97 protein-coding genes (2 of these 97 cut by a window edge) are annotated in these 115,343 nt (G+C 65.9%); 48 read left to right on the top strand and 49 right to left on the bottom strand.

Going from position 1 to position 115,343, the window contains the following annotated elements; translation table 11 throughout:
- The 3 genes from dnaE to ACQ5SA_RS08490 form a co-directional block, all read left to right on the top strand.
- Positions 1–532, top strand: the 3' end of a protein-coding gene (gene dnaE, locus ACQ5SA_RS08500) for a DNA polymerase III subunit alpha (RefSeq protein WP_499313970.1). It extends 3,047 nt beyond the left edge of the window; the window shows 532 of its 3,579 coding nt (coding positions 3,048–3,579); the start codon falls outside the window, past its left edge; it ends in the stop codon at positions 530–532.
- A gap of 58 nt (positions 533–590) precedes the next feature.
- Positions 591–1,454 (top strand): hypothetical protein, encoded by an 864-nt coding sequence (locus ACQ5SA_RS08495; RefSeq protein ID WP_230110481.1) that lies wholly within the window; start codon positions 591–593, stop codon positions 1,452–1,454.
- 129 nt (positions 1,455–1,583) lie between these two features.
- The gene (locus tag ACQ5SA_RS08490) at positions 1,584–2,543 is read left to right on the top strand and encodes an acetyl-CoA carboxylase carboxyltransferase subunit alpha (RefSeq protein WP_049465344.1); all 960 of its coding nucleotides are present in this window, start codon (positions 1,584–1,586) and stop codon (positions 2,541–2,543) included.
- Between the two features lie 168 nt (positions 2,544–2,711).
- On the opposite strand, the gene ACQ5SA_RS08485 is transcribed toward ACQ5SA_RS08490, so the two are convergent.
- The gene (locus tag ACQ5SA_RS08485; RefSeq protein WP_025877688.1) at positions 2,712–3,167 is read right to left on the bottom strand and encodes a CopD family protein; all 456 of its coding nucleotides are present in this window, start codon (positions 3,165–3,167) and stop codon (positions 2,712–2,714) included.
- A 148-nt stretch (positions 3,168–3,315) separates the two neighbouring features.
- Here ACQ5SA_RS08485 and ACQ5SA_RS08480 point away from each other — a divergent pair, with 148 nt between their 5' ends.
- Positions 3,316–3,912 carry a class I SAM-dependent DNA methyltransferase gene (locus tag ACQ5SA_RS08480; RefSeq protein WP_499313969.1) on the top strand — a complete coding sequence of 199 codons (597 nt, stop codon included), beginning with the start codon at positions 3,316–3,318 and terminating at the stop codon, positions 3,910–3,912.
- An 86-nt stretch (positions 3,913–3,998) separates the two neighbouring features.
- A complete protein-coding gene (locus ACQ5SA_RS08475) occupies positions 3,999–5,306 on the top strand; it encodes a polyhydroxyalkanoate depolymerase (RefSeq protein ID WP_499313968.1) in 1,308 nt (435 codons plus the stop codon).
- 141 nt (positions 5,307–5,447) lie between these two features.
- Here ACQ5SA_RS08475 and ACQ5SA_RS08470 read toward each other — a convergent pair whose 3' ends face one another.
- The 3 genes from ACQ5SA_RS08470 to ACQ5SA_RS08460 form a co-directional block, all read right to left on the bottom strand.
- Positions 5,448–6,437, bottom strand: coding sequence for a sensor domain-containing protein (locus tag ACQ5SA_RS08470; RefSeq protein WP_108265807.1), 990 nt, complete (start codon positions 6,435–6,437; stop codon positions 5,448–5,450).
- Entirely contained in the window at positions 6,434–6,799 is a 366-nt protein-coding gene (locus ACQ5SA_RS08465) for a PadR family transcriptional regulator (protein WP_394195771.1), read from the bottom strand. The genes ACQ5SA_RS08470 and ACQ5SA_RS08465 overlap by 4 nt, the downstream gene beginning before the upstream one ends.
- Positions 6,800–6,893: 94 nt before the next feature.
- On the bottom strand, positions 6,894–8,363 hold the full coding sequence (locus ACQ5SA_RS08460) for a hypothetical protein (protein WP_499313967.1): 1,470 nt from the start codon (positions 8,361–8,363) through the stop codon (positions 6,894–6,896).
- Between the two features lie 130 nt (positions 8,364–8,493).
- Here ACQ5SA_RS08460 and ACQ5SA_RS08455 point away from each other — a divergent pair, with 130 nt between their 5' ends.
- Entirely contained in the window at positions 8,494–9,396 is a 903-nt protein-coding gene (locus ACQ5SA_RS08455; RefSeq protein ID WP_442243759.1) for a peptidylprolyl isomerase, read from the top strand.
- 588 nt (positions 9,397–9,984) lie between these two features.
- Here ACQ5SA_RS08455 and ACQ5SA_RS08450 read toward each other — a convergent pair.
- Positions 9,985–10,857, bottom strand: a complete 873-nt coding sequence (locus tag ACQ5SA_RS08450; protein WP_499313966.1) for a DMT family transporter — start codon at positions 10,855–10,857, stop codon at positions 9,985–9,987.
- Between the two features lie 116 nt (positions 10,858–10,973).
- Between ACQ5SA_RS08450 and ACQ5SA_RS08445 the strand changes: the two genes are divergently transcribed.
- Positions 10,974–11,918, top strand: coding sequence for a LysR substrate-binding domain-containing protein (locus tag ACQ5SA_RS08445; protein WP_499313965.1), 945 nt, complete (start codon positions 10,974–10,976; stop codon positions 11,916–11,918).
- Between the two features lie 69 nt (positions 11,919–11,987).
- Entirely contained in the window at positions 11,988–12,281 is a 294-nt protein-coding gene (locus ACQ5SA_RS08440; RefSeq protein ID WP_108265810.1) for a hypothetical protein, read from the top strand.
- A gap of 42 nt (positions 12,282–12,323) precedes the next feature.
- On the opposite strand, the gene ACQ5SA_RS08435 is transcribed toward ACQ5SA_RS08440, so the two are convergent.
- On the bottom strand, positions 12,324–13,145 hold the full coding sequence (locus ACQ5SA_RS08435) for a DUF4349 domain-containing protein (RefSeq protein ID WP_499313964.1): 822 nt from the start codon (positions 13,143–13,145) through the stop codon (positions 12,324–12,326).
- Positions 13,142–13,498, bottom strand: a complete 357-nt coding sequence (locus tag ACQ5SA_RS08430; RefSeq protein ID WP_312785611.1) for a GFA family protein — start codon at positions 13,496–13,498, stop codon at positions 13,142–13,144. The genes ACQ5SA_RS08435 and ACQ5SA_RS08430 overlap by 4 nt, the downstream gene beginning before the upstream one ends.
- A 112-nt stretch (positions 13,499–13,610) precedes the next feature.
- Between ACQ5SA_RS08430 and ACQ5SA_RS08425 the strand changes: the two genes are divergently transcribed.
- Positions 13,611–15,419: a DUF885 domain-containing protein gene (locus tag ACQ5SA_RS08425; RefSeq protein WP_499313963.1), complete on the top strand. Its 1,809-nt coding sequence runs from the start codon at positions 13,611–13,613 to the stop codon at positions 15,417–15,419.
- 120 nt (positions 15,420–15,539) lie between these two features.
- Here the strand turns inward: ACQ5SA_RS08425 and smrA are convergent, their stop codons facing one another.
- Positions 15,540–17,372, bottom strand: coding sequence for a multidrug efflux ABC transporter SmrA (gene smrA / locus ACQ5SA_RS08420; RefSeq protein ID WP_499313962.1), 1,833 nt, complete (start codon positions 17,370–17,372; stop codon positions 15,540–15,542).
- A gap of 158 nt (positions 17,373–17,530) precedes the next feature.
- Positions 17,531–19,090 carry a serine hydrolase gene (locus ACQ5SA_RS08415; RefSeq protein WP_499313961.1) on the bottom strand — a complete coding sequence of 520 codons (1,560 nt, stop codon included), beginning with the start codon at positions 19,088–19,090 and terminating at the stop codon, positions 17,531–17,533.
- A 110-nt stretch (positions 19,091–19,200) separates the two neighbouring features.
- Between ACQ5SA_RS08415 and ACQ5SA_RS08410 the strand changes: the two genes are divergently transcribed.
- From ACQ5SA_RS08410 to ACQ5SA_RS08400, 3 genes are read left to right on the top strand one after another with little or no spacing between them, the layout of a single operon-like run.
- The gene (locus ACQ5SA_RS08410; RefSeq protein WP_230110495.1) at positions 19,201–19,644 is read left to right on the top strand and encodes a VOC family protein; all 444 of its coding nucleotides are present in this window, start codon (positions 19,201–19,203) and stop codon (positions 19,642–19,644) included.
- A complete protein-coding gene (locus tag ACQ5SA_RS08405; RefSeq protein ID WP_499313960.1) occupies positions 19,641–20,456 on the top strand; it encodes a DUF72 domain-containing protein in 816 nt (271 codons plus the stop codon). The genes ACQ5SA_RS08410 and ACQ5SA_RS08405 overlap by 4 nt, the downstream gene beginning before the upstream one ends.
- A 47-nt stretch (positions 20,457–20,503) precedes the next feature.
- Positions 20,504–21,451, top strand: coding sequence for a DMT family transporter (locus ACQ5SA_RS08400; protein WP_099821458.1), 948 nt, complete (start codon positions 20,504–20,506; stop codon positions 21,449–21,451).
- Between the two features lie 37 nt (positions 21,452–21,488).
- On the opposite strand, the gene ACQ5SA_RS08395 is transcribed toward ACQ5SA_RS08400, so the two are convergent.
- The 6 genes from ACQ5SA_RS08395 to ACQ5SA_RS08370 form a co-directional block, all read right to left on the bottom strand.
- Positions 21,489–22,649 (bottom strand): AAA family ATPase, encoded by a 1,161-nt coding sequence (locus ACQ5SA_RS08395; protein ID WP_499313959.1) that lies wholly within the window; start codon positions 22,647–22,649, stop codon positions 21,489–21,491.
- A gap of 178 nt (positions 22,650–22,827) precedes the next feature.
- A complete protein-coding gene (locus ACQ5SA_RS08390) occupies positions 22,828–23,898 on the bottom strand; it encodes a sensor domain-containing diguanylate cyclase (protein ID WP_353098523.1) in 1,071 nt (356 codons plus the stop codon).
- 138 nt (positions 23,899–24,036) lie between these two features.
- On the bottom strand, positions 24,037–24,759 hold the full coding sequence (locus tag ACQ5SA_RS08385; protein WP_089239781.1) for a pseudouridine synthase: 723 nt from the start codon (positions 24,757–24,759) through the stop codon (positions 24,037–24,039).
- A 34-nt stretch (positions 24,760–24,793) separates the two neighbouring features.
- Complete coding sequence (locus tag ACQ5SA_RS08380; protein ID WP_499313958.1) at positions 24,794–26,458, bottom strand: sensor domain-containing diguanylate cyclase; 1,665 nt, start codon at positions 26,456–26,458, stop codon at positions 24,794–24,796.
- A 642-nt stretch (positions 26,459–27,100) separates the two neighbouring features.
- The gene (locus ACQ5SA_RS08375; RefSeq protein ID WP_499313957.1) at positions 27,101–29,524 is read right to left on the bottom strand and encodes a putative bifunctional diguanylate cyclase/phosphodiesterase; all 2,424 of its coding nucleotides are present in this window, start codon (positions 29,522–29,524) and stop codon (positions 27,101–27,103) included.
- 188 nt (positions 29,525–29,712) lie between these two features.
- Positions 29,713–31,650 (bottom strand): DEAD/DEAH box helicase, encoded by a 1,938-nt coding sequence (locus ACQ5SA_RS08370; RefSeq protein ID WP_499313956.1) that lies wholly within the window; start codon positions 31,648–31,650, stop codon positions 29,713–29,715.
- Positions 31,651–31,919: 269 nt separating this feature from the next.
- Here ACQ5SA_RS08370 and ACQ5SA_RS08365 point away from each other — a divergent pair, with 269 nt between their 5' ends.
- Entirely contained in the window at positions 31,920–32,141 is a 222-nt protein-coding gene (locus ACQ5SA_RS08365; RefSeq protein WP_089239773.1) for an RNA-binding S4 domain-containing protein, read from the top strand.
- Between the two features lie 15 nt (positions 32,142–32,156).
- On the opposite strand, the gene ubiM is transcribed toward ACQ5SA_RS08365, so the two are convergent.
- From ubiM to ACQ5SA_RS08340, 5 genes are all read right to left on the bottom strand, one after another.
- Positions 32,157–33,335 carry a 5-demethoxyubiquinol-8 5-hydroxylase UbiM gene (gene ubiM / locus ACQ5SA_RS08360; protein ID WP_499313955.1) on the bottom strand — a complete coding sequence of 393 codons (1,179 nt, stop codon included), beginning with the start codon at positions 33,333–33,335 and terminating at the stop codon, positions 32,157–32,159.
- A gap of 80 nt (positions 33,336–33,415) precedes the next feature.
- The gene (locus ACQ5SA_RS08355; protein WP_499313954.1) at positions 33,416–33,805 is read right to left on the bottom strand and encodes an MAPEG family protein; all 390 of its coding nucleotides are present in this window, start codon (positions 33,803–33,805) and stop codon (positions 33,416–33,418) included.
- A gap of 214 nt (positions 33,806–34,019) precedes the next feature.
- Positions 34,020–34,418, bottom strand: coding sequence for an SMI1/KNR4 family protein (locus tag ACQ5SA_RS08350; RefSeq protein ID WP_180831398.1), 399 nt, complete (start codon positions 34,416–34,418; stop codon positions 34,020–34,022).
- 60 nt (positions 34,419–34,478) lie between these two features.
- Positions 34,479–35,024, bottom strand: a complete 546-nt coding sequence (locus ACQ5SA_RS08345) for a DUF4019 domain-containing protein (RefSeq protein WP_312400515.1) — start codon at positions 35,022–35,024, stop codon at positions 34,479–34,481.
- Positions 35,025–35,082: 58 nt separating this feature from the next.
- The gene (locus tag ACQ5SA_RS08340) at positions 35,083–36,246 is read right to left on the bottom strand and encodes a COG3904 family protein (RefSeq protein WP_033830689.1); all 1,164 of its coding nucleotides are present in this window, start codon (positions 36,244–36,246) and stop codon (positions 35,083–35,085) included.
- 432 nt (positions 36,247–36,678) lie between these two features.
- Here ACQ5SA_RS08340 and ACQ5SA_RS08335 point away from each other — a divergent pair, with 432 nt between their 5' ends.
- From ACQ5SA_RS08335 to ACQ5SA_RS08325, 3 genes are all read left to right on the top strand, one after another.
- Positions 36,679–38,157 carry a DNA-3-methyladenine glycosylase 2 family protein gene (locus ACQ5SA_RS08335; RefSeq protein WP_025877730.1) on the top strand — a complete coding sequence of 493 codons (1,479 nt, stop codon included), beginning with the start codon at positions 36,679–36,681 and terminating at the stop codon, positions 38,155–38,157.
- On the top strand, positions 38,154–38,645 hold the full coding sequence (locus tag ACQ5SA_RS08330; protein ID WP_025877732.1) for a methylated-DNA--[protein]-cysteine S-methyltransferase: 492 nt from the start codon (positions 38,154–38,156) through the stop codon (positions 38,643–38,645). Before ACQ5SA_RS08335 ends, ACQ5SA_RS08330 begins: the two co-directional genes overlap by 4 nt.
- Positions 38,646–39,054: 409 nt before the next feature.
- Positions 39,055–40,314, top strand: a complete 1,260-nt coding sequence (locus ACQ5SA_RS08325; protein ID WP_499313953.1) for an alkaline phosphatase family protein — start codon at positions 39,055–39,057, stop codon at positions 40,312–40,314.
- An 83-nt stretch (positions 40,315–40,397) separates the two neighbouring features.
- On the opposite strand, the gene ACQ5SA_RS08320 is transcribed toward ACQ5SA_RS08325, so the two are convergent.
- Positions 40,398–40,580 (bottom strand): 30S ribosomal protein THX, encoded by a 183-nt coding sequence (locus tag ACQ5SA_RS08320; RefSeq protein ID WP_025879339.1) that lies wholly within the window; start codon positions 40,578–40,580, stop codon positions 40,398–40,400.
- Positions 40,581–40,690: 110 nt separating this feature from the next.
- A complete protein-coding gene (locus ACQ5SA_RS08315) occupies positions 40,691–41,104 on the bottom strand; it encodes a MerC domain-containing protein (protein ID WP_025879338.1) in 414 nt (137 codons plus the stop codon).
- A gap of 133 nt (positions 41,105–41,237) precedes the next feature.
- Between ACQ5SA_RS08315 and ACQ5SA_RS08310 the strand changes: the two genes are divergently transcribed.
- The 4 genes from ACQ5SA_RS08310 to ACQ5SA_RS08295 all read left to right on the top strand — a co-directional run bounded on the left by ACQ5SA_RS08310 (position 41,238) and on the right by ACQ5SA_RS08295 (position 47,125).
- Positions 41,238–43,436, top strand: a complete 2,199-nt coding sequence (locus ACQ5SA_RS08310; protein WP_499313952.1) for a TonB-dependent receptor — start codon at positions 41,238–41,240, stop codon at positions 43,434–43,436.
- Between the two features lie 275 nt (positions 43,437–43,711).
- Positions 43,712–44,278 carry a TetR/AcrR family transcriptional regulator gene (locus ACQ5SA_RS08305; protein ID WP_025879336.1) on the top strand — a complete coding sequence of 189 codons (567 nt, stop codon included), beginning with the start codon at positions 43,712–43,714 and terminating at the stop codon, positions 44,276–44,278.
- The gene (locus ACQ5SA_RS08300; protein ID WP_499313951.1) at positions 44,278–45,951 is read left to right on the top strand and encodes an MFS transporter; all 1,674 of its coding nucleotides are present in this window, start codon (positions 44,278–44,280) and stop codon (positions 45,949–45,951) included. Before ACQ5SA_RS08305 ends, ACQ5SA_RS08300 begins: the two co-directional genes overlap by 1 nt.
- A gap of 10 nt (positions 45,952–45,961) precedes the next feature.
- Complete coding sequence (locus tag ACQ5SA_RS08295) at positions 45,962–47,125, top strand: HlyD family secretion protein (protein WP_499313950.1); 1,164 nt, start codon at positions 45,962–45,964, stop codon at positions 47,123–47,125.
- Positions 47,126–47,222: 97 nt separating this feature from the next.
- Here the strand turns inward: ACQ5SA_RS08295 and ACQ5SA_RS08290 are convergent, their stop codons facing one another.
- From ACQ5SA_RS08290 to creB, 7 genes are all read right to left on the bottom strand, one after another.
- Complete coding sequence (locus tag ACQ5SA_RS08290) at positions 47,223–47,708, bottom strand: Fur family transcriptional regulator (protein ID WP_025879333.1); 486 nt, start codon at positions 47,706–47,708, stop codon at positions 47,223–47,225.
- Between the two features lie 34 nt (positions 47,709–47,742).
- A complete protein-coding gene (gene gltX, locus ACQ5SA_RS08285; protein ID WP_165376655.1) occupies positions 47,743–49,146 on the bottom strand; it encodes a glutamate--tRNA ligase in 1,404 nt (467 codons plus the stop codon).
- Between the two features lie 154 nt (positions 49,147–49,300).
- Positions 49,301–50,899: a M28 family metallopeptidase gene (locus ACQ5SA_RS08280; RefSeq protein ID WP_353098507.1), complete on the bottom strand. Its 1,599-nt coding sequence runs from the start codon at positions 50,897–50,899 to the stop codon at positions 49,301–49,303.
- A gap of 168 nt (positions 50,900–51,067) precedes the next feature.
- Positions 51,068–51,478, bottom strand: coding sequence for a hypothetical protein (locus tag ACQ5SA_RS08275; RefSeq protein WP_499313949.1), 411 nt, complete (start codon positions 51,476–51,478; stop codon positions 51,068–51,070).
- Between the two features lie 10 nt (positions 51,479–51,488).
- Positions 51,489–52,802 carry a cell envelope integrity protein CreD gene (creD, locus tag ACQ5SA_RS08270; RefSeq protein WP_499313948.1) on the bottom strand — a complete coding sequence of 438 codons (1,314 nt, stop codon included), beginning with the start codon at positions 52,800–52,802 and terminating at the stop codon, positions 51,489–51,491.
- An 81-nt stretch (positions 52,803–52,883) separates the two neighbouring features.
- Positions 52,884–54,344: a two-component system sensor histidine kinase CreC gene (gene creC, locus ACQ5SA_RS08265; protein ID WP_499313947.1), complete on the bottom strand. Its 1,461-nt coding sequence runs from the start codon at positions 54,342–54,344 to the stop codon at positions 52,884–52,886.
- Positions 54,345–54,347: 3 nt separating this feature from the next.
- A complete protein-coding gene (creB, locus tag ACQ5SA_RS08260; RefSeq protein ID WP_499313946.1) occupies positions 54,348–55,073 on the bottom strand; it encodes a two-component system response regulator CreB in 726 nt (241 codons plus the stop codon).
- A 35-nt stretch (positions 55,074–55,108) separates the two neighbouring features.
- Between creB and ACQ5SA_RS08255 the strand changes: the two genes are divergently transcribed.
- The 5 genes from ACQ5SA_RS08255 to ACQ5SA_RS08235 all read left to right on the top strand — a co-directional run bounded on the left by ACQ5SA_RS08255 (position 55,109) and on the right by ACQ5SA_RS08235 (position 61,631).
- Positions 55,109–55,966, top strand: coding sequence for a 23S rRNA (adenine(2030)-N(6))-methyltransferase RlmJ (locus tag ACQ5SA_RS08255; protein WP_230110578.1), 858 nt, complete (start codon positions 55,109–55,111; stop codon positions 55,964–55,966).
- A gap of 95 nt (positions 55,967–56,061) precedes the next feature.
- Positions 56,062–56,607 carry a GNAT family N-acetyltransferase gene (locus ACQ5SA_RS08250; protein WP_025879325.1) on the top strand — a complete coding sequence of 182 codons (546 nt, stop codon included), beginning with the start codon at positions 56,062–56,064 and terminating at the stop codon, positions 56,605–56,607.
- A 168-nt stretch (positions 56,608–56,775) separates the two neighbouring features.
- Entirely contained in the window at positions 56,776–60,240 is a 3,465-nt protein-coding gene (gene mfd, locus ACQ5SA_RS08245) for a transcription-repair coupling factor (RefSeq protein WP_499313945.1), read from the top strand.
- 83 nt (positions 60,241–60,323) lie between these two features.
- The gene (locus tag ACQ5SA_RS08240; protein WP_363730813.1) at positions 60,324–60,839 is read left to right on the top strand and encodes a hypothetical protein; all 516 of its coding nucleotides are present in this window, start codon (positions 60,324–60,326) and stop codon (positions 60,837–60,839) included.
- A 186-nt stretch (positions 60,840–61,025) separates the two neighbouring features.
- Positions 61,026–61,631, top strand: a complete 606-nt coding sequence (locus tag ACQ5SA_RS08235; RefSeq protein ID WP_353098501.1) for an HD-GYP domain-containing protein — start codon at positions 61,026–61,028, stop codon at positions 61,629–61,631.
- Between the two features lie 33 nt (positions 61,632–61,664).
- Here the strand turns inward: ACQ5SA_RS08235 and ACQ5SA_RS08230 are convergent, their stop codons facing one another.
- The 3 genes from ACQ5SA_RS08230 to gpmA all read right to left on the bottom strand — a co-directional run bounded on the left by ACQ5SA_RS08230 (position 61,665) and on the right by gpmA (position 65,321).
- Complete coding sequence (locus tag ACQ5SA_RS08230; RefSeq protein ID WP_353098500.1) at positions 61,665–62,183, bottom strand: hypothetical protein; 519 nt, start codon at positions 62,181–62,183, stop codon at positions 61,665–61,667.
- A 140-nt stretch (positions 62,184–62,323) separates the two neighbouring features.
- Entirely contained in the window at positions 62,324–64,414 is a 2,091-nt protein-coding gene (locus ACQ5SA_RS08225) for a M13 family metallopeptidase (RefSeq protein ID WP_499313944.1), read from the bottom strand.
- 157 nt (positions 64,415–64,571) lie between these two features.
- On the bottom strand, positions 64,572–65,321 hold the full coding sequence (gpmA, locus tag ACQ5SA_RS08220) for a 2,3-diphosphoglycerate-dependent phosphoglycerate mutase (protein ID WP_499313943.1): 750 nt from the start codon (positions 65,319–65,321) through the stop codon (positions 64,572–64,574).
- Positions 65,322–65,415: 94 nt separating this feature from the next.
- On the opposite strand from gpmA, the gene nfi reads away from it, so the two are divergent.
- The gene (nfi, locus tag ACQ5SA_RS08215) at positions 65,416–66,096 is read left to right on the top strand and encodes a deoxyribonuclease V (RefSeq protein ID WP_499313942.1); all 681 of its coding nucleotides are present in this window, start codon (positions 65,416–65,418) and stop codon (positions 66,094–66,096) included.
- 26 nt (positions 66,097–66,122) lie between these two features.
- Here the strand turns inward: nfi and ACQ5SA_RS08210 are convergent, their stop codons facing one another.
- On the bottom strand, positions 66,123–67,097 hold the full coding sequence (locus ACQ5SA_RS08210; protein WP_353099874.1) for a cation diffusion facilitator family transporter: 975 nt from the start codon (positions 67,095–67,097) through the stop codon (positions 66,123–66,125).
- A 140-nt stretch (positions 67,098–67,237) separates the two neighbouring features.
- The gene (locus ACQ5SA_RS08205; protein WP_499313939.1) at positions 67,238–69,484 is read right to left on the bottom strand and encodes a TonB-dependent siderophore receptor; all 2,247 of its coding nucleotides are present in this window, start codon (positions 69,482–69,484) and stop codon (positions 67,238–67,240) included.
- A 287-nt stretch (positions 69,485–69,771) separates the two neighbouring features.
- On the opposite strand from ACQ5SA_RS08205, the gene ACQ5SA_RS08200 reads away from it, so the two are divergent.
- Positions 69,772–71,187 (top strand): GGDEF domain-containing protein, encoded by a 1,416-nt coding sequence (locus ACQ5SA_RS08200; RefSeq protein WP_499313938.1) that lies wholly within the window; start codon positions 69,772–69,774, stop codon positions 71,185–71,187.
- A gap of 40 nt (positions 71,188–71,227) precedes the next feature.
- On the opposite strand, the gene ACQ5SA_RS08195 is transcribed toward ACQ5SA_RS08200, so the two are convergent.
- Entirely contained in the window at positions 71,228–72,409 is a 1,182-nt protein-coding gene (locus ACQ5SA_RS08195; RefSeq protein WP_499313936.1) for an MFS transporter, read from the bottom strand.
- Between the two features lie 76 nt (positions 72,410–72,485).
- On the opposite strand from ACQ5SA_RS08195, the gene ACQ5SA_RS08190 reads away from it, so the two are divergent.
- The 15 genes from ACQ5SA_RS08190 (at position 72,486) to map (ending at position 84,960) form a co-directional block, all read left to right on the top strand.
- Positions 72,486–72,935: a winged helix-turn-helix transcriptional regulator gene (locus ACQ5SA_RS08190; protein ID WP_499313934.1), complete on the top strand. Its 450-nt coding sequence runs from the start codon at positions 72,486–72,488 to the stop codon at positions 72,933–72,935.
- 74 nt (positions 72,936–73,009) lie between these two features.
- Entirely contained in the window at positions 73,010–74,134 is a 1,125-nt protein-coding gene (locus tag ACQ5SA_RS08185; protein ID WP_499313932.1) for a metallophosphoesterase, read from the top strand.
- 131 nt (positions 74,135–74,265) lie between these two features.
- Entirely contained in the window at positions 74,266–74,937 is a 672-nt protein-coding gene (locus ACQ5SA_RS08180) for a response regulator (protein WP_089239707.1), read from the top strand.
- Positions 74,934–76,313, top strand: a complete 1,380-nt coding sequence (locus tag ACQ5SA_RS08175) for a sensor histidine kinase (RefSeq protein ID WP_353099883.1) — start codon at positions 74,934–74,936, stop codon at positions 76,311–76,313. Before ACQ5SA_RS08180 ends, ACQ5SA_RS08175 begins: the two co-directional genes overlap by 4 nt.
- Positions 76,314–76,392: 79 nt before the next feature.
- On the top strand, positions 76,393–77,229 hold the full coding sequence (locus tag ACQ5SA_RS08170) for an alpha/beta hydrolase (protein ID WP_165376637.1): 837 nt from the start codon (positions 76,393–76,395) through the stop codon (positions 77,227–77,229).
- A gap of 1 nt (position 77,230) precedes the next feature.
- Positions 77,231–77,590 (top strand): EamA family transporter, encoded by a 360-nt coding sequence (locus tag ACQ5SA_RS08165; RefSeq protein WP_089239702.1) that lies wholly within the window; start codon positions 77,231–77,233, stop codon positions 77,588–77,590.
- Entirely contained in the window at positions 77,587–77,985 is a 399-nt protein-coding gene (locus ACQ5SA_RS08160) for a DMT family transporter (protein ID WP_363730790.1), read from the top strand. The genes ACQ5SA_RS08165 and ACQ5SA_RS08160 overlap by 4 nt, the downstream gene beginning before the upstream one ends.
- Positions 77,982–79,184, top strand: a complete 1,203-nt coding sequence (locus ACQ5SA_RS08155) for a DegT/DnrJ/EryC1/StrS family aminotransferase (RefSeq protein WP_499313928.1) — start codon at positions 77,982–77,984, stop codon at positions 79,182–79,184. Before ACQ5SA_RS08160 ends, ACQ5SA_RS08155 begins: the two co-directional genes overlap by 4 nt.
- A 161-nt stretch (positions 79,185–79,345) precedes the next feature.
- On the top strand, positions 79,346–80,032 hold the full coding sequence (locus ACQ5SA_RS08150) for an MtnX-like HAD-IB family phosphatase (protein ID WP_165376634.1): 687 nt from the start codon (positions 79,346–79,348) through the stop codon (positions 80,030–80,032).
- 48 nt (positions 80,033–80,080) lie between these two features.
- On the top strand, positions 80,081–81,481 hold the full coding sequence (locus ACQ5SA_RS08145; protein ID WP_089239694.1) for an aspartate aminotransferase family protein: 1,401 nt from the start codon (positions 80,081–80,083) through the stop codon (positions 81,479–81,481).
- Positions 81,482–81,513: 32 nt separating this feature from the next.
- Entirely contained in the window at positions 81,514–82,578 is a 1,065-nt protein-coding gene (locus ACQ5SA_RS08140) for a GNAT family N-acetyltransferase (RefSeq protein ID WP_499313926.1), read from the top strand.
- Between the two features lie 3 nt (positions 82,579–82,581).
- Positions 82,582–83,466 carry a hypothetical protein gene (locus ACQ5SA_RS08135; RefSeq protein ID WP_499313924.1) on the top strand — a complete coding sequence of 295 codons (885 nt, stop codon included), beginning with the start codon at positions 82,582–82,584 and terminating at the stop codon, positions 83,464–83,466.
- Between the two features lie 61 nt (positions 83,467–83,527).
- Positions 83,528–83,887 (top strand): bleomycin resistance protein, encoded by a 360-nt coding sequence (locus ACQ5SA_RS08130; RefSeq protein ID WP_499313923.1) that lies wholly within the window; start codon positions 83,528–83,530, stop codon positions 83,885–83,887.
- Positions 83,888–83,954: 67 nt separating this feature from the next.
- Positions 83,955–84,167, top strand: coding sequence for a ParD-like family protein (locus tag ACQ5SA_RS08125; RefSeq protein WP_025873788.1), 213 nt, complete (start codon positions 83,955–83,957; stop codon positions 84,165–84,167).
- A 10-nt stretch (positions 84,168–84,177) separates the two neighbouring features.
- Positions 84,178–84,960 carry a type I methionyl aminopeptidase gene (map, locus tag ACQ5SA_RS08120; RefSeq protein ID WP_499313921.1) on the top strand — a complete coding sequence of 261 codons (783 nt, stop codon included), beginning with the start codon at positions 84,178–84,180 and terminating at the stop codon, positions 84,958–84,960.
- Here the strand turns inward: map and ACQ5SA_RS08115 are convergent.
- Entirely contained in the window at positions 84,957–85,571 is a 615-nt protein-coding gene (locus ACQ5SA_RS08115) for a LysE/ArgO family amino acid transporter (RefSeq protein WP_205404839.1), read from the bottom strand. The genes map and ACQ5SA_RS08115 overlap by 4 nt on opposite strands.
- A gap of 104 nt (positions 85,572–85,675) precedes the next feature.
- Here ACQ5SA_RS08115 and ACQ5SA_RS08110 point away from each other — a divergent pair, with 104 nt between their 5' ends.
- The 5 genes from ACQ5SA_RS08110 (at position 85,676) to ACQ5SA_RS08090 (ending at position 91,359) form a co-directional block, all read left to right on the top strand.
- Positions 85,676–86,569 carry a LysR family transcriptional regulator ArgP gene (locus ACQ5SA_RS08110; protein WP_499313919.1) on the top strand — a complete coding sequence of 298 codons (894 nt, stop codon included), beginning with the start codon at positions 85,676–85,678 and terminating at the stop codon, positions 86,567–86,569.
- Positions 86,570–86,680: 111 nt separating this feature from the next.
- Positions 86,681–88,057, top strand: a complete 1,377-nt coding sequence (locus ACQ5SA_RS08105; protein ID WP_499313917.1) for a TolC family protein — start codon at positions 86,681–86,683, stop codon at positions 88,055–88,057.
- Positions 88,050–89,063 carry an HlyD family secretion protein gene (locus ACQ5SA_RS08100; RefSeq protein ID WP_499313915.1) on the top strand — a complete coding sequence of 338 codons (1,014 nt, stop codon included), beginning with the start codon at positions 88,050–88,052 and terminating at the stop codon, positions 89,061–89,063. Before ACQ5SA_RS08105 ends, ACQ5SA_RS08100 begins: the two co-directional genes overlap by 8 nt.
- Entirely contained in the window at positions 89,048–90,235 is a 1,188-nt protein-coding gene (locus tag ACQ5SA_RS08095) for an ABC transporter permease (RefSeq protein WP_499313914.1), read from the top strand. The genes ACQ5SA_RS08100 and ACQ5SA_RS08095 overlap by 16 nt, the downstream gene beginning before the upstream one ends.
- The gene (locus tag ACQ5SA_RS08090) at positions 90,232–91,359 is read left to right on the top strand and encodes an ABC transporter permease (protein WP_499313912.1); all 1,128 of its coding nucleotides are present in this window, start codon (positions 90,232–90,234) and stop codon (positions 91,357–91,359) included. The genes ACQ5SA_RS08095 and ACQ5SA_RS08090 overlap by 4 nt, the downstream gene beginning before the upstream one ends.
- A 43-nt stretch (positions 91,360–91,402) precedes the next feature.
- Here the strand turns inward: ACQ5SA_RS08090 and ACQ5SA_RS08085 are convergent, their stop codons facing one another.
- The 11 genes from ACQ5SA_RS08085 to ACQ5SA_RS08035 form a co-directional block, all read right to left on the bottom strand.
- A complete protein-coding gene (locus ACQ5SA_RS08085; protein ID WP_499313910.1) occupies positions 91,403–92,689 on the bottom strand; it encodes a hypothetical protein in 1,287 nt (428 codons plus the stop codon).
- A 219-nt stretch (positions 92,690–92,908) separates the two neighbouring features.
- Positions 92,909–93,277, bottom strand: a complete 369-nt coding sequence (locus ACQ5SA_RS08080) for a glycine zipper 2TM domain-containing protein (protein ID WP_025873797.1) — start codon at positions 93,275–93,277, stop codon at positions 92,909–92,911.
- 154 nt (positions 93,278–93,431) lie between these two features.
- Positions 93,432–95,654: a methyl-accepting chemotaxis protein gene (locus ACQ5SA_RS08075; protein WP_499313908.1), complete on the bottom strand. Its 2,223-nt coding sequence runs from the start codon at positions 95,652–95,654 to the stop codon at positions 93,432–93,434.
- A 143-nt stretch (positions 95,655–95,797) separates the two neighbouring features.
- Positions 95,798–96,670: a DUF2628 domain-containing protein gene (locus ACQ5SA_RS08070; protein ID WP_499313906.1), complete on the bottom strand. Its 873-nt coding sequence runs from the start codon at positions 96,668–96,670 to the stop codon at positions 95,798–95,800.
- A gap of 62 nt (positions 96,671–96,732) precedes the next feature.
- Positions 96,733–96,867 carry a hypothetical protein gene (locus ACQ5SA_RS08065; RefSeq protein WP_499313904.1) on the bottom strand — a complete coding sequence of 45 codons (135 nt, stop codon included), beginning with the start codon at positions 96,865–96,867 and terminating at the stop codon, positions 96,733–96,735.
- Positions 96,868–97,094: 227 nt separating this feature from the next.
- Positions 97,095–97,379, bottom strand: coding sequence for a YrhB domain-containing protein (locus ACQ5SA_RS08060; protein WP_499313902.1), 285 nt, complete (start codon positions 97,377–97,379; stop codon positions 97,095–97,097).
- Positions 97,380–97,455: 76 nt separating this feature from the next.
- On the bottom strand, positions 97,456–97,659 hold the full coding sequence (locus ACQ5SA_RS08055; RefSeq protein WP_499313900.1) for a toxin glutamine deamidase domain-containing protein: 204 nt from the start codon (positions 97,657–97,659) through the stop codon (positions 97,456–97,458).
- 46 nt (positions 97,660–97,705) lie between these two features.
- A complete protein-coding gene (locus tag ACQ5SA_RS08050; RefSeq protein ID WP_499313898.1) occupies positions 97,706–98,347 on the bottom strand; it encodes a hypothetical protein in 642 nt (213 codons plus the stop codon).
- A gap of 342 nt (positions 98,348–98,689) precedes the next feature.
- Entirely contained in the window at positions 98,690–99,238 is a 549-nt protein-coding gene (locus ACQ5SA_RS08045; protein ID WP_499313896.1) for a hypothetical protein, read from the bottom strand.
- Positions 99,235–110,481 (bottom strand): hemagglutinin repeat-containing protein, encoded by an 11,247-nt coding sequence (locus ACQ5SA_RS08040; RefSeq protein ID WP_499313894.1) that lies wholly within the window; start codon positions 110,479–110,481, stop codon positions 99,235–99,237. The genes ACQ5SA_RS08045 and ACQ5SA_RS08040 overlap by 4 nt, the downstream gene beginning before the upstream one ends.
- Positions 110,482–110,502: 21 nt before the next feature.
- Positions 110,503–112,179 (bottom strand): ShlB/FhaC/HecB family hemolysin secretion/activation protein, encoded by a 1,677-nt coding sequence (locus ACQ5SA_RS08035; RefSeq protein WP_353099408.1) that lies wholly within the window; start codon positions 112,177–112,179, stop codon positions 110,503–110,505.
- A 369-nt stretch (positions 112,180–112,548) separates the two neighbouring features.
- On the opposite strand from ACQ5SA_RS08035, the gene ACQ5SA_RS08030 reads away from it, so the two are divergent.
- Positions 112,549–112,941 (top strand): barstar family protein, encoded by a 393-nt coding sequence (locus tag ACQ5SA_RS08030; RefSeq protein ID WP_499313892.1) that lies wholly within the window; start codon positions 112,549–112,551, stop codon positions 112,939–112,941.
- Positions 112,942–113,034: 93 nt separating this feature from the next.
- Here the strand turns inward: ACQ5SA_RS08030 and ACQ5SA_RS08025 are convergent, their stop codons facing one another.
- A complete protein-coding gene (locus ACQ5SA_RS08025; RefSeq protein ID WP_108723607.1) occupies positions 113,035–113,580 on the bottom strand; it encodes an Imm57 family immunity protein in 546 nt (181 codons plus the stop codon).
- A 4-nt stretch (positions 113,581–113,584) separates the two neighbouring features.
- On the bottom strand, positions 113,585–115,343 hold the final stretch of the coding sequence (locus ACQ5SA_RS08020) for an RHS repeat-associated core domain-containing protein (RefSeq protein ID WP_499313890.1). Its footprint extends 2,789 nt past the window's final position; the window shows 1,759 of its 4,548 coding nt (coding positions 2,790–4,548); its start codon lies beyond the right edge, outside the window; it ends in the stop codon at positions 113,585–113,587.

Raw genomic sequence — 115,343 nt, 5'->3', positions numbered from 1 at the left:
GCGCCCGGAAGTGCAGACCGTGCTTGCCGGCCAGGTGGTCGGCGTGCGCCGCAAGGGCGAGAGCCAGATCTTCATCCAGCTGGAAGATGGTCGTGGCCGCGTCGAATGCAGCGCGTTCTCCGATGCCATGGCCGAGTTCGGCCACCTGATGACCAAGGACCGCATCCTGGTGGTCAAGGGCGGCCTGCGCGAAGACGAATTCAATGGTGGCTTCGCACTGCGCATCCGCCAGTGCTGGGACTTCGACGAGGTCTGTGCGAACTACGCCACCCGCCTGTCGCTGCGGCTGGATCTGCGCCAGCAGCGGCCGGTGTGGGAGCGCATCGACGCCCTGCTCGACCGCCATCGCCCCGGCCGCACGCCCCTGCGCCTGGATCTGCTGCTGAAGGGCCCCGATGGCGGCATCGCCGGCATGCTCGACGTTTCCGGGCAGAGCGCGGTGCGTGTCGATTCCAAGCTGATGGAGGCGCTGCGCGCCGAACCGGCGGTGCGCACGCTGAAGGTGCGCTACAGCCCGCCGTGGGCCAGCTGAGGCTGGCCCGACTTCGTTCCTGTTTTCCCGCTGCATACGTCAAGGACGATTGCCCGCAATGAAGAACCTGCTGTTGCCGATGGTGGCCGCGCTCGCGCTGGCCGGCTGTTCCTCCAAGGTCGATTTCGAGATCGACAACCCGACCGATGCGCCGCTGGCGATCAGCATCGACGGCAAGGACCTGCCGGTGGCCGCGCACGCGTCGCGTCCGATCAGCCTGGCTGCCGGCGAGCATCACCTGCATACCGACCGCCTGGGCGACGTGCGCTTCATCGTCTACGCCGACGGCCGCGGTGGCCTGATCAACCCGAGCCTCAGCGAGTACGTGACCGCGCGCGAGATCTATGTGACCGGCGAGGACAAGCTGAAGAACTTCGGCGTCAGCGGCCTGGGCATCGAGCTGGGTGGCGTCGAGTTCAAGGGACCGTTCGAAAAGCACCACGGCCTGTTCATCGACAAGACCTGGAACTTCGGCGTGCGCGAGCCGTTCCCCGACGAACAGGTGGTTGCCCACGTCGATTCGACCGGCGGCAGGATCAGCACCAAGATCTTCACCGCGCCGGACTTCATCGCCTATGTCGAGGCCGGCATGGGCGAGCCCGGTGCCTACAAGCGCGAGCAGCCCGCCGGCTACGCGGCGCCCGCCTACACGCTGGAAACGGCGCCTGCGTTGCCCGCGCTGGACCCGGCCTTCGAGGCCCATGCCGGTCCCGTGCGCGACATCTATGCGCGCTGGCTGAAGGCCACCACGGCCAGCGAGCAGAAGGCCCTGCGCAAGGAAGACTTCCAGGCGCAGATGGCCTTCACCCACGCCACCATGACGCTGGGCGCGAAGCTGCCGGTGGCGGCCAACCAGGCCTACAACGACTTCGTGACGATCCGCAGCACCGAAATGGCCCGCAGCGCGCTGGTCCTGCCCTGAACCGGCGGCCGGCGGCCCGACTGGCGCCGCTGGCCCCCACTGCGCTACCGTCGGTTTCCAGACGAAGGCGTACGGGCCGTTCCTGCGCATTCGGCTAGAATTCCCCTCTTCTTTACACGACGGCTTCCGATGAATCCGAACTACCTCGACTTCGAGCAACCCATCGCCGACCTGGAAGCCAAGATCCAGGAACTGCGCAACGCCAGTGCCGGGCCGGCGGTCAATGTCGAGGCCGAAGTGCATGCGCTGCAGGACAAGCTGCGCGTGCGTACCGCACAGATCTTCCGCAACCTGACCTCGTGGCAGGTGCTGCAGCTGGCACGCCACCCGTCGCGCCCGTACACCGCCGACTACATCCGCATCATCTGCGATGAGTTCCAGGAACTGGCCGGCGACCGTGCCTTCGCCGACGACAAGGCGATCATGGGCGGCCTGGCTCGCATCAATGGTCGCTCGGTGATGGTCATCGGCCATCAGAAGGGCCGCGACACCAAGGAAAAGATCAAGCGCAACTTCGGCATGCCCAAGCCGGAGGGCTACCGCAAGGCCCTGCGCCTGATGAAGATGGCCGAGCGTTTCGGCCTGCCGGTGCTGACCCTGATCGATACCGCCGGCGCCTGGCCGGGCATCGATGCCGAGTCGCGCGGCCAGTCCGAAGCGATCGCGCGCAACCTGATCGAGATGGCCGAACTGAAGGTGCCGATCATCTGCACCGTAATCGGTGAAGGCGGCTCCGGCGGCGCGCTGGCGCTGGGCGTGGGCGACCGCACCGTGATGCTGGAATACGCGGTGTACTCGACCATTACCCCGGAAGGCTGCGCCTCGATCCTGTGGAAGGACGCCGGCAAGGCCAAGGATGCTGCCGAGCAGCTGGGCCTGACCGCGCCGCGCCTGAAGGGCCTGGGTCTGGTCGACAAGGTCGTGCGCGAGCCGACCGGCGGCGCCCACCGCAACCCGACGCAGATGGCCAAGCGCCTGAAGGCCGTGCTGCTGAACGAGCTGGAAGCGTTGGATGCGCTGTCCACCCAGGAGCTGCTGGACCAGCGCTACAAGCGCCTGCGCAGCTACGGCACCTACGAAGCAGCGTAAGCCCGGTTCTGCCGGCCGCTGGACAAGCTTGGTAGTGCCGGCCGCTGGCCGGCAACTTGCAACGGATTGCAGAAACGAAAGAGCCGGGCAGATGCCCGGCTCTTTTTGTTCGTACCTCGCACAGCATCCACGCATGGCGTGGATCTACCGGGTGCAGATGACGCCCCCTCAGAACGGCTTGGCCAGCACCAGCCAGACGATCGGAATGAACGCGAGCAACGGAATCTCGTTGATCCAGCGCAGCGCGCGCGAGGACGGCAGCGCCCTGCCCTTGGCCACCCCCTTGAGCAGGCGGCCGATCCAGATGAAGTACGCCAACAGCACCACCACCAGACCCAGCTTGGCATGCAGCCAGCCCGCGCCACCCGGGGCGACCATGGTCGGGAAATCCGGAATCACCTTGTAGCCCAGCCACAGCACCAGGCCGAGCACGAACGCCAGGCCGAACATCGAATGGCCGAAGCGGTAGAGGCGCATGCCCATCAGCTGCAGGCGCTCGACCACCGCCGGCTGCCCCGCCGTCTCTGACAGGTTCACCAGGATGCGCGGCAGGTAGAACACCGTGGCCATCCACGCCACCACGAACACGATGTGGAAGGTCTTGACCCAGTAATAGCTCTGCATGCGCTCGCTCCGGCGGCTGGCGTGGATATTCGCCATTCTCGCATGCGGTGGCGAGGCCACCTCACGTGTAACCGGCGCGACACATCGACGCATGGTGTGCTGCAACGCCGTACGATAGGCGCCGATTTCACGACTGCACCGGACCGCCATGGACAAGACCTACGACGCCGCCTACTTCCAGCGCTGGTACCGCCGCGCCGACATCGGTGGCAGCGCGCGCCTGGGGCGCAAGGTCGCCCTTGCCGTGGCCACGGCCGAGTACTACCTGGAACGACCGATCCGCAGCGTGCTGGACATCGGCTGCGGCGAAGGCGCTTGGCGCGCGCCGCTGCTGAAACTGCGTCCGAAGGTCGAATACCTGGGCTTCGACAGCAGCGAGTACGCTGTGCGTCGCTACGGCCGGACCCGCAACCTGCACCTGGCCGGCTTCGGCGATTTCGCCTGGCTGCGGCCCTGCGCCCCGGTCGACCTGCTGGTCTGTTCGGACGTGATGCACTACGTGCCCAACCGCGAACTGCGTGCAGGCCTGGCCGGCGTCGCCGAACTGACCGCCGGCGTCGCCTTCCTGGAAACGTTCGCCGCCGAAGATGAATTCGAGGGCGACCATGACGGCTTCCAGTCGCGTCCAGCCCGCTGGTACCGGCGCGAGCTGAGCCGCCAAGGCCTGCAGGCGGTCGGTTCCCACCTCTGGCTGGGGCCAGCACTGGCCGATGAAGCGGCCGCGCTGGAGCAGGCGGCCCGCTGAATACGCCCAGTGAGTCTGCTTAACGTCCGGGACAGTCGGATGCGCTATGCTGCGCGGCAACATAAGACCATACATATTCGGTCGGCATGCTCTATCAACTGCACGAACTGACCCGCAACCTGCTCGCCCCCTGGGTGCACCAGGCCCAGGCCAACGCCAAGTTCTTCGCCAACCAGGGACACTGGTGGTCGCAGATGCCCGGTGCTGATCGCCTGGCGGCGGTCAATGAGCTGTTCCATCGCATCGGCAAGGATTACGAGAAGCCCGAATGGGGCATCAACGAAATCGAGGTCGAGGGCGAACGCGTGCCGATTGTCGTGCACGAGGAACTCAGCAAGCCGTTCTGCAAGCTGCTGCGCTTCAAGCGCCACAGCAATGAAGCCGACCAGCTGCACACCATGCTCAACCAGCCGTTCGTGCTGGTGGTGGCGCCGTTGTCCGGCCACCACGCCACGCTGCTGCGCGACACCGTGCGAACGCTGCTGCGCGACCACCGCGTGTATGTGACCGACTGGGTCGACGCGCGCATGGTGCCCGGCAGCGAGGGCGAGTTCGGGCTGGACGACTACATCGCCTACATCCAGGAGTTCATCCGCCATCTTGGCGTCGAGCGCCTGCACGTGGTCAGTGTCTGCCAGCCGACCGTACCGGTGCTGGCCGCGGTTTCATTGATGGCCAGCCGCGGTGAACCGACGCCGCGCACGCTGGTGATGATGGGCGGCCCGATCGATGCGCGCTGCAGCCCGACCGCGGTCAACAACCTGGCAACGCAGAACCCGCTGTCGTGGTTCGAGAACAACGTCATCCACACCGTGCCGGCCAGCTATCCCGGTGCGGGTCGCCGCGTGTATCCCGGCTTCCTGCAGCACGCCGGCTTCCTGTCGATGAATCCCAGCCGCCACTTCAGTTCGCACTGGGATTTCTACACCGACCTGGTGAAGGGCGACCTGGAGGATGCCGACGCGCATCGCAATTTCTACGACGAGTACAACGCCGTGCTGGACATGCCGGCCAAGTACTATCTGGACACCATTTCCGTGGTATTCCAGGACTTCCTGCTGCCGCGTGGCGAGTGGGTGGTCAACGGCGAGAAGGTCGATCCGTCGGCGATCCGCGATACCGCGCTGCTGAGCATCGAAGGCGAACTGGACGATATCGCCGGCCTCGGCCAGACCGAAGCGGCGCAGGCGCTGTGCAGCGGTATTCCGGCAGAACGCCGTGAACATTTCATCGTCGATGGTGCCGGCCACTACGGCATCTTCAGCGGCCGCCGCTGGCGCGAAGTGGTCTACCCGAAGGTGCGTGACTTCTTCGCCGCGCATGCCGAAGCACCGGCAGCGAAGGCCCCGAAGAAGAAGAGCAACGTCACCCCGCTGCGCCGCAAGGCGGGGTAACCCGCCCTGCTTCCGGTAGTGCCGGCCGCTGGCCGGCAGCTTCTGGTAGATGCCAACCTTGGTTGGCGCTCTACCGTGAATCCCGATGTCGGCGGCATCGTGCCAACCAAGTTTGGCACCTACCAGAGCGTGGGCTCCCGCTTACAACCGCACCAGCAGGTTCTTGGCCAGCATGCCGTGCAGCTTGCCGATGCCGCGTGCCAGGTGCATCGTCAGCAGCAGCAACAACACGCCCACCCCTGCAACCACGATGGCCACCAGCGGTGAGGCCGCCATCGGCAGCACGTTCACGTCGTTGATGTAGATGCCGGGGATGTCGCCACTGAAGATCGCCGCCACCGGCGCCCAGATCAAACCCAGCGACAGCGACAGCAGGGTCACCGCGATGGTGAAGTAGATGATGCCCAGCGGCAGCATCAGCACGAAGTACAGCAGGGTCAGCCAGGTGCGGCCATCGGTGAACATGTCACCGATGCGCTGCAGCCAGCTGCGGCTGCGGTCGGTGTACTGCGGCCGACGCGGCATGCGCTCGCCCAGCAGCGCTTCCACCAGCCGCCCCTCCAGCAGTGCCAGTCCACGCACCGAGCCGAAGAACAGCACGGTCAGCGGAACGCCGATGATCAGGATCAGCAGTCCCAGCGACAACGACAGGCCGGTGACCACCCAGGTGAAGAAGAAGATGCCGGTGGCCAGCGACAACAGCATGTAGAACAGCGCGCCGTAGGTGTGCGGATCCGTCACCACGCCGAAGAAGCGCGCCAGCAGCGAACGCTGCACGGGGGCTGCCGGCTGCGCCGCCGGTGCCGCACCGCTGGCCTCGGCCGCTGCACGCAGCACCGGGCCCGTGTCGGCCCGCGGCGTACGCAGCGCGCGGTTCACCGTGAGCTCGGTTTCGCGATAGATCTCGGCCACCTCGTCCGGTGCACCATAGCTGCCGGCGACGTCGGCGATGACCTCGGCTTCGCTGCGGCCGGGTTGCGCTGCCAGTTCAGAGCGCAGGTATTCCTCGGCGTCGTACAGGGCGTCCTGCACCATCGCCGGATCGGCACCGTCCAGTGCCGCACGCAACTGCGCCAGGTACTGCGGAATGGTGCTCGGCAGACTGTTGCCTGCCAGGTTCAGGTCGTTCATTGCGGTATCCCCTCCAACACGGAATCGACGGAATCACGGGTGTCGCGCCAAGCCTGGCGCCATTGCTCCAGCACCTCCCGGCCACGCGCGTTGATGCGGTAGTAGCGGCGCGGCGGCCCGCTGCTGGACGGCTCCACATGGCTCTCCAGCAGGCCCGCGCCTTCGAGGTTGCGCAGCACCGGGTACAGCGCGCTCTGCTTGCCGCTGAGCACGCCCTCGCCCACGCGTTCCAGCTCCTTGGCGATCAGGTAGCCGTACAGCGGCTCCCCGGCGCGGGCCAGCACCGCAAGCAGGGCCAACGAAACCGTGCCGGCGCTGAGCTCCTTCTGGAACTTCTTCAGGTGGACATCGTCTTCGGTCATGACCGACCCTCCACTACGTTGAAGTCAACAGTAGTGCGAAGTTCGGTATAGCGAATGTGTCGTTAGTCACTCTGCCGGTTGGGCACCGGCCGCGTCAGGCTTGGCGGACCGCCTCGGCCAGCCGCTGTGCCATTGCATTGGAGAGGTCGTGCCCACCGTGTTCAAGGCGGGTCAGCAGGGCCTGTCGGCGCGCTGCCGACAGCGGTGAGTAACCCTCGCTCACACGAAGCCAGTTCTCCACCAGGCGCAGATGCCATGCACGTTCGTCATGCCTCTGCGGTACCGCGTCCAGCAGAAGTTCCAGATGCTGCCACAACGGCATGTGGGGCAGCAGCCGCAGCAGCCCGGTCTGAGCCACCGGGGAAGGACCGTCGTGGCAGAACGCCAGCAGCCGGGCGGCGTCCAGTTCGGCTACCCAGTCCGCCTGCGCGTGGGTCAACAGTTCGTGGATGCTTCGCCCCGGCTCCTCCAGCGCAACGCGCAGCAACGCCAGGCCTGCGCCGCCCTCGGCCCGTATCCAGCCTCGTACACAATTCCGCCGGTGGCGCGCCGCCACCCGTGGATACAGCGACCGCAACAGTGCAACGTCCTCAGCGACGGCATGGTCGGCCAGCGCTTCCAGCGCCACGCGCCAGCGCCCCGCTGTCTGCTGTGCCAATGCGTTGCGCCACAGCTCGATGGCTGGCGTTGCGTGGCGCTGCCGCACCAGAAATGCCGCCAGACTGCGGACAGCCCGTGCACGGTCGAACAGTGCATCCTCGACGAACACGTCGATCCCCTCCACCTCATGCGCCACCAACGTACGCAGGGCCGACGCGCGCACTTGGCTGGAGGGAGCCGTCAGCGCGCCCCTGCACTGCTCCAGCACCTGCGATGGGTCGCCCTCATCGAGAAGGTCCTGGAAGGCCATGCGTGCAATGCGCGGATCGCTGTCCCGCAGCGCGCGCGCACGGATCGCCACACGCTCCGGGTGGACATCGAAGGCGATCGCATGGGCGCTCAGCCGCGTACGTGAGTCACGATGGACGAGCAGGCCACCCAGCACTGCCCGCTGCGAGGGCGCCGACAGCCAGCCCTCCAGCGTATCCCTGCGCCAATCGGCATCCACCCGCTGCGCATCCTGCAAGCGAACCGCCAGCGGCCACGCTGCCAGCACGTCGTCGATGCTGCAGCGGGACAGCAGAACTTCCACCACCTGCTGGGCTACAACCCGCACCTCAGGGACCCAGTCATTGCAGCGCAGCAACGCACTGGAAAGCGTCAGACGTCCTGCAAGGGCGTCCATCCGCTGCAGCGCCGCCTGACGCGTGCGACCATTGCCGTCCGCACCGGCGAGAAACAACGCAGCCGCCTGCACTGCAGCTGGTGCCTGCGGATGGGCCTGAAGGCAATCCAGCAGCTCACTGTTCCGCGGCGCCCACCAACTGCGCCGGCGGCCATCGAGATCGACGAGCCTCCGTGGCGACTGCGAATGCAGCCAGCCGGCACCGTCTTCGCCGGGTTCGATATAGCCTTTCAGATAGCCATCGACCACCGCCTGCAGTTCGGCCCCTGGATCCAGCATTGGCATTTCGTGCATCCATGCAAAGGACGCACATCGTGCCGCAGGGGCGGCGCGACAGCCAGTCTGCAGGATTGGCGCAAGAGCAGCGACTCGCGCAGAATCGAGGCCTCGTTCATGCTCCGGGGATCCCATGTCGCACCGCCGCCGTCTTGCCCTGACCACTCTCGCCCTCGCCTTCCTGCTGCCCGCACTCGCCAGCGCGGCCACGCCCTACCGCAGCCCGCAGCAGATCCTCGACGCATCGGCGGCCAGCGACTGGCGCACGCCGGACCCGGCCAACCTGCTGTACATGGACCTGCCGGCCGGACGGGTGATCATCGAACTGGCGCCGCAGTTCGCCCCGCGCCATGTCGGCAACATCCAGACCTTCGCCCATGAGCACTTCTGGGACGGCACCAGCATCTACCGCTCGCAGGACAACTTCGTGGTGCAGTTCGGCGATGCCGACGCCGACGATGCAGCCAAGGCCAAACCGTTCGGCAGCGCGCAGCGCAAGCTGCCGGCCGAATTCGAGCGTGCCGACAGCGGTTTGAAGGTGAGCGTGCTGCCGGATCGCGATGGCTGGGCAGCGCAGACCGGCTTCGTCGATGGCTTCCCGGTCGGTCAGGACCCGCAGGCCGGCAAAGCCTGGCTGGCACACTGCTACGGCATGCTGGGTGCGGGCCGCAGCAACGAGGAAGACAGCAGCATCGGCGCCGAACTGTATGTGGTTACCGGCCAATCGCCGCGCCAGCTGGACCGCAACATCACCCTGGTCGGCCGCGTGCTGAAGGGCATGGAGCTGCTCAGCGCGATCCCGCGTGGACCGGCACCGATGGGCTTCTACACTGACCCGAAGCTGCGCACGCCGATCGTGTCGATCCGTCGCGTCAACGATGTGCCTGCGGCCGAGCGCACACCGATCCAGGTACTGCGTACCGATTCGAAGACCTTCGCCGATACGGTCGAAGCGCGGCGCAATCGCGCGGATGATTTCTACAAGCGCCCGGCCGGGCATATCGACCTGTGCAATATTCCGGTACCGGTGAAGTAACGCCGTCGCGGGTTCTGCGCGTGGCGCGTGCTGAAGGTGCTTCACTGTTCATGGGCGTTACTTTTCTTTGTACGCAAAGAAAAGTAACCAAAAGAAACGTTCCGCCGGCCGCGAGCCGCCGTGCTTCGCACGTCGGTCCCCTGCGCTTCTCGGTCCGCCGAGGGACGGCGCGGGAACTCTCTGCGCTCAGACACCCGCGCCTCTTCGCCCTCGCCGGACCTGCGGTGCTCGGCTCGCTCAAGGCGGACCCAGGTCAAAGGCCACAGCTGCACCCAGTAGATCCACGCCATGCGTGGATGCATTTGCTGTTGATCTTGACCTTTCAGTCCGCCTTGAGCGAGCCGAGCATCGCAGGGGAATCAGGGGCGAAGAGGTCCGATGTCTGAGCGCAGCGAGTTCGGCACCGTCCCCTGATTCGCCGAGAAGCGCAGGGGACCGGCGTGCGAAGCACGGCGGCTCGCGGTGTGGCGGCGTGTTTCTTTGGTTACTTTCTTTGCACGAGCAAAGAAAGTGACACCTCCCCGCAGCCGCGGAAAAGGGCTCGCCGGGCATGGCCCGGCGCTACCGATGCGTGAGCGCCAATGAGCCTCAGCCCTTCTGGCTGACCGCCACGCTGCCCAGAATCAACGCACCCGCAATCAACATCTGCACCGTCACCGCTTCGCCCAGGAACAGCCAGGCAAACGCAGCACCGAACAGCGGAACCAGATAAGTCACCGTTGACGCACGCGACGGGCCGATGCGACCGATCAGGCGATAGAACATCAGGAAGGCGAATCCGGTGCAGACGACGCCCAGCGCGATCGCCGCGCCCCATGCCTTGCCCGGAATCGGCCCCTGCGGCAGATGCGTGAGCGCCATCGGCAACAACCACAATGAGGCGCACGACAACGTGGCCGCGGCGGCCGCGGCCGAAGGCAACCCGGTCATGTGCCCCTTCACCAGGTTCACGCCCAGACCGTACAGCAGGGACGCCGCCGCACCGGCCAGCACCGCAGTACCAATGCTCAGGCCCGAGATCTTGGCCGTGGCCAGCACAACTACGCCGGCAAAGCCGACCAGCAACGCGCCGGCGCGGCGCACACCGATCTTCTCGCCGAAGAACAGGAACGCAATCAACGCGGCGAACAGCACGGTCATCGCATTGCAGATCGCACCGATGGCGGCCGGCGCACGCTCTGCGGCGTAAGCGAACAGCACGAACGGCAACGCCGAATTGACCAGACCGATCGGTGCCAGCCACAGCCAGCGGCGCGGCAGGAACTGCGCGCGGGCGCGCCACAGGAACGGCAGCAGCACCAGTGCGCCCAGCACCAGCCGCACCTCGACCAGCGCGAACGGGCCGAACGAGGGCACCGCCACCCGCATGAACAGGAACGAGCAGCCCCAGATCGCGCCGAGCAGGGTCAGTTCCAGCGGTGTGCGCCAATCACGTTCGGTCGCCTGGGGTATCGCATTCATGTGCTGTGTCCGTCCGTCATCGTGCAGCAGGTCTGGCCACACAGGATCGGACGCAGACGCCCGCCGCACAAGCGCGTAGTATCGCTGCCAGCCACAAATATGGTTTGAGGCTGGACATGCTGCTACGCCCTTCCCTGCTTCCTGCGCTGGCCGTTTTCGCAGTCGCCGCGCGCCATCAGAACTTCGCCCAGGCGGCGCAGGAACTGCATCTGACCGCCAGCGCGGTCAGCCACCATGTCCGCCGCCTGGAAGAGGTGCTGGCCACACGCCTGTTCCTGCGCCATGCGCGCGGGGTGCGGCTGACGGCCGAAGGCCGGCAGTTGGCCGACGCCGCCAGCGCCGCGTTTACCGATGTCGCTGCCGTCGCCCACCATCTGCAGCCGGACGCGGACAGCGTGCCGCTGCGGATCGCTACGCTGCGCTCATTGTCGTATTGCTGGCTGCTGCCACGGCTACCGCGTTTCACCCAGGCCCATCCACACATCCGCATCGAACTGCACACCGGCAGTGGCCTCGACCGTTACGACGAAAACGGCCCGGAAGTCGGCATCCGTTATGGGCTGGGCCAGTGGCCCGGACTGCACGCGCAGCACCTGATGGACGATAACCTCTTTCCCGTAGCATCCCCGGCATTGCCCGGTGTCGAAGCACTGCAAGACCCGGCACGCATCGCCGAATTGCCGCTGCTCAGTGATCTGTCACCACAGGGGTGGCGCGACTGGTTCCGCCATGCCGGCGTGCGCCCGCCGTCGCCGTTGCCGGCGATGCACACCTTCGCCGACAGTACCGACGCGATGCGCGCAGCGGTGTATGGCATGGGCGCGGTGCTTGCACGCACCCACGTCGCCCAGCCGTACCTGCAGCGCTATGAGCTGGTGCGCCTGCCAGGGCCTGCGCTGAAGGCGCGTTATGCCTACTACGTGGTGCATGCCGAAGGGCGGCCGCCCAGCCCCGCTGCGCGGCTGTTCATCGACTGGTTGCTGGGCCAGGCGCAGGACGAACGTACGCCGGTTCCTGCATTGCCGGACAGTCTGCTGGGGCGCCCGAGCACACCCGGCTGACTGCGCCCTCACCCCGTCTTTGCCCGCCGCTGGCTAGGCTGCGAACGAACCCCACAACGTGCTTCCGCCATGGCCCTGCTGCGACTGCGAATTACCGGAACCGAGGACGATACCCGCGCGATCAGCGACCTGCTGCTCGGCCTGGAAGGCATCGAACACGTCGAAGAGACCGACGACCTGATGCCGCACATGGACGACGATGACTCCAGCTCGGCCGGGCTGTCCGACGACATCGGCCCGGGTACCCACGAACTGGAAGTGGAAGTGGGCAACGAAAGCACCGCGCAGAAGGTGCGCGATGCGGTGCAGGAACTTGCGCTGGAACTGGATGTGTTCGTCGAATACGAAACCGACGAAGGCTGATCCGCAGGAGTGTCGGCCAGCGGCCGGCACTCCCTGCGCCGGTCAGACCGCAGGCGGCAGCTTGCGACGGCGACGACGGATCAGCGCGCGGACGATCCAGGCCATTACCAGCGCCACCACGCCCACCGGCAGCAGAGCGGCCGCTGCACGGATCAGGAATGCCACGCTGGTGCTGAGAATGCTGCCCGACTCGCTCAGTGCTTCGCCGATCTCGCTGCGGCTGCGCTGGCCCGAGGTGGTGTCGAAATGCATCGTCACCAGTTGGGTATCGATGCGCCTGCGCTGTTGTGCGGCGTCCTTTGTGGCCTGCTCCACACCCGCCTCGATCTCCGACAGGCGCGTGGTGATCGCCATCAGATCCTCGATCTTCAGGTCGCCCCGGTCCTGATAGGACAGCAGGCGCGCGTGCTCCTTCTCCAGCCGTGCCTTGGTCAGCGCGGTGTCGGCCACCTGCTGCGCCAGGTCCTCGGCACGCGTGTTGCGCGCCTGCAGCTTGCCACCTTCGCCGGCCAGGCCAATCAGCGATTCCACGCCCTTCGGCGCGATGCGTACCTTGACCTCGCCACTGGGCTGTTCGCCACTGCGCTGATCCACCTGCAGCACCGCGCACTCGCCGAACTTCGCGTTCTGGCAGGCCTGTGCGACCTGCTGGATGCGCGGCGCGATCTGCGCCGCTTCAAGCTGCACCTGCACATCGTGCTCATAGGCCAGGAAAGCGCCTTCCGGCGAAGCGACAGCGGCATCGGCATCGGCAGCGACTGCACCGGCCTCCTGCGCTCGCTCACCATTCTTCGCACAGGCCGCCAGCGCCAGCAGCAATGCCGGCACGATCACCACACGCGTCCACACGCGAGGCGCCGTCATCGCGAGGCTCCGTCGAACGAGGTGATCGACAATCCAGCCAGCTCGACCTGTGGCAGGCAGCGTACGTTGATCGCCACCATCGGCAGACCACTGCGCGGGTCCACTGCTTCGCTGTACGGCGCGGTGCCGCACGCGCGGCAGTGATGGTGATCGATGTTGTGGGTGTTGAACTTGTAGGTCGCCACGTCGCCAATGTCGGTGCCCAGCTGGAACGCCTCGCGCGGGGCGAACCAGAGCAGGCTGCCGCGGCGGCGGCACATCGAGCAGTTGCAGTCGATGACGTCCTTGATGGGCGCATCAGCCTGCACGGTGAATGCGATCCTGCCGCAATGGCAGCTTCCCTGGTATTCCATGTCCTGCGCTCCGCTGGAGGGTCCTTGTGTGCGCCCATGGTAATCCTATGGCACGGGGACAAAGCAGCTCCGGGGGCCTATGCTCGCGGATTGACCCCGTACAGGAATGCCGATGCGCCCGCATCTTCTTGCCCTCGCCCTCGTCGCCGCCCTCGCCGGTTGCCAGCCGGCCGATGCCCCGACCAACGGTTCCACCCCGGCCGCCAGCCAGCAGGCTGCTGATGCGGCGGTCGATGCCGCCTTCGCCGACCTGTCCAAGCGTGCCCTGGACACCTGGATGCAGCTGTCCCCGGTCAGCGCCACCCAGATCGGCGACCACCGCTATGACAGCGAGATCGACGACCTGAGCGCGGCCGGCCAGCAGAAGACCGTGGACGCCTACAAGGGCCTGCTGGGCGAGCTGGACAAGATCGAGGTGGCCAAGCTGGGCCGCGAGAACCAGGTGGATGCCGCGATCCTGCGCAACCAGCTGCAGTCGGAAATCTGGAATGCCGAGGTGATGCAGTCCGGCAAGTGGGACCCGCAGCTGTACAACGGCATTGCCGGCAGCGCGATCTACGGCCTGATGGCGCGCGAGTTCGCACCACTTCCCGATCGCCTGAAGTCGGCCACCGCGCGCATGGAAAAGCTGCCGGCGATCTTCGCCCAGGCCCGCGAGAACCTGGATCCGGCACGCGTGCCGAAGATCCATGCCGAGACCGTTGCCAAGCAGAACAAGGGCATCCTCAGCATCGTCGATACCTTCATCACCCCGCACATCGGCGAGTTGCCGCAGGCTGACCAGCAGCGCCTGCAGGCCGCCATCGACGGTCTGAAGAAGGCCGTGGACGAGCAGCAGACCTGGCTGGACAAGACCCTGGTGCCGAACGCAAAGGGTGACTTCCGCATCGGTGCGGAAAAGTACGACCAGAAGCTGAAGTTCGCGCTGAATTCCTCGCTGTCGCGGCAGGAGATCGGTGAGCGTGCACGCGCCGAACTGAAGCGCGTGCGCGAGGACATGTACGGCATTGCGCAGACCGTGCTGAAGGACAAGCCGGGCGCACCGGAAATGCCGGCGCAGCCGACCGACGAGCAGCAGCAGAAGGCAATCGAGGCCGCGCTGGAGCTGGCCTACGCCGACAAGCCGGCGCGCGACAAGGTGGTCGACGATGCCAAGGCCGCACTGGAGCAGTCCACCGCGTTCGTGCGCGAGCACGACCTGATGACCCTGCCCGACGCGCCGGTGGACATCATCCTGATGCCGGAATTCCAGCGTGGCGTAGCCGTGGCCTACTGCGATTCACCGGGCCCGCTGGACAAGAACCTGAAGACCTTCTACGCCGTCTCGCCGATTCCGGACGACTGGAACGACAAACAGGTTGACTCGTTCCTGCGTGAGTACAACTCGCGCATGATCCACCTGCTGAGCATCCACGAAGGCACCCCGGGCCACTACCTGGAAGGCTGGCATTCGGCCAAGTTCCCCTCCACCCTGCGTGCCGTGCTGCGTTCGGGCCTGTTCGCCGAAGGCTGGGCGGTCTACACCGAGCGCATGATGCAGGAGCAGGGTTACCTCAACAACGATCCGCTGTTCCACCTGGTGCAGCTGAAGTTCTACCTGCGCACGATCTCCAACGCGATCCTCGACCAGGGCGTGCACGTGGACAACTGGGATCGCGAGAAGGCAATGCACCTGATGACCCACGACGCCTTCCAGCAGGAAAGCGAAGCCTCGGGCAAGTGGGTGCGTGCGCAGCTGACCTCGGCGCAGCTGCCGACCTACTTCGTCGGTGCACAGGAACACTTCGACACCCGCAAGGCGATGCAGGACAAGCTGGGTGACAAGTTCAACCTGAAGGCCTACCACGACCAGATGTTGTCCTACGGCGCACCGCCGGTGCGCTTCGCACGCCAGCTGATGCTGGACCAGCCGATCGAGTGATGGATCGGCTGTGAGTTGAATGAAAACGGCCCGGGTCTCCCCGGGCCGTTTTCATCTGTGTTGTACGGCATCCACGCGTGGCGTGGATCTACTGTTGCTCATCCATCGTCCGGGCGGCGGTCATTGCTCGGCGGCGACAAAACCACCGGTCTGCCGCGCCCACAAGCGCGCGTACAGGCCACCAGCATCGATCAGTTCGGCATGGGTACCGGTCTCGACGATGCGGCCCTGGTCCATCACCACCAGCCGGTCCATGCGCGCGATGGTCGACAGGCGGTGCGCGATCGCGATCACCGTCTTGCCGCCCATCAGTTCGTCCAGGTTGTCCTGGATCGCCGCTTCCACTTCCGAGTCCAGCGCCGAGGTGGCCTCGTCCAGCACCAGGATCGGCGCATCCTTCAACAGCACGCGGGCAATCGCGATGCGCTGGCGCTGGCCACCGGACAGCTTCACGCCACGCTCGCCGACATGCGCGTCGTAGCCGCGACGCCCTTCGCCGTCGACCAGCGTATCGATGAACGCCTCCGCGCGTGCCTTGGCCACCGCCGCGCGCAACTGCTCGTCGCTTGCATCGGGACGGCCGTACAGCAGGTTGTCGCGGATCGAACGGTGCAGCAGCGAGGTGTCCTGGGTAACCACGCCGATCTGCTGGCGCAGGCTTTCCTGGGTGACGTAGGCGATGTCCTGGTCATCGATCAGGATGCGTCCGCTTTCCAGGTCGTACAGCCGCAGCAGCACGTTCACCAGCGTCGACTTGCCAGCCCCGGACGGGCCGACCAGGCCGATCTTCTCGCCGGGCTTCACCACCAGCTCCAGGCCAGCAATCACGCCACCTTTCTTGCCGTAGTGGAAATGGACATCCTGGAAGTGCACGCCGCCACGGGTCACCTGCAGCGGCACCGCATCCTCGCGGTCCTGCACGGTCAGCGGCTGGGCGATGGTGGTGATGCCATCCTGCACGGTGCCGATGTCCTCGAAGATGCCGTTGATGGTCCACATGATCCAGCCGGACATGTTGTGGATGCGGATCACCAGGCCGGTCGCCAGGGTGATCGCGCCGACAGTAATGTGTCCGCCGTTCCACAGCCACAGCGCCAGGCCGCAGGTACCGGCAATCAGGAAACCGTTGACGATGGCGATGGTCAGGTCCATGCCGGTGGTGATCCGGGTCTGCGCACGGTGCTTGACCGCCAGTTCCTGGATCGACTCGGCCACATAGGCCTGTTCGCGACCACCATGGGCGAACAGCTTCAGCGTGGGAATGTTGGTGTAGCCATCGACGATGCGTCCCATCGCCTTGGACCGCGCCTCGGAGGCGATCCAGGCCCGGTGCTTCGCCCGCGGCACAAACACCACCATGATCACCACGTAGGCCAGAAGCCACAGGATCAGTGGCACCATCAGCCGCCAGTCGGCCTGCGCGAACAGGAACAGCGCGGTGCCGGTGTAGACCACGATGTACCACAGCGAATCGACCATCTGCACCGCCGACTCGCGCAGCGAGGTACCGGTCTGCATCACCCGGTTGGCCATGCTGCCGGCGAAGTCGTTCTGGAAGAAACTCAGGCTCTGCCGCACCACGTAGTTGTGCATCAACCAGCGCGAGCGATTGCTCAGGCCCGGCACGATGGCCTGGTTGACCAGCAGGTTGTGCAGGCCGACCAGGATCGGGCGCGCGATGACGGTGATGAACAGCATCCAGCCGAGGGTATCGGCGTGGCGCTGGAAGAAACCCGCGCCCGGCTGCTCGGCAACCATGTCGACGATGCGGCCGAGGAAATCGAACATCGCCACTTCCACCAGCGCCAGCAGCAGGCCGGCGATCAGGGTGGCCAGCAGCACCGGCCACACCGGCCGCAGGTAGTGCAGGTAGAACGGCACCACGGTGCGCGGCGGCATGCGCCCGTCAATGGGCGGAAACACCGGAATCAGGGATTCAAACCAACGGAACATCGCATTCCCTCGCCATCGATAGCCGGCGGAGTATCCCACGCCGCGTGTGTACGCCGGCCGACGATCACCACCGGTTCCGGTAGTGCCGGCCGCTGGCCGGCAACCACGCGATGTTTCCGGGGTTCATGAGGTTGCCGGCCAGCGGCCGGCACTACCCTCTACTTCACCGGGGTGAACAGCAGATCCTGGAAATCGAAGCTGAAATCGGTCAGGTCGGAGATCGGTTGCATGCGCACTTCGCGCACCTTTCCATCCGGGTCCAGGCTGAAATTCACGAAAGCATCGGCATTGAGCGAGCGATCGTCCCAGCGCACGATGAAGGTGTCGTGCTGCCAGTGTTCCAGGCGGCCGCTCAGCTGTGCCGTCTTGGCAAAGCGCAACCGCAGGTCCTTGCCCTCCGCGCGGATGACCATGTCGCCATACCAGCGGTCGCGGTAGGTGGCCGCATACCCGGCCAGCGGCAACGAGGGCCTGCTGCCCTTGTCACGCTCCGCCTGGTGCTTGGCCCACGCTTCGTCGGCCTTGTCCTGGCCCTTGGCCACGCCCTTGGCATAGGCATCCACCCAGTCGTGCTTTTCACCGCCCAGGTAGGCATCGAGCACGCTCAGCGTGATCGCGTTGAATGCCGCACCCACTTCCTGGTTGGTCAGCACCACCACGCCCAGCTTCTCGCCCGGCACCAGGGTCAGCCGCGAAACCATGCCCGGCCAGCCACCGGTGTGCCAGACCAGCTTCTGGCCGCGATAGTCGCTCAGGCTCCAGCCCTCGCCATAGCCGGCGAAGTTGGCCCGCGCCGGCGCCAGCTCCGGCACGCTTGGTGCCGGAATCGTCTGCGGCGTGATCATCTGCCACATCTGCTGCTGGCTCTTGGCAGTGAACAGCGGCGAGCCATCGGCCAGCTTGCCTTCGGCCAGCTGCACCTGCATCCAGCGCGCCATGTCGTGGGCACTGGAATAGATGCCACCGGCACCGGCGTTGTTCGACCAGGTCAACGGTGCAACGGTACGCAGATCCTTGAAATCGTACTTGGCGTGGCCCACCGCAGCGTTGTCGCCGGCCTTGAGGTGATCGGCGTTGTAACGCGTGCCGGCCATACCGACTTTGTCGAAGATGCGCGTCTGCAGGAACTGCTGGTAGCTCATGCCCGAGACGTGCTCGATCACCTGCTGGGCGACCGCATACAGGATGTTGTCGTAGGCATAGCGCTCGCGGAAACCACCTTTCAGCGGCACCTGGCCAAGGCGCTGCACGACTTCGGCATTGCTGTAGGAGGTGGTCGGCCAGAACAGCAGGTCGCCCGCGCCCAGGCTCAGGCCACTGCGATGCGAAAGCAGGTCGCGGATCGTCATCTGCCCGGTCACGAACGGATCGGACATGCGGAACGATGGCAGGTGATCGATCACCTTGTCGTCCATCTTCAGCTTGCCGTCCTCGGCCAGCAGATTCAGCGAGGTGGCAGTGAAGGCCTTGGTGTTGGAGGCGATGGCGAACAGGGTGTCGGCCTCGACCGGCGCCGGCTTGCCCAGTTCACGCACGCCCCAACCACGTTCAAGTACCACCTGCCCGTCCTTGACCACGGCCACGGCGATACCGGGCACGTCGAACTGCGCGCGCACGCGCTCGACGGTCGCATCCAGGTCCTGCAGCTGCTGCGGCGTCGCCGCATTGGCCATGGTCGTGCACGCAAGCAGCACGGCTCCTCCGATCCAGGTTTTCATCCAGCACCATCTCCGAACAGGGGTAGCGGCCATGTGCAGGCCGTCACCGGGATTTCGCGCGATGGTAACGGTCGCGGGTGCAGCCTGCCCTGTGCCATAGGAGGGGTGTCATGGGTGCGAACGGCCAGAGCAGCAACGGCTCCACCATCATTCCGTGCCTGCGCTACCGCGATGCGCTGGCCGCCATCGACTGGCTGCAGCGCGCGTTCGGTTTCCACGCGCAGGCCGTGTATGCCGACGGCGACACGGTGCACCACGCACAGCTGGTGTTCGGCCACGGCATGATCATGCTGGGATCTGCCAGCAACAGCGGCGAATGGGCCAAGCTGGCGGTGATGCCCGATGAGGTTGGCGGCCGGCAGACCCAGAGCGCCTGCGTGATCGTCACCGACGCCGACGCCCACTACGCACGCGCCAAGGCCGCCGGTGCGCGCATCGTCATCGACATCGCCGACCAGCCGTACGGTGGCCGTGGCTATGCCTGCGCCGATCCGGAAGGCTACCTGTGGTGGTTCGGCAGCTACGATCCGTGGCGGGCGGAACACACGCAATGACGGCACGGCAAGCATCTGCGGCGCCGGTGCGCTGCGGCATCGGCGGCTGGGTGTACCCGCAGTGGCGTGGCGGCGCCTTCTATCCGCCAGAGCTGATCCAGCGCGAAGAGCTGGCCTACGCCAGTCACGCGCTGCGCTGCATCGAAATCAACGGCACTTTCTACCGCACCCCAACAGCAGCCCAGTGTGCGCAATGGGCAGCGCAGACACCGGACGGTTTCCGCTTCTCGATGAAAGCGCCGCGCCATCTGGTGCAGCGGCGTGATCTGTCGTCCACGATCGAGGCCGCTGGATCGTTCCTGCAGGCAGCCATCGCGCTCGGCGACCGGCTCGGCCCGTTGCTCTGGCAGTTCGACCCGCAGCACCCGGCCGATGCCGAGGCGCTGGATGCCTTCATGGCACAGCTGCCACAGCAGCTGGATGGAACGGTGTTGCAGCATGCGCTGGAGGTGCGCAACGCCAGCGTCCATGGGCCGGAACTGGTTGAAGCGGCGCGCCGGCATGGCGTGGCCCTGGTGATCGAGGACAGCGACGAGTCACCGTTGCACGGCGACATCACCGCAGACTTTGTCTACGCACGCATCAAGCGCAGCCAGGCCAGGCTGACCGAAGGTCTTCCCCTGCCGATGCAGCAGCGCTGGGCCGGTCGCGCGCAGTGCTGGGCCCGAGGCGAGATAGTGGACGACCTGCCTTGCCTGGCCCCATCGGCCCCTGCCGCGCCGCGCGAGGTCTACCTGCTGTGCATCGGCGCCGGCAAGGCACGCAACCCAGCGGCGGCCATGGCGCTGCAACGGCTCATCGACGGCGACTGAATGTCTGCAGATGGGCGTCGCGCGCGGCCTTGCCTCACAATATGGCGATGAGCACACCCGACACCCGCAAAGCGCTTTGGCAGATCCACTTCTGTGTCCTGCTGTGGGGCGTCACCGCCATCCTCGGCAAGTTGATCACCCTGCCCGCGCTGCCGCTGGTGTGGTGGCGGATGCTGCTGGTGGTGGCGATGCTGGCACTGCTGCCGCGGGTCTGGCGCGGGCTGCGTACGTTGCCGCTGCGGCTGGTCGCCGGCTATGCCGGCATCGGCGCGCTGGTCGCGCTGCATTGGCTGACGTTCTATGGCGCGGTGAAGCTGGCCAATGCCTCGGTTGCCGCCACCTGCATCGCCTTGGCACCGGTGTTCACTTCGATCATCGAACCATGGGTGGCCAAACGCCCTTTCCAGATGCGCGAGCTGGCCTTCGGCCTGGCCGTGCTGCCCGGTGTGGCGCTGGTGGTGGGCGGTGTGCCCGACGGCATGCGCCTGGGCGTGTTGATCGGCGCGCTCTCGGCGTTGCTGGTGGCGGTGTTTGGCTCGCTCAACAAACGCATGGTCAGCCATGCCGATCCGTTGACGGTCACCGCGCTGGAGCTGGGCGCCGGCACGATCACTTTGACCCTGCTGGCACCGCTGATGCCGTACCTGCTGCCAGCGCTGGCCAGCCCGTTGTGGATCGTTCCCGATCTGCACGACGGCATCCTGCTGCTGGTGCTGGCCGGTGTCTGCACGCTGCTGCCGTTCGCCCTGGCCCTGGTTGCGCTGCGCCACCTCAGCGCCTACACCGTGCAGCTGGTCACCAACCTGGAACCGGTCTACGCCGTGTTGCTGGCCGTGGTGCTGCTGCGCGAACAGCATGAAGTCACCCCGTGGTTCTACCTGGGCGTTGCGATCATCGTCGGTGCCGTGTTCCTGCATCCGCTGCTCAACCGCCGCAAGCGCGTGCAGCATCCGGAAATCCTCGGCACCTCCGAAGCGCGCAACATCGCCGATTGAGTTCGTCCGCGCAGCGTAGATCTACCCGGCAACGGTCTCAGCGCTGCGGCCAATGCCAGGCCGGTGCATCCAGCAGGCCTTGCCCGCTCAGCAGCGTCCGCCCATGCTCCTTGTACAGGTGCATCGAATGGCATTGCGGTGCCTGCTCCAGCGCGGCGATCAAGCGCGTGGCATGCGAAACGACCCAGACCTGGCTGCGCGCACTGGCGGCGATGATCAGGCGCGCCAGCGCCGGCAGCAGATCCGGATGCAGGCTGGTCTCCGGTTCGTTGAGCACCAGCAGCGGCGGCGGCCGAGGCGTGTGCAGCGCCGCTGCCAGCAACAGGAAACGCAACGTGCCGTCGGACAGTTCGGCCATCGACAGTGGCCGCAGCAGACCGGGCTGGTGGAAACGCAGCGCGAGCCGGCCATCCAGTTCCTCGAAGCTGACCGTCGCCCCCGGGAACGCATCCTCTACACTGCGCGCCAGCGCCTGCGGATCGCCGATTTCCATGATCGTCACCCAGGCGGCGGCGAGGTCGCGGCCGTCGTGGTGCAACACCGGCGTACGGGTCGCCATCGCCGGTTGTCGCGCCGGCGCATCGGCATCGCTGCGGAAGTGGTCGTAGAAGCGCCAACGACGGATGTACTCGCGCAAGGTGATGGCTTCCGGCATGCGCTGCGGATCGCCCACCTGGGTGAACAGGCTGTCGAACAGCGAAAGCCGGTCGTCCACCAGGTCCCAGCCGCGCGCGTGCCGCTGCCGCACCAGCGCACCGCGGCGGTCGACCAGCAGATTGGCGCTGCGCAGGAACGGGCCCGCCCAGATTGATTCGGCCTTGATCTGCGGATCCAGCGCAAAGGCTGATCGACTCGGCGGCGGATAGCCGAGGTCGATGGCGTAGCCGAATTCGTCGGTGGCAAAGCCCAGCTTGAGCCCCACCGATTCCTGCCGCGACCCGCCCTGCAACGGGATCTCGCCGGCCAGCACGCGGCGGTCGATTTTTTCCGGACCGGCCCACAGCGCCGAACCCAATCCGCCCTCCCGGGCGAGCACCGCTGCGACACCGCCTTGCGCGGTTTCCGCCAGCAGCCGCAGTGCGCGGTAAAGACTGGACTTGCCACTGCCGTTGTCGCCGGTGACGACGTTGAGCCGCTGCATCGGCAGCACCAGCCCGTGCAGTGATCGGTAGTTGGCGATGGCCAGGGTCTGCAGCATGGTCGACGTCCTTGCAGTGAGACGTTGAGGGTGCCGTACGGGTATCGCAGTGGCCGCGACTGCATGGAAACGTCCGGCCATCCACGCATGGCGTGGATCTACTGGTGCATCCAGCCGTAGCGCGGATCTACGGGTGCATCCACGGCATGGCGGGGGTCCGCCGCAGCCGCCCGGGCGGTCAGGGCGCCACTTCCACCCGGTTGCGGCCGGCGCCCTTGGCCCGGTACAGCGCGGCATCGGCACGGGCCAGGGTCTGCTCGGAGGTTTCACCGGGCCGGTGCTGCGCCACGCCGATGCTGATCGTCACCGGGAAGCCCAGAGGCAGATTGGACACCGCCACGCGCAGGAACTCGCATTGCAGCTCGGCGGTGCGCAGATCCACGTCCGGCATCAGTGCGACGAATTCCTCACCGCCGTAGCGTGCGGCCATGCCGCGCCCGGCGAAGTGCGAGCGCAGCAGCGCCCCCAGTTCGGCCAGCACCCGGTCGCCGGTCGCATGGCCCTGGAAATCATTGATGTGCTTGAAATGGTCGATGTCCACCAGTGCCACGCAGGGCTGCCGCGCCTGCCCATCGACGGCGGCCACGGCTTCACCCAGCGCTGCCGCCAACGCGCGCCGATTGGGCAGGCCGGTCAGCGCGTCGGTCCGGCTCTGTTCGGCCAGATCCGCGTTCTGTGCCAGCAGCACGTCGTGGTAGTCCGACAGCAGCCGCTCGTAGTCGTCGCGCTCGAGCATGTGCTTCTGGATGTCCAGCGCGAAGCGGCGCAGTTCCATCACCAGCATCACCTGCCGCGACAGCGCGGCCAGCGCCTCGGCCTTGTCGCTTGCCAGGTGCTGCGGGCGCGCATCGAACACGCACAGCGTACCCAACGGCAGGCCGTCACTGCTGATCAGCGGTGCACCGGCGTAGAAGCGTACGTGCGGGTCGCCGGTCACCACCGGGTTGTCGTGGAAGCGCACGTCCTGCAGCGCGTCCTCGACCACCATGATCTCCTGCGGCTGCAGGATGGCATGGCCGCACATCGATTCACTGCGCAGGTTCTCGGCCGCATCGATGCCCTGTATCGACTTGAACCATTGCCGCTCGACGTCGATGAGGGTCACGGCCGCCATCGTCGTGCCACATACCGCCTTGGCGATGGCCACCAGATCATCGAAGGAGCGTTCGCGTTCGGAATCGAGGATCCGGTAGCGATACAGCGCCTCCAGGCGCAGCGCTTCGTTGGCGGGCTTGTCGGGCTTGATCATGCAGCGTCACGTTCCGGCAGGTCGCCGCAAAGTCTAGCTGATGCAGGCCCGCAGTCTGCATTCTGGTAGTGCCGGCCGCTGGCCGGCAACCGTACAGCGCCATGGTGCCGGCCAGCGGCCGGCACTACCTGCAGTTCGTTACCAGTCCTGTTGCTGCGGCAACAGCCCGTGCAGCTCCTGCTCGGTCAGGTTGCGCCACTGCCCCGGCTTCAGTGCACCGATCTTGATGTTGTCGATGCGTACGCGGCGCAGCTGGGTCACGCGGTAGCCGAACTCGGCTGCCATCAGCCGGATCTGCCGGTTCAGGCCCTGCTGCAGGATGATGCGGAAGCCGAACTTGGCGATCCGCGAGGTCTTGCACGGCAGCGTCATCTGGTCATGGATGCGCACGCCGCGGGCCATGGCGCGCAGGAATTCGTCGGTGACCGGCTTGTTCACCGCCACCAGGTATTCCTTCTGGTGGCCGTTTTCGGCGCGCAGGATCTGGTTGACGATGTCGCCGTTGCTGGTCATCAGGATCAGGCCTTCCGATTCCTTGTCCAGGCGGCCAATCGGGAAGATGCGCTGTTCATGGCCGACGAATTCGACGATGTTGCCCTTCACCGTGCTTTCGGTGGTGCAGGTCACGCCCACCGGCTTGTTCAGCACGATGTACACGTGGCGGCGGGCGCCCGGCTTGCGGGCAGTGCGCACGCGCAACGGCTGGCCGTCGACCAGCACCTTGTCATCCTCGCCGACCACCGCGCCGGTGCCGGCGGCATGGCCATTGACGGTGACCCGGCGGGCGGCGATCAGGCGATCGGCCTCGCGACGGGAGCAGAAGCCGGTGTCGGCGATATATTTGTTGAGTCGGCTGGTCATCGCCCCATTATCCGGCATCACCGCCCTTCCCGCCTCATGCCGTGGCCAAAGGATCTTCGGTTTCGCCATCGAACACCCGGTTGCGGCCACTGCGCTTGGCCACGTACATGGCGTGGTCGGCCCGTCGCAGCAGCGCGGCCAGGTCATCTTCGGCCGGCCGCCACTGTGCCAGGCCGATGCTGGCGGTCACCTCCAGACCGGATACCTGCAGGTCCCGGCAGGTTTCGGTGATGCGCTGACGCAGGCGTTCCAGGCGGGCGGCAGCGATCTCACGCGGCATTCCCGGCAACAGCAGCAGGAACTCTTCCCCCCCCATGCGCACCACCTGGTCCTCGCTGCGGACCGCGGCGCGTAGCGCGCGCGCCACGGCTACCAGCACCTGGTCGCCGATCTCATGGCCATGACGATCATTGATGTCCTTGAACAGATCGATATCGAGGAATCCGATCACCAGCGGCCCTCTGTCACGCTCGCCGCCCTGCAGATGCTGGGCCAGCTGGTGCAGGCCGGCACGGCGGTTGGGCAGGCCGGTCAGCATGTCGGTCTCGGCGAGCTGGCGCATTTCATCGCGTTGCTGGCGCAGCCGGCCCAGGCGCAGGTTGAGCGCGTAGGCCGCCATCATCAGCAGCCAGGTGACTGCCAGCTGCAGAGCTTCCACCCGGTACGCCATCAGCCAGTGCGCGCTGGCGGCGTCAGCCACGATCAGCACCAGCATCGGCGCCAGTGCGGCCAGTCCGGCCAGCGACCAGACATCTCCGCGCAGCCGCGCCCAGATGCCCATCGCCAACGACAGTGCGCAACCGACGATGAAGGTTCCCTGCAGGACCTGCGCAACCACGCCCAGTCCATCGCGCTGCAACCACGGCACCAGTGCCGCCAGCGTGAGCAGGGACCACAACACCAGCTGCTGGCCCACGCGCGAACGTGGCAGCACGCGGTCACCGCCGTTCAGGCGCCACAGCGCCGGCAACACCAGTGCCTGAGTCGCTGAAGTCAGCGCCAGCAGCCACCAGTCACCGCGCCCCCCGACCCGTAGCCAGGGCTCGGGATAGCCGCTGAGGCCACCGAGGATCGACTGCCACAGCACCAGCACCAGGGTGGCGCCGATGTACATCAGGAAACTGCGGTCACGGGTGGTCAGATAGGCCATCAGCGCCGACAGCGCCAGCGCGATTGCCACGGCGATACATGCGGCGCGCACCAGCAAGCGGGCAGTATCATTCTGCTGCACTGGGCTGGGTGCGCCCAGCTGCAATGTCGGCACCCAGCGCGCCTTCAGCGGCGTCTGCCAGGAGACCAGGAAGGGTTCGTGGCTGCCGGCAGCGGGTACCGCCACCATGCCGATGCCCGCACGGAAGCGCGAATCGCGGGTGCGCGCGTCCTGCATGTTGCCGCAGATCTCGCGGTCACCGTGCTGCAGCCTCACTTCGCCGGCAAAGACATTGAAGACATCCAGCGCCTGCGGTTCGCCGGACCAGCCTCCTGGCGGTGCATTCACCCGTGTCTGCTGGCGCGGCCCGGCCAGCATCTCCGGCGTACACGCGCGATGGGGTGTAGGTTCGGCTGTCGCGGTGCCGACCAGAAGGTAATCGCGGCCGGCGTCGACGCTGCGCGCATGGCCCAGCCATGGCAATGCCAACCACACCAGCAGCAGGACAAGCACCGCCCCTGTTTCGAAACGCACCTGCCTGCCGCCCACGCCACGTCCTGTTCCTGCTTACGTCCGCGCCCACTGCGCGTCGCCCCTGGCGGCATTATCGCAGTCGAAGGCACCGCCGATGTGTAGACCAAAGTGGTGGGGGTATTGGCCGGGCTGCCGCCCGGCACCCGCAGAGGCCGGAGCCGAAGCAACAGCGAAAGCGGCTACCGAGGTGGGCGGGGCGGTATGGGCAGGCAGGACACGCCGTAAACCCATCCATGGGGGCTCGATGGCGCCATCCATGGCGCCAACGGTCCTGCCTGCCCATACCACCCCACCCCTGACAGGGTCCGCCATCTGGTAGATCCACGCCGTGCGTGGATGGATGTTCATACCGATCTCGAAATCATTGAATGGATTGGATGTCATCCACGCATGGCGTGGATCTACGCGTCGACCAAGGTCGACACCCACCAACAGCCGCGTGAACCTGTCGAAGGCGGGGTGGGTCCGGTTGCGGGGGTGTCCGCGGCATGGATGCCGCGGCCAAGCCCCCAGGGATGGGTTTACGGCGTCCCCCGCAACCGGACCCACCCCGCCATCCCCCAGGAACCCCGCTGTTGCTGTTGCTGTTGCTGCTGAGGTTGCCGGCCAGCGGCCGGCACTACCGCGGGCGCCGGGCGCAGCCCGGCCGCAGCACCTTCAGCCGGCAGCCGATGGCCCCTGCGTGCCGGCCAACCGCATCGGCCGCAGGTCGGCCAGGGTCAGCCGCTCCAGCGGCTGCGGCCGTTCGATGGCATAGCCCTGCAGGCCCTGCACGCCCATCCCGGCCAGCGCCTCGGCCACTTCAATGGTCTCCACCCACTCGGCCACCACCTCCATCTGCAGCTCGCGGCCCAGCTCGCTGATCGCGCGCACGCTGGCACGGCTGACCGGATCGGTATCCATGTCACGCACGAAAGCGCCATCGATCTTCAGCATGTCCGCCGGCAGTTGCCGCAGATAGCCGAACGAGGACAGGCCCGAGCCGAAATCATCCAGCGCCACCCGGCATCCGCGCGCCTTGACCGCGTCGATGAAGGCACGTGCCTGGCTCAGGTTGCCGATTGCCGCGGTTTCGGTGATCTCGAAGCAGAGCTTGGACGCCAGTGCGCGGTTGCGCTCCAGCAGGTCGCAGACGAACGCCAGGAATCCCGGCTCGGCGATCGACTGGGCCGACACATTGACGTTGCACAGGCCCAGCTGGCGTACGTGCGCCGGGCACACCTGCAGGTGGCGGAACAGCAGGCCGAGCACGTGCCGGTCCAGCACCACCGCCATGCCGTAGCGCTCCACCGCCGGCATGAACTGGCCCGGCAGGTGCAGCACGCCGTCGCTGTCACGCATGCGCACCAGCACTTCGTAGTGCAGGTACGACGGATCACCCACCTTGGCGATGCGTTGTGCATACAACAGCATCCGGTTCTCGGCCATGGCGCGGCTGACCCGCTGCAGGCGCTCGGCCTCCAGCCGCCGTTCTTCCAGGGCCAGCCGGTTTTCGTTGAAGCAATGCACCCGGTTGCGGCCGGCCTGCTTGGCTGCATAACAGGCACTGTCGGCGGCGCTCATCAACCAGTTCGCGTCCGGTGCGTCGGCCGTCACTTCGACCACGCCCACGCTGCAGCTCAGCTGCGGGCTGCCCTCGCTGACCGGGAGCGTGGCCTGGCCCAGGTTGCGGATCAGCCGTTGCAGCACGCGTTTGGCTTCATCCTGGTTGGCGCGGGCGAGGAACACTGCGAACTCATCCGCGCCCAGGCGGCCCACCCAGTCGCCATCACGCACCGCGCCGACCAGGTACTCGGCGAAGCTGCGCAGCATCTGGTCGCCGGCCGCGTGGCCGAAGCTGTCGTTGACCAGCTTGAAGTGGTCCAGGTTGATGTAGCCCAGCGCATGGGTCCCCCCGTCGGAGCGGACCTGCAGCAGGGATTTTTCCAGCAGGCGCTCGATCTCTCGGCGATTGATCAGGCCGGTCAGTGGATCGTGGCTGGCATGGTGTTCGATCTCGCGTGCCAGGGCATGGTTCTGACTGACGTCCTCGACGATGGCGAACACTGACAGGCCACCGCTGGCCGTACGCACGCCGGTGCCACTCCAGCGTCCCCACACCAGGCTGCCATCACGACGCCGGAAGCGAAGCTCGCCCGGTCGCAGCTGGCGATCCCAGTCGATGCGGCCACCCCCATCGATCACCAGTTCACCCTCCATCAACAGCTCGGCCAGCGACATCTGCAGCAGCACGTCGCGACGATGGTCGAGGATGTCGGCCATCGCCTGGTTGGCCTCCACCACCCGGCCAGCGGCATCCAGCTTGAGCATGCCGACGTTGGCCTGGTAGAAGGCGGCCCGGAAGCGGCTCTCGTGCTCGGTCAGGTCCTTGCCGACCCGGCGGGCCAAGGCAACCGCCATCAGGCTGATCAGCAGGACCGACAGGCCGCCCACGGCCAGGGTCGCGATGCGCACCGCACGGGCCATGCGCAGCAGCGCCTGCGAGAACGCCTGCGCCTGCGCGCGCAGCTGGTGGTCGATGCCCCGCAGCCGGTGCAGATAGTCATCCACGGTCGCCTCGTCCAGCGACCCCGAGCCATGGCGGCGCTGCAGCTCCTCCGACAACGCCTGCAGGGCCAGCAGATCGGCGTCGGTCTGCCGCCACAACCAGGTGGCCTCGCGGAAGGCACCGACATTGCGCGCATGGCGGAACGAGAAGATCAGCCGTGGAATATCGGCGCGGGCGTTGCCCCCACGCAGGAAACCGGCCCGGGCTGTCGCCTCGTCCGGTTCGGGTTGCTCCAGCGCCTTGCGAGCCTGCAGGTCACCCAGCGGAACCTGCAATGCCCGTTGGGCATCCTGCAGATCCTGCAGATGGCCACGCGCCAGGTAACGGCTCAGCGCTGCGGTGGCGTCCTGCTGCCCCCGTGACCAGTAGCCCTGCCCGGCGATCCACGCGGTCGATGCCGCCTGCAGCTCCTGGATCACGGCTGACAGCGCGACCAATCCGATCGCCATGCCCGTCAACAGCGCAAATCGCAGTCCCAGCCCGCGGGTCATCGGTACCCGTCGACGCTGTTGGTCCATGCCACGTCTACCCATCCTGGATCCCCCGAATGTGCTGCGGTGACAATCTCCTACGGAACCGGGCCAGCCTAGAACCGGGGATGTGTGGGCCATGCGAAACCGGACCCGGCCGGTGACCGGCAGCGGTGGCCGAGCCGGCCTTACGCCCCACAAATGACAACGCCAGCCCGGAGGCTGGCGTTGTTCATCTACTTCAGTGCGGCTTAGAAGCTGCGCGGACCGCGCGGCTTGTTGAAGCCATCACGACGCGGCGGACGGCTGTCGCGGTCGCCGCCGGGGCCACCCGGACCACTGCGACGCGGACCACCCGGACCGCCCGGGCCACCCGGACCGCCCGGACCACGCTTGTCGAAGCGCGGCTTGAACGGACGCGAAGCCGGATTAACTTCTTCACCGGCCGCCAACGGGCGCATCTGCAACTGCTGACCGGACACCCACACCTTCTGCAGGTGGGTCAGCACGTCCGACGGCATCTGTGCCGGCAGATCCAGCAGCGAGAAGTCGTCATGGATGTCGATACGACCGATGAAGCGGCTTTCCAGGCCGGCTTCGTTGGCGATGGCGCCGACGATGTTGGCCGGCTTCACGCCATGCTGGTGGCCGACCGAAATGCGGTAGGTCTCCATGCCCTGCTCCGGTGCACCGCGCGGCGGCACATCACGGCGCGGGCGCTGCTCGAAGCCGCCCTCGGCATCGTCACGACGCGGGCCACGCTCGAAGCGCGGGCCGCGCTCGTTGCGGTCGCCGCGTTCCGGGCGCTCGGTGCGCTCGAAACGCTCACGCGGCGCGCGCTCTTCGCGCGGTGCACGCACCGGCGGCTGCAGCAGGAACGGGGTATCGCCCTGCATCATCTTGGCAAGTGCGGCAGCCACTTCGATGGCCGGCACGTTCTGCTCGGCTTCGAAGCGCTCCAGCAGCTGGCGGTAGAAGTCCAGGCCGCCCTGGCCCAGGGTCTCGGTGATGCGCGAGGTGAACTTGCTGATGCGGTTGTCGTTGACCGCTTCCACGCTCGGCAGCTGCATTTCTTCGATCGGCTGACGGGTCGCACGCTCGATCTGGCGCAGCATGCCCTTTTCGCGCGGGGTGGCGAACAGGATCGCTTCACCGCTGCGGCCGGCACGGCCGGTACGGCCGATACGGTGCACGTAGCTTTCGGTGTCGTACGGGATGTCGTAGTTCAGCACGTGGCTGATGCGCTCCACGTCCAGGCCACGGGCGGCCACGTCGGTGGCAACCAGGATGTCCAGCTTGCCTTCCTTCAGCATGGCGATGGTGCGCTCACGCTGGGCCTGCTGCATGTCACCGTTGATGGCGGCAGCGGCCAGGCCACGGGCCTGCAGCTTGCTGGCCAGTTCCTCGGTGCCGGCCTTGGTGCGCGCGAAGACGATCATCGCGTCGAACGGCTCGACTTCCAGGATGCGGGTCAGCGCGTCCAGCTTGTGCATGCCGCTCACCCACCAGTAACGCTGGCGGATGTTGGCCGAGGTGGTGGTCTTGGTCGCGATGGTGACTTCGACCGGGTCCTTCAGGTAGGTCTGTGCGATACGACGGATGGCCGGCGGCATGGTCGCCGAGAACAGCGCCACCTGGCGCTTCTCCGGCAGCTTCTTCAGCACCGCTTCGACGTCGTCGATGAAGCCCATGCGCAGCATTTCATCGGCTTCATCCAGCACCAGCGTCTTCAGCTCGGACAGGTCCAGCGTGCTGCGGTTCAGATGGTCGATGACGCGGCCGGGGGTACCGACCACGATGTGCACGCCGCGGCGCAGGGCCGTCAGCTGCTGGCCGTACGGCTGGCCGCCGTACACCGGCAGCACGCGGAAGCCGGGGATCTTCGAGGAATAGGACTGGAACGCCTCGGCAACCTGGATGGCCAGCTCGCGGGTCGGGGCCAGCACCAGGGCCTGCGGCTTGATCTGCTGCAGGTCGATGTTGGACAGCACCGGCAGCGCGAACGCTGCGGTCTTGCCGGTACCGGTCTGGGCCTGGCCCAGCACGTCGCGGCCTTCCAGCATTGCCGGAATGGTGGCGGCCTGGATCGGCGACGGCGTTTCGTAGCCGATGGCAGTGACAGCCTGCATGACGGGCTCGGACAGGCCGAGCTGCGCGAACTGCAGCTGCGCTTGGGTTTCTTGGGACATGGGGAACTCCGAAGGCACTGCCACGAGCATGGCAGGCGAAAAAAAGGGGGATTCCGCGCTTTGGGCGCCCTTCTTATCGCGTGCCCTGGCGCTGCTCGGTTGAAGCTGAGGTTTTACTCGCTCAGAGCGGAATGATACCGCACTGTTCCTGAACAAGGTGTACAGGAAACCAACGGCATGCCGTTACAGCCCGCCGTGGCGCACAATAGGCGCCCATTTTACCGCTGCGGGCCCCGTCCTGCAGCGCCTGCCCCAGGAAACCCTGTTCCATGCAGATCCTCGAATTCGACCTCGACGGCGACTACGTCGAACTCAAGCAGTTGCTCAAGCTGGCCGACCTGGTCACCAGCGGTGGCGAAGCCAAGATGGTCATCAGCGAAGGCCTGGTGCTGGTCGATGGCGAGGTCGAGCTGCGCAAGGCCTGCAAGATCCGCGCTGGCCAGGTGGTCGAGTTCAACGACAGCCAGATCCGGGTGCTGGCCGCCGTTTGAGTCATCGCGCGGCCGTCAGGCCACGCGCTGGGTCAGGTGGGCGGCAATCAGCTGCCGGAACGGCGCCACCCCTTGAGCCACCCGCAACCCCGCCGCGCGCAACAGGCGCGCCGGCCGTCGGTCATCGGTGTACAGGCTGGCAATCGCATTGGTCGCCTCATACAGCGGCCGCGCTGCCAGCCGATGCCCGCGCTGGTAGCTGCCCAGCATGCCGGCGGCGGCGATGTCCGCCCCGCGCCGCCGCTGCTCTGCAATGCCCTGCGCCAGCCGCTGTGCGCTGGCCAGGCCCAGGTTGAAACCATGTGCGGTGACCGGGTGCATGCCCACCGCAGCATCGCCGATCAGAGCCGAACGTTCGCCGACGAAGCGCTGCGCATACACCCCGACCAGGGGATAGGCCTGCGGCGTCGCCACCGGCTGCATGCGGCCCAGCCGGTGCTCGAAGAAACCGCCGATGGCGTCGCCGAACGCGATCTCATCCATCGCCAGCAGTTCTTCGATCTGCCGCGGTGGCAGGGTGATCACCGCCGATGCCTGGCCTTCGTTGAGCGGCAGCAGTGCCATCGTGCGGCCATAGCCGAACCATTCCCACGCCGTGTGGTGATGGTCGCGCTCGACCTGCATCCTGCAGACCAGCATCGACTTGCCGAAGTCACGCATCTGCGCACCGATGCCGAGCATGCGGCGGGTACCGGAGAAGCGACTGTCGGCACATACCAGCAGGCGCGCGTGAAGCTCGCTGCCATCATCCAGGCGCACCACGTGGCCTTGGATGTCGGCGCGCACCGCCTGCACCTTGCGACCATCGAACAGCTCCAGCCCGTCCTGGCCCTGCACCGCCTGCCAGGCCGCGCGGCGGATCAGATGGTTGGGCACGAGCCAGCCCAACGGCTGGCCATCCACCTGGCTGCTGGCGAAGGTGAGCGCGAATGGCGACCCGCCGTTCATCACCCGCGCATCGCGCAGCTCCGCAACCTCGGTCTCGGGCAGGCGTTGCCACAGGCCCAGTTGTTCCAGGCTCTGTCGCGACGCATGGGTCAGGGCGATTTCACGGCCATCGAAGGCGGCATCGGCCAAGGCCTGGCGCGGCTGCACCTCGACCAGCCCGACCTGCAGGCCCGTGCCGGCCAGCGCGCGTGCAAAACACAACCCGGCCGGTCCGGCGCCGACCACCACCACGTCCATCCTGCGCATGCGCGCCTCCCGCCGTTGATCCAGTCGCGGCCAGCATAGCGCCGCGCGCCTGACCGGCCTTGATCTGGATCAGCTGCACTTCACAGCAGCGCGAACACCAGCGCCAGGATCGACAGGATCGATACCAGCCAGACCAGGCTGCGCACATAGGGCACGCCCGCCGCGTACAACGGCAGGTACACCACACGGGCCCAGAAGTAGACCTGCGCCGCCAGCGCCGTGGTGTCACTGCCCCGCCCGGCCACCACCACCGCGATAGCAGCGGCAGCGAAGAACGGGAAGGTCTCGAAGAAGTTGGATTGCGCCCGCTGCAGGCGCCCTGCCAGCGGGCTCAGCGGCTTGGACGAGTCGTCACGTGCGGAGGCGTTCCATTTCATCCCGCGCTCGTGGGTGACCACGGTGGAGGCGGCAAAGATGTAGACGAAACCCAGCAGCATCGCCCACGCCAGCATCGTCAGTTCGGTTGTCATCATTCATCCACGGCGAAAAGTTGATCGGAGGATCGCTTGTTACTTCGGCCTAATGCGCAGGCTGCTTATAACTTCATTCCAGTAACGCACAGCCTCAAAGTGCTGCTGTCTCGTCAACCAGGTTTTGTTCTCAGGGCTGATCGGATCACCACCAACGATAGCGGGCTTAATCTCGAACAGCTCCATGCCCTTGGGACGTGAGTACTTATTCAGGTCAATCATTTTCGTCTGCCAATCGAGCAAACAGATCGGGAAGGTCGCTCGCTACCGAGATGGCATGCTGACGATCCATGCCTATAAACGGAATACGAACTATCGGCATTTCTGCATCCAATGCGTCAAACCCATATGCTTCCCCTCCGCCGTTAGAAGCGAACAAAAATATACCGGGCGCATATGTCTCGACTTCATATTCACGATTGAAATCGACCACCTCTTCTGCTTTCCAGAAAATGACGTAGTTATCGCCAATGAACCCTTCGCCACCGTCGTGCGCCCTGAGGAATTCAATGTAACTCTCGGGAAGTGCCACTCCCAAGGGTGTCGACAGACCATCAACCGCCGAAGCTTCGGCCGGACAATTAAGCCGCCCCTCTGTCAGGTGATACTTCATAGCTGTTTTTCCAGATCTTTCTGCAAGTGGCTCCACCAATAAGTCATCTGCTACCAACCCTCAGGGTGTCGACGCGCGCAGGCTGTAGCCGGCCAAGCGCCAGGTCTGGTCTTCGTCGAAGCGGAACGACACCAGCTCGCGTACCGGCTGCGCGCTGTTGGCGAAACGGGTCGGGAAGCTGACGTTGATGTACAGGCCCTCGGGCACGGCAGCACCTGCAGCGTATTTCACGCGGGTGATGGTCGGCTGGCCACGCCCGGCCAACGCGCCAAGACGCGTGCGGTCTGCCGCAAGCTGGCTGACGAAGGCCGTCTTGGGCACTGCGCGGCGGGCAACCGCCGAGGCGCCGTCCCACAACTCACCGGCCCGATTGGCGTCGACCAGTTGCGCGGCCTTCAATGCGGCACTGCCCATTTCCGCGTCCTGTTTCTGCACCTGCGCCTGCTGGGCCGGGCTCAATGCCGGCGCGGCAGCAGTGGCCGGCTTTGCGGCCGTCGGTGCGCTCGGCGCGGGGCGAGCCGGGGCCGGTGCGGGCGTGGCCGGCGCCGGCGTTTGCGCCAGTGCAGCCAGGGGCAACAGGGACAGCAGCAGGAGCACGCGCTTCATGGACACCGCCGGTTCGATGGAAAGAACCGCAGTCTACGCCAGCGCAGTGAGTGGACCGTCAGCGCGCCTGGACGCTGCCTTCCACCGCGCCCGCCTCGGCCTGCGCCGCCGGTGCCGCCGATGCCGCGGGCAGCTGCTCGGCCACCGGCGGCTGCTCCGGCGGTGCCGGGGGCAGCGTAGCCACGTCGATCTCCGACAGCGGGCTTTCCTCCGGGCACACCGGGTCGGGGAAGCCGAAACGCTGCTTCAGCGACTGGCCACAGCTGTTGATCGATTCCATGTCGGCACCGTCGCGCTTGCACTGCTGGTCGAACGCCACCAGGAACGCATCCTTGCGCTGCACGAAGTCGTCGCCGCAGGTACGCATCTGCTTGATCCGCTCCAGGTCGTCCTGCACGGCGTTGGTCCCGTCCAGGCCGTACTGGCGAAGCTCTTCGGCCGTCAGCAGGCGCAGGCTGCGGTTGGGCACGGTCATCATCAGGTCGGCCACACCCACCGCCACACCATTGCGCTGCAGATAATCCTTCACGTTGTCATAGACCTCGTGCAGCTCGCGGTTGAGTTCCGCGCGCGAAGTGGCCTTGGAACTGATGCGCATCATGCGGTGGATGCCGACCTTGCCGGTCAACAGGCGGTTGTCGCCGGCAGCCAGCACGAACACGCAGGCGCTGTGGCAGATCGAGCCCTCGCGCACCCAGATGGTCCAGCCGGATTCGCCGATGCTGTCGCCGGCAACGATGGCCGATTCCACCTGGCCACCGCTGGAATCCAGATCCAGGATGCGCTTGTGGATCTGCAGCTCGTCGGCGACCACGGCCAGCCGCCACATCATCTCGGCAAACCCGGGGTTGATCTTGCCGTTGTAGCGCACGCGCAGCAGGCCACGCTCGGCGCACGGCGCCAGCGCCTGCTTCAGCTGTTCGCGCTGCAGGCCTTCCAGCTCAACACCATCGCCGCCGTCGCCGGCGTAATCGGTGGTGCAGCTGACCCAGGCCTTGCCGTTTTCCAGCTGCGCCTGCGGCCAGGGCCGATCAGCCCGGCTGCGCGCCTGTGCCGGTGGTGGCGGCGCATCGGCGGCATTGATCGACACCATGTTTTCGCCATCGCTGGCCGGGGCCCGCGTGGCCTTGTCGGCAGCGGTGACGTTGCCGGGGTTCTCCAACTGGCTGCAGCCCGCCAGGGCCAGGAACAACAGGGGCAACCAGCGGAGTTTGGCGGACATCGGGCAACCGGATTCAGACAGGCAAGAACCACAGTCTACCCGTCCATGGCGCGCATTCAGCGCCCGCCACTGAACCTGTTCTGACCCTCTGACCCTGTCATTTCCCGTCCCAGCGACATCGACATCCCACACAACATTGCGTGGATCCACCATGTCGACCAAGGTCGACACCCACCAACAGCAGCGGGAACCTGTCGAAGGCGGGGTGGATCCGGTTGCAGGGGTGTCCGCGGCATGGATGCCGCGGCCAAGCTTACAGGGACGTACTTGCAGCGTCCCCTGCAACCGGACCCACCCCGCCATCCCACGGCTAGCCCGCTGTTGCCGTTGCCGTTGCCTTTGCGGGTGCCGGGCGCAGCCCGGCCAGGCCCCTCCAGCATCCATGTCCGAATATGGCGAGTACTACCGCCCGCAGGCGCCTAGACTGGCGCCATGGATACCGCACTCGCCCTCGACACTGCCGCCTGCGATCGCGCCCGCCTGGCCCGTGATGCACGCTTCGACGGCGTGTTCTTCACCGCCGTGCGCAGCACCGGCATCTACTGCCGGCCGGTGTGCCCGGCGCCACCACCGAAGCCGCGCAACATCACCTATTTCCCCACGGCAGCGGCCGCTGCGTCCGCCGGCTATCGCCCCTGCCTGCGCTGTCGCCCCGAGCTGGCCCCGCTGGCACAACAGGCGCTGGCCGGACAGGCCGTGCAGCGTGCCCTGGCGCTGATCCATGCCGGCTTCCTGCAGGACCAGCCGGTGGCCGAGCTGGCGGGAAAGATCGGCCTCAGCGCACGCCAGCTGCAACGCCTGTTCGTCGAACGGCTGGGCGCAACGCCAGGGCAGATCCACGCAACCCATCGCCTGCTGCTGGCCAAGCAGCTGCTGACCGAAACCACGCTGCCGGTGACCGACGTGGCACTGGCCGCTGGATACAACAGCCTGCGCCGCTTCAATACGGCATTCCTGCAGGGCTGCGGCATGGCGCCTACCGTACTGCGCCGCCAACACCATCCCCTGGCCGCCGACGATGGCGGGCTGGTGCTGCGCCTGGGCTATCGACCGCCGCTGGATTTCCCCCGCATGCTGGCCTTCCTGCGCAAGCGCAGCCTGCCCGGCATCGAACTGATCGGGGAAGACAGTTACCAGCGCGTGTTGGGCACAGCCGAGCGCCCCGCTCTGCTGCGCGTCACCGCCGACCCGAAGCGGCCCGAGCTGCGCCTGCAACTGGGCGCGGTCGACCCACGCCTGATTCCGGACATCGTGCGCCGCGTGCGTCGCGTGTTCGACCTGGACGCCGACCTGCAGCAGGTGCACGCCGCGCTGGGCGACGAACCTCTGTTGGCGCGCGGCATCGCCGAGCGCCCCGGCCTGCGCGTGCCAGGCGGATGGGACGGCTTCGAGGTGGGCGTGCGCGCGGTACTGGGCCAGCAGGTCAGCGTGGCCGCGGCCACCACGTTCGCGCGCCGGCTGGTCGATGCCTACGGTGCGCACCTGCCCGGCATGCCGTCCGAATTCGACCGTCAGTTTCCAGCGCCGGACGTACTGGCCGACGCGCCGCTGGAATCGATCGGCCTGCCACGCAGCCGCGCCGCCACCGTGCGCGCCCTCGCCGCAGCCTGCGCCAGCGGCCAGCTGGACTTCGGGCCGGGGCAGGCACTGGAGGAATTCGTCGCCCGCTGCGTGGCCCTGCCCGGCATCGGCCCGTGGACGGCGCAGTACATTGCGCTGCGCGGGCTCGGCCAGCCTGATGCCTTTCCCGCCGGTGACCTGGTGCTGCAGCAGGTGCTGGGCCATGCACAGGGCCAGCGTCTCAGCGAACGCGCCACCGAAGCGCGTTCGCAATCGTGGCGCCCATGGCGCGCCTATGCCGTGCTGCATCTGTGGCACCTGTCCGGCACTTTCGTTGGAGAACCCTCATGAACCTGTTGTTCGATCGTTTCGACACACCGATCGGTGAACTGACCATCGCCGGGGATGAGAATGGCCTGGCCCACGTCCTGTTCCCGGAAAACCGCCATCCTGCACGCGGCCGCGAGCACTGGCATTACGCGCCCGGCGCATTGCCGGAGGCGCGCGAACAGTTGCTGCAGTACCTGCACGGTGAGCGCAGCGGTTTCGACCTGGCGCTGGCACCGCATGGCACGCCATTCCAACTGCGCGTCTGGCATGCGCTGGCGTTGATTCCCTTCGGCCAGACCTGGAGCTACCTGCAGCTGGCGCAGCAGCTGGGTCAGCCGACGGCGACCCGTGCGGTCGGCGCGGCCAATGGCCGCAATCCGTTGCCGATCGTGCTGCCGTGCCATCGCGTGATCGGCAGCAACGGTACGTTGACCGGCTTCGGTGGTGGCCTGGAAACCAAGGCAGCGTTGTTGCGGCTGGAGCAGCGACAGGCACCGCTGTTTGCATGAGGGTTGGAGGCAGGGCTGCGCCCTGCACCCGCTACAAGCCAGAGCAACGTCAACGTCAACGTCAACATCAACGTCCAAAGCGGGCTATCCGTGGGTGGTCGGGGCGGTGTCGGATTGCGGGGTCGCCGCAAGTACGTCCTTGTAGGCTTGGCCGCGGCATCCATGCCGCGGACACCCCGCAATCCGACACCGCCCCGCCTTCGACAGGTTCCCGGTGACGGCTTGATTCGTTCCGGTAGATCCACGCCATGCGTGGATGGAAGCATCTGCAATCTGTCTGGAGAAGAGCCCCCTTTTGTTAAAGGGGGCGCGCCAAGGGCGCGGGGGATAAGGTGAAATGCGCGGACACGCGGCGCCCAAAGGCGCCACGTGTCTTTGGTACGTCATCGCTGCGGATTATCATGGGCGGATGACATCCGTACGCCTGACCTGCACGCTGGCGCTGCTGCTGCCCCTGGCCGCCTGCACCACTACGCCTTCGTCTTCGACAATCGCTGCGGCAAGCGGCTCGAATGCGACCCCGGCCACGCCGCCGAAGCTGCTGCTGATCTCCATCGACGGCCTGCGCGCCGATGCGCTGGATCGCGGCCTCACCCCGAACCTGCAACGGATCATCGACGGTGGTGTGCGTGCGCGCTGGATGACGCCCTCCTATCCGTCCCTCACCTTCCCCAACCACTACACGCTGGTCACCGGCCTGCGTCCGGACCACCACGGCATCATCAACAACAGCATGGACGACGCTGCGTTGGGGCGCTTCGCGCTGCACGACCGCACTGCGGTGACCAACAGCGGATGGTGGGGCGGTGAACCGATCTGGGTGGGTGCCGAGAAGGTCGGCGTGCGCACCGCCACCACGTCATGGCCGGGCAGCGAAGCCGAGATCCAAGGCACACGGCCCAGCCAATGGCGCATTTACGACGCCAAGGAACCGCTGGAACAGCGTGCGCAGACGGTGCTCGACTGGCTGTCGCAGACCGATGCCGATGCGCCGCGCCTGACCACGCTGTACATGGAGCATGTGGACAAGGCCGGCCACAACTTTGGCCCCGAATCCAGGCAGTACACCGAGGCCATCGTGCATGCCGACCGGATCATCGGCCAGGTGCTCGATGGCTTGCAGCAGCACGGCTTGTCCGACAGCACCAACGTGATCGTGGTCTCCGATCACGGCATGGCGTCGGTGCCGGAGGGACAGGTGATCGCCCTCGAATCGATGGTTGACCCTGCCATCGCGCGCAACGTCAGCGCAGGCCAGTCGGTCGGCTTCGCGCCGGTGGTGGGACGCGAAGCAGAGGCCGAGCGTGCCCTGCTCGGTCGCCACGCACACTACGAATGCTGGAAGAAGGAGAACCTTCCGGCCCGCTGGCATTACGGCACCCATCCGCGCGTGCCGGCCATCGTCTGCCAGATGGATGAAGGCTGGGACGCGCTGACGCGCGAGAAGATCGCCAAGCGCGAGCACGCCGATCGCGGCTCACATGGCTACGACAACGCGTTGCCGTCGATGCGCGCGGTGTTCGTCGCCCGTGGCCCTTCATTCCGGCAAGGCCTGGTGATCGACGGTTTCGACAATGTCGACGTCTACCCGCTGCTGGCGCACCTGCTGCAGGTGCCGGAAGCGGCCAACGATGGCAACGCGCAGACGCTGCAGAAAACACTGCGCTGATCGCGGCGTTACGCCCTGACCGACGGGCAAAAAAAAACGCGGCGCCGAGCGCCGCGTTTTCTTTGGACCGATCGGTCGGCGGATCAGCCGGCCTTGGCCACTGCCTTCTTGGCCACAGCCTTCTTCGCCGGAGCCTTGGCCACGGTCTTCTTGGCAACCGGGGCGGCGGCGCCTACAGCGACCTTGCTCGCGGTGTGCGAACGGGCGTTGCCGTAGCTGGCGTTGTAGCGCTTGCCCTTGGCGGTCTTGCGGTCACCCTTACCCATGTCATCAACTCCTCAAGTATGAAATCTGGTTACCCCGTTCTGACACGGGTTTGGCGGGACCGTCTTGCTGGACGCCCCCGCGCACGATCGGAAATCCTAGCACGCCGGGCCTAGTGCGCGCAGCTTGCGTCGTGCACGTGCCCGTGATTCAGGCGCAGATTGACCAGATGCGCGATGCCGACCAGCAGCCCGCCCAGGGTCATCACCACCGCATGCGGCACCGCGTTGTGGTGCAGCGGGTCGTAGAGCACGCCGGCCCACAAAGCGACCAGGCCGGGAATCAGGAACGCCAGCGCACGCAGCGCGCCGTGCCGCCGGTAACCCCAGACCAGGCTGAACAAGCCCAGCAGGGTCACGAACACCACCAGCGCTTTTTCCACGCCATCACTGAGCCAGAAAGACAGGCCCAGCGAGGGCGCCGCTGCCAGCAGCAGCGGAATCACTGCGCAATGCACCGCGCACAGCATCGAACCAGTGGCGCCAAAGCGATCGAGCAGGTGGCGCAGGCGTGAGGGCAAAGGCATGACTTCCAGCAGGGCGGCGAATCGTTATGGAATAATATAACATCGATCCCCGACCCGCACGTTTTCCCTCCCCCTGTCCCGCCGACGGGATTCGTGCGCCACCCGATTGATACATTGTAACAAAGGACCGCCCATGCCCTCCCACCACCCTCGTTTCAAGCCGCATTCCCTGGCCCTGGCGCTCGCTGCGCTGATGCCGTCCGTCGCTTTTGCGGCCTCCGACGATGATTCGCATCGTGACCGCCACCTGACCGAACTGTCCTCGGTGCAGGTCACCGCGTCGCCGCTGCAGGGTGATGCCGAATCGCTGGCACGCCCGGTTGAAGTGCTGGCCGGTGAGCGCCTGGATGAGCAGAAGGCCGGCACACTCGGCGACACCGTGGCCAAGCTGCCCGGCGTGCAGAGCACCTTCTTCGGCCCCGGTGTCGGCCGCCCGATCATCCGTGGCCAGGAAGGCCCGCGCGTGGCCGTGCTGTCCAACGGCATGGGCAACATGGACGCCTCCACCGTCAGCGCCGACCACGCCACCAGCATCGAGCCGTTCCTGGCCGACCAGATCGAAGTACTGAAGGGCCCCGCGACGCTGCTGTTCGGCAGCGGCGCGATCGGCGGCGCGGTGAACGTGGTCGATGGCCGCATCGCGCGCGAACTGCCGGATCGTCCGCTCAGCGGCCGCGCCGAACTGCGCGGCAACTCAGTGAACGACGAGCGCAGCGGCATGTTCCGCCTTGACGGTGTGAGCGGCAACGTCGTGCTGCACGTGGATGGCCTGGTGCGCAATGGCGACGATTTCCGCATTCCCGGTTACGCGGTGATCGACGGCCTGGAAGACCACCACGATGACCACGACCACGCGGGCGAGGAAGGCGAAGAGCCGCGTCGCGGCCGCCTGGACAACAGCTCCATCCGCACCCGCGCCGGCGGCGTCGGCGCCACCTGGTTGGGCGAAGGCGGCTACTTCGGCGTCTCGGCCAGCACCTACCGCACCAACTACGGCATTCCCAACGGCGCCCATGTGCATGCCGACGGCGATGACCACGACCATGGTCACGACCACGACCACGGCGAGGAGGAGGAAGGTGAAGAGCATGACGTGCGCATCGACATGGTGCAGAACCGCTTCGAGACCAAGGCTGGTATCTACAACCCGGTGTCGTTCCTGAAGAACATCAACGCGCGCGTGGCATACACCGACTACGAACACGTGGAGCTGGAAGCCGGCACGCCGTCCACCCGCTTCACCAACCGCGGCATCGAAGGCCGCCTGGAAGCAGTGCAGCAGCAGATCGGCGGCTGGGACGGCGCCTTCGGCCTGCAGGTCGGCAACAGCGATTTCGGCGCAAAGGGTGAAGAAGCCTTCGTGCCGGATACCGGCACCAAGAACATCGGCGTGTTCGTCCTCCAGGAAAAGCAGTTCGGCCCGTTCAAGCTGGAACTGGGCGGTCGCCACGACCAGGTCAAGCTGGACCCGACCGGCGACTACCAGCGCCGCAAATTCGATGCGACCAACCTGTCGGCCGCCGGCATCTGGAAGCTCAACGATGCAGTCGACCTGCGCATCGGCGTGGACAGCTCCGAGCGCGCGCCGACCAATGAAGAGCTTTACGCTGCCGGTGCCCACATCGCCACCCGTTCTCTGGAAATCGGTGATGCCAACCTGAAGACCGAGCGTGGTCAGCGCATCGAACTGGGTATCCACACCCACAGCGAGCGCCTGGACTTCTCTGCCGCGATCTACCAGACGAAGTTCAAGGACTTCATCTACCTGGCCGATACCGGCGTGACCGAGAGCCTGCCGGTGCGTGCCTGGACGCAGCAGGACGCGGTGTTCAAGGGCGCCGAGGCCGAAGCGCTGGTGCACCTGTTCGAAGGCGCTGCCGGCGATTGGGATCTGCGCGTGTTCGGCGATTACGTGCAGGCCAAGCTGGACGGCAGTGGCAGCCGCAATCTCGATATCGCGGTGCCGCACGGTGACCACAACCACAACTACAGCGTGGAGCTGGCCAACACCGGCTACCTGCCGCGCATCGCACCAGCCCGTGTCGGCGCCGACCTGCGCTGGGCGAAGGACGGCTGGCGCGCCTCGGTGGGCGCGGTGCGGTACAGCCGGCAGAAGGACGTGGCGCAGAACGAAGAAGCCAGCAACGGCTACACCCTGGTCGACGCGCACCTGGCCTACCGCTGGGACCGCAATGACAGCAACAGCTACGAGGTGTTCCTGGACGGTAACAATCTGACCAACCGCGAAGTGCGTCCGCACACCTCGCTGTTGAAGGACTACTCGCCGCTGCCGGGTCGTGGCGTCGCATTCGGCATCCGCGCGTTCTTCTGATGGGGCATCCACGCATGGCGTGGATCTACTGGTAGGTGCATCCACGCATGGCGTGGATCTACTGGTAGGTGCATCCACGCATGGCGTGGATCTACTGACTTTGACGGCAGCGTGCTGTCGTTCTCTCCCGGGGGGCCAGGTTGGCCCCCCGTTTTTTTTTGCCCCTCGACCGACCCTCACGCAGACGTCACAAAGATGTGCGTACGACAACAAGCGGACAATCCCGTCGCCATTCGTCTCTCGCCATCCGGACATGTTTGTCCGAAAATGAAGCCATGACCACCCAACGTGCCGATGCTGCTGCCCGCCGAGCCCTCATCCTCGATGCCGCCGACCATGTGTTCGGCCAACATGGCGTTACCGCGCCGCTGGACCTGGTGGTCGAGCGTGCCGAAGTCGGCCGCGCCACCCTGTACCGGAACTTCCCCGACCGTACCGCGCTGATCCAAGCGCTGCTGCAGCGCACGGTCGACCGCATCCGCCGCCAGGTCGAGCAGCTTGGCGACCGCGACGACGCCCTGTTCGAGGTGTTCGAAGGCATGGCCCAGCGCATCGTCGATTCGCCTGCACTGGCCGACTACTGGCGCGCGGTCGATTCGGATGTTCCGGCCATGCGCACCGCACGCGAGACCGTACGCGACCTGCTGGAAGCGCCCATCGCCCGTGCCAAGGCCGCTGGCCTGTGCCGGCCCGATCTGGAGAAGACGGATATTTCACTGATCTCGGGCATGCTGGGTGCGGCCCTGCGCGGCAAGACCCGCGATGAGCGCGCCCAGCTGGCCGGGCGTGCCCTGCAGCTGCTGCGCGGGGGACTCCAGGGAGCAGCCAGCGGGGAACGCTGATGGTGCAGCCGTACCTCAAGCCGGTTCCGGATTGGGAGGAGCACGAGAAGCCGACCATGCCCGGTTCGGCGTCGATGCCGTGGCACCCGCCCTATCGGCGTGCAGCCTATGCACTGGTGTCGCTGCTGGTGGCCATCACCGGCGGCCTTGGCAACGCGCTGGTAACGGCCAACCTGCCCTTCCTGCAGGGGCAACTGTCACTCACGCCCACCCAGGGCAGCTGGCTGGTCGCCGCCTACGCCATGGTGAACGTGACCGCCAACCTGCTGGCCTTCAAGTTCCGCCAGCAGTACGGCATCCGCCTGTTCGCCGAGATCGGCTTGGGCCTGTACGCGGCGCTGGCGGTGCTGCACCTGTTCGTCGGCAGTTTCGAGACCACCATGCTGACCCGCGCCGCCAGCGGTTTCGCCGGTGCGGCATGTTCGACGCTGGGTACGCTGTACATGCTGCAGGCCCTGCCGCGGCGTTTCACCGGCAACCTGCTGGTGGTCGGCGTTGGCCTGTCGCAGCTGGCGGTGCCGATTGCCTGGATCGTCTCGCCCGGCCTGGTCGATACCGGCCAATGGCACCAGCTGTACTCATTCGAAGCGGGGCTGGCGCTGTGCGCGTTTGCCGCCGTGGTGGTGCTGAAGCTGCCGCCAGGCATCCAGGTCAAGGCGTTCGAACCGCTGGACTTCCTCACCTTCGCCCTGCTCGCGCCCGCCGTCGCCCTGCTGGTGATCGTGCTCGCGCAGGGCTACACGCGCTGGTGGTTGAACACGCCGTGGCTGGGCTGGGCGCTGATCGCTTCCATTGCGCTTACCACCACCGCGCTGATCATCGAACACTACCGGCGCAATCCGCTGCTGCAGATCCGTTGGCTGTCGACGCTGCCGGTGATGCACTTCATCGTCGGTGCCTTCCTGATCCGCTTCCTGACCACCGAACAGTCCTACGGCGTGGTCAACCTGATGCGCACCCTGGGCATGGGGCCGGACCAGATGCGGCCGCTGTTCGTGGTGATCCTCGCCGGCGTGGTGACCGGCATCGCCGGCGCGGCGATCACCTTCGGCCCGAAGCGTTTGATCGGCCAACTGCTGATGGCGATCCTGCTGCTGGGCGCCGCCGCGTTCTTCGACCAGCATCGCACCAGCATGGATCGACCACACGACTTCTACGTCAGCCAGTTCCTGGCCTCGGTGGGCGCCGGCATGTTCATGGGCCCGCTGATCATGCTGGGCATTTCCGCCGCGCTGAAACAGGGTGTGGACCACATGATCACCTTCCTGGTGACCTTGTCGATCACGCAGACGCTGGGCGGACTGGCTGGCTCGGCCGTGCTGGGAACGTTCCAGCTGCATCGCGAACAGCTGTATTCCAGTGCCTTGACCAGCCAGCTCGATCCCGCCGACCCGGTAGTGGCACAACGCCTGCGCATCCAGCAGCAGCTGTACGCGGCGCAGATCACCGACCCGGTGCTGCGCAGCGCACAGGGCAGCGCGCAGCTGGCGCAGACCACCCGCCGCGAAGCCAACGTGCGTGGCTTCAATGATGTGTTCACCCTGAGCGGCTGGCTGGCGATCGGTTTCCTGTGCTGGTTGCTGCTGCTGTCGCTGCGTACCGCCGTGCGCAAACAATGGCGCAAGCGCCATCCTTCCTCCCCCGCTGCGGCTGCGACCGCGGCACCGCGCTGAGTCCACCCCCATGCCTCCCGTCCCGCCCCGTCCAGACGACACCGACGCTGCCGAGAACGTCACCCCGCCACCGCCCACCGATGCGGCACCCGCAGCGACACCTGCCGCGCCCGCCGCCGCGCCGAAGTACCTCAAGCCAAGTTCGCGCAGCGTGGTGGTGATGGTGGTGGTGGCGTTGCTGGGCATCGCGCTGATCCTGCGCGCGTGGCATCTGTGGCCCTTCACCAGCAGCGTGATGGTGACCGACAACGCGTACGTGCGTGGTCAGATCACGGTGATGGCGCCGCAGGTCAACGGTTACGTCACCGAGGTACTGGTGAAGGATTTCCAGCACGTGAAGCAGGGCGAGCCGTTGTTGCGCATCGACGACCGCATCTATGCGCAGCGGGTGGCACAGGCCCAGGCGACGCTGGACAGCGCGCGCGCGGCCCTGGCCAATTCGGACCAGTCGCAGGCGCAGAACCGCGCCCAGATCGCTTCAGCGCAGGCCTCGTTGTCGGCCGGACAGGCTGAGCTGCAGCGCTCGCGCAATGAAGCCAAGCGCTACGAGGAACTGGCAGCGCAGCAGCTGGTGTCGATCAACGACCGCGACAAGTTCCGCACCAGCCAGGCCTCGGCGCAGGCCAGCGTGCAGCAGTCGCAGGCGCAGATCCGCATCGCCGAGGAGACCCTGGTCTCCACCCAGGTCTCGCGCAAGAGCCTGGAGGCGCAGGTGGAAAGTGCGCAGGCGCAGCTTGAGCTGGCGCGCATCGACCTGGCCAACACGGTGATCCATGCACCGCGCGATGGCCAGATCAGCGAAGCCAGCGTGCGCGTGGGCCAGTATGTGGCGGCCGGTTCGCAGCTGCTGTTCCTGGTGCCCGATGCATTGTGGGTGGTGGCAAATTACAAGGAAGGCCAGACCTGGCAGATGGCGATCGGGCAGCCCGCCTCGTTCTCAGTGGATGCGTTCCAGGGCCAGGTGCTGCGCGGGCGGGTCGAGCAGATCGCGCCGGCCACCGGATCAGAGTTCAGCGTGCTGCGACCGGACAATGCCAGCGGCAATTTCACCAAGGTGGTGCAGCGGTTACCGGTACGGATCTCGATCAACGGGGAGCAGGAACTGGCGGCGCGATTGCGGCCGGGCATGTCGGTGATCGTGCGGGTGGATACTGCGACGAAGCCGATGGACTAGGCACTGGCCCGGTAGAGCCGAGTCATGCTCGGCTGCATTGTTGTGAAACGGGGTCAGATCCCGAGGATGCCGGCCAGCGGCCGGCACTACCCTTCCGTCAGCCGGCGCAGCGGGCGCAGAGCCCGTGCACTTCCAGCGTCTGTGCCTGCGGCTGGAAGCCGAGCTCCTTGGCCCGCTTCTCCAGCTGGGTGACGATCTCGCGGTCTTCCAGTTCCACCGCGCTATGGCAGCTGTTGCAGATCAGGAACGGCACCGAATGGGCCGCACTGCTGGGATGGTGGCAGGCCACGAAGGCATTGACCGATTCCAGCTTGTGCACGAAGCCATTGGCCATCAGGAAATCCAGCGCGCGATACACGGTGGGCGGGGCGTCGGCGCCCACACCCTTGCCGTTGCGCACCCACTCCAGCAGCTCGTAGGCCTTGACCGGCTTGCCAGCCTCGGCGATCAGCTTGAGCACGTTGGCGCGGATCGGGGTCAGGCGCAGCCCGCGCTCACGCGAGACACGCTCGACCACCGCCACGAAATCCGAAGCGTCGTGGACATGGTGGTGCGGGGCCGTACAGGCGGTTTTGGCGGACATGCGCGTTCTCCAGTTCGGGCGTGGGCCGGTGGGCTCAGGCCGTTGCTACCTTGGTGATGGCCACATCGATGCGTTTCAAGGCCTGCTCGCGGCCGGCCAGGTACACGGTATGGGAAATGTCAGGACTGACCTGGGTGCCGGTGATGGCCACGCGCAGCGGCTGGGCGACCTTGCCCATGCCCATTTCCAGGGCGGCGGCAGCGTCGTGCAGGGCCACGCCAACAGCCTCGGCGGTCCACTCCGGCAGGGCTGCCAGCAGCTCGCGGGCCTTGCCCAGCGGCAGTTCCGCACCGGCCTTGAAGTGCTTGGCTACGGCCGCTTCATCGTACTCGTTCAGCGGCTGGTACCAGACCACGGCCTTCTCGGCCATTTCCTTCAGGGTCTGCACGCGCTCGCGCAGGGCGATCACCACGTCCACCGGCGCCGGGCCAGCGGCCACGTCCAGGCCCAGCTTCTGCAGCTGGTAGACCAGGTGCGGCGCGATCGCGGCCGGTTCCTCGGTCTTCAGGAAGTGCTGGTTGACCCAGCCCAGCTTGGCCATGTCCAGGCGCGAGGCCTTGGAATTGCAGTCCTTCACGTCGAACAGGTCGATCAGTTCCTGGCGGCTGAACAGTTCCTGGTCGCCATGCGACCAGCCCAGCCGGGCCAGGTAGCTCAGCAGCGCGTCGGGCAGGTAACCGGCGTCCTTGTACTGCATCACGTCGGCCGCGCCGGTGCGCTTGGACAGCTTGGCGCCCTGCTCGTCCAGGATCATCGGCATGTGGCCGAACTTCGGCACCGGCGCGCCGATACCTTCGTACAGGTTGATCTGGCGCGGGGTGTTGTTGATGTGGTCATCGCCACGGATGACCTCGGAGATCTTCATGTCCCAGTCGTCCACCACCACCGCGAAGTTGTAGGTGGGGTAGCCGTCCGGACGGAAGATGACCATGTCATCCAGCTCGCTGTTGGCGATTTCGATGCGACCCTTGATCAGGTCATCGAACACCACCGTGCCTTCAAGCGGATTCTTGAAACGGATGACGCGGTTCGGGTCGTCCCTGTATGGCAGGCCCTGCTCGCGCGCGGCGCCGTTGTAGCGCGGCTTTTCCTGCTTGGCCATCGCGGCCTCGCGCATGGCATCCAGCTCTTCACGGGTTTCATAGGCGTAGTACGCCTTGCCATCGGCGATCAGCTGCTCGGCCACTTCCTTGTACCGGGCAACGCGCTCGGTCTGGTAGAACGGGCCTTCGTCGTAGTCCAGGCCCAGCCACTCCATCGCCTCCAGGATGGCGTCGATCGCGCCCTGGGTGCTGCGTTCCCGATCGGTGTCCTCGATGCGCAGCACGAACTCGCCGCCACGATGGCGGGCCTCCAGCCAGCAGTACAGCGCGGTGCGGGCGCCACCGATATGCAGGTAGCCGGTGGGACTGGGGGCGAAACGGGTGCGGCAGGTCATGGAGGGCTCGAGGAACGGGTATCCCCCGATTTTACCAGCCCTCCGCCCCCTGCGGAAAAAGGGGACGGAGGGGATCAAGTCGCTATTCCCCGCTCCTGCGGGGGACGCTCGGGCAACGGAGGGGAAATACGACCTGATCCCCTCCGTCCCCTTTTCAGGGTTGCGGCTCGGGCTTGCGCGGGAACGACTGCTCGCGCATGGCGGCGTGGTAGGCGAAAGAGGCGACGATGGCGGCGGCCTGCTTCAGGTCTTCCGGTTCCGCGTGATCCCAGGTGTCCAGGTGGCTGTGGTGGACGTTGCTGAAATAGTCCAGCTTGTCCTGGATGAACTGGAAGCCCGGCAGGCCGATCCGGTCGAAGCTGATGTGGTCGGTGCTGCCGGTGTTGCGGGTGGCCACGGTGGTCGCGCCCACGTCATGGAACGGGGCGAGCCAGGCTTCGAAGATCGGCATGGCCGCCAGGTTTTCCTGTGCATAGATGCCACGGAAGCGGCCCGAGCCGTTGTCCATGTTGAAGTAGACCTGGAACTTGCCGTAGTCACGGGTCTTCTGAAGGGCACCGGTCGGCTCGCGCAGCGAGGCAGGCAGCGCCTTCTGCGCCGGGTCGGTGGGCTCGGGGAATCGACCGAAGTGCTTGGCCACGTACGCCTGCGAACCGATCAGCCCCTGTTCCTCGCCACTCCACAGCGCAACCCGGATGGTGCGCTTGGGCTTGGCGCCGCTGGCCTTGAGGATGCGCATGGCCTCCATCATCACCGCCACGCCGGCCGCGTTGTCGGCTGCCCCGGTGCCGCTGTGCCAGGAATCCAGGTGCGCGCCGATCATCACCACTTCGTCGGGCTTGCTGCTGCCGCGGATCTCGGCCAGCGTGTTGTAGCCGGGCTGGTCCGCTTCATCGGTGAAGCGTGCCGCCACATCCACGCGCAGGCGCACGCTCTGCTTGGCTTCCAGCGCACGCACGAGTGGATTGAAGTGCTCGGCGATCATCGCCAGTTCGGGAATGCCGATCGATTCGCCGGCTTTGCGAGAGCCGCCACCGGCCACGCGGATGATGCCGTTGTCCCAGCTGCTGATGCTGATCGAGGCCAGCGCGCCTTCTTCGACGAAGAACGCGTTGACCTTCGCCGCCAGCGCCTGCTTCTCCTGGTATTCCTTGACCCGCTTGGCGCGGTCGGCCGCCACGTCCTTGTCCTTGGGCAGGGTGAACTCCTGCAAGCCCTCCAGTGAGGTGGCGTCGTGCCGGTGCGAATCGGCGTCGGTGCCACGCTTGTACTCACGCGCCTCGCCCAGCAGCAGGATCTTGCCGCGCAGCTTGCCGCGATATTTCTCGATGTCCTCAGGTTTCTTGATGTCCACCTGCAGCAACTCGCCCTCGACCGGGCCCTTGGTGCCCGGCGTCCACGCCTTGGGCAGGGCATGCAGCGGCTGCACGCGATCGCCCAGCATCTCCACGCTGGCCGAGGTGAACTCCCAGCCACGACCGAATTCGTCGAAGGCTTCGTCGTGGACATTGTCCAGCTTCCATTCGCTGAACTTGCCACGGGTCCACGCATTGGCGCGCCCCATCGCCGGCGAATTGGTCAGGCGCGGCCCGATGCGTTCGGTGAGGTAGCTGAAGGTGTCCATCACCTGCGATTTGTGGAACGCCTGCTGGCGGATCTTGCCGACCATGTCCAGGTCCACCGGCTCGCGCTGCTGCGCCACCGCATTGCCACCCATCGCCAGCGCTACGGCCAGCACGCCCCACTTCAGCACATCGCACCCCTGCCCTTCGGCTCGATCATCAACCGGTCGAGTCTAGCCAGCTGTGGCGCCTGGCCCCCGTCCCATCGGTCATGGGCATCTGGTAGATCCACGCCATGCGTGGATGGGGCTTCCCACCGAAGAGCGGCGCGGACCAAGGTCCGCACCCACCAGAGGCTGTCACCCCTTCCACCCCAGCCACAGCTGCGCGCGCTCCGGCAACAGCAGCAGCCAATGCCGCTGGTCGATGCTGCTGCAGCTGAACACGGCAGCATGTTCCGGCCAGTCCGCAGGCAACCCGTCAATGCCGATCTCCGACAACGCTGCCGCGCCGGCCTTCCATGGCCGGTAACGGGGCACCTTGCCCGCGAGCGCACCGCGTCCATGCCGCGCCTCCCGCAACCAGTCCAGCCCACGCCGCTGCAATCCCTCGCAGGTGATGGCGGCCAACTGGAAGCAGACCAGGCCGGGCGCGATCCGTGCCCCCGGCAACGCCGCCAACACCCCATGGGCCTGCAGCAGCGCATCTACTTCCAGCAGGGCAGGAATGCCCTGTCGTGCCCGTTGCTGCAATCCTTGGCGCCAACCCATGGTGTGCTCCTTACTTCTGCTCGGCCAGGGCGTACCAGTCGACCCGACGGGTCACCCACATCGCCAGCGCAAGGATCACGAACAGCAGCAGCGACCCCATCAGCAGCGCATTGTTTTCCGACACCAGCAGCCCATACAGCGCGCCGTACAGCACGGTCAGCATCGCGGCGAAGCCCAGGCCCCGCTTCCAGTGACCCAGCACGTTGGCCAGGTACACCGCCTGCAGGCTGATACAGGCCAGCGCCGAGACCAGGTAGGCCTGCCAGAAGGCGATGTGCTCGGACAGGCTGATCAGCAGCAGGAAGAAGATCGCCAGCGCCAGGCCAACCATCAGGTACTGCAGCGGGTGGATGCGCAGCGACTTGATCAGTTCGAACAGGATGAAACCAACGAACGTCAGCACCACGAACAGCACGCCGTACTTGGAAGCGCGGTCGGCCTGGGTATAGGTATCGACCGGGTCCACCAGCGAGACCTGCACCGCCTGCGCGTCCAGGTCATCGCCCTCGTGCAGTCGCTGCTGCGCGTCCGAGGCCAGCGAGGAGACGGCCCAGCGTGCATCGAAGCCCTGCGCATCCACACGCCGCTCGTTCGGCAGGAACGCACCGGCAAACGACGGGTGCGGCCAGCTGGAGCGCAGCGCGATCTGGTTGTCATCGCCCACCGGCACCACCGACAGGGAGCGGCTGCCGTCGAGCTGCAGCTCCAGTTCCACGCTGCTGGCCGCCAGGGTGCCTCCGGTGCGGGCGATGCCGGCGATCGGTGCATGCAGCCCACGGCCCAGTGCGGATGCACCGGCCACGCCCGGCAGCAGCTTGACCTGCTGTCCATCAACCCGCAGGTTCGGCGTACCGACCAGGCCGCGCGCATCGGACACACCCAGCGCGATGTAGGCCTCGCCATAGGTCGTGCCGTCGTGCTCCGGGTAGTCGTCCTCGCTGAAGGTCGCCTTGAGCTGGCCATTCCAGCTGTACACCGGCACCTTGAACAGACCCACCGAACGCTGGCTTGGCAGCAGCTCGCCACTGACCTTCAGGGTGGTCGGCGGCTGCAACCAGTAGCCCTGAGTGGTCTGCAGCTCGGTCTTCTTGTTGCCCTGCGCATCGACCACTTCCACCTGCTCGCGCTTGGACCAGGGCACCACGCGCACCGGCCCGACCACGCGCTGGGTACCGGCACGGCTTTCGGCCACCCGCGAATAGGCCTCTTCGCGATAGGCGCTGCGCTCGGTGATGACGCCGCGGATCAGGAACAGCGGGATCAGCAGCAGCAGGATCAGGCCGCCGACAATGGCGAACCGCAGCAGCATCTTCAGGGATTTCATCGTCCGTCCTCGTTGGAGAGGACTGCAGGATGGATTGCTGCGGTGAGCAGGGTTTGTGGCGAATTTGAAGCGAGTGTGAAGTCAGCGCCGTGGGCGCTGGCCCGGTATCGCCAGCGGCAGCCACAGGCTGGCCACGGTGCCGCCTTCTTCGCGCGGCTGCAGGTTGGCGCGGCCGTCATGCAGGCGCGCGACTTCCTGCACGAAGGGCAGGCCGAGGCCGGAACTGCGGCGACCGGTGCCGGGTCGGGCCAGCGAATAGAAGCGTTCGAACACGCGCTCGCGTGCGTAATCGGGAATGCCCGCGCCACGGTCGGCAACCTGCAGGCGTACGCCCTGCCCGTCCACCTGCGCATCCAGCTGCACTTGTGCGCCGGGCGGCGAGAACGCAATGGCATTGTCGATCAGGTTGTGCAGCGCTTGTCGCAGCAGATAGCCATCGCCCTGCACGCGCAGATCGGGCACCTGGTCGATATGCAGTTCGACACCTGCGGCCTGCGCGCGCACCTGCGCCGCCGCTGCGGCTTCCTGCAGCAGCACGGGCAAGGCGATCGGATCACGGGTCTGCAACCAGCCGTGCTGCTCGACCTCGGCCAGTGCCAGCAGCTTGTCGATGGTTTCGGTCAGCCGTTCCTGCTGGTCGACGATGCTGCGTGCGAAATGCGCGCGGTCGGCGTCAGCCATCGGCTCCTGCAGCAGTTCGGCGGCACCGCGGATCGCCGCAAGCGGGCTTTTCATCTCGTGGGTCAGCGATTGCACGTACTGCTCGACGTACGCTTTGCCTTCCAGCTTGCGTCGCATCGTCTCCAGTGCCTGGCCAAGCTCGCCGATCTCATCGTTGCGGCGCTTCGGCGGAGGCACCGGCTCACCGGCGCTGACCGCCCGCGCATAGCGGCTGAGCTGGCCCAGGCCGTTGGTCAGCCACATCGTCACCAGCACGCCCACCAGTGCCGACAGGCCGATCAGCCACGCACCCCGTTCGATGATGGCGCGCTGGCTGGCGGCAATGAACGGATCGATGCTGCGGTTGGGCTGGGCTAAGCTGAGCACGCCGATCAGGGTGTTGCCATCGACCGGGTCGTACACCGGCGCGGCCACGTGCATCACCGTATTGCTGTCATCGCCCGGCGTTTCCGGGCTGGAGCGCGCGCCGTACTCGCCGCGCAGGGTGCGATAGACATCGTTCCAGCGCGAATTGTCGCGACCCACATCGCGGCCCAGCGAATCGTAGATCACGATGCCCTTGGCGTCGGTGATCGTCACCCGGTAGTCCAGCGCACGCTTGGGGAAGCGCCAGACCATCGCCTTCAGGTCGCGCTGCCGGGCCTTGGCCAGGTTGCGGGTGAAGCTGCCGTTGCGGATGGTGCCGGCCTTGACGTCGGCGGCGGCCATCTCGGCCAGCACGTTGGCCGCATCCACCAGGGTCGATTCCATCGCCTGGCGCACGCCCGGCTTCACTTCGTTGACGAACACGCGCATCACGAAGAACGCGGCGATGCCCACGATCAGGAAGAAGCCCAGGAACAGTTTCAGGACCAGACGCACGCGTCAGACCTCCAGGGCGTAGCCAAGGCCGCGGTGGGTGCGGATCGGTTCACCGCTGGCACCGGCCGCCCGCAGCTTGGCGCGCAGCGTCTTGACGTGGGTGTCTACGGTGCGGTCGGCGCTGTCGGCGGCGCTGTCCCAGCCGCGGTCCATCAGCTGTGCACGGCTGAGGATCGCGCCGGGGCGCTGCAACAGCGCTTCCAGCAACGCATATTCATAGCGGGTGAGGTCCAGCGGGTGGTCCTGGTAGCGGATACGGCGGCCTTCGCGGTCGATGGCGAAGGCACCATGCTCCTGCCAGCCGGTTTCGGCGACCGGGGCCGCCAGCGCAGGCGTGGCACGCCGCAGCCGGGCACGTACCCGCGCCACCAGCTCGCGCGGCGAGAACGGCTTGGCCATGTAGTCGTCTGCCCCCAGCTCCAGGCCCAGCACGCGGTCGAGTTCGTCGTTGCGTGCGGTCAGGAAGATCACCGGCACCTGCGCCATCGGCCCCGGCAGGGCCCGCAGCCGGCGGCAGACCTCGAAACCACTGAGGTCCGGCAGGCCCACATCCAGCACCACCAGGTCGATATCGCCGGCCTGCAGCTGCTGCAGGGCCAGCCCGCCCAGCAGGCAATGGCTGGCGGCATAGCCCTCGCTGCGCAGCGCATAGAGCACGGTTTCGGCGATGGCCGCTTCGTCTTCGACCACCAGGACGTGGGTAACAGGCGCTGTCATGGCGCGCAGCATAGCCGCTGCGGCCCTTGCCCCGTACACTGCCGCCCATGAACTATCGCCACGCCTTCCACGCCGGCAACCACGCCGATGTCCTCAAGCACATCGTGCAGCTGGCCCTGATCGACAGCTTCAAGCGCAAGGACAGCCCGTTCTTCGTGCTCGACACCCACGGCGGTGCCGGCCGCTATCTGCTGGCCAGCGAAGAAAGCCGCAAGACCCTTGAGGCCGAATCCGGGGTCATGCGGCTGATGGCCCAGCCCAAGCTGCCCGAGGTGGTCGAGCGCTACCTCAAGGCAGTGCAGGCCGACAATCCGGTCGGTGCGATGATCTCCTACCCAGGCTCGCCGCTGCTCAGCGCGCAGGCCATGCGCCCGCAGGACCGCATGGCGGTGTGCGAGCTGCAGGAGGACGAAGCCGCTTCGCTTAAGACCCTGTTCGCCCATGACAGCCGCGTCGGCGTGCACCCCGGCGACGGCTACGCACTGCTGCGCTCGCTGGTGCCGCCCAAGGCCAACGGCGCCAAGATCGGCCGCGGTCTGGTCCTGATCGACCCGCCCTACGAGGCCCAGGACGCCGAATACCAGGCGGTCCTCGCTGCACTGGCCGAGACCCTGGCACGCTGGCCGCAGGCTACCTGTGCGGTCTGGTTCCCGATCAAGCAGCGCCGCACCATCCTGCATTTCCTGCGCAAGGCCGCCGCACTGCCGGTGAAGTCGGCCGTGACCATCGAGTTCCTGGTGCGCCCAGACGACTCGCCGCTGCGCCTCAATGGCAGTGGCATGCTGGTGCTCAATGCGCCCTGGCAGTTCGACCGCGTGGTCGGCCCGGCTCTGCCGGCGCTACGCCAATATCTGGGTGAACCCGGTGCCAGCACCCGCCTGGATTGGCTGAAGACGGCCGAATAAGGCCCTTCACGAGGCTGTACGACCGTGAGCCTTTCGTTCACGGAATACAGCCCCGGTGATGACACAATCGATGGACCACCAAGGAATCACCCGGTATGGCCACTCGCAACCGCATGCCGCCCTGGCATGAGATCTTCAAGGCTCCCAGCGGCCACGAGCTGCTGATCCGCCCCATCCGCCCGGAAGATGGCGCGCCATTGCAGGCCGCCTTCAGCCTGTTCGGGCCGGAAGAAATCCGCGACCGCTTCCTGCAGTCGGTGACCGAGCTGTCGCCGGAGACCACCCAGCGCCTGACCCACCCCAACCCGAAGACCGAGATCACCCTGGTCGCCGCCGAGTCGCTGCCGGCCGGTGAGGCTGTGGTCGGCGCGGTGGCCCGTGCCTCGATCATCCCCGGTACCCGCGAAGCCGAATACGCGATCCTGATCAGCCGGTTCCTGATCGGCCAGGGCCTGGGCCGCCAGCTGATGCGCAAGCTGGTGAAATGGGGCCGCGGCAAGTACCTGGACCGCCTGTATGGCGATGTTGCCGCCGAGAACGAGCCGATGAAACAGCTGGCCGCCTCGCTGGGCTTCAAGCCGGTACCGCACCCGAACGGCGCCGAAGGCCTGGTGCGGATGGTGCTGGAACTGGACAACTGACGGTAGCGCCGGGCCCTGCCCGGCACGCGTTCGGTAGTGCCGGCCGCTGGCCGGCACGCATTCCGGTAGTGCCGGCCGCTGGCCGGCTCCACCGATACCCCGCAGCAGCATAAGCTGCCGGCACTCCCCATCGGGCTTCGATCGGGCTTCTGCTAAAATCAGCGGTCAATGTCGCGTACTCCATTCCCCGCCCCGCCGTTGCCACGTGCCGGCCAGCTCCGCGCCTGGTGGCGCGCCCCCACCTCGCCCACTGCCCTGGCCTGGTATCTGGCCCAGGCCGCGCGCACGCATGACGCCCCGGTACTGGTGGTGGCCCGTGACAACCACGGTGCCAACCAGCTCGAAGCGGATCTGCATACCCTGCTGGGAGGCGACCCGAGCCTGCCGGTGGTGGCGTTCCCGGACTGGGAAACGCTGCCCTACGACCGCTTCAGCCCGCACCCGGACATCATTTCGCAGCGCCTGTCGGCCCTGCATCGCCTGCCCACGCTGAAGCGTGGCCTGGTGGTGGTGCCGGTGCAGACTCTGCTGCAGCAGCTGGCTCCCCGCAGCTACGTCATCGGCGGCAGCTTCAATCTTGAAGTCGGCCAGCGCCTGGACCTGGAAGCGGAGAAGCGTCGCCTCGAAAGCGCCGGTTACCGCAACGTGCCGCAGGTGATGGACCCGGGTGACTTCGCCGTGCGCGGCGGCCTGCTCGACGTCTACCCGATGGGTGCCGACGAGCCGCTGCGGGTGGAGCTGCTGGACGAGGACATCGATTCGATCCGCGCGTTCGATCCGGAAAGCCAGCGCTCGCTGGACAAGGTCGAGGCGGTGCACATGCTGCCCGGCCGCGAAGTGCCGATGGACGACGCCAGCATCGCCCGGGTGCTGGCCACCCTGCGCGAGCGCTTCGATGTCGATACCCGGCGTAGCTCGCTGTATCAGGATCTGAAATCGGGCCTGGCCCCGGCCGGCATCGAGTACTACCTGCCGCTGTTCTTCGAGCGCACTGCCACCCTGTTCGACTATCTGCCTGCCGGCAGCCTGCCGGTGGTCTGCGTCGGCGCCGGTGAAGCGGCAGAGACCTTCTGGACGCAGACCGGTGAGCGCTACGAGCAACGCCGCCATGATGTTGAACGGCCGCTGCTGCCACCGTCGGCGCTGTACCTGTCGCCGGACCTGCTGCGCGAGCGGCTGAACGACGCACCGCGCATCGAGGTATGGGCTGCCGATCACGCGCGCATCGCCGAGGCGCATGCGCTGGGCGACCAGCCGTTGCCGCCGCTGCCGGTGGCCGCGCGCGAAGCACCAGCCGGTGACGCACTGAAATCCTTCCTCGGCCATTACCCCGGCCGTGTACTGATTGCCGCCGATTCGCCCGGCCGCCGTGAGGCCCTGCTGGAAGTGCTGCAGGCGGCCGAGCTGAAGCCGCCGGTGGTGGCCGACCTGCTGTCCTTCCTCGCCAGCGACGAGCGCTTCGCCATTGCCGTGGCGCCGCTGGAAGACGGCTTCGCATTGGATGCGCCGCACATCGCGGTGCTGACCGAACGCCAGCTGTTCCCCGAGCGCGCCGGCAGCACGCGCCGTACGCGCCGTGCCGGACGTGAGCCGGAAGCGATCATCCGCGATCTCGGCGAGCTGACCGAAGGCGCGCCGATCGTGCACGAGGACCATGGCGTCGGTCGCTATCGCGGACTGATCGCGATGGACGTCGGCGGCATGCCCGGCGAATTCCTGGAAATCGAATACGCCAAGGGCGACCGGCTGTATGTGCCGGTCGCGCAGCTGCACCTGATCAGCCGCTATTCCGGCGCCTCGGCCGAAACCGCGCCGTTGCATTCGCTGGGCGGCGAGCAGTGGAGCAAGGCCAAGCGCAAGGCCGCCGAGAAGGTGCGCGATGTGGCCGCCGAACTGCTGGAGATCCAAGCCCGCCGCCAAGCGCGTGCCGGACTGGCACTGCAGGTGGACCGCGCGATGTACGAGCCGTTCGCCGCAGGTTTCCCGTTCGAGGAAACCCCGGACCAGCTGGCCGCCATCGACGCCACCCTGCGTGACCTTGCCAGCAGCCAGCCGATGGACCGCGTGGTCTGTGGCGATGTGGGCTTCGGCAAGACCGAAGTTGCCGTGCGTGCCGCATTCGCCGCCGCCAGCGCTGGCAAGCAGGTGGCGGTGCTGGTGCCGACCACGCTGCTGGCCGAACAGCATTACCGCAATTTCCGCGACCGCTTCGCCGACTATCCGATGAAGGTCGAGGTGCTGTCGCGCTTCAAGAGCACCAAGGAGATCAAGGCCGAGCTGGAGAAGGTCGCCGCCGGCACCATCGACGTCATCGTCGGCACCCATCGCCTGCTGCAGCCGGACGTGAAGTTCAAGGACCTGGGCATGGTCGTCGTCGACGAGGAGCAGCGCTTCGGCGTGCGCCAGAAGGAGGCGCTGAAGGCACTGCGCGCCAACGTGCACTTGCTGACCCTGACCGCCACGCCGATTCCGCGTACGTTGAACATGGCCATGGCCGGCCTGCGCGATCTGTCGATCATCGCCACCCCGCCGCCGAACCGGTTGGCGGTGCAGACCTTCATCACCCAGTGGGACAACGCGCTGCTGCGCGAAGCCTTCCAGCGCGAGCTGGCACGCGGTGGCCAGCTGTATTTCCTGCACAACGATGTAGAAAGCATCGGCCGCATGCAGCGTGAGCTGTCCGAACTGGTGCCCGAAGCGCGCATCGGCATCGCCCATGGGCAGATGCCCGAGCGCGAGCTGGAAAAGGTGATGCTGGACTTCCAGAAGCAGCGCTTCAACGTGCTGCTGTCGACCACGATCATCGAATCGGGCATCGACATTCCCAACGCCAACACCATCATCATCAACCGTGCCGACCGCTTCGGCCTGGCCCAGCTGCATCAGCTGCGTGGCCGCGTCGGTCGTTCGCACCACCGCGCCTATGCCTACCTGGTCGTACCGGACCGTCGCTCGATCACGCCGGATGCGGAAAAGCGCCTGGAAGCAATCGCATCGATGGACGAACTGGGCGCCGGCTTCACCCTGGCCACGCATGATCTGGAAATCCGCGGTGCCGGTGAACTGCTCGGCGAGGACCAGAGCGGGCAGATGGCCGAGGTGGGCTTCAGCCTGTACACCGAGCTGCTGGAACGCGCCGTGCGCAGCATCAAGCAGGGCCATCTGCCCGACATCGATGCGGGCGAAGAAGCGCGTGGCGCCGAGGTCGAGCTGCACGTGCCGGCGCTGATTCCAGACGACTACCTGCCGGACGTGCATACCCGCCTGACGCTGTACAAGCGCATTTCCAGCGCGCGCGACAGCGATGCGCTGCGCGAGCTGCAGGTGGAGATGATCGACCGCTTCGGCCTGCTGCCGGATGCGGCCAAGAACCTGTTCGCCATCGCCGAGCTGAAGCTGCAGGCCAGCACGCTGGGCATCCGCAAGCTGGACCTGGGCGAGAACGGTGGTCGCATCGTGTTCGAATCCAAGCCGAACATCGACCCGATGGCGGTGATCCAGCTGATCCAGAAACAGCCGAACCTCTATGCGATGGACGGTCCGGACAAGCTGCGCGTCAAGCATCCGCTGCCGCTGCCGGAAGACCGCTTCAATGCGGCGCGCGCGCTGCTGCTGACCCTGGCCCTGCGTTGATCGATATACAGGGTGCCGGTCCGCCGCGGGCGGCAGATCGGCACCTTTTTCTATTTACTGCGCCCGCGACAAGGAGTGTTGCCGTGAATCGTTTCGCCCCCCTTCTGCTCGCCACCAGCCTGGGCCTGCTGGCCGCCTGCCACAGTGGCATGAGCAACCGCGATTACCTGCTTGAGAATGTCGCCAGCTGGAACGGCACGGTCAGCATGGTCGAGCAATGGACCAACGGCCCGAACGGTGAGTCCTTCCATGCGTCGCTGCAGGATGGCAAGAGCATGCAGCAGCATCGCTTCGGCCTGAAGAACGCGCACAAGGAGATCGCCGACCGGCTGGTCTTCGTCCAGCAGTTCACCCATGGCAAGGACGCCGATGCACTGCACCAGAACCTGCTCGATTCCCTGAAGAGCACCGAACACATGTTCGCGGTGATGGAACAGCTGGCTGCCCTGCCCGATGGCTACAGCGAAGAACAGGTCACCCCGCTGCTGCAGACGCTGGATGAAGCCGTGACCAAAATGGACGAAGACATGCAGACCCTGAGCGACGCGCAGGACGCCTTCGCCAAAGCCCATCGCATCCACCTGCAGACCAGCGGCTGAGCCACGCCGCCCCGGCTGCCGATGCGGCCGGGGCGATGACACGCTGCACACGACTGAACGCACGGCCCCACGCGATACCGTCGATGCGCCCCGCGCAACACCGATGCGGGTACCCTATGCGCCGCCCTGGCCCGCTCTTGCGGGCCTTTCCGTTTTCCGCGCAGCTTCGCCGCGCCGCCAGTTCCGATGCCCCTGCCCAGACCTCCCGACCTCCTGCACGCGCAGGCCTGCCTGATCGACGCCCTGTCGATGTCGCTGCAGATGCGTGATGCCTATACCCGCCACCACTGCGACCGCGTGGGCCTTCTTGCTCAGCACCTTGCCCTGCATTGCGACCTGGATGAGGAAAGCTGCGCGCAGGTCGGACTGGCCGCGCGCTTCCACGATATCGGCAAGATCGGCATCCCCGACGATGTACTGCTGAGCCCACGCCGGCACAGCGATGAAGAGCGCGCGATCATGCGCGAACATCCGGTACGTGGCGAACACATCTTCCTGGCCACCGGTCGCAGCGATGCGGCACCGGTCGCTCGCCTGATCCGCGCCCACCATGAAGCGTTCGACGGCAGCGGCTATCCCGATGGCCTGCAGGGCGAGAACATCCCGCTGGGCGCACGCATCGTCACCATCGTCGATGCTTACGATGCGATGACCAGTGCACGCCCCTATCGCGCGGCGATGGAGCACGAGACGGTGCTGCGCATCCTCGATGAGCAGGCCGGTGGGCTGATCGATCCCTATGTGCTGCAGCGTTTCCACGGCATGCTCAAGCACGAGCCGGCGCTGCTCTGAGTTGCACACCGCGGAGACTGCCTGCGGGCTTCTCTAGGTACCTTTGGCGCGGGCGCGGGACCTCAATGGAATCCCAGCAACCGCACTGAAGCCGATCCCGCTCAGCAATCCAAAGAAGCCGCCGACCGGGAAGCAGAAGATGAGCCCCCAGCCAAGGTCCATCAGCAGAATATCCAGGTAGCCATCTTCCGGCGGCCAGGCGGCCCGCAGCATCAGCATGATGCCGCCGATCAGCGTAGTGCCAACGCATACCGATACCCAGCTCAGGCGTCGGCGCCAGCGAAGCAGCCCGATCCAGGGCCCGCAGAGCACTACCGCGAGCGCCATCGACACCATCACTTCGTGAAGTGATGCACCCAGCCGGGCGAGATGGTACGGGGTCCTGCCAAGTGTCAGCGCGAACACGACCAGCACCACCACCAGGCCCACCCAGGGCGTGATCGCGCCAATGGTCATCCCCAGCCACAAGGGCCGGCGGTGCCCGCACGCCGGCATCGGTGCGACCGCTGCAGCAGGTGACGTGTTGCTGGATTCGTATGGATTGATGCTCATGACCGTCTCTGGCCCCGCTCAGGGCGTGCGCAGCGCGCGCATCCTAACGCATTCATTGCTGTCGATGCCGATGCAGGCAGGCGGAAACAGGAAGGCCCGGCATTCGCCGGGCCTCCTGCATTGCCGCCGCGTACGATCAATTACCAGATCACCACGCGCTTGTCGTCGGCACGCACCATCGCATCGCCAGCCTTGCACTGGAAGGCAGCCGCATAGGACGGCATGTTCGACGGCGCGCCGTTGGCACGGAAGTTGGCCGGTGCATGCGGATCGGTGTTCAGGCGCACGCGCAGCTCACCGTCGGTGAAGTTGCGACGCCACACCGTGGCCCAGTTCATGAAGAAACGCTGGTCCTGGCTGTGCCCGTCCACGTCAACGTTCGCCTTCGGGTTCTCCTTCAGCGCCATCTGCAGCGCATCGTAGGCCACGGTCAGGCCACCCAGATCACCGATGTTCTCGCCCAGCGTCAGCTTGCCCTTCACGAACACGCCCGGCACCGACTCGTAGCCGTCGAACTGCGCGACCAGCTGGTCGGTGCGCTCGGTGAATGCCTTGCGGTCGCTGTCGGTCCACCAGTTGTCGAAGTTGCCGTTGGCGGCGAACTGGCTGCCCGAGTCATCGTAGCCGTGCATCATTTCGTGGCCGATGACCGCACCGATGCCGCCATAGTTCAATGCCGGATCCGCCTTGGCGTCGAAGAACGGCGCCTGCAGGATCGCCGCCGGGAACACGATCTCGTTCTTGGTGGCGTTGTAGTAGGCATTGACGGTCTGCGGAGTCATGCCCCACTCGGTCTTGTCCACCGGCTTGCCGACCTTGTCCAGCATGTAGCGGTAGTTGAACGCGCGCGCGGCCTGCATGTTGCCCAGGTAGCTGTCACCGTTGGTCTGCAGGCCCGTCCACTCGCGCCACTTGTCCGGGTAACCGATCTTCGGCGTGAAGCTGGCCCACTTCTCCAGCGCCTTCTTCTTGGTTTCTTCGCCCATCCACGGCAGCTGCTCCAGACGCGCCTTCAGCGCCACCGACAGGTTCTGCACCAGGTGCTGCATGGCCACCTTGGATTCGGCCGGGAACACCGCATCGACATACAGCTGGCCGAGGGCTTCGCCCATGCCGCCGTTGACCGACTCCAGCACGCGCTTCCAGCGCGGCTGCATTTCCTGCTGGCCGCGCAGGGTCTTGCCATAGAACTCGAAGTTGGCCTTCTCGAACTGGCTGCTCAGGTAGGGCGAGGCATCGTCGATGGTGTGGAAGCGCAGGTACGACTGCCAGGTGGCAGCCGGCACGTCGGCCAGCATCTTGTCCATTTCGGTGAAGAAGCCCGGCTGGGCCAGCGAGAACTTCTGTGCGGCCGGCACCTTCAGGGTGTCGAACAGCGCGGTCCAGCTGAAGTTCGGGGTCAGCTTGTCCGCATCGGCGGCGCTGAGCGGGTTGTAGCGCTTGGCCGGGTCACGCATCTCGATGCGCGACATCGATGCCTTGGCCAAGCGGGTCTCGAACGCCATCACCGCCTTGGCCTGCTCGGCGGCCTGCGCCGCGTCCACGCCGGACAGGGTCAGCACCTGGGCGATGTAGGCCACGTAGGCGTCGCGGATCTTGGCCTGCGACTCGTCGAAGTAGTAGCCCTTCTCCGGCAGGCCGAGGCCGCCCTGCCCGACGTAGGCGATGACGTTGGCCGAATCCTTGTAGTCGGCGTTGGCGAACAGCGAGAACAGCGCGCCCTGGCCCTGCGCCTGGCTGTCGCGCAGGTACTGGGTGATGGCGGCGGTATCGTTCAGCGCGGTAATCTTGTCCAGCGTCGGCTGCAGCGGCGTCAGGCCGGCGGCCTCGATCTTCGCTTCGTCGTTGCCGGTCTTCCAGATGTCACCGATCTTGGCTTCCACCGAGCCGGCCTTGGCCTGGCTGGCGGCGGCCTGCTGCACCAGCGCGTGCTGCACTTCCAGCGAGCGCTCACGCAGGATCTCGAAGCTGCCCCAGGTGGTCTGGTCGCCCGGCACCGGGTTGGCCTTCAGCCACTTGCTGTTGACGAAGCCGTTGAGGTCGGCGCATGCAGCAATGGACGGATCCAGGTCGGCACTGTTGAGGCTGATCAGCGCGGTCTTGATCTGCGACTGGTCGAACGCCGGCTTGGCGGCGTCGGCAGCAGGCGCGGTCTCGTTCTTGCCACAGGCGGCGAGCGAAGCGGCGATGGCGATGGTCAGGCCCAGCGGGACCAGATTGCGGACATTCATGGCGTGTCTCCAACGGCGAATCGTCCAGCGTAGCCGCTGCGGCGATGGTGGGGACCGGCCAAAGGTCACAGGGGGAACGTCCGTGGTCGCGATCGGGTAGGTGCGGACCGTTGGTCCGCACACACCCAGCAGAGGAATACCCACCAACGGTGGGTATCTACTTCGCCTTGCCCTGGTTGGCCACAGCTTCGGCGGCCTTGCGCGCCGCTTCCGGGTCACCCAGGTAGCGGAACGACTTCACGGTGAGGTCGTCGTTCAACTCGAACAGCAGCGGGATACCGGTCGGGATGTTCAGCTCGAGGATTTCCTCGCGCGTCACATTGTTGAGGTACTTGTACAGCGCGCGCAGCGAATTGCCGTGGGCGGTGACCAGCACCGTCTTGCCGTCCTTCAGCTGCGGCGCGATGGCGTCGTGCCAGTACGGCAGCACGCGGTCCAGGGTGGTGGCCAGCGATTCGGTACCCGGCAGCGCGTTGCGGTCCAGGCCGGCGTAACGACGGTCATGGATCGGGTGGCCCGGATCTTCCAGGTCCATCGCCGGCGGCGGGATGTCGTACGAACGACGCCACACCTTGACCTGGTCTTCGCCGTGCTTGGCGGCGGTCTCGGCCTTGTCCAGGCCCTGCAGGCCACCGTAGTGGCGCTCGTTGAGGCGCCAGGACTTGCTCACCGGCAGCCAATCCTGATCAAGCTCGGCCAGCGCACCCTGCAGGGTGTGGATGGCGCGCTTGAGCACGGAGGTGTGGGCGACGTCGAACTGCAGGCCTTCCTCGCGCATCAGACGACCGGCGGCAGCCGCTTCCCGGCGCCCCTGCTCGGTCAGGTCGACATCCACCCAGCCGGTGAAGCGGTTGTCCAGGTTCCACTGGCTCTGGCCATGGCGCAACAGTACGAGTTTACGGGTCACTGCAGGGTCTCCAACGCGAGGAAAGGCAGGCGACCATTGTAGCCCCGGCGCCCGCTCACCGTGCCGTGGCGGTGGGGATGTCATCCTGTGGCCGATGAATACCGTGATCGACCCCGGGCGCTGGGAAGGCAGCGTCAGCGCCGCCCGCGAGCAGCAGAAGCAGTTGGCCACCCGCGTGCAGCGTCAGGACCGGCTGCCAGCCACGGTGCGCTGGCTGGCTGGCCTGGACGTCGGCTTCGAGGAAGACGGCGCGATCACCCGTGCAGCAGCCGTACTGCTCGACGCGGAGACCCTCCTGCCGGTGGCGCAGGAGATCGCCCGCATCCCCACCGTGATGCCCTACATCCCGGGCCTGCTCAGCTTCCGCGAACTGCCTGCGCTGCTGGCGGCATTGGCGCTGCTGCCGCGAACGCCGGATCTGGTGTTCGTCGATGGCCACGGCATCAGCCATCCGCGCCGCCTGGGCATTGCCGCACACCTGGGCGTGGTGACCGACCTGCCCAGCATCGGCGTGGCCAAATCGAAGCTGGTCGGCCGCTTCATCGAGCCCGGGCCCGAGGCAGGCGCGCATACGCCGTTGATGGATGGCGGCGAGCAGCTGGGCTGGGTGCTGCGCAGCAAGCTGCGCTGCAAGCCGCTGTTCGTCGCCGGCGGACATCGGGTCAGCGCCGATACCGCGCTGGCCTGGGTGCAGCGCACGCTGCGCGGCTATCGTCTGCCCGAGCCGACCCGGTTGGCGGATCGGCTGGCCTCGCGGCGCGACGAACAGCAGTGACGCCGGGCACAGCCCGGCACACCCGCTCAGCGATGCACGTGACCGCGATGGCCCTGCGCATCGGTCGCTGCATGATCGTGCCCGGCGTGATCGTCGTCCTTGGCCGCTGATGGCTGGCCACAGGCTTCGCCGCAATGGTCGGCCTCGATCTGCAGGGTCACGTGCTCGATGCCGAAATCATCGTGCAGGCGATCACCGAGTTCGCGACGAAGGCGGTCGGCGTCGTCGCCTTCGCGCATCACGATGTGCGCGGTCAGCGCTGGCGTGCTGGAAGCGAGGGCCCATACGTGCAGGTCATGCACGTCCAGCACCGCGTCGTGGTCGGACAGACGGTCGCGCACCTTGGCCACGTCCATGCCCTTGGGCACACCCTCCAGCAGCACATTGACCGCTTCGCGCATCAGCACGTAGGTGCGTGGCAACACCCATAGACCGATCAGCACGGCCAGGATCGGGTCGATCGGCTTCCAGCCGGTCCATTGGATCAGCAGCGCACCGACGATCACCGCCACCGAGCCGAGCATGTCGGCCCACACTTCCAGGTAGGCGCCCTTCACGTTGAGGCTCTCGCCGCTGCCGGCCTGCAGCAGGCGCATGGAAATCATGTTGATCACCAACCCCGCCGCGGCAATCACCAGCATGCCGGTGGAGGCGATCTCCTGGGGCTGGCGGAAGCGACCGATGGCTTCCCACAGGATGTAGCCGGCGACCACGAACAGCATGGCGCCATTGATCATCGCGCCCAGTGCTTCAAGGCGCGCATAACCATAGGTGCGGCGTGCATCCGGCGGACGCCGGCTAAGCCGCACGGCCACCAGCGCGATCATCAGCGCCAGGGTGTCCGTGGCCATGTGCGCGGCATCGGACAGCAGCGCCAGACTGTTGGTCCAGAACGCACCGACCACCTCCACGACAAGGAAGGTGGAGGTCAGACCGAGCGCCCACCACAAGGGTTTCTCGTGGCGGATCTCGGATGGCAGGTGATCGTGGTCGTGACCCATGGCAACAGCTCCTTTGCGATGGAGGCAGGCTACGCCGGCGGGCGTTGGGAAACTATCACGGTGTTTATAACATTTCAGGCCTGCACGGCCGGCGCAAACCGGGAGGGTGCCGGCCAACGGCCGGCACTACCGCCTGACGATCAGAACCCGAAACGCAGGCTGGCCCAGTACGCGCGGCCGGGTTCGTTGTAGGTCGCCGCACCGGCATCGCTGCTGTTGGCCTCGCGGAACAGGCGCTTGTCGGCCAGGTTGTTGACGCCGAAGCCTACGCTGACCGTGTCGGTCACCTTGTAGCGCGCGCTCACGCCCCAGACGTTGTACGCGCCGCGGGTCTGCAGCACCGTGGACGCATCGCAGTTGGCCGTGCAGCGCGGGTCGTTGTTGATGTTGGCCGTGGCCGGCTCCTGCTTGCCGTAGAAGGTGCCGGTCAGCAGCAGCGACAGCTGCTCGGTGGCCTGCCAGTCCAGCATGGTGTTGACGGTGTACTTGGGAATCACCGACAGCGGCTGACCGGTGCTCTTGTTTTCGTTCTCCACCATGTAGGTGAAGTTGTTGCTCCACTTCAGGCGGTCGCCCTGCTCGCCCAGCAGCGGAATCACCAGGTTGCCCTCGAGCCCCTGCACGATGGCCTTGGGTGCGTTCTCCCAGCGGAAGATGCGGCCCTTGCTGTCGGCCGTCAGGCCGATCTGGGTGTAGCCGGCCTGGATCTTGTCCTTGTAGTCGTTGTGGAAGTAGGTCAACGAGGCCTGCCAGCCGCTCTGCGGTGCCCACTCCACGCCCAGTTCCTTGTTCAGGCTGGTCTCCGCCTTGAGATCCGCATTGCCCTGCATGTAGCAACCCGCACCCAGGCTCGGCAATGCGTTCGGGCAGCCATTGCCACGGGTGTAATACAGATAGTCCGGGTTGGACTGGTACAGATTCGGCGCCTTGAATGCGCGCGCGATGCCGCCCTTCACCACCCAGTCACTGTTGAGCCGGAACTGCGCGTTGAGGCTCGGGCTGGTGTTGTTGCCGAACTGGCTGTGATGGTCGAAACGCAGGCCCGGGGTCACGATCCAGCGCTCACCCAGGTAGATGTTGTCTTCCACGTAGACGGCGGTGGTCTGTGCATCGGACTTGCCGCGTGCGCGGTCGGCCGAAAGGCCAGGAATGCCACCACCGCTGCTGCTGGACTGGCTCATCGAATACGGATCGGTCAACCGGCTGTCGAGATACTCGAAACCGAGCGTCCACACGTTCTCGGCGCCGCCGAGGGTGGTCGGGAAGCTGACCTCGCCGTCCAACTGGTAGTTGCGCAGTCGCGAGGTCGACCAGTCAGCACCATTGAAGCTGCCTTCCGGGCCACCGGCCAGGCCCTCGTTGATGCGCGAATTGTTGACCCCTTCCACCGCTGCGGTCAGCCGCGAGCTGACATCGCCCCAGCGCCCGCGATGGGTGATCGCGCCGGTGGTGCGGTACATGCGGTTGGTCTCGGCCTGCTGCTCGGCCAGCGCACCGAGATCGACGCCGGTGGAGGTGCCGGTGTTGCTGACCGCACGATCGCCGGCATAGATGTTGCCCTGGCGGCTGGTGCCGGCCTCGAATTCGACCACCTGGTTGGCGGTCACGTCCCAACGCAGCAGCGCGTTGACATCGCGGTTCTTGACGCCCTCGCGGCCTGCCGGCGGCACCGCATTGGCAGCGGTGGCGAAGTTGCGGTTGAGATCCAGCGAATCGGCATCGGTCTTGTTGAGGTTGCCGTACAGCCGGAACGACAGCGTGTCGGTCATCGGTCCGCTCAACTGCAGGCCAACGCGCTCGCTGCCACCTTCTGCACTGTGTTCGGGCACCAGGCCGTACAGATCAACCGCACCGGTCAGGTCGCCGGTCGGGCGCTTGGTGATGATGTTGACCACGCCACCGGATGCACCCGAGCCATAGCGCGCCGCCGCCGGGCCGCGCAGCACTTCGATGCGTTCGATCATTTCCGCCGGCACCCAGTTGGTATCGCCGCGCGTGTTGCGCTCGCCACTACGGCCCATGCGCACCGCGTCGCGTGCACCCACGCGCTTGCCGTCGATCAGGATCAGGGTATTTTCCGGGCCCATGCCGCGCAGATCGATCTGCCGGTTGTTGCCGTACTGGCCCGACGCGCTGTTGCCGGTCAGATTGACGCCAGGCATCGTCCGCAGCAGTTCGGCGATATCGTTGACCGGCGGCCGCTTGGCGATGTCTTCAGCGGTGATGGTGGAGGTGCCCAGCGCCTGCCGCGCGATCTGCGAGGCGGTCACATGCACGGTATCGATATCGGTGGCATCGGTTTCCGCATGCGCGGTAACCGCAGCCCCGGCCAGCAGCGCGGCGACGGCAAGCGCCAGCGGGCGCGGTGAAAGAGTGTGTGCAGGCATGTTCTGGACCTTATGGCAGGGCAACGGAAGCCTCTGGCATAGGGCACGAGGCGGCGACGGGGGAGGAGGAACGATCACTGCGGGATGCCCGCAGGTCGGTTCCTGCCGTCATTTTTTCACAAATGCGAGTGATTCTCAAATGCGTCAACGCATTGCGGCATCTGCCGGCATGTGCTCTGCCCGGGTTTTTCGGCCTGCATGGCGCTTAAACTGACCGGCTTACCTGCCATCAACCGTCGACAGCTGCGGCCGATACCGTGGTCTGTTGTGCGCCGCAAGAGATCGACGTGGATACACCCCAACTGGACGAAGCCAGCCAACCGCTGGCTCAGGCCTGGCAGCAGTGCCTGCTGCAGGCCGGCCCCGCCGCCGCTGCATTGCTGCATGCCGTAGCCGCCGATGCACCACCGACGCTGGCACAGCGCTTCTACGAAGTGCTGCTGCAGGACACACGTGCGCGCCGCTTCCTGTCCCATGAACAGGTCAAGCAGCGCCTGCAACCGGCGATGCAGCGCTGGCTGGCCCAGCTGCTGACCACCGGTGCTGATGGAATTGCCGCTACGGTCGCCGCACAGCGGGTGATCGGCGATGTGCATGCGCGGGTCGGCATTCCGGTTGACCTGGTGACGCGCGGTGCGCGCGTGCTCAAGCACGAACTGTTCGTCCGCCTGCGCGCCGACGCGGCTGACAGCGACACCGCCTTCGCTGCCATCGATTGCCTCAGCTCGATCATGGACATCGCCATGGAGGGCATGACCCTGGCCTATACGCATGCCCGCGAGCGCTCGTCGCGCACCGACGCAGCATATCGGCTGTTCTCGCTGGTGCAGAACGTCAGCACCGAGCGCGAGCGCCAGCGCGCCCTGCTGCTGGATTGGGAAAACAGCCTGCTGTACACCCTCGCTGGCCATGCGACAGGCGCCGACAACGCGAGTCTGGCAACGTCGGAGTTCGGCCTGTGGTTCACCCACAAGGGCATTCCCAGCTTCGGCGAAAGCAGCGAGACACAGCAGGTCGGCCAGCTGATGGCACGCATCGACAGCAGCCTGCAGCGCGCCACGGATGAAGATCCGGCACGACGTCTGGCCGCCCTGCCGGCGATCCGCGAAGACCTGGCCACCATCCGCAACCTGATGACCCTGCTGTTCGAACGCATCGGCGAACTGGATGCGGGCAGCGATGCGCTGACCAACCTGCTCAACCGGCGCTTCCTGCCGACCGTGCTGCGCCGTGAGATCGAATTGTCCACGCGCAACCACACGCCGTTCTCGCTGTTGCTGCTGGACCTGGATCATTTCAAGGCGATCAACGATGGCCACGGCCACGACGCCGGCGATCGCGCACTGCAGCACGTCGCCGCCCTGCTCGGCCAGCAGACCCGTGGCAGTGACTACCTGTTCCGCTACGGCGGCGAGGAGTTCGTGGTGGTGCTGGTGGCGGCAAGCGAGTCGCAGGCGGAGGTGATCGCCGAAAGCCTGCGCCGGCAGATCGCGCAATCGCCGATCACCCTGCCCAATGGACAGACGCTGGGGCTGACCGCCAGCATCGGCGTGGCCGGGCACGATGGGCATCCCGATTACGAGCGGCTGATGGCGCGCGCCGACGCGGCGATGTATGCCGCCAAGCGGCAAGGCCGCAACCGTGTGGTGGTGGCCGACGAAGCCCTGCCCGAGGCACCAGGACGACGCGCGCTGCAACGTTGAGCCTGCAGCGCGCGCGGTAGGGCGTCGAACGGCGTCGGCGCTACAGGGCGGCCTTGCGCGGAATGCACCACGCCGTCCACCAAGCCAAGCCCAGCAGGGCGATTCCCGCTCCCAGCGCGCACACCGCCGGCCAGCCGTAGCGCGCCTGCATCCAGGTGCCTGCGGCAGCGCCCACACCGCTGCCCACCGCATAGAACAGCATGTACAGCGCCACCAGGCGCCCATGCTGTTCGGCCGGTGCACGCAGCAGCAGTGCCTGGTTGGACACGTGCAACGCCTGCCCGCCCAGGTCCAGCACCACCACGCCCAGCAGCAACAGCGACAGCGACTGCGGCAGACCCAGCAACGGCGCCCAAGCGACCAGCATCAGCAGCAGCGCGCCCAGACTCACCCGATGGGCAAAGCCACGATCCATCCAGTGCCCGACCCTTGCTGCCAGCAGTGCGCCGATAATGCCGGCCAGGCCCAGCGCGCCGATGCCAGCGGTCGACCAGCTCAGGGGCGGCGCCGACAATGGCAGTGGCACCGCCGCCCAGAACACATTGAGGCCGGCAAACAACAGCAGTGCCAGTGGCCCGCGCTCTCGCAGCGCCCGATCCCGCAGCAGCATCTGGACCATGGAGCGCAGCAGCTCGCGCCATGCCGGCGGCATTGCGGGCACCGGCACGTGCGGCAGACGCCGCCACAGCAGCAGCGCCAGCGCAGCCATCAGCAATGCCGACAGCAGGTACACCGTGCGCCACCCCGCCACGGCAGCGACCGCGCCGGACACCACGCGTGCCGACAGCAGACCGATGAACACGCCGCCCTGGACCATGCCAACCACCCGCCCGCGTTGCTCCGGTGCAGCAAGGTTGGCGGCGTAGGCGATCAACCCTTGGGTCAGCGCCGTACCGAGCAGCCCCGCCAGCAGCATGCCGGACAGCAACCACGCGGTGCTGCGGGCGGCGGCCAGCCATAGCAGCGCCACCACCAGCGCCAGCAATTGCACCCGCAGCAGGCGACGACGGTCGCCACGGTCGGCCAGCGGCAGCAACCCGAGCAGGGCCAGCACACTGCCGGCCTGGGTGGCAGCCAGCAGTGCGCCGGCCACCGCGGCATCCAGGGCGAAATCGTGGGCCAGGCGCTCCAGCAGCGGCTGCGCGAAGTAGACATTGGCCACGCTGGCACCGGCAGCAATGGCGAGCAGGCCCAACAACGGGCGGGACAGCGAAGGCATCATTGTGGTTGCAATTTGAAACTGCGTGCACGGTAGCGCCACTGGTTTTAAACTGCAACCACATTCGAGGACACTCCCCATGCACGCCAACAGCCCCTGCCCCGTGGCCCGCAGCGCCGATCTGCTTGGCGACCGCTGGGCGTTGCTGGTCATCCGCGATGCCTTCGATGGCATCAGCCGCTTCGGCGATTTCCAGCGCAGCCTGGGCGCGGCGCGCAACATCCTCAGCGACCGCCTGCGGCGACTGGTCGAGGCGGGGCTGCTGGTGCAGCAGCCTGCCGCCGATGGCAGCGCGTACCAGGACTATGTGCTGACCGCGGCCGGCCAGGACCTGTTTCCGCTGCTGGTCGCCCTGCGCCAATGGGGAGAACGGCATCGCTTCGCCGCTGGCGAGGCACACTCGCAGCTGATCGAATCCAGCAGCCGCCGGCCGCTGCCGTACATGCAACCCCACGGACGCGACGGCCAGCCCCTGCGCGCCGCCGACACCCGCGTGCGCAAGCTCAAGGAAGAAGGCGGCCGGGCCTGATCCGCCCGTTCACGCACACCGGCGACGTCCACGGGCGGTTAGCATCGATTGTCCCCCGCCGCTGAATGCCGCCGATGCCGAACTACGTCCGCCCCCTGTCGATCCTGCTGCCGCTGGTCCTGCTGCTGGCCGCACCACTGGCCTCGGCCCGCGACGTGGCAGCACCCGCAGAACATGTCGAGAGCGATGGTCCTTACGTGTTCCGTGAAGGCGCGCAGCTGAAAGCACAGTGGATCTGCCAGGACCAGGTGGAAACCCACACCGTGCAGGCCGGCAGCGGGGGCACAGACGTTGCCGCGCACTGCGGCTACGCGCATGCGGTGCATGTGCTGCCGCCGAACGCGCCATCGGTATCGGTGCTGCCGGCCGTGCCACGCATCGTCGCCGTGTCCGACATCCACGGCCAGTACGGGCTGCTGGTGCGCCTGCTGCGCGCCAACCGGGTGATCGACGCGCAGGACCGCTGGGCACTGGGTACGGACACGCTGGTGATCGCGGGCGACGTGTTCGATCGCGGCCCGCAGGTGACCGAAGCATTCTGGCTGCTGTACGGCCTGCAGCAGCAGGCGGCCGCAGCCGGTGGCGCGGTGCATTTCGTGCTCGGCAACCACGAGACCATGGTGCTGTATGACGACCTGCGCTACGTCAACCCGAAGTACCTGCGCAGCGCGCAGCTGCTCGGTCGCAGCTATCCGCAGCTGTATGGTGCCGACTCGGTGATCGGCCAGTGGCTGCGCACGCGCCCGGTGCTGCTGCAGATCGGCGACACCCTGTTCCTGCACGGCGGCATCTCGCCCGATGCCGTGCAGATGGCATTGGACCCGGCCCACACCAACGCCGCCTACCAAGCCTCGCTGGGCATTCCCAAGGCCGAGGTGAAGGCAGACCCCGCCACTGCACCGCTGTACGACGGCAAGACCAGCCCGATCTGGTACCGCGGCTACTTCGACGGACGCCTGAACACGCAGGGCGTGCAGGCGGTGCTCGACCGCCTCCAGCTCAAGCGCATCGTGGTCGGCCACACCTCCATGCCACATGTCAGCAGCTTCCACGACGACCGCGTGATCGCCATCGACAGCAGCATCAAGAATGGTGAGAACGGCGAACTGCTGTTCATCGAGAACGGCAAGCTCAGCCGCGGCCTGCTGGACGGTTCGCGGGTCCCACTGGCCAAGGGTGAGCCCGGCCTGCAGGACTGAACGAAGGGCCAGCGCCGGGCCGGCCCAGGTCCCCCACGTCCGCCACCTGCACCCGGTTTGCCGCTACCCTCGGCAGCCGAGAGGCCCGCCCTGTCCAGCGGGCGGCCCATCCGCCCCCAGGAGCCCCGCGCATGCGCGTTCTCATCGCAGAAGACGACCCCGACATCGCCTCCGGCCTGTGCGCCTCGATGCGCCGGCAGGGCCACGTGGTCGACCACGTGGACAACGGCGCGCATGCCGATGCCGCACTGAACTCCACCCAGTACGCACTGCTGGTGCTGGACCTGGGCCTGCCCCAGCTGGATGGCCGCGACGTGCTGCAACGGTTGCGCCAGCGTGGTGATGGCCTCGCCGTGCTGGTGGTCACCGCACGCGATGGCCTGGCCGAGCGCGTGCGCGTGCTCGACCTGGGGGCCGACGACTACCTGGTCAAACCCTTTGCGCTGGACGAATTCGAAGCGCGCGTGCGCGCGCAGCTGCGCCGGGTCACCAGCAACGGCAACCCCGACCTGCGCATCGGCCGGCTGCGCCTGGACCTGACCGGGCACCGTGTGTGGATAGACGAGCAGACGCTGGAGCTGACCGCGCGCGAATTCGGCCTGCTGTCCGCCTTGGCGGTGCGTGCCGAGCGCATCGTCTCCCGTGCGCAGCTGGTGGAGGCCCTGTGCGACTGGGGCCAGGACCTGACCGACAACGGCCTGGACATCGCCCTGCACCGCCTGCGTCGCAAGCTGCAGCCAGGCGGCATGGGCATCCGCACGGTGCGCGGGCTGGGCTACATGCTGGAAGACGCCAGCCCGTGATCAGCGGACCGCCCAGCCTGCGACGGCGCCTGCTCGCCTTCCTGGCGCTGCCGATGCTGGGCCTGCTGACCTTCAACACGCTGCTGGCGTACTACGTGGCGCTGGACTACTCCAACCGCATCCACGACCGCAACCTGACCGACGACACCGTGTCGTTCGCACAGATGCTCAGCACCATGCCGGTCAGCAGCGACCTGTCCCCGCAGGCACGTTTTCTCATCGAGTATGACCCCGACGGTCACCGCTACTTCAACGTCGACAGCAGCCGCCTGGGCACCATCGCCGGCAACGCCGATTTCAGTGCCTACGCACCGTCGCAGGACTGCAGCGGCACACACCCGGCGCTGTACGAAGGTGAATTGAATGGCCAGCAGGTGCGGATGTCGACGGTCTGCACCCAGGCGATGAACGATCCGCAGGACCAGCTGGCGGTGACCGTGGCCGAAAGCATGGCCGACCGCCGCCAGCGCGCACGCGAGATCCTGATGATCGTCATTCCGCTGATGACCATGCTGGCCCTGGGAATGGCAGCGCTGGTCTGGTTCGGCGTCACCCACGGCCTGCGCATCCTGACCCCGCTGACCTCGCGCCTTGCCCAGCGCCGCGGCGAGCTGGCACCGATCTCCGATGCCGACGTCCCCGAGGAAATCCAGCCGCTGATCAGCACCATCGATGGCCTGTTCGCGCGGCAGGCAGAAATGATCACGCTGCAGAACCGCTTCATTGCCGATGCTGCCCATCAGTTGCGCTCGCCGCTGGCAGGCATGGCGCTGCACGTGGACCAGGCACTGGCCCACGGCGATCCGGAGACGGTACGCGAAGCGCTGCAGAACATCCGCCGGCTCAACCAGCGAACTGCCCGCGTCAGCACCCAGCTGCTGGCGCTGAGCCGTGCCCAGACCGTGCCGGAGACGGTGGAGGCGCTGGACCTGTCCGAACTGGTGCCGCAATGGGTGGGCATGCGCGTGCCCGAAGCGATCCGCGATGGCATCGACCTGGGTTACCTGGGTCCGCAGCAGCGCGTACGTATCCTGGGCAACGGCGCACTGCTGCACGAGGCGCTGGACAATCTGATCGACAACGCCCTGCGCTACGCCGGCACGGATGCGACCGTCACGGTGGGCGTGCAGACCCTGGACGACAACGATGTCGAGCTGTACGTCGAAGACAACGGCCCGGGCGTACCCGAGGACGTGATGTCGCGGCTGGGGGAACGCTTCTTCCGCGCGCCCGGCACTGCCGCCAGCGGCACCGGCCTGGGACTGGCCATCGCCCATGAAGCGGTCGAGCATCTCGGCGGGCGCCTGGGTTACCTCAACCGTCCCGGTGGCGGCCTGAAGGTCTCCATCACCATACCGTTGCTGAAGGGCCCTTGATCCAGCCGGGCCGTTGAAAGGTTGCCGAAAATCGCGCTTGCGATGCTGACCTTCCCGACTGCCGCGCTGGAGCCGACTGGTGTCCGCATCCCATGAGTTCTTTCTTCCCGGTGGCCCGCAGGGTGTCCTGCTGATCCATGGCCTGACCGGCACGCCGGCCGAGATGCGCATGCTGGGCAAAGGCCTGAACAATGCCGGCTTCAGCGTGCACGGTGTGCAGCTGCCAGGCCACTGCGGCAGCGTCGAGGACCTGCTGCAGACCCGCTGGGAACAGTGGTACCAAGGCGTGGAAGATGCGGCCGCGAACCTGCGCGGCAAGGTCGACCAGTTGTTCGTAGGCGGACTGTCGATGGGTGCGGTGCTTGCGCTGGCGCTGGCCGCGCGCCGGCCGGACTGGGTCTCCGGCGTGGGCGTGTACGGCGCCACCTTCCGCTACGACGGCTGGAACATTCCAGCGGTCGCACGCTTCTCGTTCCTGCTGCCGTGGTTCAAACGCCTGGGCATCGGCCGCGACCGCATGTTCATGGAAGAGCCGCCGTACGGCCTGCGCGACGAGCGCCTGCGCGCGCAGGTCAGCGCCGCCATGCTGTCCGGTGACAGTGCCGCCGCCGGCCTGCCGGGCAATCCATGGCATGCGTTGGCCGAAATGCGCGCACTGAGCACCTGGACGCGCCGCCACCTGCACCAGGTCACGGCACCCTGCCTGGTGATGCACGCCCGCGAGGATGACGTGGCCAGCATGGGCAATGCCGAACTGGTGATCTCGCGCGTCAGCGGCCCGACCGAACTGGTGGTACTGGAAGACAGCTACCACATGATCACCATCGATCGCGAACGACGCGAAGTGATCCGCCGCAGCGCGCGCTTCTTCAGCGACATCGGCGAACGTGCGGGCGTGCTGCAGGCGGTCGCCTGAGATGGGATCGCTTGCCACCTTGCTGTGGCTGGTCAACGTGGTGCTCGACACCGGCGGCCAGTTGGCCTTCAAGGCTGCCGCCAGCGACCCGCAGGATGGCGAAGGCCTGCAGCGCTGGAAACACATGTTCGGCCGCCCCTGGCTGTGGCTGGGCATCGCCTGCTACGTACTTGAATTCGTCGCCTGGATCGCCTTCCTGTCGCTGGTACCGTTGTCGCAGGGCGTACTGCTCGGCTCGATCAACATCGTCGCGTTGATGGTTGCCGGCCGCCTCCTGTTCCGCGAGCGGCTGACGCCGTTGCGGGTGACCGGCATGCTGCTGGTCAGTGCCGGTGTTGCCGTGGTCGGAGCCGGAACATGAGGCGGTTGTACCTGGTCGGCTTCCCGCTGCTGATGGCCTTCGACACCCTGGCCCAGCTGTGCTTCAAATATGCCGGCGACGCCGCGCTGCCGGTCGAGGCCAATACCGCGTGGCTGCTGCGCGTGCTGTCACAACCCTGGGTGTACGGCGCGATGCTCGGTTACGTCGGCGCATTCTTCACCTGGATGAGCCTGCTGCGGCACGCGCCGATCGGCCCTGCGTTCGCGGCCTCGCACCTGGAAGTGATCAGCGTGCTGCTGCTGTCGGCGTGGCTGCTGCACGAACCGTTGACGCTGCATCACCTGATCGGTGCGGTACTCATCGTGGCCGGCATCATCTGCCTGGGCCGTGCCGAAGCGGATGATCCGCACGCTGCAACCGAACCCGCCCCGTGAGCCTGCTGTCGCGCGAGCTGCCCCCTACCGCCGGCCTGCCGCTGCAGGCCGGCGATTTCCTTCCCGGTGGCGGTGACCTGTGCGCGATTCTCGCCGAGCAGCTGGACACGCCGCCGCTGCAGCTGACCTGCTCGGGCACCCACGCCCTGCTGATCGCCCTGCGCACCCTGCGCAGGCGCGCGCCGCAGCGCGATACGGTGATCCTGCCGGCCTATACCTGCCCACTGGTGCCGATTGCCGTGCACAGTCTGGGCCTGCGCGTGCAACTGTGCGACACCCGCCGCGACCACTTCGATTTCGACCCGGTGGCACTGCACGCCGCCGCCGATGCGCGCACGCTGGCGATCGTGCCCACGCATCTGGGCGGGCGAATCGCCGATGTTGATCGCGCATGTACCATTGCGCACCGCGTCGGCGCATGGGTGATCGAGGACGCTGCGCAGGCACTGGGTGCACGCGTGGCCGGCAACAGCGTCGGCCTGCGCGGTGATATCGGCTTCTTCAGCCTGGCCGCCGGCAAGGGCCTGAGCCTGCATGAAGGTGGCCTGCTGCTGACGCGCGACGAGGAACTGCGTGCGGCATTGATCGAACAGGCCGCAGGACACACGCCCTTCAACCTGTGCTGGGAACTGACCCGCAGCCTGCAGCTGCTGGGCCTGGCGGCCTGCTACCGCCCTTCGCTGCTGTCGCTGGCATATGGAAATCCGCTGCGGCGGGCCCTGCGCAGCGGCGACCTGGAAGCTGCTGTGGGTGACGTATTTCCACTGGATATTCCGCAGCATCGCGTCAGCCGCTGGCGGCAGAACGTCGGTGCACGCGCAGCACAGCGCCTGCCCGATTTCCTGCAGGCGGCCCGCCTGCGTGCGCTGCAGCTGCGCGTGCAGCTGGAGTCGCTGCCCGCCGTTGAAGTGGTGGACGGAATGCCAGGCACCCAGGGCACCTGGCCGATGCTGATGCTGCTGCTGCCCAGCGAACGCGCACGTGACAAAGCGCTGTCCGCGCTGTGGCAGCGCGGCTTGGGTGTCAGCCGCATGTTCATCCACGCCTTGCCGGACTACGCCTATCTGCGGGGCATCGTTGCAGACGCGGATGTACCCAATGCCCGCGACTTCGCCGCCCGCTCGCTGACGCTGGGCAACAGCCCCTGGCTGACCCATGCAGACACCCGCGAGATCGTGAAGGTACTGGCAGGCCAGTAGCAGCTGAAGCCCGGCGAGGCCTGCGCCGCGTCACTGGCTGAACGCTTCCCGAGCGCCTCCATTCGAGCTTTCAGGCGGAAAGGAACGAGAAAGACGGCCTGCCTACATTGGCCCCGTCGCCGGCATCGTGCCAAGGCCTCTCTTCATCGACGGAGCTGCCCATGCAATGGAGCATCCTGTGTGACTTCGATGGCACCATCAGCCTCGAGGACGTCATCGATTCACTGTTGGAAAAGTTCGGCCAGCCCGGTTGGCAGCAGCTGGAAGATCAGTGGCGTTCGGGTGAGATCGGCTCGCGTGAATGCATGCAGGGCCAGGTCCGCCTGCTGAAGCTGGATCCGGCCACCCTCGATGCACACCTGGACCAGGTACGCATCGATCCGGGCTTCGCCGCCTTCGTCAATCGCGCACACGCATTGGGTCTGCCACTGCGCATCGTCAGCGACGGCCTGGACTACGCGATCCATCGCATCCTTGCCAACCATGGTCTGCCACCGCTGCCTGTCGTGGCCAACCACCTGCGCTGGTGTGACGGCCATTGGCAGCTTGAATCCCCTTACCAGGCCGAAGGCTGCCGCAGCGGTACCTGCAAGTGCACCTGCGCAGCGCAGGCACGTGCCGACGAAGCGCCCCGCGTGCTGATGATCGGCGATGGCGCCTCGGATTTCTGTGTCTCCGAACACGCCGATTTCGTGTTCGCCAAGCGTCGCCTGATCGCCCATTGCACCAACGCCGGCATTCCCCACGCTGCCATCGACACCTTCCACGACGCTACTGCGCTGCTGCCGCGCCTGCTCGACGGCAGCCTGCTTCAGCCCTCGCTTCCGCGGCTGCTCGCCACCGCCTGATCGCTCCGCCCGTTGCTTCATTCGAATGCCCTCTCCGGAACCGAACCGATGAATATTTTTGACAAGAACGCCGATGCCGCCATCACCGATGCGCAGCTGCTGGCAGACGAAGCCCGCTACAGCTCCTTCGGCGACACCGTGCACTACGTCGATCCGCCGAAGATCTTCCAGCGCTGCGAAGGCAGCTACATGTTCGACGCCGCCGGCACCCCGTACCTCGATCTGCAGATGTGGTACTCGGCGTGCAACTTCGGTTACGCCAACCAGCGCCTGAACAATGCGCTGAAGGACCAGATCGACACCCTGCCGCAGGTCGCCAGCCAGTACCTGCACCCCACGCGCGTGCAGCTGGCCAAGACCATCGCGGTGGACATGCACGAGAAGTTCGGCCTCGATGGCCGCGTGCACTTCAACGTCGGTGGTGCGCAGGCGGTGGAGGACTCACTGAAGATCGTCCGCAACGCGCGCAACGGCAAGAGCCTGATGTTCGCGTTTGAAGGCGGCTACCACGGCCGCACCCTCGGTGCCTCGTCGATCACCTCCAGCTATCGCTACCGCCGTCGTTACGGCCACTTCGGCGAACGCGCGATGTTCATCCCGTTCCCGTATCCGTTCCGTCGCCCGAAGGGCATGACCCCGGACGAGTACTCCGACCACTGCGTGCACCAGTTCGAGCGCCTGTTCGAAAGCGAGTACAACGGTGTGTGGGATCCCAAGGTCGGCCAGGCCGAGTACGCCGCGTTCTACGTCGAGCCGATCCAGGGCACCGGCGGCTATGTCATTCCGCCGCGCAACTTCTTCAAGGGACTCAAGCGCGTGCTGGACAAGTACGGCATCCTGATGGTCGTCGATGAGATCCAGATGGGCTTCTGGCGCACCGGCAAGCTGTGGGCCATCGAGCACTTCGATGTCACCCCGGACGTGCTGGTGTTCGGCAAGGCGCTGACCAACGGCCTCAATCCGTTGTCGGGCCTGTGGGCGCGCGAAGAGCTGATCAACCCGACCGTGTTCCCGCCGGGTTCTACCCACTCCACCTTCAACTCCAATCCGCTGGGTACGCGCTTGGGCCTGGAAGTGCTGAAGCTGGGCAAGGAGATGGACTACGAGCGCACCGTGCCGGAGAAGGGCGCCTACTTCCTCGACGGCCTGCGCGGCCTGCAGAAACGCCATCCGGAAATCGGCGATGTCGACGGCCTCGGCCTGGCCCTGCGTGCAGAAATCTGCGCCGCCGATGGCTTCACTCCGAACCGTGAGCTGCTGGACCGCATGGTCGACATCGGCCTGGCCGGCGACCTGCTGCACGACGGCAAGCGCATGGGCCTCGTGCTCGATGTCGGTGGCTGGTACAAGAACGTGATCACCTTCGCGCCCTCATTGAACATCACCTACGAAGAGATCGATCTGGCGATCACCCTGCTGGACCAGCTGTTGACCAAGGCCAAGGGCTGAACTGCAATGCGCTGCCGGTTCCCGTGCCCCGCATGGACATGATCCCGCGTGTTTCCAGCACCGCGCTGGAACCGGCCGCGCTGCTGGAGGGCTTCCTGGCCCACCCGCCCCTGGGGTTCGATGCCAGCCGCCTGCCCAGTGGCCTGCCCAGCTTCCGTGCACCGCTGGATCTGACCACGACCCTGGACGATGCACTGCGCTCGCGCCTGCTGGGGCTGCCGCTGTCACGCCTGTGGCGACCGTGGCTGACCTGGCAGACGCGGTTCATCGGCACCACCAGCACCGAGTACACACCGCTGCCGGCGCATGTGTCGGCGGCAGCACTGGCCGACGACGTGCTGCGCCACGGCGTCGGTGACAGCCGACTGCTGGTGGTCAAGGACCTGGCAATCGATTCGCCCTTGCTGGACGATGCGGCCAACGCACACAGCCAGGCGTTCCTGCAGGCGCTGCTGGAACGTGGGTTCATCCAGCTGGAAGGCATGCCACTGGCATGGGTGGCGATCGATTTCGATGACATCGACGCCTACCTGGCGCGCCTGTCCACTGCGCGGCGCAAGAACATCCGGCGCAAACTGCGCTCGCGTGCCCATCTGCAGATCGACTGCATCGCCACCGGTGATCCCGCGCTTGCCGAGCCACGGCTGCAGGCCGAACTGCACGCGCTGTACCTGCAGGTGTATGCACAGAGCGCCGTGCATTTCGACCAGCTCGACCTGCCCTTCTTCCAGCACCTGCTGGCAGACACGCAGGGCCAGGGGCGCTTGTTCCTCTACCGCCACAACGGCGAGCTGATCGGCTGGAACCTGTGCTACGTGCACGCCGGCAAGCTGGTGGACAAGTACATCGGCCTGTCCTATCCGCAGTCGCGCGACCACAACCTGTACTCGGTCAGCTGGATGCACAACCTGGAGTACGCGATGCAGCACGGCCTCAGCCACTACGTCGCCGGCTGGACCGATTCCCGCATCAAGGCCGAACTGGGTGCCCGCTTCACTTCCACCGTGCATGCGGTGCACGCGCGCTCGCCCCTGCTGCGCGCCGTCCTGCGCAGGCTGGCCCCGCACCTGCAGGCTGAGCCGGATGGAGGGGGTTGACCGATGCAGCTGCGTCCCCCGCTGATCCTCGACCTCGATGGTGGCGTACTGCCGTTGCCGCAGGCACGCACGCTCGCGCTGCAGCACTGGCATGACCCGCTGCGTTTTGCCTGCCGCAACACCACGCTGTCACGCTTCGCCAATGACGTTCTGTTGCCGTTGCCGGCACAACTCGGCACGGTGATGCTCGGCAGCGGCGACTTCCACCATCTCAGCCTGCCACTGCTGCAGCGCCTGCACACACGCCCCCCGTTCCAGCTGGTGGTACTGGACAACCACCCGGACAATATGCGCTTTCCCTTCGGCATGCACTGCGGTTCCTGGGTGAATGCCGCCGCCGCGTTGCCGCAGGTATCGCATGTGCATGTACTGGGCATCACCTCCACCGATATCGGCCGGGGCCATGCGTGGGAGAACCACTGGCGGCCCTTGCTGGGGCGACGGCTGACCTACTGGTGCATGGATGTGGATGTGGGCTGGGCCAGCCGCATGGGCATGGCAGGTGCCTTCCGCCGCTTCGAGCATCCCGAGGCGCTGGTCGCCGCGTTCGCCGCCGAACAGGCGCAGGCGCCGCGGCCCACCTATCTGTCGATCGACAAGGACGTGTTCGCTGAAGAGGTAGCGCGCAGCAACTGGGACCAGGGCCGCTTCCAGCTTGAACACGCACTGATGGTGATCGAGGCCCTGCGCACGGGTGGACTGGTGGGCAGCGATATCACCGGCGAGGTGTCACTGGCCAACTACCAGAGCCGTTTCAAGCGCTGGTTGTCGTCGCTGGATGGGCAACCCGACATCAGCGCCGATGAGCTGCCCGCATGGCAGCAGCAGCACCAGCAGGTGAACCGCGAACTGCTGGCGGCGATGGCGGCAGTGCCGACTGCCTGCTGAGCGGGATAATGCCGGCCGGCGGCCGGCACTACACTGGGTTCCCGCCCCCGGAGCCGCCGTCATGCCCCAGACCGTCATCCCGCAGCTGCGCATGCGCCATGCCGATACCAGCCTGCCGTTCTACGTGCAGGGCCTGGGCTTCCTCGTCGACTGGGAGCACCGCTTCGAACCCGGCTTCCCACTGTTCGCCCAGCTCACCCGCGAGGGCCAGACGATCTTCCTGACCGAACACAGCGGTGACTGCGAAGTGGGCGGCGCGGTGTATTTCATCGTCGCCGACGTCGATGCCCTGCACCGCGCGTTCAGCGCTGCGGGGGTACCCATCGAGCAGCCGCCACACGATACGGATTGGGGAAGCCGCGAAATGCTGATCGTCGATCCGGACGGCAACCGCCTGCGCTTCGCCACGGACGCTGGCTGAACGCCCCTAGCTTGAGCGGGAATATACATTTCGTATACGCTTCGTATATTCCTTGTCGAGAACTCCCATGGGCATCGTCAACATCGATGACACCCTGCACGACCAGCTGCGCCGTGCCTGCACCGTCTCCAACCGCTCGATCAACGCCCAGGCCACGTTCTGGATCCGGGTCGGCATGCTGTGCGAGATGAACCCGACCCTGAGCTTCCAGGACGTCGTCGCCAGCGAACTGCGCGCCGCCGGCGTGCAGCCGCAGCTGCTTGCACCCGGGCGGGCCTGAGCCGATGGCCATGATCAAGCGCGCCGACGAGATTGACCGCCTGGCCGAGTCTGGACGACTGCTGGCGCAGGTCTTCGCGATGCTCGACGCACTGCCGCTGCAGGGCCGCAGCACGCTGGAGATCAACGACATCGTCGAACGCATGATCGTCGACGACCTGCAGGCACGGCCCGCCAGCAAAGGCCAGTACGGGTTCCCGTACGTGCTCAACGCCTCGATCGACAACGTCATCTGCCATGGCATGCCGTCGGCTGACGATGTGCTGCGCAATGGCCAGATCGTCAACCTCGACATCACGCTGGAGAAGAACGGCTACATCGCCGATTCCAGCACCACGTATCTGGTGGGTGAAGTCGACTACGCCGCACGCAAGCTGGTGCAGGTGACCTACCAGGCCATGTGGAAGGGCATCGCTGCTGTGCGGCCCGGCGCGCGCCTGGGCGATATCGGCCACGCCATCGCCCGCCATGCCCGCAGCCATGGCTACAGCGTGGTGAAGGAATACTGCGGCCACGGTATCGGCCAGGAAATGCACGAGGAGCCGCAGATCCTGCATTACGGCCATGCCGGCACCGGCATGGAACTGCAGGAAGGCATGGTGTTCACCATCGAGCCGATGCTCAACCAGGGCAAACCTGCGATCCGCCAGCAGCCCGACGAATGGCCGGTGTACACCCGCGACGGCAAGCTGTCGGCGCAGTTCGAGCACACCGTGGCCGTGACCCGTACCGGTGTGCGCGTGCTGACCCTGCGCCCCGATGAAACCCCGTTGTGCGCGGTGGACGCGGCCTAGAGCGGACGCAGCAGCAACAGCAGCGCGAGGCACAGCATGAAGGCCGCCACGCCTGCATCCAGCACCCGCCACGCTGCCGCGTTGCGGAACACCGGCTGCAGCAACCGGGCGCCGAATCCCAGCCCGCAGAACCAGAGCACGCTGGCCACGCAGGCGCCCGCCGCGAACGCCCAGCGCAGCTCACCCGGATAGCGCGTGGACAGGCTGCCCAGCAACACCATCGTATCCAGGTAGACGTGCGGGTTGAGCAGGGTGAAGGCCAGGCAGGCCAGCAGCACCTGCCGCCGGCTGCCACCACTGGCATCAGCCGCGGCCAGCGCGCTGCCACCGCGCCATGCGCGCAGCCCGGCCTGCAGGCCATAGCACAGCAGGAAGGCGGCCCCGCCGAAGCGCAGCACCTGCAACAGCAACGGCCACTGCAGCACCAGCGCTCCCATGCCGCCCACGCCGGCCAGGATCAGCGCGATGTCCGCGCCCATGCAGGCCAGCACCACCATGCCCACGTAGCGCCGCTGCAGGCCCTGCCGCAGCACGAAGGCGTTCTGGGCACCAATGGCGATGATCAGGCCAGCCCCCGCAAACAGGCCGGCCAAGGCCGCAGCAATCCACATCCGACGCTCTCCACCGTGAAAGGAGGCGCAGGGTGCGACCAACTGACCCGTTAAGGCCAGCTGGTTTTTCTTTATCCTGTGCAGAAAAACTGAAGAGGCACCGCGTGGACCTGGTACATCCGCAGTTGAGCGCCTTCACCGCGGTGCTCGAAGAAGGCAGCTTCGAGGCCGCCGCACGCCGCCTGTCGATCAGTCCGTCGGCGTTGTCGCAACGGATCAAGGCGCTTGAGGACCGGCTGGGCCAGGTGCTGGTGGTACGGCAGGCGCCATGCCGGCCTACCGCTGCCGGCGAAGTACTGCTGCGGCGGGTGCGGCCGATGCAGGCGCTGCAGGCCGAAGCGTTGGCCGAACTGTTGCCGGACCGCGGCAGCGATGCCACCCGCACGCCGATTCCGTTGGCGGTCAACGACGATTCGCTGGACACCTGGTTCGTCGCCGCCATCGCCGAGCTGCACCAGCGCCACGGCTACCTGTTCGACCTGCGCATGGACGACCAGGACCACACCCTGGAACTGCTGCGCAACGGCAGCGTGCTGGGCGCGGTCACCGCCGAACGCAAACCCCTGAAGGGCTGCAACGTACATCCGCTGGGCGCGATGCGCTACCACGCCATCGCCTCACCGGCCTTTGCGCGGCGCCACTTCAGCAAGGGCATGCAGGCCGACGCATTGGCGTCGGCGCCGATGATCGTGTTCAACCGCAAGGATGAACTGCAATGGCGCTTCCTGCGCAGGCTGACCCGCGCACGCCTGCAACCGCCCGTGCACTACCTGCCCTCCTCCACTGGCTTCGTCGATGCTGCCGCACGAGGACTCGGCTGGTGCCTGGCGCCAGAGGCGCTGGTCACGCCAGCAGTACAGGCCGGGCAGGTGGTGGTGCTGGAACCTCGTCGCTGGCTCGACGTACCCTTGTTCTGGCAGCATGCCGCCGTGCGTTCAAGCACGCTGCAGCACATCACCCTGGCGCTGCGCACCGCCGCTGGCAACACCTTACGTTGAAAAGAGCATGATCCAGACCACCGCAGACCCCGGCTTCACGCACGGACCACTACCGTTTGCCCACTTCTTCACTACAGGAACGGCATGCGCCTGAGCTGCCCACGGACAAGGATGCACCGCGCACTCGGCGCTGCCGGCCTGGCCCTGCTGGCGAGCCTGCCGCTGGCTGCAGCGGCGCAGACCAGCGCGCCTCCCGCACTGGAATGGGAACAGGCGCGGCAGCGGCTGGAACAGGTCTCCGACGCGCTGGCCGCTGCTGATGCCGGCGTGCGCAACAAGGAAGAACTGCAGGAAGCCACCCGCCTGCTGCGCCTGCCAGAGATCACCGGCGAAGTGCGCCGGCTGCAGTTCCAGAAGACCCTGACCCTGCCGCTGGGCTCACTGGCACCGGTGGCAGAGGCCTATGGCATCGACTCGCCGCTGTCGTTCACCGAACGCGATTGGCGCACGCGGCCGGCGGTCACCGCAGTGCTGCCGCTGTACACCGGCGGCCTGATTCCCGCCGCGCAGCGTGCTGCCGGTGCCGCCAGCGAACAGGCCAGCGCCGAGCGCGAAGCGCAGCGACAGTCACTGACCGTGCAGCTGGCCCAGGCATATTTCGGCCAGCGCCTGGCCGAGCAGGCCGTAGTCGTGCGCCGCGATGTGCGCGATGGTTTGAACCGCCACCTGTCCGATGCCGAAAAGCTGGAACGCGAAGGCTTCGCTACCCGCGCGCAGCGCCTGCAGGCTACCGTCGCCCGCGACAAGGCCGAGCGCGAATACCAGAAGACGCTCAATGACCTGGCCACGCTGAAGGCTGCACTGGCCACCCTGCTGCGCAGTGGCGGCGATGTGCAGCCGCTGTCACCGCTGTTCGTGCAGCGCGCGCCTCTGGAACCGGTCGCCAGCTTCGAGCGCACCGCGCAGGCACGGCAGCCGCAGATCGCGCGCCTGCGGGCGATCGTCGCGCAGGCCGAACAGGGCGTGCGCGTGCAGCAGGCCAAGCTCAAGCCAACGATATTCCTGTTCGGCCAGTACGACTTCCGGCGCCGCGACGAAATGCTGACCGATCCGGACTGGGCGTTCGGCATCGGCCTGAAGTACACCTTCCTGTCGCCGAACTCGCGACCGGCACAGATCAGCGCCGCACGCGCGCAGCAGGAGCAGGCCGAGGCCGGCCTGCGCGAGGCCGAGAACCAGGTCGCACTCGGTGTGCGCAAAGCCTGGAACGAGCTGGAAACCGCACGCCAGCAGTTCGTGCTGCTGGACAGCAGCATCGCCCAGGCCGACGAGAACCTGCGCCTGCAGGAGCTGGCCTTCCGCGAAGGCCAGGCCACCTCACTGGACGTGATCGATGCGCGGCTCGGCCTCGGCGGCGCCCGCGTCGAACGTGCGCAGGCGGCCTACCAATACGATATCGCCTTGGCGCAGTTGCTTGAGGTGAGTGGACAGATGGACCGCTTCGAAGACTATCGGCGGCGTGCAGACGAGGTGATCGATCATGAGTGATGTGTTGCACGACGAAGCAACGACGCCCCCGGGCAAGCGCCGGCTGGGGCCGATTCTGCTGGTGGTGTTGCTGGTGGCGGTGGTGCTGGGCCTGTGGCTGGCCTGGCGCAGCCCCGCCGACCAGATCCAGGGCATGGCAGACGCCGACACCCTCAACGTGTCGGCCAAGATCACCGCGCGCGTGGCCGAACTGAAGGTGCGCGAGGGCGATCGCGTCCAGGCTGGGCAGGTGCTGTTCCTGCTCGACAGCCCCGAAGTGGCGGCCAAGGAACAGCAGGCGCACGGCGCGCTGGCCGCGGCGCAGGCGGTGGCCGACAAGGCCAACGACGGCGCACGCAGCGAAGACATCCGCGCGGCCGAAGCCAACTGGAAGCGCGCCGAAGCCGGCGCCACCCTCGCCGAAGCCACCTATCAGCGCGTGCAGAACCTGTTCAACGAAGGGGTGATGACCCGGCAGAAGCGCGACGAAGCCGCTGCCCAGGCCACCAGCTCACGCGAACTCGCCCGTGCCGCCCGCGCCCAGTACGACATGGCGTTGGCCGGTGCGCGCGAGCAGGACAAGCGTGCCGCACAAGGTCAGGTGCAGCAGGCGCAGGGCGCGGTGGCGGAAGTCAACGCCGCACGCGTTGAAGTGGAAGGTCGCGCACCGGTGGCCGGTGAGATCAACAAGCGCATGGCCGACCCGGGCGAACTGGTCCCGGCCGGCTACCCGGTGTTCACCCTGGTCGATATCGACCGCATGTGGGTGTCGATGAACCTGCGCGAATCGCAGATGCAGGGCCTGAAGGTCGGTAGCAAGCTGCGTGGCAGCGTGCCGGCGCTCGGCAAGGACGACGAGTTCGAGGTCTATTTCATCAATCCCGCGGGCGACTACGCCACCTGGCGCACCACCCGTCAGTCATCGGGCTATGACGTGCGCAGCTTTGAAGTGCGGGTGCGCCCGGTACGCCGCATCGAGGGCTTCCGCCCCGGCATGAGCGTGCTGTTCGCATGGCCGCAGCACTGAATACCGACCGCGGCGGCTTCGGCGGCTCATGGCAGCGCGAACTGCGCCGGTTGCGCAGCAACCGTGCAGACCTTGCGCTGGTCACCGTGCTGCCGCTGTTGATGCTGGTGGTGATGGCCTGGATGTTCTCCGCATCGGTGATGCGTGACGTGCCGATTGCCGTGGTCGACCTGGACCACAGCAGCGACAGCCGCCTGCTGCTGCGCATGCTCGACGCCAGTCCCGGTGTGCGCATCGCCAGCCAACCGGCTGGCATGGAGGAAGCGCGCGCGCAGCTGCGCCGGCTGGAGGTGTTCGCAGTGGTGCTGGTGCCGCGCGATGTGACCCGCCAGGCGTTGCGCGGCCGCCAGGGCACGGTATTTTCCTATTACAACGCCACCTACATGACCACCGGTCAGTCCGCAGCGCGTGATATCGGCGATGCGGTATCGGCATGGAACGCGCGCCTCCTGCGCGAACGCATCGGCCTGCAGGTCGGGCCGGGCAAGTTGCGTGCCGCGCCCATCGCGGTGCAGTCGGACATCCTGTTCAATCCGGCACGCAGCTACGAGCTGTTCCTGCTGCCGCTGATCTTCCCGGCGGTACTGTCGCTGGTACTGGCGTTGGCGGTGGCCGGCAGCCTCGGCCGCGAAATCCGCGACGGCACCCTGCCCGCCTGGCTGGGCCACGCGCCGTGGTCGGCCATTACCGGCAAGGTGCTGCCCTACGTCCTGCTGTTCTCGTTGTACGGCGCGCTGGGCGCGGCCTACCTGGCCTGGCTGCGCGGCGACGGCATCGCCGGCAGTGTGGTTCTGCTGCTGCTCGCGCAGCCGCTGTTCTACTTGGCCACCGCGGCCTATGCACTGTTCTTCGTTGGCGTCACCCGCGACATGGGCACGGCCCTGTCTGCCGTGGGCCTGAGCATCGGCACCGCGCTGGCCTTTTCCAGCGCCACGTTCCCGGTGATCGACGCACCGTTGTTCACCCGCGTCTGGCACCTGCTGCTGCCACTCAGCGCCTACATCAAGCTGCAGACCCAGCAGCAGTTCATCGGCTCGCCACTGGCCGTGTCGCTGTGGCCACTGGCCACGCTGCTGCTGATGATCGTGGTCGCCGGCGGCATCGGCGGCTGGCGCCTGCTGGCGTTCGCGCGCACGCCGCAGGCCGCGCAACCCGCTGGAGCGGGCGCATGAGCAGGATCTGGCACAGCCTGCGGCAGACCCTGCTGGCCGTGCTCTGCGACCGCTATGCGATCGTGGTGATGGTCGGCGCGGTGATTCTGTACTCGTTCTTCTACCCCGCCGCCTATCGCCACCAGGTGGCCGGCAACCTGCCCGTGCTGGTGGTCGATGAAGACCACAGCGCGACCAGCCGCGAACTGCTGCGCAAGCTCGATTCGCTGCGCGTGGCCCATGTGGTCGGGCAACCGGCCGACCTGCAGGAAGCGCGTGCACAGCTGGAGGCAGGTCATGCCGAAGGCATCGTGCTGATCCCGGCCAACCTGGAACGCGACATCCTGCGTGGCCATCCGGCCAAGCTGGTACTGCTCGGCAATGGCGCCTATCTCGGCCGCGCCAGCTGGGTGCTGGGCAGCGTGGCAGATGCACTGGGTGCGTTCGGCCGCGAAGCAGCGGTCACCCAGGCCGCGTTCATGGGCGCGCCTCAGGCACCACCAGTCACCCTCGTGCAGCGGCCGCTGTTCAATACGCAGGAAGGCTACGGCAGCGCGATCGTGCCCGGCGTGGCCGAACTGATCGTGCATCAGACACTGCTGATGGGTATCGGCGTCCTGCTCGGCGGTCGCCGCCTGGTGCTGGGCCGGCGCCTGCGGTTCGACCTTCCCACTCTGACCGGCATGGCGCTCGGCTTCGGCCTGATCGGGCTGTTCGGGCTGTTCTGGTACGCCGGATTCACCGCCTGGGTGCAGGACTATCCGCGTGGCGGCAACCCGCTCGGCCAGCTGCTGGGCGGTACGCTGTTCATCGCTGCCACGGTAGCGTTCGGCCTGTTCGTCGGCAGCTTTTTCCGCACCCGCGAACGCGCCTTCCAGTACATCATCGCCACCTCCATCCCGCTGTTCTTCCTGGCCAGCCTGTCCTGGCCGGCGGTGATGACCCCGCGGCCACTGGTGTGGCTGGCGCAACTGCTGCCCACCACTTCGGGCATCAACCTGATGGTGCGCCTGAACCAGATGGACGCCAGCCTGGCTGAGGTCAGCCACGAACTGATCACACTGGCCGTGCTGCTGGTGCTGTACAGCGCCCTCGCCCTCTGGCGGCTGCACAGCAAAAAGGGGACGGAGGGGATCAAGTCCTAATGGGCACGAAGGAGGAAAACGACTTGCTCGCCTCCGTCCCCTTTTACGGCTCTGGTGCGTACCAGAACGGGATGCTGTATTCGCGACGGCGGCTGGGCCCACGTTCGCCGCCGTCGGCGTTCCAGACCAGTCGCAGGTCATGCCTGCCCGGTTTCAGGTCCGCCATCGGCAAGTAGCCCACCAGTCCGCGCATGTCCAGGTCGCGGCGCTCCATCGGCACGAAATCATGCAGGTCGACCCTGCCGCCATCCAGCTGCACCGTCCACAGCAGTGCCATGCAGTTCACCGCCGCTGTCGCCGCCTGTGCACCCTGCGCTTCGTTGCGGGCACCACCGGCACAGCGCTGCCGTGCTACCGGATTGTCACGCTGCGGACGGTGCGGAATGAACAGCCGCAACCGCGATGCACTGATGGTATCGGCCGGAATCATCGGATAGGGCAGCAGCTGGTCGTGCGCCGAGCGCAGCGATTCGTAGTGCGCGCCCAGCATGCCGTGGTCCACCGCTTCTTCGGTCACCACGCTGTAGCGGTTGAACAACGAGAACTTCATCGAGCCGTACACCTGCAGGGCGGCGAGCACCATCGCCAGCATTACCGCCGATATATAGATCACGGTGAACGAGCGACTGCGCAGGTTGCTCTGCAGGGTCCACTGCATGGTCTGCAGCAGGCGCAGCATCGGCACCCGCTGCAGGCCAGCCAGCACCGACTGCAGCCGCTTCTCCTGCCGTGCGGTGTCCAGGCCCCGCGCGTGTCGCCGCGCAATCGACTTCTCCAGCAGCATCGGCACCATCGCCAGACCGAGCAGGCAGACCATCAGCACCGCAACGATCGCCAGCGTGATGCGATCGACATCGCCGAAGGCGGCACCGATGGCCATCGCCACGCCGAGCGAGACAATCGCCACCACCAGCGTGCCGGCCAGGGTCTGCACGCACAGCAGCGTGGTCGAGAACAGCATGGTGGCAAGCCGGTCTGCGCGTTCGATGGTGCCGTCGAGCCCACCGTCGCGCTGCTTCAGGAACGCACGTGAGAACGGCCCCAGCATCGTCAGTCGATCCCAGTCGATGCCTTTGGGGAAGTGCGATTTCAGGCCGATCAGGCCGATCCAGTAGCCGCGCACCGCCAGGTGGATGATCAAGGCCACCGCCAGCACGTAGCACATGCCGACGCCGATGCTGAAGGCGAACCACAGCGCCTGGAAATAGACCCCTTCGGTATGCAGGCTGCTGCGCGCCCAGGCATCGAACAGGTAACCCGGCACGGCCAGCAGCGCGAAGGCAAGCAGGCCGGAAATGAACAGCTCCAGCTCGTCGGTGCGGTCGCGCACGCGGGAGTAGCTGGCTGTCGTGCGAGGCACTGCATCGGCAACATCGGACGGTTCCCGACGGTCTACAGCACTCGACTCGTTCACTGGCGATTCATCCCTGGAGGTCGGCGCAGTATAGGCATCCACCCCGCTTCACGGAACGGGACCGGAAACGAAGAACGCCGGCACAGGGCCGGCGTTCGGGGTACAGCAGTGTGGAAGGGGTTATCGCATGGGGGATCAGCGGTAGACGCGTTCACAACGGCGCTCGACCACACGGTCGCCGGTCTTCTGCTGATGGTTGCCCTGGATCTGCCGGCCGGCTGCGCCGCCCGCCACGGCACCGGCCACGGTTGCCAGCTTCTTGCCGTTGCCGCCGCCTACCTGGTTGCCCAGCAGACCACCGACCACGGCGCCGGTGGCGGTACCGGTGATGCGGTTGGGATCGCGGGTATTGCGCTGCACTTCCACGTTCTTGCAGACCACGCGGCTGCCATCGTTGAACTTGCGCCCTTCATCACGCGGGCCGTAATTCTGTGCGCCAGCGACGGACGAGGCCGCCAGCAGGGTGCCCAGCACCATCAATCGGGTCGAGGTCTTCATGGCCATCTCCTGTGCTCCGGTATGGCGCAAGTGTCTGCCTGCGGGTGGCAACTGCAGGTGAAATCCACGTCTCCGAGGGTTGAGCGGCCATCATCGGTTCAGGAAACAAAAATGCGCCCATCGCGACCAGCATCGCGATGGGCGCCGTCTCCCACCCGGCTTAGAACTCTTCCCACCCACCCGTATTGGCCGCCAGCGACGGCGACACGCGCGGCGCCACGCCGGTCACGCGACGCACCGGCGGCACGCTTGCAGCGACCGCTGCCAACATCGGCCGGACCGCTGCCGCCGCCACCGAAGCCCCGGTGCGGAACACCGATACCGCTTCGGCCAGCAGGTTGGCCTGCTCCTCCATCGACCGCGCGGCGGCGCTGGCCTCTTCCACCAGCGCAGCATTCTGCTGGGTGGTTTCGTCCATCTGCATCACGGTCTGGTTGACCTGCTCGATACCCGAGCTCTGCTCCTGCGAGGCCGCCGAGATCTCCGCCATGATGTCGGTCACCCGCTGCACCGAGGCGACGATCTCGCCCATCGTGGTGCCGGCCTGACGCACCAGCGCCGAGCCGTCGGAGACCTTGCCCACCGACTCTTCGATCAGGCCCTTGATCTCCTTGGCCGCACCAGCAGAGCGCTGCGCCAGCGTGCGCACCTCGCTGGCCACCACGGCGAAGCCCCTGCCCTGCTCGCCCGCGCGCGCCGCTTCCACGGCGGCGTTGAGCGCCAGGATGTTGGTCTGGAAAGCGATGCCATCAATCACGCTGATGATCTCGGCGATCTTCTTCGACGACGCTTCGATGGCGCTCATGGTGGTCACCACCTGGCCGACCACTTCACCACCCTGCGACGCTACCCCATGTGCACCGATCGCCAGCTGATTGGCTTGGCGCGCGTGTTCGGCGTTCTGCTTCACCGTGGAGGTCAGCTCCTCCATCGACGCTGCAGTCTCTTCCAGGTTGGCTGCCTGCTGCTCGGTACGCCGCGACAGATCGGTATTGCCCGAGGCGATTTCCCCCGCCGCCAGATTGATGCTGGATGCACTGGCCTGGATGCGACCGACGATCTGGGTCAGCTGCTCGACGGTGGCATTGCAGTCGTCCCGCATGCGCGCGAAGACACCGTGGAAGTCACCCTGCATGCGCACGGTAAGATCGCCGCGCGAGATCGCCTGCAACAGGCTCGACACCTGCACCAGGTTCTCGTCGGTGGTCTGCATCAACCGGTTGAGGCCGGTCACCATCTCGCCGAAATCGTGCTCGAAGCGCGTTTCGTCGCCACGCAGGCTGAAGTCACCGGCTGCAGCGGCCGTCGCCAGGCGGCGAATCTCGCCGTTGATGGCCGACAGGCTGGACTTGGTTTCATCCATCGCCTGGGTGATCGCCGCCTTCTCGCCCGGCAGGCGATCCATGTCCACCGACAGGTCGCCGCGCGCGTAGTGCTTCATCACCTCGATCAGGCGGTTCTGCACCTGCACATGCGAACCCACCAGCGCGTTGGTGTCATGCACCATCCGCCCGTAATCGCCGGGGAAGGTACTCTCGTCCATGCGATAGCTCAGGCTGCCGTCATCATGCTGCCGCGCCATCTCGCCCTGCGCCGTCATCACTGCCTGCAGCTGCCCCTGCATGCGCTGCATGGATTTCAGCAACTGGGTCACCTCGTCGTTGCCCGAGGCATCGATGACGTTGTCCAGGCGACCGTTGGCGATGCCATCGGCCAACTTCACCGCGCCCGCCAAGGGGCGGGTCAGGCTGCGGGTGATCGCCCACGCGGCCAGTGCACCGAGGATCAGGCTGAGCACACCGAATGCGATGGACAGTGTTCCCGTCCACGCTTCCGTGGCGCGGTACTCCTCACGGCTGCGTTCGGTCAGGGCTTCCTGGTGCCGCAGCAGGCTGGAGATCGCTTCATTCCAGGCCGTGGCCAGACCGTGCTCGGCCAGCAGTTCGGTGGCCGCACCATCGTAGTCGCCCGCCTTCATCCGCTCGTGCAGTTGCTGGGTGGAGACGTCGGTCGCCTTGCGTGCCGCCGCGATCTGCGCCACCAGCGTATCGCCGGTGGCATCGCGGGGAATCTTGACGTACTTGTCCCATATGCCGTCGTAGGTGCGGCTCAGTTCCTGCGCCCGCTGGTAATCCTTGTCGAACTCCTCGCCACGCTTGATCACCATCAGGCGACGATGCATCAGCACCGCGTTGTTGGTATCGAGCATGTCGTTCAACAACCGCATCTTGACCATGTTCACGCCCACTACTTTCTCGAACTGGGCGGACTTCAGATGGTTTCCGTACAACACCAGGCCGACGATGGCCAGGATGAACAGCAACAGCAGACCGAAGCCGGCAGAAAGCCGGGATCCCACACGGAGGTTGCGTAAGGCGAGCATCTCAATTCCCTTGATCGTGGCCCTATATCGATGGCGGCACGACCCGGGGAAACTTTAAGAACAGTTATTGAAACAACGCCGCGCTAACATAAACGGGTTCAAGCAGAATCTCACCGTGAGGAACTCAGGCCCGTGGCGGGGAATCAGCCACGCAAGCCGATGACGGCATGCCGGGTGAAGAATCGCATCTTCCCCTCGATCGTAAAGTCCGTGCGCCTGATTTCGCCCAACATCATCTCACGCTGTGCTTCGTCCAGCGTGCAAGGCTCCAGAACATTGGCATCCAGCACGGTACCCGGTGGCGTCAGACGTAGCTCGACAATGCAGACATTGTTGTCCATTGGAACACCCGCCGGCCACGCCGTCATCGCGATCGCACGCAGCTCCTCCTGGTACACCTCCCTCTCCGCACATTCGAGATCCGGGTCCGGCCGGTTCGCCGGCAGGTGCAGTGAAGACTGCCTGGGCGCTGCCTTCGGCATCGAACGAACTGCCAGATTGATCAGGGTGTTCTGTGAGGCCGTTACCGCCAAGGCGATCACCAGAGCGGTGTAGCTGACACCACCGGCCTTCTGCAGTTCGGCACGCCGCCGATGCGCGCCTCCATGCCCGGCAAGCACCTTGCGGGCAATCCTCCGGCAATGAGACAGGTACAGGGAATTCGCCAGGATTCCGGCAAGCACGCGGCAGACCACGAAGCCGACTGCCGCCAACCATGGCAGACCCATCAGGGTAAACGTGGTCATCGCCAAAGGCGGAACGATGAACCAGATCGTGCCCCATACAGGCATGCGTCGGAAGAAGAACCACAATGATGAAAACAGGAACGCCGGCCAATGCCACCGTCTCGGTGCCCTGGCGGCAGCGTCGTCCAGCCTCCAGAAATGGCAATAGGTGGAGAACCGGTCCCCAACCACAATCGCCAGCGCACTCTTTTCACTTGACTCGTCAGCGGCCGAGTCTGCGTCTCGCTCCACACCACCTTCAGCGCTACCGAAAGTAGGCTCGATCTTCATTCGCACTGATTCTTCATCCAAAAACAAGACACATTGATAATCGTTCGAAAGGCTGCGGAAGGTCAGTGAACTTCCGGCACTTTGGCATTCTTCGCGTAGACGACACTGAGGTAGTACTGCTGACCGCGAGCGTCAGAGGCAATCGTCTCAGTGAGGGTGATCGCCGGATCAGCACTCACCCATTCGGCCAGCAGCACCGCAGGCTTGTCGCGCGGGCACGCAGCTGTTTCGCTTACCCTTTCAGGCCGGCCATCTCCGCAAGGAATATCTCGCGTCGGGTCTGCTTGCGCTTGCCCAGTCCCTCGGCATCACCAAATGTCAGCTGCATCGATAGCTTCTCAACGTGTGCCGCTATTGTCTCTCACGCGGCAGACCAGGGCACAGGACCGCCGAAGCAGTTGTTCAGAGCACCCCTAAACACCCTTCAAGCCCTTCCATTTCCCAGCTTGGCAACCATGTAATCAACTATATATACCTCAACCGGCTTATCCGTACCCAATTCAAAGATTTCACCTAGCTCTCTATCAACCACAAACGGCGCATTCCCGGCCAACTGAGCTGAGAATTCACCGGTATCCAGGTATTCCACGGACTGGTAGCAAAAGTACCACCCATCGGAAAACTCCCCCCAACCTGTCACCCGGACCGAGACATCAGAATCCTCTAGATATGCAACGGCCCTACGCATCGCCTCTTCAAAATCGATCACTAGTTCTTCCTCATTAAATGAACATGCCTGAACTTTGAAAAATCGACACCCCTCCCCGTCTGACCATCTAGAAACCTCACCACGCCCCCCTCTGATTGATCACATTGAAAACGTGCCCCAGCGCACCAGATGGGTACGTAGCGTACCCGATGCCACGGCCACCATTGCCAGCGCCAGCCATCTGAGAAATCACTTCTTGCTGCGTCGTCGCCGCACCAAACCTCCCTCCAAACTGAGTTTCAACAACCCGAACTGAAACATCTTTGCACTGATTATTCATCCAAAAACAAGACGCCACTAATAATCGTTCGAAAGGCTGCGGAAGGTCAGAGAACTTCCGGCACTTTAGCTTTCTGCGCGTAGACGACACTGAGATAGTACTGCTGACCGCGGGCCTCGGAGACAATCGTCTCAGTGAGGGTTATCGTCGTATCACCACTCACCCATTCGGTCAGCAGCACCGCAGGCTTGTCGCGCGGACGCGCAGACGTCTCGCTTAACCTTTCAGGCCGGCCATGCCGTTCTGCCAGCACCTTCTTCACCCGGTTGTACCTGAATTCCGCACCTTTACCTGCCTTGATCTGCTCGTTGGTTACCGTCGCGGCGCGATCGAGATAGATAGCGCTCAGCGGCCCCTCGATTCCGCGAAGACCGAAGAACGCCACGAAGGAGATGCCGTCGATGGTGTAATCCTCGATGTAAGGGCCGCAGGCTCTGGCGTATCGATTCAATTCCGGCTCCTCTTGCTGTTCCTCAGGGCAGGCTCGCGTACCCAATCGCTCGCCCAGTGCTTCTTTCAGCTGGGCCTGGGTTGCGCCCCAGGCGACGCCCTCGAAGCCGGATTCGGCAGCCAGCGCGGGATGTGAAGTGAGTGCCAGACTCGCCGTGGCGATAGTTGCCCCCAGGGTGAAGCTGCTGCGGAAGGCGCGGCGAGCAATGCCGCGATGGTTCAATTCATTATCGATCATCAAGGTTATCCATTAAATGCACTCGACGTTCGATTTCCCGCAGTGCCAATTGCGTGTTCAGAGATTTCCTGGCTTCCGAATCATCAGACGACCACCGCAAGGCTCGCATGCGCGTCAGCAATCTGTGGCAAGAAAAATTCGGCGGGTCCGCTCATTCGAATACCGCCCTGCGCGCGCACCGCGCGACCCACACCGTCCATTGACTGATCCGCAGCGAGCTTCTGACGGTTCCCAACGCAGCATCTAAAACCCAAAAAATCCAACCCCATCTGCACGCCGTCTCGAATCCATTAACTGACACCCCCCTTCGTGAGCCGCGAAGAGCAACAGCCAAAAATAAATTCAAACTGTCACACAAATCGCGGTCACGATCTGCTTCGGCTCATCCTCGAGCGGCACTCCCCATCCCGTAACCTCAATAGCTCCGTAATCAGATTGACTATAGAACCACTCCTCCGCCTCATCGAAATACAATTCGGTAAAACCGATAAAATCAGAAACCAAACTACCCAACCCAATTGACTCTGCTGTAAGACCACGATAGGAGTAGCGTGTCACGGCATCCCCCGGCTCCCCCAAAGCATAGACCTTAATGGCCCGAACAGCCCAACCCTTGATAGAAATTGAAAGTGCGGCCATATTGCTGCCATCATCACCGCAAAACAGAGAGAACAAGAACCCACCATCCCCATACTCGTCCAGAACATGCTTCTCCAAGCGAAGATCAGGCCCCCCATTGAACTTGTATAGCAACAAATTGGCATCAACCAGATGTGTGGCAAGAGCCACTTCCAGATCAGCATAGGGAGTAAGCAGTGGTATGGCCGCCAAGGACACGCCAGGAACAATTGGCGCATGCCAATCAACAGAAAAACCACAGGACAAATTCATTCGGGAATCCATGTATTAGTTGAAGGATTGAACTTAACTTTCAGCCCCTGCGGATTCAAGTATATCGTGTTCTTGTCATAGATCGGATCGCCAGGCCCGCGAAATTTCGGACGATAGCCTAGCGGATCGATCACCTTGGCCTTACTGCCGTCAAAGTAGGTTATCTTGTAATACTCACCAACGTGGGTCGATTTCTCCAACGCATTTGCTGTTGATGGACTGTATTGGATTTCCTTGATACCGGTCGCACCTCCATCCACGCGATATACCTGGGCATTGCCGGAGGTACCTGCCTTGGGCGGAATGCGCACCAGCGTTGCACCATCCATCTTGAATGACCGCTCTATGGAATCGATTGATTTCCCCCAGATATTGGCAGGAGCTTCTACTATATTCCTTGGGATTCCGGCTTGTCCTGCCAAGTTTTCGCGCAACCCGACTCTTGCGGTGGCCGAGCTTGCGGGCACAATCCTGCCCTGCGGCATTCCTACCAACCCCATAGCCATGGAAACAGTCAAGTCCCGCCAGTACTCACCGCTGGTGAATATATTGGAAACATCACCGAACGCCTCTCCGAACTTGCCCCTCATTCCATGTGAGAAGTACGAACCAAAGTCCAACGCGTAGCCAGGCGACATACCCCAAAAAGGCGGGGGCATCGCAGACATAACGAAATCGTTGTACTCATCTCTCTGCATGATGATACGCGGCGTGCCATCCGCCTCCGTCAGCGTAAAGCTGACAGTCTCGCCAGTATCTTTGTTTTGATTGGCAATGACCTTGTATGCAACCTCATCACTGCTGTTGGAGATGACGACAGCGTTGGTGTTCTCCGACATCTCAAGGATGGTGGAACAGCCGCGAGCGCCCGGATTTCCTTTGCAGGCATCGAGGGCATCCAGGTACTGATCCCAGTGCATCTGCCTATTGAATTGATCACCCAGCAGAGCAGTCGCTGCACCATCGACTCCCCCTACCACACCACCCAGTGCAGCACTGGCCAATTCAATCAAACTGTTGAACTCAGCACTACGCGGATCCATTCCCTGCCCCGTTAGGAACCTGATCATCGCGTCCTTGGCCAGCTCGGAACCGGCCGCGCCAGCTGCAGCGCCACCAATATCTCCACCGCTCAATGCCGCCACCGCTGCGCCGGTCAGGCCGTGCAACAACACCTTGTTGCGTCCACCTTCACCCCACTGCTCAATCCGGCGAAGCGCATCGGCCTCGGCCTCGGCATCGCCATTGGCACGGGCCACTTCCAGGTCTGCATTTGCCTGGGCAGTTTTGTTTGCGGCCAGGTTGCCGATCACTTCAAAGCCGATGGCGCCCAGCATCTGGGTCAGTTCCTGCCTCTCCTGCACCTTTCTCTCGTCAAAGATCGGCGCAAAGCCATTGGCGTTGTCCAAGCCCGTCACGCCACGCTGCAAACCTGCCAGTGCGGAGTCGTCACCGCTGCGGATCTCGACCGTTCCATCTGCCAAGCCACTGCGAGTTGTGGAACTCTTGCTGTCCCCTGTCGGCAGACCGGGCACCAGTGACGGATCGAACGAGAAGCCATCCGAGGGATTGCCACCGCCGCTTGTACCGCCACTGACGGACGCAGAAAGGAACTCGGCACGATTCTTCAGCTCCTCGAACGACAGGCTGCCCGTAGACAGCTGATTCTTCGACGGATCCGCCGTACTGCCGATCACAGCACCAGCGAGGTGGGTATTGCCCCCAACCTGCAGCTGGAATCCGCCGCTACCCGCTGCGATTCCTGTCTGCTCGCGAACACTGCGATAGTCACTGTCGATCATGCTGGCACTACCGCTGGCGCTGCCCTCAAAGCCGTAGCCGATGGTCGCCTCGCCCTTCGCAGCCAGCTGTTCGGTCTTGTAGCGGTCTGTGTCCTGCTCGCTGCGCAACGTCAAGTCACCGGTTACACGTCCGACCACTTGGTCGGCCAGGAGCTGTGCGCCTTGCAAGGTGGTATTGCCGCCACTGGTGAAGGTCAGCCTGTCGCCGGCCTGGATGATGCTCTCGTTGTGGAGGGTGCCCTCGCCGTCCGCCTTGCCGCGCGCAGCGTTCGCGCCCACGTAGACACCGATGGCGGCACCTCCACCACTGCTGCCACTGATGGCAACGCCCACCTCCCCGCCCAGCGACTGGTTTCGGCTCTCCTGAGAGTAGCGATCTTCACTGCTACGGATGATCAGGTCATTCGCTGCGGCCAGATCGACATTGCGGCCGGAAATCTGGCTGCCGACAATCGTCAGGTCGCCGCCGGTCGCAGCAACAACAACGTCGCCCTCGCTCTTCAGCAGGCTGCCCCGGTGCGTTGTCTGCTCCATTACGCTCTCAGAGTGGGACCGCTGGCTGCCAACCGTCACTCTGACATTCAAACCGGCACCGCCCTCGCCGTTGCCCGATTGCTGGCCAACCGCTTCGGCGACGGCTATCGCTCCTTGAGCAGCTTTGTACGCATAGAGTGCTTTCAGACGATCATCTTCGACTTCATCTGCTCTCTTGGCGGTCGCATAGACCGCCCTCGCGCTTTGCACGGTATCAACGCTGGCACCGCCCAGCGCGACATTCAGGCCAGACTGGCGGAAGTAGCTATTGTCGATGTATGTCGTTTGTTGCTCGGCAGCATCAATGAGCACGTCCTTGCCAATCATCGTGATGCCCGTCTTGGACAGCACATCCGATCCCCCCAGGTGCAAGGTCTGCCCGGCAGAGAGCGTCACGCTCCCTTGCGCGCTGCCAATGAGACTTCCTTCGGCGAGCGTTTCAGTCAACGAGTTGCTGTTTCCGTTGCTACGGCTCCCAAACGTCACGCCGATGCTGCCGTTCATGCCTCCCAGAAGGCCCGATTTCTTGCGGTCGCTGCTGTGCTGTTCGGAATGAGTTGATTCGGCAGCCAAGATGCTGAGATTGCCCTTGGCTGCCATCAGAACGTCGGCGGTCGCCGCTACCCTGGCCCCCTCAACAGTAATGTCCCGGCCGGCTCCAATGATTACTTTCTCTCCCGAGAGCGTGGTGCCCATTGCCAGGGCGTCCTGCGTGGCATCATGCGTTGCGGTTCGGGTGCTGGAGGTGAGCCCGCGCTTCTTGCTCTGAGTGTCCTTCTCCCACGTATGCGATTCCTGAGCTGCGAGGAGATTGACATCGCGCTCTGCGCCAATGCTGATCGCGCCTTGGTCGCTTCGCACGCCCGCCGCAATCAACGTCACATCGCGGCCAGCGGAGAACGCGATGTCATCCCCCGCTTGCAACTGGCTTCCACGAACTGTCTCATCACTCTGACTAACCTGCAGCGAGCTACGCTTGCCGGCATTGGCGAAGTCGCGACTCTCACTGTCCACCAATGCCTGGCTGTTGATGTCACCACCGGCCTGCAGCGCCAGTCCACCACCGGCCTTGATCTGCGCGGCGGCCAGGTTGATGTCCTTGCCAGCAGCCAGCACTACATCGCCACCACCCTGTACCGACGTGGCAGCGTGCGTTGTCTTGTTGCTGCGCTGGTGGTTGCGGTCATCGAAGGTGGCATCGCGGCGCTCGTCCAGCGCAATCGCGCCGACATCCAGAGTCCCTCCTGCCGCCAACTGGGTAAGACCATCGGTGCCGGCATTGCGGATCTGCGCGGCCTGCAGGCTGATGTCACCGCCGGCCACCACCGACAACATGCCGTCGCCGCTGGGGTTGGTCACATACAGGCCGGCGACCCGGTCGATGCGGTTGGTCTCGTACTGGTAGGTGCCACCACCCCGCTGCGTTTCCACCGTGGAAGCCACCGTCACATTGCCCACCGCCTGCACCGACAGCGCATCGGTGGCGGTAACGGTCGCACCGGCAATTCGAATGTCCTTGTCCGATGACAGCCCGACGTACTGGCCGGAGATGCTGCCGCCCAGGTGTTCAATGTTGCCGGCATCGATGGTCACCAGCTTGCGGCCAGCGATGTCGCCGGTGTTGACCAGGCCATTGGCCAGTTTGATATCGACATTGGCGCCGGCCAGCAGCGCACCCTGCCCGTCCAGGTCACCCGGGCGCAGGCGCAGGTACACCTGCGGCACCAGTGCGGTGGTGGTGCTGCCGTCGGCCAGGGTCACGGTCTGTTCCACCAGCCAGACAATGTCGCTGGTCAGCTGCGCCATCTGCGCCTCGCTCAGCGCCACGCCTGGGCGCAGGCCCCATTCGCTGGCCACGGTAGCGCCGGCTTCAAGCAGCGCGCGGTACTGCGCCTCATCGCTCGCATAGCCATCAAGGAAGCGGCGGCCAGTCAGCTCGCCGATCTGCTCGCGCACCAGCTTTTGTTCGTAGTAACCGTCACCCAGCCGCTTCTGCACGGTATCGGGCGAGTAGCCCATCTGTCCCAGCAGGTGGTCCGAGCTCAGCCAGGTCTTGTGGTCGGTGAAGCGCGGATCGGTTTCAACCAGATAGTTGCCGCCATTGCGGTTGACGTTGAACAGGCTGGCCGTGGGTGCACGGGTGTCTGGCGCGCCCATCGCGATGCGGTCCGGCGAACCGCCGGCGGCCGCAACCACGCGCGACCCGGATGCGGTGCCGTTGCCTGCGACACCGCCCACCGTGCCGCCCTGCTGCGTGCCCGCTGCATCGGCCGCCTGCGCCAGCGCGCGTTCCGCACCTGTTCCACCGGCATGGCCCGGCCCCTGTGCGCCACCGTGGCCAGGGCCGTCCGGCATCGTTTTCGGCCCCTGCACGTTGAGGTTGGCCATTGCCGCGCCATCCTGCACGTTGGGCGCGTTGCGCCCCTGGTTGAGGTTGCTCAGATCGCCAACGTCGATGGTGAGCGTGCCACCGCTGGTGATGCTGCCGCCGATCTTCCCGGTCACTTCGGAGATCGCCGGGTTGCTCCAGGTCAGCACGCTGCCACCGAACGTACGGCTGACGTTGTTGAATTCGTGCGTGCGGTACAGCGTTGCCGCCAAGTTCTCCACCTTGGCCGTACCGGTCAGGCCGACGATATCCAGATTACCGCCGGCGGCGATGCTGCCGTAGTGGTTCTTCAGACGGTCGGTGCCGATGCGCATCGCACCGCCCGAACGAATGACCGCGTCCGCACCGACGCCCGGCCCCAGCACGTCCTCGGTGACCTTGCGGGTAGCGAGGCGGTATTCCTCGTTGCCGTTGGTGGAGTTGCCGCCCGACGACTGCGGGTTGGTCAGGACGCGGTCCGGATCGTAATCCTTGTAGGTCCACAGCTGTACGCAGTTGGTGGTGCAGGTGCCATAGGCGCTGGAGTAGTTCAGCTTGTCGTCGACGTAGCGGAAGGGCGGTGCATCCGGATGCAGCCCGCTCAGCTCGGTGAACGGATCATCCGCGCCACTGGCGACCTGGTCGGGATTGATCTGGTTGTCCTGGCGGCCGACGTAGTACATGACCACGGTGCCATCCTGCACGTTCAAGCGCGAACGCTCGCCGAGGCCGGCGTAGAGCCCGCCGCGCCCGAAAAAGTACGCACTGGTCTGTGCTGTCAGGCGCACCACCGCACGGTGTACGGTGAAGCCGTCAGGGGTGATGTGCGGCGTATCCTCCAAGATGTCGGCGGGATTGAGGTAATAGACCTCGTGCGCGCTGTAGTGGCTGGTACCGCGGATGTTCTCGGTGCCGTTCTTGCCGTTGCGCCACCATGCCGGCCGATCCATGCGCACTGGCGCATTCACCGTGGTGGTCTGGGTGATGACCACGTTTTCGCGGATGTTGTTGACCTCCTGCGCATCGATCGCCAGGTTGCCGGCCACATCGATGATCGAACCGATGTTGTCGATCCTGCCGGCCGTGCCCGCAGCAATGCGGTCAGCCCCCAGCGATCCGCCGATGGCCGCATCGCCGCCGCTGTAGATCAGGCCCTTGCCGGTGTTCTGCAGTTCGCGCACGCCCAGGTCCAGGCGCTCGCGCGCGGCCACGGTGCCGACGCGGGTAGCACCGTTGGCATCCTCGGCATGGTTCTTCAGCACGCCGGCGGAGATCGCCACGTGGTCGCCATAGATGCGGCCGGTGCCGAGGTTGTCCAGCACGTCGGCTTCAAGGTGGGTCACCTTGCCGTCGATCAGGCCGCGATTGGTCAGCAGGCCGCGGGCATTGAGATGGGTAACGCCTTCGCTGGAGATCTCGCCGTTGGCAGCGTTGGTGATGTTCTGCGCGTTGAGATCGAGGTTGCCGCCGCGCAGCACGCCCTGGTTGTCCAGGTCGCCGGACAGGTGCAGAGTCAGCGTGCCGTTGGCAACCCATTCGCCGCGGTTGCTCAGGCCCTGCTGCAGGGTCAGGCTCAGGTCGCGCTGGGCATGCACCTGACCGTCCTCGCTCAGCGCACGCGCCACCAGGGTCTGGCTGCCATCGGCCCGCAGCAGGCCGCCACTGTTGGCAACGCTGTCGGCACTGCTGTCCAGGTTGCCGCCGGTGGTGATGACACCCCCGTTGTTCTGCAGCTGGCCGTTGACCTGCAACCGCGCGCCACCGTCGGTGACGATCTGGCCCTGGCTGTTGTCCAGCCACTGCGTTCCAAACTGCAGCTGGCCCGCCTGCAGGCCGCGGGTGCCATCGCCGCCGCGGGTATTACGGTTGTCGACGCTGGCTGCGGTGAGGGTCAGCAACTGGCCAGCGGCGATCGCGCCGGCCGTGTTGTCCAGGTGCCCGCTCAGGGTCAGGTCGAGATTGCGCCCGGCCTGCACGCGCCCGGCGCCGTTGGCCAGCGTCGTCGCCTGCAGCGACAGGCCCGCCGCGCTGGCAAGGGTACCGCCGGCGCTGTTGTCGGCACTGGCCAGCAACAGGCGCGCATCGCCCTGTGCGTTCAACGTGCCACCGCGGTTGTCCAGCGCACCACCGTCCAGCTGTAGCGTGCCCGCCGCCAACAGGCCGCCACTGCTGGCGGTGCCCCGGTTGTCGATGGCCTGCCCTGCGGTATCGATGCGCAGATCGGCGGCCGACTGTATCCGGCCGCCCTGGTTGTCCAGCGCGCCGCTGTGCACGGTCAGCGCACCCGTCTGCGTACCCAGCGTGCCGCCGCGGTTGTCCAGCCGCTGGCCACGGGTATCGACGGTCAGCTGGCCGCCCAGCAGCGTGCCGCGCTGGTTGTCGAGGCCGTTGGCCTGCAGTTGCAGCAGCTCGCCGGCCTGCATCGCGCCATCGCTGTTGTCCACGCCTGCAACCGTGGTCAGCAACAGGTCCTTGCCAGCCACCACCGTGCCGTGCCGGTTGTCGAGGCTGGCAGCGTCCAGCGTCATCGCACCGGCGCTGGACAGCAGCCCCTGGCTGCCGTTGTCGAGACGACCGTCGATGCCCAGCACCAGTTCGCTGCCGCCGGCATGGACGGTACCGCCGCGATTGTCGACGCTGGCCGCGGTGATGGTGCCGGCGCCTGCCAACAGAATGCGCCCGGTCTGGTTGTCCAGTGTCTGGCCGATGGCCAGGGTGGACCGGCCGCTGCCGGCACCCTGCAGGGTGCCCTGCGCATTGATCAGCTGCTGCGCGGCAACGTCGAGCACACCGTTGCTGGCCAGCGAGCCGCCGCGGTTGTCCAGCAGCCCCTGCACACGCAGGCGCAGTGCCTCTTCGCCGGTGGCAGTGAGCGCACCGCCGGCGGTGGTCAGGCTATCGGCAGTGATATCGATGCGGCGCGCCGAGGTGGTCGCCTTCGACAGATCTAGGGTCTTGCCCTCCAGTACGAACGTGCCATTGCTGAGCACGCTGCCGCCCGACCCCAGCAGGGTCTGCGCATGCACCTGCAACTGGCCGCTGCCGGCGTGCTGGATCTTGCCTGAGCTGTTGTCCAGCGTCTGTGACTGCAGCGTCAGGTCACCATTGCTGGCCAGCGTACCGCCGGCATTGCCCAGCGTGGTGGCACTGATGCGGCTGGCGCCCTCGCCACTGGCAATGATGCGGCCACCGGCGTTGTCCAGCGTTCCGGCCTCAAGGTCGAAGCGATCAGCGCCCAGCGTTGCCTCGCGATGGTCCACCTCGTCCGCACGCAGGGTCAGCGTGGCCGCAGACACCAGCGTGCCCTTGCTGCCATCCAGGCGGGTCGTGGTGATGTCCAGGCCCTGGTTGCCGGCCTGGCGGATGGAACCGGCGGTGTTGTCGACCCGCGCGGCAGTAATGGTCAGTCGGTTGGCATTGCTTGCGATGGTGCCTTCATGGTTGTCCAGCGTCCGGGTGACCTGCAACGTGCTGTCGGCCGTACCGGCGGCACTGAGCGTGCCCTTGCGGTTGAGCAGTTCACCGGCCTGCACGTCCAGCGCGCCGTTGCCGGCAATCGTGCCGCCGCTGTTGTCCATGGTCTGCGCCACGCGCACCTGCAGCGCATCGCTGCCGGTGGCGCTGAGGTTGCCGCCGGCGTTGTCCAGGCGTTCGGCATTGATCGCAATGCGCTCGGCCTGGGTGGTGCTGCCGGCACCCAGCACCAGCTCGCCACCCTCAAGCGTCAGCGACGACTGGCTGAGGATCCGGCCCGCCGCGCCCTGCAGCGCATCGGCGCGGATCTGCAGCGTGCCGCTGCCCGCGTGTTCGATTGCACCGCTGCGGTTGTCCAGCCGCGCCGCCTGCAGCAGCACATCGCCGCTGCCTGCCAGGCGGCCGCCGTTGCGGTTGTCCAGCAGTTCGCGGGCCTGCACCTGCAACAGGCCGTTACCCGCCGCAAGTACCTTGCCGCCTTGGTTGACCAGACTGCCGACCTGAAGCTGCATCTGGCCGTTACCGGAGATCGTACCGGCGCTGTTGTCCAGATCGTCGCGCACGCTCAGCGTCGCACCCTGGGTACCGGCCGACTGCAGCGTGCCCTTCTGGTTGTCGATGCGGCCGGCGTCGATGCGCAGGCCCGCATTGCCGAGCACCTGCCCGCCCTGGTTGTCGAAGGTCCCACGTACCTCCAGCGCCAGCTCGGAATTCCCGAGCGAGACAATCTGGCCACCGGCATTGCGCAGGCCATCGGCGTTGATCTGCATGCTCTGGGCAGAGGTGGTGCCGCCACTCACATCCAGCTGCCCACCGGTCAGCGTCAGGTCGCCGTTGCTGAGCAGGCGGCCTTCGCTGCCATGCAGGGTATCGGCGTGCACGCGCAGGGAGCCATTGCCTGCCTGCTGCAGCAGGCCCTTGCTGTTGTCCAGCGTGGTCGCTGTCAGGTTCAGATCGCCATTGCCGGCCACCGTGCCGCCGGCACTGTTGTCCAGCGTACCGGCGCGCAGCATGCTGCCCTGATTGCCCAGCGACAGCAGGTTGCCACCGCGGTTGTCCAGCGTGCCGGCGACGATCTGGAACTGCTTTGCAGTGAGCGTGCCATTGCGCACGTCCGCGTTGCCCACCGTCCAGTCCAGGCGACCGAGCGTGCTCAGGCGGCCACCGGCACCGGTCCAGTCGCCGGTGGTCAGCAGCAGCCCGCCGTCACCGGCATGCTCGATGCGACCGCCTGCGTTGGATACCCGGCCTGCGCCCAGGGTCAGACGCTCGGCATTGGTGGCCAGCAGGCCACCATCGTTGTTGAACGTACCGTGCACCGTCCAGGCCGATGCTGCACTGCCGGCATGGCGCAGCTCGCCTACCCGGTTGTCCAGCGACCGCGCCTCCAGCTGCAGCGCACCGGCCACACTCAGCGCGCCCTTCTGGTTGGACAGCGCACCCAGCTGCAGCGCAGCGTCGCCGTGCACCTGCACGGTGCCGCCGTCGTTGTTCAGATCGCCCCTGGCCTGCAGCGAGGCCACGCCAAGGCGACCTCCGCTGTTGTCCAGACCATTGCCGGCAACCAGCGAAACACGACCGCCGCTGCTGATGCTGCCGCCGTCGTTGTCGAGAAGGCCGGCGATGTCCAGCACACCCGTGGCCAACGGAACCACCGGCGTCACCGGCGTACCGCTCCCCGTGCCGGTACCGGGGGTACCTGTACCGGGCGCACCGGTTCCGGGCGTTCCAGTACCTGGCGTTCCGCCGCTTCCCGGGGAGGTGCCGCTGCCGGGGGTACCGCCGGTACCGCCCGACGCCACCGCATCCAGCGCACCGATCAGGCCGTCGCTGCGATTGCTCACGCTGCCCGCGTTGGCATTGAACGCCTGCACGCCGGTCTGCTCGATCGCACCGCCACGGTTGCGCAGCCCCTGCGCCTGCAGCTGCAGGCGCTGTGCATTGAGCTTGCCGCCACTGTTGTCCAGCGTGCCGCCGGAAGTGATTGCAGCCTCGCGCGTAGCGGCTATCGTGCCGCTGTTGACCAGGTCGGCGCTCGCCTGCACGCGCACGTTCTGCAGCGACTGCAGCGCGCCGGTGTTCTCCAGCCGTCCATCCACCGTGACCGCCAGTTCGCCGGCCTGCGCACCGATGCTGCCGGCGTTGCGCACGCCCACGCCGTGTTCATTGCCCACCAGCCAGATCTTGTTGGCGAACATGCCGCCCAGCGCGCCCACGTCCAGCGCGAAGATCGGCGCCTCGCCGCTGGCCGCCGTAGCGGTCACCTGACTGTGGTCGGCACTGACCACGTTGTTGCCGAGCGATGCCTGCAGCTGGTTGGCCCAGATGCCGGCGTTTACCTTCAGCGATCGGGTGATCAGGTCGGTGTAGTCGGCGCGGCTGGTATCGAGGCCATCTCCGTTGACCTCGATCGCCCCACCACTGACCCGATAACCTTCCAGTGCACCGGCACCGGTGAACATCGGCGTGCCGGTGGTGAGCGTGACGCGGCTGGCATTGAGGAAACCGCCGCCGTTGACCTGGATACCGGCCGGATTGGCGATGATCACCTCGGCGCGCTGTCCGGCCACTTCCACATAGCCATTGAGTCGGCTGGCCGGGCCGTTGACCTCATTGAGGATGACCCGTGCGCTGCCGGTGGCCAGCCATGGATTGCCCTGCACCCAACCGCCCAACTGCGTCTGCACCTGGCCACGCGCGTTGTTGAGGATCACTCCCTCGCGGCCGACATCGAACTGCGAATAGCGGTTGCGTGAGACACCTCCGGCCGAAGGCGTGGTGATGTTGACCATCGGCACGCCGTTCGGCGCGGTCACCACGGTGGGCCGCTCACGGCCGGGCGCAGTGGGGTCGGACACGATGTGGCCACCCGACTGCGCTTCAGCCACGGGCGCCAAGCTGACCCATCCCAATGCGCACATCAGCGCGAAGCCCAAGGGCGACAACGCGGCGCTCTGCCGGCCAGCGACCTGGCCGACCAGGCCGCCGCCGCCCTTCACCAGTTCCGAAGCGACCTGCCACACGCGCAGCGCGCGGTTGAAAACCAGGCGATAGATGCTGTTCATTTCACGAATCCTTGTGCCAGATCAGTAACGCCACGCCAGGCTGAAACCGAAGGTGGTGTAGTCGGTAGGGAAGTTGGCCGGTTTGTGCAGTGCCGAGCCCACGAAGCCATCCCAGGAAAGCTGCTGCCAGCCGCCGCGCAGGCCCAACGCCATACCGGCCAGATCACGGCCGGATTGCCATTGCGCCGATGGCCCGCCGATGCGGCCGTAGTCGGCGGCGACGTAGAACTCCTGACCGCCGCCGATGCCCAGCGACAGATCGTTGCGCAGCGACCAGCCGCGCTCACCGCTGAGCGAGCTTTCGCCGTCGAATCCACGCACCGTGTAGCGGCCACCAATCGCAAAGCGATCCTGTGGCGACAACGGCGTTCGGTTCCACTGTGCGCGCCATGCAGCGGTGTAGCGCAGGCGCTGCTTGCCCAGCTGGAACGGCACGGTGAACTGCGCGTCAGCGGTGATCACCTTCATCCGCGACGTGCCTTCCAACGGCAGGGTCGGATCCCACGCCTGCGCCATCTCTTCCGGCGAACGCAGTGCATGGAAGGCACCAGTACCGCGCCGATAAGCCACGGTGGCGTCGAGCGTGGCATTGCCGATGAACTGCTTGTGGGTCAGGCCCAGTTCCCAGCCGGAGGTGCGGCGGCGCTGCACTTCAATTTCGGTATCGTCGATGTAGTTCTTCGACGTGCGCTGCCAACCGCGACCGTATATGCCCAGCTTGGTCTTGGCGTTGCGCAGCAGCAGGCGATCCACCCGTGCCTCGGCGTTGCCGCTGCGGCCGCTGTAGTCATAGCTTTCGTAAGCGCCAACCACGGTCTGGCTGTAGTCGTAGGCACTGGCCGTGGCACCGAACAGCCAGTAGCCGTAGGGCACGTCGTAGTGCGCGGTCCAACTGTTGGTGTCCTTGCCTTGGCCGTTGAACACGCCGCGCCCGGCGCTGACGTAGAACAACTCGTTCAAGCCCAGCGGGCTGTCCAACGACAGCGTGGCGTTGGCCTGCAGTTTGCCGGTGCCCTGGCTGCCGGCATCGTCCAGGGTCACGCTGGCGCGTATCGGCGAACGCTGCTTCCAGTCGATCTGCAGGTCGCTCTGCCCGGGTGCTGCACCTTCGCCATCGGCGGGTGCGATCTTGATGTCCGCGCTGACGGTGGGCACGCGCTGCAGGTTTTCCAGGCCCTGCTCGATGTCACGCAGGTTGAGCAGGCCACCGTTGCGGATCGGCAGCGCGTTGGCGATGGCCGGATGCCGCGCATCCGCCTCGGAAAACACCGCCTCGCGGAATCGCCCCGGTACCACCGACAGCGTCAGCGTGCCGGTATTGAGATCCTGCGGTGCCGACAGCACACGGGTGGTGACATAGCCGCGCGCGATGATCGCGTTCTGCACGCGCTTCATCACTACGTTGATGCCTTCAGTGCCCAGGCAGCGGCCACTGGCGGGGTCTTCGTGCGGATCGGCTGCGGCCAATGCCCACTGGAAGCGCTTGGCGGCCTCGCCTTCCAGCACGATGCGCTCAATGCGCACGCAGGGCTGCTCCTGCGCCGGCAGGCGCTCACCCTGTTCACCCTGGCTGTTCTCAAGGCGCACATCAGGCCGGCCTTCCTGCTGCTCGCGCAGTACGCGTTCGCGCTCCTGCTGGCGCAACAGCTCCTGTGCACCCGGGTCACCCACCTGCTGGGCAGCAACACCGAAGGCCATGACCAGAAGCACCAACCCTCCACCACCGCGGCGCGCACAGCGCGCAGACTTCTTCCTTGCTCGCACAATCAATTCCAGGTTTTGATGCCACGCGTCGGTGGCCCTGCTCCCGGAAGGGGGAAGAGCCAACCCGATGGCTTGAATCGAGGTTCGCCGGGGATATGCAACGGCATGCCACCGCGCCCGACGCGAAGTGACGCATAGGCTATCGGCTGCCCGGAGGATTTCTATAGGAAAATATTCAAATACCCAGAGCTACGGGAAACCACACCGCAGACAGGGATCCAGAGTATGCGTGGGCGTGCGCGAGGTCGCAAAGCGGCGGCGTTCAGCACAACGCCTTCTTCCGGCCCACGCTACAGTCGGCGCATGACCGTATTCCTGCAGATCGAAGGCACCGCCATCGTTGACATCCCCAGCCTCTATGCGGAGATCAACCGCGTTTTCATGGCCGGCGAAGACTGGCAGCTCGGGCCCAGCCTCGATGCGCTGGACGATCTGCTGTACGGCGGCCATGGCGCGCTGGCCGGGCACGAAACCGCCACGGTGGTCTGGCGCGACATCGAGCGCAGCCGCGAGGCACTGGGACTGGAGACCACGCGTGCGTGGCTGGAAGACAAGGTCCGGCAACCGGGCACGTTCAATGCCGAAACCATCGGCCGCCAGCTGGACGCCCTGCAACGTGGCGAGGGGCAGACCTACTTCGACATCGTGATGGAGATCTTCGCCAGCCACCCGAACGTTGCACTGGTGTGCGCCTGAAGTGGCGCCCCTCCCCCCTGCGGCATCCCGCCTGCGGAACACGCCAACCGTTACAGCGCGACCGGTTGTGGTAGTACATGTCAAACGACCGATTCAGACGCCATCGCAGTCACTACCGGCCTTGGCGAGCCTGACCACGTCACGCAGGGAACTCTGGATGTCCGCGACTGAGCTACAGATGTTTTCAGGCGCCACGTCGAATTTCGCCCCGCCCGCCCGACGCTTGAAAGCAGCAAGTTCGGAGAGGCATTGACCTGCCAGCTTCCTGGCATCCAGCCTCGACGCAGCCTGAACCATTGAATTGCCCTGCGCGGCGACGTAGCACTTGTAGTCTTCGGAGAGCGCTCCGTCCATACGGAAGCGGGACAGTTCAACCAAGTTCCGAGGGGCAGCCGGACTCCTACTGCCCCCTATCAAGGCAAGACCAAGCTCAGCACCGTCAGCTCCTACACAGGCATATGGCGTCTGAGAGCACAGTGACTTGCTCTCGGAACTCTTGTGCACTACCAGCGAGGCAAGAATAGAGTGTTCGGCCATCTCCATGTCTGCCGCGAGTCTTTCTGCCAGCGGCCGGGCGGACACCGAGGAGCCATATAGAACACAAAGGACGAAGCACGAAATCAGCACAGTGGTTTTCATCGGCTCACCAGAATCTTGGGGGAAGACGCGTAAACTGATCCATCACCTGCAGAGTACTCCCTGGCTCATCGTCGATTAGCTCATTGAGCTTTTTCAGGTCCGCGGCAGCACCTGTCACGCACCCCTCGGAACAGAAGTGCGGGCCCAGCGACGGACCAAAGGCGTTTGCACAGCTGTGCGACCTTATCAGGGATCGGCCAAAGGTATTGGTTTCTGGAGCAGGCTCCAAAGCTCGGCCATTGGGCTTGCTGGTCCAGGTACTTGTCCAGTTCCATTTACCTGTCGGAATAGGGCCACGTCCTTGGAGGCTTGTACAAGCCGGGTTGTTCTTGCACTGCATCCCGCCCCCATTGTTTCCAGAGGCAACCCTGATCGAAAGGTATTGCTTTCCTTCTGTCGACGGGAAGCACTCCATTCGCTCATCCCGGATCGAGTAATAGCAGCTAGCTAGACCAAATCTGTCACTAAGCTGGATGGGCGAATTCTCGGCGTATCCGTAGGTTCCAATGCCACCCGCAATTCCGATGGGATCGCTCTGCACATAGCGTCCAGCAGACGGATCGTAGTCACGATAGTAGTTCTGGTTGAGACCAGAAACACCTTCATAGAGCTGCCCAGGGAAGCGCATCGCAAACTCAAACAGACTGCCGTCCTGGTCAGGATCCTCATTTGGGGCCGTTGCACCGAACGCCTCCCCCTTCATATCCCAACTCCAAACCGCCACGTCACGGGCTGGGTCAACGACAACGCGAGGGGTACCCAGATGATCCGGCTGGACATAGTAAAGGGCACTCTCGCTCAGCAATCCGACGGGAAGGTCGTCCAACCAGATCACCTGCTGACGCGCTACGCCTCCCTGACCGTATTCCCCCAACCACTGCCCACGCTCGTCATAGAGACTCAGGACCAAATTCCCTCCGGTCTTCCGGATGACCTGCTGGCCAAGATCGTTGTAATGGTATTCCGCAGCAACCGTGCCGTTTCGCTTCACCGCACTCAAGCGCCCCATTGCGTTGTAAGCAAACTCGCGCTCCACGCCTTGGATCGAAAGCGTGTTGCCGGCCGTATCGTAGGCACGCGACACGCCCGCAACGCTTTGCAAGCGGTGACTGTCCGACGGATAGACGTAAGCTTGGTCAGCTCCATTGACCTTCGCAGACGTGCGATTGCCTGTGGCGTCGTAGGAGTAGCTGTCGATGATCGAGCCAGTCGCCGCATCCTTGAAAGCAGTCAATCGGCTCAAGGCGTCGTAGGTCAGCGATACAGACGTTGCCCCAGTCCCACCGGCGGTGAGGCCGATCAACTCGCCCACGGCACTGAATGAGAAGGCTGCATTCAGCGCACCCGAGCCACTGCCGTTCAACCCCGACGGACGGTAGTCCTGGTCAACGTCTCGCGACAGCGTACGCCCGTTGCCGTAGATCCAGCCCGCAGAGGGGCCAAAGGGATGGCGCTTTGCACTGGAAAGCAACACGACACGAGCAGCACCCGGTCGAGTCACGCCGATCTCGGTGACGGTGCCGGCTGCATCCCGCTTGTAGTCCGCCACCGTTCCGTCAGGATAGGTGACAGAACGAAGTCGGCCAGCATTGGTATAGGCATAGCTGACGCCTACACTCTGCCCCGATGACGTCTGCACCTTGCGCGTCACATTGCCGGAGCGATCGTAGCAATACTGGGTTTTAGCGCCGTCATCCTGCATGGATGAGAGCCGCCCGATTGCAAACGACTCACCAGGTGAGCAGATGTTCTCGACTTGGTCA

It is taken from the genome of Stenotrophomonas indicatrix, from assembly GCF_050573115.1.
Lineage (GTDB): Bacteria > Pseudomonadota > Gammaproteobacteria > Xanthomonadales > Xanthomonadaceae > Stenotrophomonas > Stenotrophomonas lactitubi_A.
Note: the sequence above shows the minus strand (reverse complement) of the source record. Positions and strands in the feature narration are given on the sequence as shown.

What these genes read in the sequence shown, in the direction of transcription:
- ACQ5SA_RS08180 (WP_089239707.1), top strand. Translation starts at nt 74,266, where the DNA reads ATGCGCGTTCTCATCGCAGAAGACGACCCCGACATCGCCTCCGGCCTG.
- ACQ5SA_RS08410 (WP_230110495.1), top strand. Translation starts at nt 19,201, where the DNA reads ATGGGTGCGAACGGCCAGAGCAGCAACGGCTCCACCATCATTCCGTGC.
- ACQ5SA_RS08070 (WP_499313906.1), bottom strand. Translation starts at nt 96,670, where the DNA reads ATGAAGATCGAGCCTACTTTCGGTAGCGCTGAAGGTGGTGTGGAGCGA.
- ACQ5SA_RS08250 (WP_025879325.1), top strand. Translation starts at nt 56,062, where the DNA reads ATGGCCACTCGCAACCGCATGCCGCCCTGGCATGAGATCTTCAAGGCT.
- ACQ5SA_RS08425 (WP_499313963.1), top strand. Translation starts at nt 13,611, where the DNA reads ATGCGCCCGCATCTTCTTGCCCTCGCCCTCGTCGCCGCCCTCGCCGGT.
- ACQ5SA_RS08210 (WP_353099874.1), bottom strand. Translation starts at nt 67,097, where the DNA reads ATGGGTCACGACCACGATCACCTGCCATCCGAGATCCGCCACGAGAAA.
- ACQ5SA_RS08105 (WP_499313917.1), top strand. Translation starts at nt 86,681, where the DNA reads ATGCACCGCGCACTCGGCGCTGCCGGCCTGGCCCTGCTGGCGAGCCTG.
- ACQ5SA_RS08450 (WP_499313966.1), bottom strand. Translation starts at nt 10,857, where the DNA reads ATGAATGCGATACCCCAGGCGACCGAACGTGATTGGCGCACACCGCTG.
- ACQ5SA_RS08225 (WP_499313944.1), bottom strand. Translation starts at nt 64,414, where the DNA reads ATGAATGTCCGCAATCTGGTCCCGCTGGGCCTGACCATCGCCATCGCC.
- ACQ5SA_RS08290 (WP_025879333.1), bottom strand. Translation starts at nt 47,708, where the DNA reads ATGTCCGCCAAAACCGCCTGTACGGCCCCGCACCACCATGTCCACGAC.
- ACQ5SA_RS08075 (WP_499313908.1), bottom strand. Translation starts at nt 95,654, where the DNA reads ATGCTCGCCTTACGCAACCTCCGTGTGGGATCCCGGCTTTCTGCCGGC.
- ACQ5SA_RS08305 (WP_025879336.1), top strand. Translation starts at nt 43,712, where the DNA reads ATGACCACCCAACGTGCCGATGCTGCTGCCCGCCGAGCCCTCATCCTC.
- ACQ5SA_RS08415 (WP_499313961.1), bottom strand. Translation starts at nt 19,090, where the DNA reads ATGAAAACCTGGATCGGAGGAGCCGTGCTGCTTGCGTGCACGACCATG.
- nfi (WP_499313942.1), top strand. Translation starts at nt 65,416, where the DNA reads ATGAATACCGTGATCGACCCCGGGCGCTGGGAAGGCAGCGTCAGCGCC.
- ACQ5SA_RS08350 (WP_180831398.1), bottom strand. Translation starts at nt 34,418, where the DNA reads ATGAAGTATCACCTGACAGAGGGGCGGCTTAATTGTCCGGCCGAAGCT.
- smrA (WP_499313962.1), bottom strand. Translation starts at nt 17,372, where the DNA reads ATGTTCCGTTGGTTTGAATCCCTGATTCCGGTGTTTCCGCCCATTGAC.
- ACQ5SA_RS08455 (WP_442243759.1), top strand. Translation starts at nt 8,494, where the DNA reads ATGTCGCACCGCCGCCGTCTTGCCCTGACCACTCTCGCCCTCGCCTTC.
- ACQ5SA_RS08390 (WP_353098523.1), bottom strand. Translation starts at nt 23,898, where the DNA reads ATGATCAAGCCCGACAAGCCCGCCAACGAAGCGCTGCGCCTGGAGGCG.
- mfd (WP_499313945.1), top strand. Translation starts at nt 56,776, where the DNA reads ATGTCGCGTACTCCATTCCCCGCCCCGCCGTTGCCACGTGCCGGCCAG.
- ACQ5SA_RS08385 (WP_089239781.1), bottom strand. Translation starts at nt 24,759, where the DNA reads ATGACCAGCCGACTCAACAAATATATCGCCGACACCGGCTTCTGCTCC.
- ACQ5SA_RS08190 (WP_499313934.1), top strand. Translation starts at nt 72,486, where the DNA reads ATGCACGCCAACAGCCCCTGCCCCGTGGCCCGCAGCGCCGATCTGCTT.
- ACQ5SA_RS08115 (WP_205404839.1), bottom strand. Translation starts at nt 85,571, where the DNA reads ATGTGGATTGCTGCGGCCTTGGCCGGCCTGTTTGCGGGGGCTGGCCTG.
- ACQ5SA_RS08135 (WP_499313924.1), top strand. Translation starts at nt 82,582, where the DNA reads ATGCAGCTGCGTCCCCCGCTGATCCTCGACCTCGATGGTGGCGTACTG.
- ACQ5SA_RS08400 (WP_099821458.1), top strand. Translation starts at nt 20,504, where the DNA reads ATGAGCACACCCGACACCCGCAAAGCGCTTTGGCAGATCCACTTCTGT.
- ACQ5SA_RS08150 (WP_165376634.1), top strand. Translation starts at nt 79,346, where the DNA reads ATGCAATGGAGCATCCTGTGTGACTTCGATGGCACCATCAGCCTCGAG.
- ACQ5SA_RS08080 (WP_025873797.1), bottom strand. Translation starts at nt 93,277, where the DNA reads ATGGCCATGAAGACCTCGACCCGATTGATGGTGCTGGGCACCCTGCTG.
- ACQ5SA_RS08195 (WP_499313936.1), bottom strand. Translation starts at nt 72,409, where the DNA reads ATGATGCCTTCGCTGTCCCGCCCGTTGTTGGGCCTGCTCGCCATTGCT.
- ACQ5SA_RS08045 (WP_499313896.1), bottom strand. Translation starts at nt 99,238, where the DNA reads ATGAATTTGTCCTGTGGTTTTTCTGTTGATTGGCATGCGCCAATTGTT.
- ACQ5SA_RS08485 (WP_025877688.1), bottom strand. Translation starts at nt 3,167, where the DNA reads ATGCAGAGCTATTACTGGGTCAAGACCTTCCACATCGTGTTCGTGGTG.
- ACQ5SA_RS08165 (WP_089239702.1), top strand. Translation starts at nt 77,231, where the DNA reads ATGGGATCGCTTGCCACCTTGCTGTGGCTGGTCAACGTGGTGCTCGAC.
- ACQ5SA_RS08295 (WP_499313950.1), top strand. Translation starts at nt 45,962, where the DNA reads ATGCCTCCCGTCCCGCCCCGTCCAGACGACACCGACGCTGCCGAGAAC.
- ACQ5SA_RS08125 (WP_025873788.1), top strand. Translation starts at nt 83,955, where the DNA reads ATGGGCATCGTCAACATCGATGACACCCTGCACGACCAGCTGCGCCGT.
- ACQ5SA_RS08255 (WP_230110578.1), top strand. Translation starts at nt 55,109, where the DNA reads ATGAACTATCGCCACGCCTTCCACGCCGGCAACCACGCCGATGTCCTC.
- ACQ5SA_RS08355 (WP_499313954.1), bottom strand. Translation starts at nt 33,805, where the DNA reads ATGACAACCGAACTGACGATGCTGGCGTGGGCGATGCTGCTGGGTTTC.
- ACQ5SA_RS08490 (WP_049465344.1), top strand. Translation starts at nt 1,584, where the DNA reads ATGAATCCGAACTACCTCGACTTCGAGCAACCCATCGCCGACCTGGAA.
- ACQ5SA_RS08275 (WP_499313949.1), bottom strand. Translation starts at nt 51,478, where the DNA reads ATGGGTTGGCGCCAAGGATTGCAGCAACGGGCACGACAGGGCATTCCT.
- ACQ5SA_RS08030 (WP_499313892.1), top strand. Translation starts at nt 112,549, where the DNA reads ATGACCGTATTCCTGCAGATCGAAGGCACCGCCATCGTTGACATCCCC.
- ACQ5SA_RS08090 (WP_499313912.1), top strand. Translation starts at nt 90,232, where the DNA reads ATGAGCAGGATCTGGCACAGCCTGCGGCAGACCCTGCTGGCCGTGCTC.
- ACQ5SA_RS08445 (WP_499313965.1), top strand. Translation starts at nt 10,974, where the DNA reads ATGCTGCTACGCCCTTCCCTGCTTCCTGCGCTGGCCGTTTTCGCAGTC.
- ACQ5SA_RS08040 (WP_499313894.1), bottom strand. Translation starts at nt 110,481, where the DNA reads ATGAACAGCATCTATCGCCTGGTTTTCAACCGCGCGCTGCGCGTGTGG.
- ACQ5SA_RS08100 (WP_499313915.1), top strand. Translation starts at nt 88,050, where the DNA reads ATGAGTGATGTGTTGCACGACGAAGCAACGACGCCCCCGGGCAAGCGC.
- ACQ5SA_RS08370 (WP_499313956.1), bottom strand. Translation starts at nt 31,650, where the DNA reads ATGTCCCAAGAAACCCAAGCGCAGCTGCAGTTCGCGCAGCTCGGCCTG.
- ubiM (WP_499313955.1), bottom strand. Translation starts at nt 33,335, where the DNA reads ATGCGCAGGATGGACGTGGTGGTGGTCGGCGCCGGACCGGCCGGGTTG.
- creD (WP_499313948.1), bottom strand. Translation starts at nt 52,802, where the DNA reads ATGAAATCCCTGAAGATGCTGCTGCGGTTCGCCATTGTCGGCGGCCTG.
- ACQ5SA_RS08140 (WP_499313926.1), top strand. Translation starts at nt 81,514, where the DNA reads ATGGACATGATCCCGCGTGTTTCCAGCACCGCGCTGGAACCGGCCGCG.
- ACQ5SA_RS08395 (WP_499313959.1), bottom strand. Translation starts at nt 22,649, where the DNA reads ATGCTGCAGACCCTGGCCATCGCCAACTACCGATCACTGCACGGGCTG.
- ACQ5SA_RS08365 (WP_089239773.1), top strand. Translation starts at nt 31,920, where the DNA reads ATGCAGATCCTCGAATTCGACCTCGACGGCGACTACGTCGAACTCAAG.
- ACQ5SA_RS08145 (WP_089239694.1), top strand. Translation starts at nt 80,081, where the DNA reads ATGAATATTTTTGACAAGAACGCCGATGCCGCCATCACCGATGCGCAG.
- ACQ5SA_RS08310 (WP_499313952.1), top strand. Translation starts at nt 41,238, where the DNA reads ATGCCCTCCCACCACCCTCGTTTCAAGCCGCATTCCCTGGCCCTGGCG.
- ACQ5SA_RS08335 (WP_025877730.1), top strand. Translation starts at nt 36,679, where the DNA reads ATGGATACCGCACTCGCCCTCGACACTGCCGCCTGCGATCGCGCCCGC.
- ACQ5SA_RS08230 (WP_353098500.1), bottom strand. Translation starts at nt 62,183, where the DNA reads ATGAGCATCAATCCATACGAATCCAGCAACACGTCACCTGCTGCAGCG.
- ACQ5SA_RS08235 (WP_353098501.1), top strand. Translation starts at nt 61,026, where the DNA reads ATGCCCCTGCCCAGACCTCCCGACCTCCTGCACGCGCAGGCCTGCCTG.
- ACQ5SA_RS08340 (WP_033830689.1), bottom strand. Translation starts at nt 36,246, where the DNA reads ATGTCCGCCAAACTCCGCTGGTTGCCCCTGTTGTTCCTGGCCCTGGCG.
- ACQ5SA_RS08315 (WP_025879338.1), bottom strand. Translation starts at nt 41,104, where the DNA reads ATGCCTTTGCCCTCACGCCTGCGCCACCTGCTCGATCGCTTTGGCGCC.
- ACQ5SA_RS08325 (WP_499313953.1), top strand. Translation starts at nt 39,055, where the DNA reads ATGACATCCGTACGCCTGACCTGCACGCTGGCGCTGCTGCTGCCCCTG.
- ACQ5SA_RS08375 (WP_499313957.1), bottom strand. Translation starts at nt 29,524, where the DNA reads ATGGGTAGACGTGGCATGGACCAACAGCGTCGACGGGTACCGATGACC.
- ACQ5SA_RS08300 (WP_499313951.1), top strand. Translation starts at nt 44,278, where the DNA reads ATGGTGCAGCCGTACCTCAAGCCGGTTCCGGATTGGGAGGAGCACGAG.
- ACQ5SA_RS08320 (WP_025879339.1), bottom strand. Translation starts at nt 40,580, where the DNA reads ATGGGTAAGGGTGACCGCAAGACCGCCAAGGGCAAGCGCTACAACGCC.
- ACQ5SA_RS08435 (WP_499313964.1), bottom strand. Translation starts at nt 13,145, where the DNA reads ATGACGGCGCCTCGCGTGTGGACGCGTGTGGTGATCGTGCCGGCATTG.
- ACQ5SA_RS08050 (WP_499313898.1), bottom strand. Translation starts at nt 98,347, where the DNA reads ATGATCGATAATGAATTGAACCATCGCGGCATTGCTCGCCGCGCCTTC.
- ACQ5SA_RS08025 (WP_108723607.1), bottom strand. Translation starts at nt 113,580, where the DNA reads ATGAAAACCACTGTGCTGATTTCGTGCTTCGTCCTTTGTGTTCTATAT.
- ACQ5SA_RS08035 (WP_353099408.1), bottom strand. Translation starts at nt 112,179, where the DNA reads ATGGCCTTCGGTGTTGCTGCCCAGCAGGTGGGTGACCCGGGTGCACAG.
- ACQ5SA_RS08430 (WP_312785611.1), bottom strand. Translation starts at nt 13,498, where the DNA reads ATGGAATACCAGGGAAGCTGCCATTGCGGCAGGATCGCATTCACCGTG.
- ACQ5SA_RS08460 (WP_499313967.1), bottom strand. Translation starts at nt 8,363, where the DNA reads ATGCTGGATCCAGGGGCCGAACTGCAGGCGGTGGTCGATGGCTATCTG.
- ACQ5SA_RS08345 (WP_312400515.1), bottom strand. Translation starts at nt 35,024, where the DNA reads ATGAAGCGCGTGCTCCTGCTGCTGTCCCTGTTGCCCCTGGCTGCACTG.
- gltX (WP_165376655.1), bottom strand. Translation starts at nt 49,146, where the DNA reads ATGACCTGCCGCACCCGTTTCGCCCCCAGTCCCACCGGCTACCTGCAT.
- map (WP_499313921.1), top strand. Translation starts at nt 84,178, where the DNA reads ATGATCAAGCGCGCCGACGAGATTGACCGCCTGGCCGAGTCTGGACGA.
- ACQ5SA_RS08095 (WP_499313914.1), top strand. Translation starts at nt 89,048, where the DNA reads ATGGCCGCAGCACTGAATACCGACCGCGGCGGCTTCGGCGGCTCATGG.
- ACQ5SA_RS08465 (WP_394195771.1), bottom strand. Translation starts at nt 6,799, where the DNA reads ATGACCGAAGACGATGTCCACCTGAAGAAGTTCCAGAAGGAGCTCAGC.
- ACQ5SA_RS08130 (WP_499313923.1), top strand. Translation starts at nt 83,528, where the DNA reads ATGCCCCAGACCGTCATCCCGCAGCTGCGCATGCGCCATGCCGATACC.
- ACQ5SA_RS08440 (WP_108265810.1), top strand. Translation starts at nt 11,988, where the DNA reads ATGGCCCTGCTGCGACTGCGAATTACCGGAACCGAGGACGATACCCGC.
- creB (WP_499313946.1), bottom strand. Translation starts at nt 55,073, where the DNA reads ATGCTGCGCGCCATGACAGCGCCTGTTACCCACGTCCTGGTGGTCGAA.
- ACQ5SA_RS08055 (WP_499313900.1), bottom strand. Translation starts at nt 97,659, where the DNA reads ATGAATAATCAGTGCAAAGATGTTTCAGTTCGGGTTGTTGAAACTCAG.
- ACQ5SA_RS08160 (WP_363730790.1), top strand. Translation starts at nt 77,587, where the DNA reads ATGAGGCGGTTGTACCTGGTCGGCTTCCCGCTGCTGATGGCCTTCGAC.
- ACQ5SA_RS08205 (WP_499313939.1), bottom strand. Translation starts at nt 69,484, where the DNA reads ATGCCTGCACACACTCTTTCACCGCGCCCGCTGGCGCTTGCCGTCGCC.
- ACQ5SA_RS08185 (WP_499313932.1), top strand. Translation starts at nt 73,010, where the DNA reads ATGCCGAACTACGTCCGCCCCCTGTCGATCCTGCTGCCGCTGGTCCTG.
- ACQ5SA_RS08495 (WP_230110481.1), top strand. Translation starts at nt 591, where the DNA reads ATGAAGAACCTGCTGTTGCCGATGGTGGCCGCGCTCGCGCTGGCCGGC.
- ACQ5SA_RS08470 (WP_108265807.1), bottom strand. Translation starts at nt 6,437, where the DNA reads ATGAACGACCTGAACCTGGCAGGCAACAGTCTGCCGAGCACCATTCCG.
- ACQ5SA_RS08330 (WP_025877732.1), top strand. Translation starts at nt 38,154, where the DNA reads ATGAACCTGTTGTTCGATCGTTTCGACACACCGATCGGTGAACTGACC.
- ACQ5SA_RS08480 (WP_499313969.1), top strand. Translation starts at nt 3,316, where the DNA reads ATGGACAAGACCTACGACGCCGCCTACTTCCAGCGCTGGTACCGCCGC.
- ACQ5SA_RS08405 (WP_499313960.1), top strand. Translation starts at nt 19,641, where the DNA reads ATGACGGCACGGCAAGCATCTGCGGCGCCGGTGCGCTGCGGCATCGGC.
- ACQ5SA_RS08475 (WP_499313968.1), top strand. Translation starts at nt 3,999, where the DNA reads ATGCTCTATCAACTGCACGAACTGACCCGCAACCTGCTCGCCCCCTGG.